This is a genomic window from Paenibacillus sp. Root52 (assembly GCF_001426865.1).
In the GTDB taxonomy this organism is placed as follows: domain Bacteria; phylum Bacillota; class Bacilli; order Paenibacillales; family Paenibacillaceae; genus Paenibacillus.
Window position 1 is genome coordinate 174,594 of record NZ_LMFO01000032.1, and the last position, 112,518, is coordinate 287,111.

Here is a 112,518-nt window from a genome sequence, read left to right on the forward strand (position 1 = left end):
AGTTCTGTGGCAATGCCTGTATGGCACTCGCTGCACATATCGCAGCAGAAGCTAAGCTGGAACAACATGATCAGATGCACGTTGTGCTTACGGCTTCTGGAACAGAGCAATTAATCGTGTGTCATGTGAAAAAGCAAGCCAGCGGATATGACTGCCAGGTGTCTATGCCAATCCCTGAACAGATTGAGCAACGAACCATTAAGTATGAAGGATTGGATTTGGATATCATCATCGTGCGCTACCAAGAATTTATCCATATCGTGATCGAGGTTGAAGAATTTGATGAGATGATGAAGAGAAGAGCTCAAGCCTTGGCTCGGTTACTCGGATTAACGATGGGGGATAAGCTGATCGGTATTATGTTATATAAATCTTCGTCAACAGAGCTAGCTCCACTCATCTATGTACCTCCATTGGATAGTCTGATCTGGGAACGAGGATGTGGTTCAGGAACGGCCTCCCTAGGAGCTTACCTTGCTTGGAGCCAGCAACGCGAAATTTCGCATTACATCAAGCAGCCTGGTGGTGCCATTAAGGTGATGGTCGGGTGGCATGAAGCAGAAATTGAGAGTATTACCATTGAGGGAACTGTCGGCATTGTGGCACAAGGCAGAGCATTTATCGATGACCCAGCAAGCGCACTTTTACAGACACATCACATGTAAGACGATGACAAGATGTAGGGGGATAAGAAATGGTTACATTGGTTCATTTTCAGACCTGTTTGCGTGAATACGCGATGAAATTCAATGAGCTGGGAAGCAAGTATGATCATACGCTGCATCATAGTTCAGAGCTTGAAGCGCTGATCGATCATTATTCCAGGTTCGTGACTGATCCGGAGAACAAGGCAGCCTGGGAACAGCTTGCAGAGCAAGAACTGGACAGTCTCCATTCTCTCGTAGAGGAGCTTAGGCAGCAATCCGCCTACTGTGTAGCGATTATGGAGAAGTATCGTGCATTGCGATTACAGCGTGGTGATGTACAGATCGCGGATTATTTCAAGAACATCGAAGAATGCATTGATAAGGAGTTTGGCAGCTTCCACGTCACAGCGCAGTCCAAGGTATTGCTGGTAGGCTCGGGTTCATATCCCATGACTCCCTTGTACATCGCCAAGCGAACAGGAGCCGAGGTCGTGGGTATCGATATTGATGAAGAGGCGATTACGCTGGGACAGAAGGTTGTGGAGATCCTAGGAGCTGGCTTGAACATTCGTCTGGAACGCCTATTGCTGGAACAGCTGGACTACACGCAAGAAGCAACACATATTATTTTCAGCTCTACGGTAGCGAATAAGTACGATTTGCTTGATCAATTGCATGACCTGACGAATGATCATGTCGTTGTGGCGATGAGATATGGCGACCAATTAAAATCCCTGTTCAATTATCCCATGCTGGAAACGGACAGTCGAAAATGGAAGCTCGCTGACACGGTGTTACGCCCTGACGATGTGTTCGATATTGCGCTATATCAAAAAGCATAGTTGTTACAACCACTTTTCACGAAAACGATTAAATCTGAACAGAGGTTGATCTTACTTCGTTAGAGCTAGGAGCTAAGAGGTAAGGTGATTCTAATTTACAGGTAGTATGTTGAACATAAGGAGGCTCATATGGGAGGTTTTCAGCGAATTCTGATATCCGGAACAGGTCCTGTATCCATTCAGCTTGCCGTACTGTTCCAAACGTATCTCAACTGCTCCATCGGAATTGTGGGCAGGGAATCCGTTCGATCGGCATCGATATTTGCATCACTGGAACAGAATGACCAACGCATTCAAGCAAGTATCCAAAATGAACAGCATCAACCGCTTGCTGGTGAGTGCACTGTCCATCAGGTGTTTCACGGCTACGATACCATGGAGGGTGAATGGGATACGCTGATTTTGGCTGTCACAGCAGATGCTTACATCGACGTATTGCGAGAAATGAAGGAACACTTCGTTAAACAAGTGAAATGTATCGTTTTGGTGTCACCTACTTTTGGTTCCAATCGTCTGGTAAGCCAGTATATGAAACAGAGAAACGCGACTCCAGAAGTGATCAGCTTCTCTACGTATCTTGGAGATACCCGCTGGATGCACGAGCAACCGTCCAATCAGGTCATTACGACAGGCGTTAAGAAGAAGGTCTATATCGGTTCCACCCGATCTGCTTCTGAATATATACACAACCTGTGCTGGCTGTACGAGAAACTAGGAATTCACATGGAGGTCATGGCATCCCCGCTAGAGGCAGAAACGAGAAATATATCTCTATATGTGCACCCGGCTCTGTTCATGAATGACTTCTCACTTGAGGCGATCTTTGGGGAATCGGATATCCAAACCTATGTGTACAAAATATATCCAGAAGGCCCGGTTACCCAATATTTGATTCGGGATCTGCGGGCTCAGTGGCAAGAGATCATGCAAATTACAGACAAACTCCATATTCAGGGGATCAACCTGTTGCAATTCATGACCGATGATAATTATCCAGTGCGTTTAGAGAGTTTATCCCGCTACGATATCGAGAATTTTAATCAACTGCAAGCCATACATCAAGAGTATTTATTGTACATACGTTACACCTCATTGTTGATCGATCCTTTTTCTAAACCAAGTCCAGAAGGAACCTATTTTGACTTTTCGGCCGTGCCATTTCGGAAAATGTTTGTGAATCATGAGGGATATGTGGATATCCCCCGTATGCCCAAAGAAGATTATTATCGCATCAAAATTATCCAGGGTATCGCAAGACATATGGAGGTAAGCTGTCCGACCATTGATCAATTTATTGCTACATATGAGGCGAAGCTTCAGCAAGTAGCTCAAGCTCATAGTGGTCAGCGCTTATCCGATGCCTTTGTCATTCAATCCTTTGCTGAGGACATTGAGATGATCTGCCAAGGAATTGCAAACCACAGGGATGCGATACATCACGATGTGAAGTCTTGCTTCAAAGAGTCCGCTGTATAGTTACGAAGCATGCCGGCTGGCATGAATACGCACATTTTTATTTTTAACATCAGGAGGAAATATTGTGAAGAAGAGTAGTCCATTCATTTATATGTTGATGCTGGTATCCGTTCTGGTTCTTATTGCTGGTTGTGGGCAACCCAATGAGACTTCGACAGAGCCTGCCAACCTTGAAGTCCAGAGCGAATTAATCTATGCGTCAGCCAAAGATATTAACGATATGAACCCTCATCTATATACAGGCTCGATGCCTGCCCAAGGCATGGTATACGAGTCTTTGGTGGAGAACACACCGGACGGAATTAAGCCATTGTTGGCTGAATCTTGGGACATTTCAGAGGATGGTAAGACCTATACATTTCATTTGCGCCAAGGGGTGAAGTTTCATGATGGTGAGCCCTTTAACGCAGAGGCCGTGAAACAGAACATTGAAGCCGTGCAGGCCAACGCTGAAAAACATGCCTGGATTAAATTATCTACCAAAATTACGAGTGTGGAAGTCATTGATGAATACACCGCGGCGTTGACACTGTCAGATGCCTATTATCCAGCATTGGTCGAATTGTCTATGACTCGACCTTATGTGTTCATCTCACCGAAGGATTTTGTTGACGGTGGAACCAAAGACGGCGTGAGTGGTTACCATGGCACAGGACCATACAAGCTTACAGCACATAAGGTTGAAGAGAACGCTACCTTTGAAGCCAATGAAGAATATTGGGCAGGAGCACCCCTAATTAAGAAAATCACCTCTAAAGTTCTTCCGGCAGGAGAGACCACATTTTTGGCACTGCAAAAGGGAGAAATCAACGTTGTGTTCACAGATGATCGGGGTGCGGACAGCATCGATGTTGAAGCGATGGAACGATTAGCTGAATCCGGTGATTATCAGGTCGTTCGAAGTGAGGCGATGAATACAAGTATAATCGTTGCTAACAGCAGCAGACAAGGCAGCCCAGTGCAAGAAACGGCTGTTCGCGAAGCACTCTGGTATGCGATTGACCGGGAGACGATCAGTAACGATATTTTCAATGGAACCCAGACGGTAGCGAACACACTATTCTCATCCAACGTTAACTATGCGAATGTTGATCTGAAGCTGCGAGAGTATAATCCAGAAACGGCAAAAGCACTATTGGATCAAGCAGGCTGGACAGCAGCAGAAGGAGGAGCTGTAAGAACGAAGAACGGTCAGCCTTTGACGATGAAACTTTACTATGACAGCAACTCCTCCTCACAGAAAATTCAAGCTGAATTAATCCAACATGCAGCAAAAGAATTGGGGATTGGGCTAGAGCTTGTAGGTGAGGAGTCGACTTCTATCGCTAATCGAAGAGCGACCGGAGAATATGATCTGTTGTTCAATCAGACTTGGGGACTTGCTTATGATCCTCAAAGCACCATTGCTGCGTTTACATCAGATTCGGCGTACAAGCACACAACGAGTGGTATAGCTCAAGCAGATGAACTGTATCGGAAGATTGACGAGGTTATGGTATCTACGGATGAGACATCACGGAAGTCCTTATACGCCGATATTATGAAAATCGTGCATGATGAGGCGGTATTCATCCCCATTACGAACGGACGTGTGACGGTGGTTGCTCCCCAGAACCTGGAGGGCATTGGATTCAAACAGACGCAATATGAATTGCCTTTTGAACAGATGAATTTTAAATAGAGCGGAGATGGATATGGGAAGGTATATCGTCAAACGAATTCTGTTAGCTATCCCTTTACTGATGGTCATTTCATTTATAACGTTTGTGCTAATTAACCTATCGCCCTTGGAACCAGCAGTCGTGGTATTACAAGCACAGGAAGTTCCGCAGATTACGGCTGAGCTCATCGCCCAAACGAATAAAGAACTGGGTTTTGATCAGCCGTTCCTGATCCAATATATGAACTGGGCGATGGACGTCATACAGTTTGATTTTGGTCACTCGTATGTATCCGGTGAGTCTGTCTGGACGCTAATTGGCCCGGCGTTTCTGAATACGTTGAAATTAACGCTGGTTTCCTCGGTATTTATTATCGCGTTATCGATACTGCTAGGTGTGGTCTGTGCGATGCGGGAAGGAAAACTGCTGGATCAATCGGTCAGAGGCATTTCATTTTTCCTCACGGCGATGCCGTCCTACTGGCTTGCAGCCATCATGATCTGGTACTTCTCCGTCAAGCTGGATTTATTGCCGACCAGTGGCATGGACTCGTATCGCAGCTATATTCTGCCGGTTATTGTGATCACGGTCAGTTATACGGGCATTTATTTTAGGACTGTTCGCAGTTCGATGTTAAGCAATATGAATGAGGATTATGTGTTGTACGCGCGGGCAAGCGGTCTGAGTGAAAGGAAGGTCATGCTTCATATTTTGCGTAATTCACTGCAAGTGGCGGTATCGATCTTCTGTATGGCCATTCCTATTGTGCTGGGCAGCACCGTTGTCATTGAAAATGTATTTGCTTGGCCAGGGCTCGGCAGGCTTAGTGTGAAGTCCATTTTAAGTAGAGATTTCCCGATTATTCAGGCTTATGTACTTATTTTGGCAGTCACCTTTGTCCTGTTCAACACACTTTCCGACATTATCAATGCTGCGATGAATCCAAGGTTAAGAAAGGAATTCTGATGCGAATACTGAAAAATCTGAGCAGAGATAAGCTTGCAATGATCTCGTTGTCCATCATCTTGGCTACGATTATTGTGGGCATCTTTGCCCCTTTCATTGCACCGCATGATCCTGGAGCCGTCAACATGAAGCTTCGTTATGCTTCTTCCTCCTGGACTTATCTGTTAGGCAATGATCACCTCGGCAGATGTGTATTATCAAGACTCATTTACGGCATTCGTCCCAGTGTGTTATGGGTGCTCGTTGCCTTGGCGTTGTCCGTGTTGATCGGAGCAATTATTGGCTTTGTAGCGGGTTATTTCAAGGGTAGAGTGGATGCATGGATTATGCGAATCTGTGACATTATGCTGTCTTTCCCCGGTTACGTGATGACACTGGCTGTGGTGGGTATTTTGGGAGCCGGTCTGGAAAATATATTAATTGCCTTTGTATGGATGAAATGGGCCTGGTTTGCCCGCGTCATTCGAACCTCTGTCATGCAGTTCACTGACATGGATTATGTGAAATTCGCCAAAGCTTCTGGCATACCTAACCTGAGAATCATTACCAGGCATATTGTGCCGGTTACCTTTGCGGATATTGCGGTCATCGCTAGTGGCGCGATGTGCTCAATGATGTTGCAAGTCTCGGGATTATCCTTCCTAGGGCTAGGTATTCAGGCGCCTCATGCAGAGTGGGGGATGATGCTTAATGAAGCTAGAGAAGTTATGTTCTCTAGACCCGAATTAATGTTGGCACCTGGGCTGGCGATTGTGATCGTTGTGTCGGCATTTAATTTTTTATCGGATGCCCTTCAGGTTGCTCTAGATCCTAAACTGATGACTTCCCAGGGCAAGTCCGTCCAACCTCACGAAAGCGAGGTGAGAAAGACAGCTTATGAATATAGTAGAGGCTAAACACCTGAAAGTATGGGACACCAATACAGGCAAAGTCATTATTCATGACAGTTCATTCGAAGTTAAGCAGGGAAGCTGCTTAGCGATTGTTGGTGAGAGTGGAAGCGGTAAATCGGTCACATGTAGGGCGCTAATACGGCTGAATAAGCCGTGGATTCGTCAATCGGGCACGCTGTTGTTTCAGGGTGAGGATCTGAATGCGCTGACGGAACAAGAGATGAGGCGTAAGAGAGGCAAGCAGCTATGTATGATTTTGCAAAATGGCATGAGTGCATTCGATCCTTCCTGTGTGATTGGCGTCCATATTCGAGAGACACTGCAGCAGCATTTTGATTGGAATGCCCGTGAGATCGAGCGCCGAATCTGCAATGCGATGGAAAGTGTCATGCTGAAGAACCCTCCTGAGATCCTGAATCAGTATCCATATCAGTTGTCTGGCGGGATGCTGCAGCGGATCATGATTGCACTAGCACTGGTGCTCGAACCAGCTCTCATTATTGCGGACGAGCCAACCACAGCACTGGATACAATTTCTCAATACGAAGTGGTGGAACAATTAATTCAATTGCGTGAACGCATCGGCTGTTCCATGATATTTATCTCTCATGACTTGGGTGTCGTTAAGAAAATTGCGGACGATGTGATCGTCATGAAGGATGGAATGATTGTGGAGCGGGGCAGCATGCAGTCTGTATTAACGGAGCCCGCACATGCCTATACGCAGTATCTGGTATCTACCCGGTTGGAGCTGAGCAATCATTTCAAGACATTGATGCAGGAGGGCTCATAGATGCTGAAGGTGGATGGGGTTGGCAAATCATATAACCAAGGTGGACTGTTCTCAAAACAACAACAGCAGATTCTGAGCAACGTAACCTTTGAGTGCAAGCAGGGTGAATGTCTAGGCATTATTGGTGAGAGCGGGAGTGGCAAGTCTACCTTGGGACGATTGATTCTGGGCATTGAGAGGCCGGATCGTGGCGTGATCCAGTTTGAAGGAAGAAGTGTGAGTGATCGGCGCGTCCGGATCGGCAATATCAGCGCAGTGTTCCAGAATTATACGTCCTCTATGAATCCGTTTCTTACGGTGGAGGATGCCATTATGGAGCCGATGCAAGCGCTGAAGAAGAGTGAGCAGGATATAGCGGGAAAGGTAGACCTGTTGCTGACTCAGGTTGGATTGGACTCCACCTACCGTTCCAAATATCCACATGAGCTATCCGGCGGGGAGGCACAGCGCGTCTGTATTGCTAGAGCGATCTCTACAGCTCCAAGGTGCATTGTATTTGATGAGGCGATCAGTTCTCTGGATGTGTCGGTTCAGATTCAGGTACTTCAGCTACTGAAGGAACTGAAAGACATCTACAAGATGAGTTATGTCTTCATTACTCACGATATTCAGGCGGCCGCCTATATCTGTGACCGGGTGATTATTTTCAGGGCAGGTCAGATCGAAGAAGTGATTCCTACCGAGCAACTGAAAGATGTCCAGTCGGATTATGCGAAGAAATTATTGAAACATCTTATTACATTTTAGGGGGTTATCCCGTTGTGAGCGGAGCAATGTCGTGGCCTTTTTTGCGTTTGTACATATTGGTGCTTCTCTATTTCAGTGCCAATGCCATTCTTAATGTGATCATCCCCCTACAGGGAGAATTCCTTGGAGCAAGCAGCACGACCATTGGGTTAATCATGGGTGCGTACATGTTTACGACGATGTTTTTTAGACCATGGGCGGGGAAAATTATTCAAAAGCATGGACCAATCAAAATTTTACGTCTTATTCTGATTATTAACGGATTAGCCCTCGTTTTATATACGTTTACGGGTCTAGGTGGATATCTATTAGCCCGGATTTTGCAGGGGGTATCCACGGCGTTCTTTAGCATGGCTCTACAGATTGGCATTATCGATGCACTCCCGGAACAAGATCGATCACAGGGCATATCGTATTATTCGTTGTTTAGTTACATCCCGGGCATTGTGGGGCCAGTGCTCGCATTAGGGATTTGGCAGGCTGGCGGCATGGATTATTTCACGGTTGTGTTAATCGGAATTGCTATCTGTACGGGAGTCTTCGGTTATAGCGCCAAAATAGAAAAGAATAAAGATCAGCCTGAAGGGAATGCACCGGATCAGTCTGTCAGTATGTGGGAGTCCTTTGGACAGTTGGTGAAGAACTCACACTTGTTTCGCTGCAGTGTGCTGATGCTCAGTGCATCGATTGTATTTGGGGCGGTCACAACGTTTATTCCGCTGTATGCGAGTCAGATTCCAAGTGGTAATGCCGGCATCTATCTCATGCTTCAAGCGGGGACGGTGGTGCTGGCACGAATTGTGCTTAGGAAACGGATTCCTTCCGACGGACGATGGCATGCGACATTTATTATGGGCACAATGTTTCTGCTCGCTTTAGCTGCGCTATGCGTAAGCATGTCGACCACAGGAGGGGTGGTTCTATTTTATGTCGGTGCAATTTTGATGGGCATTGCTCAAGCGATTCTGTATCCGACATTAACGACCTATCTGTCATTTGTATTACCTCAGTTGAACCGCAATGTATTGATCGGCTTGTTTATTGCGACAGCAGATTTGGGTATTTCTCTCGGCGGTGTGATCATGGGGCCGCTGGCTGACTTATTTTCCTATTCAATGATGTACATGATCTGTGCTATTCTGGGAGCGGTGATGATCGTTTTTGCCTATGAACGGCGCAATGCGGTCACAGGTACATCTGTGAGCTGACTTCCAGAGAAAGTAGGTACGATGCATTGAAGGATTCTGAAACTGTGACAACCCATGGAAAATTAAACCCGGCATCCTTATCTTTTTTTCGGTTTTATATGCTGGCTTTTTTATTTTTTGCAGCCAATGCTGCGCTGACGATTATTCTGCCTTTGCGGAGCGAGGCAGCAGGGTTGAATCAGGCGGAGATTGGTCTCATGATGGGGGCATACATGTTCACGTGTATGCTATTAAGACCTTTTGCAGCGCAACTGCTGGGCAAGTATGGACCGCTTCGTGTCATGAAGGGGTTACTGCTTCTGCATGCGGGAACGTTGCTGCTATTTGTTGTGTTTGGTGTGGAGGCGTATCTGTGGCTGCGGGCATTGCAGGGTGTGGCAACAGCGTTTTTCTCAATGACGATGCAAGCGGGAATTGTAGAGAAGCTTGAGGATAAAGACCGTGCACAAGGCTTGTCCATGTACACGCTGTTTACGATGGTTCCCACGCTGGTGATTCCGATCCTGGCCATTCAGATCTGGGAGAATGCCAATGATCTGTGGTTCATTGTGCTGATATTGGGACTCGCGGCACTTCCCTTGTTGGTTGGCTACTCCGTGGATCTGCCCCAAAGTACAGTACAGAACAAATCGTACACATTGGGCGATATGCTGCGTTCATTCAGCGGCATCTGGCGTAGTACACCCCTGTTAATTAGCAGTATCGTGATGCTCTTTGCTTCATGTGTGTTTGGAGCAACGGCGACGTTTCTTCCCTTGTATATGGTGTCCACGGGGGCGGCGAGTGCGGGGCTGTTTCTAACGATTCAAGGCTTAGTGGTTATTCTGTGCCGGTTCATCCTGCGCAAAAAAATACCGTCGGACGGGAGCTGGAGTACCTGGCTGATGGCAGGATTACTGATAAGTGCAGCACTGGGAACGCAGTTGCTCAGCCTGCTGGAGACGATCGGACCATTCGTATATCTCTCGGCAGTGTTTAGCGGTTTTGCCGTAGCTTTGCTGTATCCAACACTGACGACGTATCTCTCTTTCGTGCTGCCTGCGGATTCCAGATATGTGCTCATGGGTATCTTCATGTCCTCGTACGATCTGGGCTTCTCCCTCGGTGGACTCGCCATGGGTATTCTTGTGCAAGTGAGCTCGTATTCGGTGATGTTTATGATCTGTACACTGCTCTCCGTGGTGGCCTTGGTTCTGATCGTACTATTCCGTCAGCGAATGGAAGCGGGCAATAGCGACAGGTCTGTGGTGTCGAACTGAACAGCAGAGTGATTATATGATTGTTTATATTTTGTAGTGAAGGCTTATGAACTGAAATTTCCTCGATCTATCATCAGGGTAGAAACCGCAGGATAACAGGGCATAAGCCCTTTTTTTCATTCAAGATTAAGGTGATGTTGTGAAAAATAATTTGACAACAGCGACTAACAGGATTATAGTTTTTGTTGTTAATCGTAATAATTACTATTAAGGTTCATCAAGATGAACTGTACCTATAAGGAGTAGATACACATGACACAAAAGCAAGTGCCGGTAACTGTACTCAGCGGTTACCTCGGTTCAGGTAAAACGACGGTTCTGAATCATATCCTGCATAATCGGCAAGGCTTGAAGGTTGCCGTGATTGTCAACGACATGAGTGAAGTCAACATTGATGCCGCATTAGTACGGGGAGAAGCGACACTCTCGCGTACGGAGGAGAAGCTGGTGGAGTTGTCTAACGGCTGTATCTGCTGCACCTTGCGGGATGATCTGATGCAGGAGATTGAGAAGCTGGTGAACGAAGGCAGGTTTGATTACATTCTGATCGAATCGACAGGCATTAGTGAACCTGTTCCGGTTGCCCAGACTTTTACATACGCCGATGAAGAATCGGGTATTGATCTGACCCGTCTAGCTAAACTGGATTGCTTAGTTACCGTGGTGGATGCTAATCGGTTTTGGCATGATTTTGCTTCAGGACAGAGTCTTCTGGATCGGAATCAGGCTACCGGGGAAGACGATACACGGGATGTTGTAGACTTGTTGATTGACCAAATTGAGACGTGTGACGTGTTGCTGCTGAACAAATGTGATCTGGTCGATGAGGTGGAGTTGAATAAGCTCGAAGGTATCATTCGCAAGCTTCAGCCTCATGCCAAAATCATCCGTACAGTGAATGGTCAAGTGAACCCGTCCGAAATTCTGAACACAGGCCGCTTCGACTTCGAACAAGTGAGTATGTCTGCCGGATGGATTCAGGAACTGGAGAAAGAAACACATACTCCCGAGACAGAGGAATATGGCATAGGCTCCTTCGTGTATCGCCGCAGAAAACCATTCCATCCTACTCGTCTGGCAGAATTTATGAGTTATTGGCCAGAAGAAGTTGTACGTGCAAAAGGGTTGGTCTGGCTCGCAGCTGAAGGAGATGTGGCAGCCAGTCTTAGCCAAGCCGGGCCATCGATTCAGTTTGGGCCTGCGGGACACTGGGTAGCAGCATTGCCGGAAGCGGATCGGGAAGAAATATGGCAGAGTGAGCCTGAGGTTCGAGCGAAGTGGGATGCCCAGTGGGGGGATCGCCAGACCGAGCTAGTTATGATTGGGATTGAGATGGATCGAGCCATCATAGAAGAAGAACTGGATCAGTGTTTACTCAGTGATGATGAGATGCAATCCGATTGGACAGGGTTTGAGAATCCACTGCCATGGCCTGTAGACGCAGTGGTTTAAGAGACATATACCCAAACGATAAGGAGATGTAGATATGGCCAAGAAGTCAAAAGTTGTTCGTGAGAAAAAACGTCAAGCTATGGTAGCTCGATATGCAGAGCTACGCCGTGAGCTCAAAGAAAAAGGAGATTACGAAGCGTTGCAGAAACTACCACGCAATGCCTCTCCTACTCGCTTGAAAAATCGCTGTGAGGTGACAGGTCGGCCAAGAGGATACCTACGCAAATTCAAAGTATCACGGATTGTCTTCCGTGAACTGGCTCACAAAGGACAGATCCCGGGTGTGACAAAGTCAAGCTGGTAACGAATGTGCCTTTGTGTTCATAAGCGTGTTCATAAGTCGGTTGGGTTGTCTGTATTAGACCAGTTGGGGAGGTAATACCATGCTAGACTCCTTTACCGTTTGCCGAATTGAGTCCATACTGGACGGGTATATCCATGAGAAAGTACCTGCACCGCTGCGAACGATGGTGAAGTTGACCTATCGTATGGATCAGAATGAGCTAATTCTGACCGAAGAGAGACCAGCCCAGGAGCGTTACCGATGGGACAAGCTGGATATTGCCAGATTCGAGTGGGATGAGCATCGCTGGAAGGTGTTTGCCAAGGATAAGCATGATTGCTGGGATACAGTAGATGCGATACAACCTTGCCAGCATTTTGAGGATTTACTTGAACAGGTGGAACGAGATGAAGCAGGCGTGTTTTGGCGCTAATGCTTAGAACGGATAAATGCCGCTGCAATCCATGCAGCGGCATTTTTATTTTAATCATTTCCATCGCCAGTGAGACATGAACACGACATACATTGTAGTAAGCTGCTACATTATCATGCATGATGTCCAGTTTAGATACTACACTTCGTATAAAATTTCCCCTGTACGTGAAACATCGTAGCCTTCAAACGTTTGCAGTTCCTGCCTAAATTCTGAGGATTGCAGGATACGTAACACTGAATCTACCCACGCTTCATTTCCTTGTTTTCTAAGCATAACTAGATCGTATCGCTCCTGTACAAGGGGGATAAAATCAACCTGGCCAATGAGCCGAACGGCCTTCTCGATGCCGACACCTACATCGGCTTCACCAGTGCTGACTTTCGCTGCAACGCCCATATGACTGGTCTCCTCTATATCGTATCCCTTCAATTGGGAGGGAGAGATACCGTGGAGCCGAAGCTGTTCGTCCAGCAAAACCCTTGCGCCAGAACCCTTCTCACGATTAGCCAATCGGAGATCAGGCTGGTTCAGGTCACTCCAATCCTTAAGGCCACGCGGATTACCCCGTGGTACATAGAGGCCAGCTGGGCGTGACAGCAGGTTCACCACTACGTAAGACCAGCCAATCAAGATTTTGCGAATATAGGGTAAGTTGTACTCCCCTGTATCTCCATCAAGCAAATGAGTGCTGACGAGATCCGATTCGCCGCGATACATCGAGATTAATCCGTCTAGGCTGCCCATGAATGAGCGGAGGGGACGGATATTCTGAGTTTGTTTCTCCATATGGCGCATGAGAATATCTAGGCTCACATCCTGACCCGTAATGACAAGGTGACGGGCAGACAGGTGGTTCTGCTGAGCATTTGCAGGAGGATACGCAGTCACGGTAGATGAAGAGCCAGAGGATACCGGATGTAGAACCGAGTCTGTGTTCATTGAATCGGTATCCTTGTTGCCTGAACCTTGTGAACGAGCTGCTGATTCCGCGGCAGCAGTTCGATTAATGCCGGATTGGAGCTGTTTGGAGCGATGTTTATATGCCTCCAGATCGGTGGCGTCCACTCTCATCTGTTTGCCTACGCGGTAAGCGACGAGGTCTCCTTTTTTGATCAGGTCATAGACCGTCAGCTTGGATATTTTGAGTAGCTTCGATATTTCTTCGGTCGTATAGGATTGCTCCTCCGTCATTAGTGAAGATCCTCCTTCAAAGGTATATAAATAAATGTATACATAGGACACTCGCCATTTCGATGGCAAAGTATGATGAAGTCATTTTCAAGAGAGAAAGGTACAGATGTATTTTAGGGTTAAATCATTTTTCTTCATCTATGCTATCGCTTGATTCGTCATAATTAATATCTCTTGTACTATACCATTAATTGAGGGGAACCATAAACCATAGAGCGTGCAACCATCCAATCTAAACGTCATTAAAAATAGAATGTGAGCTATGTCACCTTCCCATTTTAACGCTCTTGTGTATAATGAATTATAGTTAATTATATCTAATTATAACGAAACATAACTTTGGGGGAGAATGAATGAGACAGAGAATCGGATATGTACTGGGAAGTATGTCACTTGGATTAGCTCTTGTATTGAGCGGATGTGGAGCGAACACAGGCTCTCCAGATGCGTCCTCGGCAACGGGAGCCGCGGCGTCTACTGCAGCATCAGGGGAGAACAGTCCAACAGAGAATGTGGATCCGCAGGAAACGGTGGAGTTAACTATCTCGGCTGCTGCCAGTCTGACGGATGCGATGAAAGAAATTGAGACAAGCTTTGAAGCGGCTAACCCCAACATTAAACTGAATTTTAACTTCGGTGCTTCGGGTGCATTACAGCAACAGATCGAGCAAGGAGCACCATCTGATATTTTTGTCTCCGCTGCAAGTAAAAACTTAAATGCTCTCGTGGAAGAGAATTTGATTGCTGAAGCAGATCAGCAAAATTTACTCCAAAACTCATTAGTCGCTGTTGTCACTGCTGATCGTGCGGATGAAGTGAGCAGTGAGAAGGATCTTACCTCAGATACAATTAAAACCATTGCGATCGGCATTCCAGAAAGTGTACCTGCGGGAACATATGCCAAGGAAGCATTGACCAATGCGAAGCTGTGGGATCAGCTGGAGAGCAAGCTCGTACAGGGTAAGGATGTAAGACAAGTATTACAGTACGTTGAGACGGGGAATGCAGATGCTGGATTTGTATATAAAACAGATGCGTTGACCTCTGATCAGGTGAAGATTGCGTTTGAAGTAGACAAGAATAGCTACACACCAGCCAATTATCCAGTAGGAATCATTGAAGGCACGAAGCACCGGACAGAAGCGGAACAATTCTATACGTATTTGCAATCGCCTGAGGTACTGGACGTGTTCGCCAAATACGGGTTCTCCATTCCGGAATGAATGTGAACGCCATAGACTGGTCGGTATTTTGGTCACCGGTTCGACTATCGCTTCAGGTCGCTCTTCTATCCAGTGTCATTGCTGCCGTGCTTGGAATTGCTGTAGCCTGGAAGATGTCGCGTGCTTCGTTCCGGGGCAAAATATTTCTGGAAACGTTCTTCATGCTTCCGCTTGTGTTACCTCCAACCGTCGTTGGGTTCCTATTACTTGTGCTGTTAGGACGCAAAAGTCTACTTGGTCAATGGATTGAAGCCATCTTCTCGGCGCCAGTGATCTTCTCATGGTGGGCTGCGGTAATCGCCGCTGTTGTGGTCGCTTTTCCACTGGTCTACCAAACGATGAAATCTGGATTTTCCGGAATTGATCGGGATCTCGAAGCAGCTGGTCGATCCATTGGTGCGAATGAGTGGCAAGTATTCTGGTACATTTCCCTGCCGCTGGCTGGCAGAGCATTGATGACCGCATTTATATTGGGGTTTGCTCGAGCTCTCGGTGAATTCGGCGCTACATTGATGATTGCAGGTAATATTCCAGGCAAAACGCAAACGGTGCCTACGGCAATCTATGTTGCTGTGGATTCCGGGAATCAGACGATGGCATGGGCGTGGACATGTACCATTGTCGTGATCTCATTTATGATGCTGTTCCTGACCAGACAATCGCGAAGCAGTAATGATTGATTCACGACACGACAGGATGAAAGTAAACAAACCCGCTGAAGGAAAGGTTTCCTTCAAGCGGGTTTTTGAGTTAGATCCGTATACGGATATTAGATTATGAGAATAGAACCTTGGCGCTAACCCGTTTGTACAGACTGGGCATGATAACGTTCCGGGTCTAATATTTTGATCATAAACACAATTTCTTCTGAAGCATCAGCAGTCTGCACCACTTGGGTATGGAACGGAGTGTAGCCTTTACGTTCATACATGGGAGCCAGCCAAGGATGCCGAGTCGCTGTTGCCAAGAAAAGGGCAGGCTCATCCAGTTTGGTCAGAATCACCTGCTGTTCAACCCAGTCAAGCAACCTCGAACCATACCCTTTGCCTTTATGGTTAGGACTCACAGCGAACCACCGAATAAAAGGATAGGAGCTGATCGCCTGCCGCCGCGCATCTTGTCCTCGATCCAAGGTTACGGTAGCAATGATCTGCCCATCTTCCTCAAGTAGATAACACTCATGCTGAGTTACGTTATTCTGAATAACCTCCAATGTGGCATGTCCTGCAGGAAACGGAATGTTTAGCGCACGAATCGTCTCGTATGCATCCAAAGTAACGGCAAGCAACGATTCAGCGTCTTCCAGTGTGGCTAGGCGATAATGTTCTGTCATCGGTAACCTTCCCTTCATGATTGAATGGCAACTATTCCAACCCGGTAAGTGAACATTATAGATTAGGTGTCATTTTATCATGGAACGGTTTCCGGGAGTAGCGTACTCTAATCCATTCTATCTATAAGCCAATTGAAAGCTTCTATATGTATTCGTAGAGTTGTGGCAGAGTGCAAATATAAAATCCGTGGGTTATAATAAATAAAAGTGTTAGAACTATAAACGGGGTGCTAGATTTCGTGGATAAAAAAGAGCGAAGAGAAGAGTTGCTTATTGAAAATGCACTTATGTCTTCCATGTTTAATAAAATTTGGTTAACTGACTGGAATTCTAAAAATCATCTGAATTTATCCATGACTGAGGTAAGTATACTAGAGATGTTAGCTTCCGAGGGCCAAAAGCGGGCAAAAGAATTATCAGAGCCGCTACATATTACTTCTGGAGGAATAACAGGGATTTGCAACAGGTTGATTAAGAAAGGTTACATTGTGAGAACGCGCGATGAATCGATTGATCGACGCTCTGTTGTTCATGAAATTACGGATTTAGGTAGAAAAGTTGTTCAAGAAGCTTTTGATATGAGATTAGAGCTGGTATCTACTCATTTTAGCTCGTTGACGGATGAAGATATCCAAGCATGGAACCGAGTATACAAAAAATTGCTGGGAAATGTGAACTCAAAGTAATAGCTCCACATAGGCGAGTAGACGAAGCAGAGCATCTGTTTCGTCTATTTTTTTTGCTTTTTATGCCTACAGATATGGCTTTATATGTGAATAATATCACGTAATTAATTTTTGCAAGTGACAAAATTATGAATTGTAAAAAATAAAGTTTAGGAGTATTATTTATCTTGCAAGTAAGATAATTATTAAAAAGATTGTTTTTGATAATTTAAATGTACAACGAAATAACAACAAAGGATGTGCAGACACAATGAAAGCAGTCACGTACAAGCAAGGTCAGTTTGAAGTCAAGGAACTACCGGAACTTCGACCGAACCAAGATCAATTGTTAGTAGAACCCCTCGCCATAGGAATATGCGGAAGTGATCTTTCAGCCGTTGAACATACGGAGGATTTTCTAGAGAGTGTAACCAAAGCAGGAAGTGTGGGACAAGCCTTTGATCCTACGAAAGACCTTGTTCTAGGTCATGAGTTTACAGCCAAAGTGATTGAGGTTGGTGAACATGTGACGGAGTATGCTCCTGGCGATCTGCTCGTTATTCTTCCATGGGTTATTGGCGATAATGGCGTTCCTTACACCGTTGGATATTCCAATGACTATCCGGGCGGGTTATCCGAACGTGTTCTTGTCGGAAATGGTGGACATTACAAAATACCTGAGGGGGTAAACCCTTATCACGCTGCGGTCACCGAACCGCTTGCAACCGGTTACAACAGTGTTCTGCGAGCTGAGATCGATGCTACAGGCGGAGCGATCATTACAGGTGCTGGTACAGTGGGGCTAGGAGCTGTTATTGCTTTGGCTACCCGAGGAATTCATCCAATCGTGGTGTCAGATCCTTCCGAGACACGGCGTAATATTGCTCTGACGTATGGCGCTCATGCTGTAGTCAATCCGATGGAACAAAATCCGGTGGATGTATACAACGAATTGGCTGATGCATCACAAAGATTGTATGTATTTGAAGCCTCTGGCGTTCGAAATCTGATCAATAGCATGATCGATTCTGTGCCACACTACACTAAATTTCTCATTGTGGGTGCATCGATGGCAGATAACACAATCAAGCCAACTACGCTCATTAATAAAAATATTACATTGGAATTTATTACAGGTCCCGGCTATGGAGAAAGCTCATATACGGCTCTAGGTGAGACATTCAAGGACATGAAAGACGGGAAGTTTGATCCATCGCAGATTGTAACTTCATACACCGGATTTGAGGGTGTTGGTAAGGCTTTTGCTGCACTGCGTCCAGGCGGAGACAAGAAGATTGATCAAGTGAAGATCTTAATTCTGCCTCACCTTCAAGGGGACAAATTCTATACTTCAGATGAATTGAAACTCTAAGAAATCGATTTTAATCCCAGCTTAAAGATTGATACTACAGCCAAAGAGGTGAACACAGTGTTGTCAGGCACCAGGAGTCAGACAGCATGAAATTATGGAAAGTCAGCCTAGTTACTCTAATTATCGTTGGGTTATGCTCGTATTGTCTGCCTTAACATCTTTGGTACCTACGATTATTTTTGTAGGTCCAACGGTTTTTATTCCCATGATGATGGAAGACCTGAATATAACGACAGCAGAAGCTGGAATTATCGTTACGATTGTATTGTTGGGAGCGGGACTAACAGGAACCTTAGGTGGTCCGCTCATGAGCAAATTTGGAATCAAACATACCCGAACCATAGCGCTTGTATTTTATACGATTGGAGGGCTGGTACCGCTCTTTACGTCTAGCTTCACGGTACTCTTGCTTAGTCGTATATTGATCGGTGTTGGAATGGGGATTGCCGCCGGAACCTCTGTAGGTGTAACCATGGACTGGTACCCTCCCAAAGAGAGACCTTTGATTAATTCTTTGAATTCTATTCTGTCTTTAGCCGGATCTTTCTTGGCTCTTGTGCTTGCAATACCTGTCTACAATGCAATGGGTGGAAGCTGGAAGATGACGCTGGAGTTGTTCGGCATTGCTATGCTGATCACGACGATTCTGTGGATTATTTTTGCCAAAAACAATGTACAGACCGTATCAGCCGACCCAGCGGGCATAGAAGTTGATCCTTCCGTTACCCGCCCTGTAGCTAAAGAGAATGTACTGAAGCAGGTGCTGAGAAGAAAAGAAGTCATTTTGCTCATCGTTGCTTATTTATCATTTATGTTGGCGAGTCAAAGCCTCCAAACCTTCCTGCCAACTTATTACCAGACGGATCTGATGATGTCTGCAGCCAAATCAGGTACGATCACCAGTCTGATCTCTCTAGCTTCAGTTGTGGCAGGTGTACTTGTAGGTATTCTCATGGCGGCTTCAGGAAGACGGAAAATCTTTATGTGGCCACTACTGGTGTTGCTGCTTATAGGGTGCGTTGGTTCCGTCACATTACCAGATGGCTGGATGCTCTACGGTTCTGTCATTTTAATTGGTCTTGCCTTAAATGGATGGCTTCCTGCTATGTTTACGAGTGTCATGGAACTGGAAGGCATGACCCCGGAGAAAGCGGGGGCGGCACAAGGTGTTATTTTGAGCGTAGGTATGTTTGGCGGAGCTGTTTCGACGCTGGTCATCGGAATCATTGCCGAGTACACGGGACTTCGTAACGCGCTGCTATATTTCAGTTTTCTCGCCGTATTTGCGATTATTGCAACCTTGATCTTCCCGGAGACGGGGCCCAAAGCTAACCGAAATAGAGCCACCATGTAATAAGCTTTAAATGAATGAACTGGCAGTTCCCACTTGATCGAAAAAAGGGAGCTGTCAGTTTTTGCTATGCAAACATAAAATTTAATAAGTATCTTACCGATAACATAATTATCAGTAATGTATTTTTAAAATATAATTGTAGCGAATACAAAAAGGAGCTTGGTGATGATTAGAGCATTGAAGAAGCTATATGAGAAAGTAAAAATAAGAAAATTAGGAATAAAGCTCATTGCCATTGTGTCTTTACTTATCGTGATCCCGTTGGGCATACTGGGCAAGATGTCTTATGAGGAAGCCAAAATGCAGATTGCGATTAAACTTGGAGAAACAGCGAACGGCACCGTAGAGACATTGAGCACCAGCTTGTCCAGTTCTTTTTACGCTCAACAATTGAATGTTCAACAGCTTTCTTTGCTAGTCAGTGATCTGAATGAGAATGCTGGAGCTGCTGAAATCAACAAAATCTTAAACGATTTTCTCCGCCTACACCCCGAATTAGAATCCATTTTGATCGTAGATGAAAAAGGCGTAACGGTGGATGCTGCAGGAGCTAGCCTAGATCCAGAGAATAGCAGTGATAGCCGATGGTTTGAAGAAGCAATATCCCGACCGGGTCAAGTTATTATTTCTTCTCCTGAACCAGCAGGAGATCAACAGAATTTGATCTTACATATGTCAAAAACGCTTGAGCACGAGAAGGGAGTAATCACCCTCATCTCCTCGGTGGATCAGCTTGAATCACTGTTCAGTTCCACTCAATTGGGACAAAGCGGGTTTATTTACGTGCTTGATCAGAACGGGACGGTGATGTATCACCCTTATGTCCCTCAAGGGACGTTACTTCAGGATGATGCTAGTAATGCGATTTTGGAAGGAGATAAGGGAGAACTGACGATTGTTAACAATGATACCGGTGATATGGGTCAAGGGTATTATTACACAAATGAAATTACAGGATGGAAAGTCATCGCGGTTATTCCTTTTCAAGAGTTTGCAGACGCAGCTGCTCCAATTATGAAGAAGACCATGTGGATTCTATCCATTAGTGTACTGACAGCCTTGATTTTACTTGTAATATTTACTCGCAGTATTACGAGACCCATTAGTCAACTAGTGCAGTTGTCGCAGAGAATCAGTGAAGGCTATTTGAACGAGCGTGCTCAGATCAAACAAGATGATGAGATCGGGCGATTAGGCGAAAATTATAATCATATGGTGAATTCCCTGCATGATATCATTCGTAATGTCTCCAGCTCCTCTGTGATTCTTGCTGCATCAAGCCATGAGTTGAGTAGAAGCTCGGATGAGACTACAGTAACGGTAGAACATGTGGCTGGCTTACTTGAAACCTCAGCTGAAGGCGCACGAGCACAATCACGATTAACGCAGGAAACTGCGCATACGATGGAAGAGATGGCGATCGGTATTAGCAAAATTGCGGAATCCTCTGCCAATATCGCTGGACTCTCCAGCGGTACGGAACAAGAGGTCAAAAACGGAAGCAAAATGGTTGAAACCGTAGGAAGCCAAATGGAGCTAATCCGAGCATCGGTGAAAGAATCGGCAATGTATATTGAGGAACTTAAGCATCTGAACTTCAAAATAACAGATATGAGTAAAGCTATTTCAGATGTATCGGAGCAAACGAATCTCTTAGCTCTGAACGCATCGATTGAGGCTGCACGGGCAGGGGAACAAGGCAAGGGATTTGCCGTTGTTGCGCAGGAAGTAAAAGCATTGGCCGAACAATCGAGAGCATCCGCCGCACAAATACAGGAAACCATTACACTTGTTAATCGACTGGTGGATAACGTACATGAAGCGATGACCGAACGAGTCATGATTGAAACGGTTCGCGGAGTAGAATTATCGGCTGAGGCACTGCATGCATTACAAAAAATTGAAATATCTACGCAACATGTTGTTCAGCAGATGTATGATGTGTCAGCCGTAACGGAAGAATTGTCAGCCAGTACAGAAGAGATCGCGGCTTCGGTTACTGATATATCCCATGTTTCTTCGAATTCATCTGCTGCTTATGAAGAAATTAGCGGGGCAGGACAAGAGCAATTAGCATCTATGGAGGAAATTACAGCTTCAGCCCAGAATATTGCCAAGATTGCAGCAGAGCTAGAAGGAAAAGTGAAAAAGTTTATCCTGTAAAAACGTTATCATGCAATTCAACCCCCTAGAAACATTGGAATTGAACTTAGGTTTATTCAATGAAAGGCTAGGGGGTAATTTATTATGGTTCTATTGGTAATTTTGGATAATCAACAAAAATATTTATCGTAAAGGTCTCGCTTTTCGAGTGCTTGTTCCTGTAAAATAGAAGTAACTGATTCTTCCCAGCACTGAAATAAGGAGAGACGACGAATGAATACGAAACCTGATTGCGGCGTATCGTTGCAAATTGACGACTATCTGGATCTTTTGCATTTTGCCATCCAAATTCAGGATCAAGAGTGGCAGCAGTCCCTGATCCACCAGCTCAAAGTATTTCAGCCGGCGGGGGAGCACCAACAACAACGATCACCTGAAGAAGAGCTTTGGACAAGGCTGGATCATATTAACAGCAAGTTAACAGGGCTATGTAACCAATTGCATGCTGCACACTCCAAGGACGAACGTGAGAAGTTTGAGGCACGCATCGGTCTACTTCAAGTGCAACGCGTAGAAGTGGCACGCAAGATTAAGTGGGCAAGCCGTAGAACATAGATAAGCAATATGAATCAAAGTCTTCGTTGAAGTTTGGATAGAGACCAGATTAGTATGTCTTAGATCAGCGAGATGAAGATTAGATAGAAGCTATTCTCCCAAGTTAGTTCAAGGGAAGAATGGCTTTTTTCTATTGAACAGACAAGGGATGTAATCAAACATAGAGAAGTTCTATAACGTTATCAGGATGTCCTATTAACCTGGTTATTGCCTGATGAGGACTCCCGATGCTATTCTTTGTTCAATCCAATTCCGACTATACAAGTAAGAATGGTTATTTAAAATGAGTCAGGAAATGGAAGTACACATCAAATTAGCTGTGATAACAGCCTGTGGAGGAGATTGGGAATGGTTAAAAAACGGGGGATTCAGAAATTTCGGACAGCACTGCTGTTCATTACGATGCTTGCGGTATTGGCTGGATGTAGCACAGGAACTGCCGGGAATGAGTCCGAATCTGCTTCTGCAACAGGCGACAGCAAGGTGAAGAAGATCATTGTTGGAACAGGCACGCAGTTCCCGAACGTCTGCTTCATTGATGAGAACGGTAAATTAACAGGCTACGATGTGGAGCTAATCCGAGAGATTGATAAACGTTTACCAGAGTATGAATTCGAATTCAGCACGATGGATTTCAAGAACTTACTGCTTAGTTTAGAAACGAAAAAAATTGACCTCATCGCTCATCAGATGGAAGTCAATGAAGAGAGACAAGCGAAGTTCTTATTTAATGACGAAGCCTATAATATTTTTCCTAATAAAATTGTGGTAAGCCAGAAGAATGAGGAAGTTAAATCGATCGATGACCTCAAAGGTAAAAAACTGATTGTTGGGGCCACAAGTAATGCGGCTGTACTGGCTGAGAAATGGAATGCTGCAAATGGCAGTCCCATTGATATTGTCTATTCTGGAGCAGGTGAGGATACCATTACCCAGATCAAGACAGGGCGGGTAGATGCAACGATCAGCACACAGTTTGCCATTGATTATCAGAATAAAGCGGTTGATGCTCAATTGAAGACGGTAGGAGATCCGCTGTCCAACTCCAAAGTCTACTTTATCTTGAACAAGGATGAAGAAGAGCTCAAAGCCAAAGTGGATGAAGCGCTCAAATCAATCAAGGAAGATGGAACATTAGCTAAACTGAGCACAGAGTGGCTAGGCGCTGACTATACAGTTGAAGAGTAGTCTGAGAAAGGTGTGCAGGCGGTAATGGGAAAAGCATTCGATCTGTCATTGGTTCTGGATTTTGTCCCGGAACTGCTACGATATTTGCATATAACATTGATTGTGCTAGGTGGTTCTATCGTGCTCGGGCTGGCTGGAGGCGTCTTGCTCGCTGTTCCAAGGTTATACCGGATCCCAGTATTAAGTCAGGTGGCCACCCTGTACATTTCGTTCATGCGGGGCACACCGATCCTAATTAAGCTGTTTCTGGTGTACTACGGTCTTCCTGAGTTGCTCAAACCGATTGGTATCGACCTATCCAGAACCGATCCCCTATTGTTTGTTATTGTCACCTATGCCTTGAGTGATGCAGCATCCTTCGCCGAGATCTTCCGAGGTGCTGTGAAGAGTGTCGACAAAGGACAGACCGAAGCTGCATATGCAGCGGGCATGACCTCCTTCCAGTCTTTTCGCCGTATCGTTGTACCTCAGGCACTCATTGTTGCTTTTCCGAATATGGCCAATACGTTGATTGGTTCGTTGAAGGATACGTCACTTGCGTTCTCCATTGGTGTTATGGATATGGTCGGCAGAGGGCAGACGTTAATCTCAGCCACCTCCCATGCCCTTGAGGTGTACATCAGTTTATCCATCGTATATTACGTTATTGTCATCGTACTTGAAAAAGGCTTTGCTCAGGCTGAGCGCAGATTGCAGCGCCATGAACGCAAGCGTCTCGTACACAAACCGGTGGTTCGAGCGGAACGCCTGAAACGAATAGCGGGGTGAGCATATGTCTATTGATCTTCAGTTTATTTACACGTCCTTTTTCCAAATTCTAAAGGCATTGCCACTTACGCTTGTCATTACGATCGTTCCGTTGATTGCAGGCTTCGGGATTGGTCTGGCAACGGCCCTGATTCGCATATATCGGGTACCTTGGATTCATCGCATTGCTGCTTTTTACGTCTCATTCTTGCGTGGAACGCCAATGTTGATGCACTTGTTCCTTATCTATTATGGAATTCCGATGATCATCGATAAATTGGCTGAACGTTATCAATGGGCTTTTCAATCGTCATCTATTCCGATTCTTGTATTTGTACTGATTGCTTTCTCTCTTACGGCTGGGGCATACATGTCTGAAATTATTCGTTCTGGAATTTTGGCTGTAGACCCAGGACAGATGGAAGCTGCCCATGCCGTAGGTATGAATACCTTCCAGGCGCTGAGACGCATCATTATCCCTCAAGCGATTGGAGCAGTGTTGCCAAATCTATGTAGCATGTTTGTTGGGTTCCTACATGGTTCTACACTTGCATTTACCGTCTCTCAGATGGATATTCTCGGCAAAGCGGACGTTGTGGCATCAGTCAGCTTGAAATTTCTGGAGGCCTTCATTGCCGCAGCATTGATCTATTGGGGACTGACCATCATTGCTGAGCGAATCACTGCTCTACTTGAACGTCGGGTTGCCGTGTACAGCAAAGGAGGCGTATCATGATTTCACTAACGAACATACACAAGACATTTGGTAAGCAGGAAGTATTAAAAGGCATTGATCTGACCGTGGAGCAGGGGGACGTTGTAGCGATTCTTGGCCCTAGTGGATCAGGCAAAACGACACTGCTGCGCTGCGTCAATTTTCTTGAGCGAGCGGATGAAGGCAAGGTTCAGATCAGTGGATTGACCGTCGATTGTGAGCATGCACGCAAACATGATATTGTGCAGCTTCGGCGCAAGACGGCAATGGTTTTCCAGCATTATAATTTGTTCAAACACAAAACAGTGCTCGATAATGTGACGGAAGGGCTGATTGTGGCTCAAAAAGTTCCTAAAGCTGATGCCAAGGCACGTGCGCTGCGTGTATTAGAACAAGTTGGACTTGCTGCTAAGGTGAATGAATATCCGAGCATGCTGTCCGGTGGACAGCAGCAACGTGTTGGCATCGCTCGTGCACTGGCATTGAATCCAGAGGTCATTCTATTTGATGAACCGACCTCGGCACTTGATCCTGAATTGGTGGGTGAGGTGCTAGCTGTTATACGTTCCATTGCCCAACAGGGGATTACGATGGTCGTCGTCACCCATGAGATGGGGTTTGCTCGCGAAGTTGCAAATCGTGTCATCTTCATGGATGGAGGTGTAATTGTCGAAGAAGGAACGCCAGAGGATATTTTTGTACGACCTAAGCAAGAACGAACGAGACAATTCCTCAGCCGATATTCCTCCGATTGGAGTTACGTCATTTGATGATATAGGCGCAAGCTGGAGTAACTGACACTCCCGGCCCGGCATATGCTGTAGCAGGCAAATGCTGATAGGCCGGATTTTTGTATGGGTTGAAGCAGGCCGTGACGGCAAGGAGGAGGAGCATGCAGAGCAAAGTCGATGAAATACTCACACATATTGCACATTCTCATCAGCAGCTTGCGCGCGTATTAGATGCTAAACGTCAGGTTGCTGTACGCATGTCTGAAATTATTAATCATTTGCCGGATATGGAACCAGAGCTTGATGGTGTCGAAGGCATGCTGGACAGTTCAGGACAGATCAACAAAAGCATTATCTCTTACCTGGGAGGTCTTGCAGATCTAGAGGAAGCTGTAGCGGAAACGCTAAGTCAGGTCATGCGGGAGATCGCAGGCCAAGAAGAAGAATAAGCCCGGAAGGCGGGTGAACGAACTTGAGTAGAGAGCAAAGCCTTATTCTTATGCTGGATGCTGCAGCCAAAATGCAATGGAACATTGCGTTGATTTTGGAAGCGAAGGCGATTGAAGCAGAGAAAGTGCGAAATTGGACACTCAATCATCTGAACGGGGATACCTTTGTGACCCATGGCGATCAAGTCGCAGAGCCACTGAAGATGCATGAGCAACTGGTTGAGATGTTGGAAGGGCTAACTCGGATGGAAACGGGACTCTGTAACAACTTAAAAGCTGTCATGATACAGGATGAGGGTGGAGACAGCGGCGGTATGGATGGTGGCATGTTTGGCGGTATGGATCTGGGGGATCTCGGAAAATGAGTCTGTTGCGACGTGAGCAGGAGGCGAAACTGGCCCTTATTGAATCTATTGCACATAGTCAGCAGGCGCTGGCTCGTATTCTGGACAGCGTCGCCAGCGTATCTGCTCATTCAGAGGTATCTGCCCGAAATCTTGCCGAGAACATCCGCCTACTAAGTCGCTACCAAGAAGAAATGTCTCGTATGGCGACGGGAATTCGATTAGCTCGTATTCGGTATGGCGAGCCGGGACTGCCCTGGCTCAAACACCCAGACTATGCAATCCGCATCGTTCGGGATTTACAGGAGGAATGCTGATATGTTAAAGAAGAAAAAAGCACGATTAAGAACGAAACGTGCCCTCTTGGCTCGTGGAGCTCGTCTGCGCAGAATTCGTAAGCTTCGCGCCCTCAAAGGGAAACGAATAGTACACAAACGCACCCTCAAAGGACGTAGTGCGTGGCTCAAAAAAAAGAAACGTGTGGTACGCCGGCACCGGAGTGTAAAACAAGCAGCACAACCATTCGTCCCGGCTACCCCTACCGATCCAAACCCGGACAACGCGTACAGCCAAGGATACACCGAGGCGTACAACGAGGGATTCAACGCGGGTTTCGCCAAGGGATTCGAGGACGGACATCAGTTAGCTTACAAGGCACAATAACCGAGTAACTATAAAAGACATTAGCCCGGGAGGAACGTTCTTCCCGGGCTATTTGCTTGGCCGCATAAGCGGACATGCCCGTACAGGCGGATGTGGAGGGCAAGCGCCAATTTTGCGCCTTACAGGACACCCGTCCATGATGCATCTGACCCCGGGGCATATCCTTTAGAGGGAACACCAATCTCGGGGAGAAGCTGAAGAGGCATCTCCTGAAGGAAGACAGGGTGAAGAATGTGGCGAAGAAACGACACCGCGCGCTCAGCGAAGCGGAGGTAGCATACCGCGGCGGATATGCAGAAGGCCGCCGATTCGGCGGTTGTCAGGCCATGTTGGAGCGCGTTCAACCGGTTGAGCCAGCGAAGCGTGATATGAAGGTGCTTTATATCCCACAGGGATTCGATGCCATTGATGGAGGCATCATCGAAGCACTGCAGCAGTCTGTTCGGGAGTGTGTTGTCGGAACATCGACAACGATGCTGCAGGAAGCGAGCGAGCATCGACCTGATGTTGTGTTGGTCATGAACGGATTGCATGTATTTCCGGCAGATCACCTGGAGCAAGTGGATGGCATACGTGCACTCGGCATTCGAACAGCCATCTGGTTCGTGGATGACCCGTACTTTACCGAAGATACGGTTCACATCTGCCAACGTTATGATGTTGTGTTTACCCATGAGGAAGCTGCGATTCCCTTTTATCAAGCTCATGGAGCACAGAGTGTCATCTATTTACCACTTGCAGTGAATCCGGGCCTGTTCCAGCCACGACGTACCGAACCACAGCATCAATATGACATTTGTTTTATCGGTACAGGGTTCTGGAATCGAATTGCCTTGTTCGATGAACTCGCTCCATTTCTGGCTGACAAGAAGGTGTTTATTGCAGGTAGTCAATGGAATCGGCTGACTCGTTTGGATATTCTGGGTCGTTTCATCCGTGAAGGATGGCTTGATCCCGGAGCAACAGTGGACTATTACAACGGGGCTAAAATTGTTATCAATGTCCATCGAACGTGCCAGAACGGCGAGGATAATCGAAATACGCATCATCTAGAAGGTCGGTCGATCAATCCGCGCACTTACGAGATCAATGCATGTGGCACGATGCAGATTACGGATGCGCGCAATGACCTTTCACGGTATTACCGACCAGGTTATGACATCGAAACCTTCACTACAGCAGCCGAGCTTCAGCACAAAATTAGTTATTACCTCCAGCACCACAAGGAACGGGAAGCGATCGCCTGGCGTGGGCTGCTTACAACGTTAAACCAGCATACTTTTACACACCGTATGGCACAATTGCTGGGACATTTGTAGATGTATTCTCTGTAAGCGACTGTTCCACAAGCTTGCTTGTCGACGTTTGGAGCGCATACGAGGAGAACGATTACGGTGAAGTAATTTTATATGAGAAGGAGTGGCGGTATGTCTATCAAACACAGAAAGAACAAGCAATTTCATGCGCCTGTGCTTAGTCTGGCAGATCAGGCTCGCAAGAATGGACAGCATGCCGGATACGATGCGGGGAAGGAAGAGGGATACCTGCGTGGTCGTGCCAACTATATCGTTAATTGCGCACAGGAGCCACTGCCGTTTCGCCCCATCCACGTCCTGTACGTATCTTCAGGCAAAGGTTTCCCATATTCACCTCTTGATGAAGCCATCATGGCTACACTCCAGAGCATGGTGTCTCAAGTCACATTAACCGATCCGCGTCAGCCTGTGTCCGAGATTGCCCTGCAATCGCGCCCTGACCTGGTACTTGTGCTGGATGGCATGGATATTCCAATGGAGCATATTGATGCCATTCGCCAAGCCGGAATACCGACAGCGATCTGGCTTACTGATGATCCTTACTACACGGATATGACGCTTGAGACTGTAAAACATTTTGACCATATCTTCACACTGGAACTCAATTGCGTTGACCTCTATCGACAAAGCGGCTGTGCTTCTGTGCATTATCTGCCCTTTGCTGCGTTCACGAATCATTACTTCCCGATTACAACACCTTCTCCACTACATCGCGAAGTTAGCTTTATCGGTTCGGCATACTGGAACAGGGTCTACTTCTTCAATCCAATCATGGCACAGCTGATGACACACCAAACCGTATTTAACGGGATTTGGTGGGATCGTCTGCCTGACTATACGTCCTATGGCGAGAAAATCGAACTTGGCCGCTGGATGACTCCGCAGGAAACCAATGATGTATACAACGGCACCAAAATCGTAATTAACCTGCACCGTTCCCACGAGGATGATTCAGTGAACAATAACCATCTCAAAATTCCACCTGCTTCTCCGAATCCAAGAACATTCGAAATTTCGGCATCGGCAACCCTACAACTTACGGATGCACGTGACGATCTTGCCCGCTTCTACAAACCAGGTGTAGAGATCGAGACGTATTCTTCTCCTCAGGAGTTGCTCGAAAAAGTTGAATATTATCTCGCCCATGAGAAAGAGCGGCGTGAAATTGCTCTTCGAGGCTTGGAACGTACACTCAAGGATCACACCTACGGCAAAAGAATCAATGAAATGCTGACCATTATCTTTCCTTAACTTTATAGCCGGAAGGAGGTGTGCACAGAACCCGTATGCTCGCATACGGCGCTCCGTGCGGCTATGGCAACTAAACCTAAACTAATGTTGTTTTCCCATGTGTGTAATACCCGCAGTATTACTGGGGCGGAGAAGCTGTTACTGCATTTTATAAGGGAAATGGGTGCGATCTTCGACTGTGTGCTGGTCGTTCCTCAGGAAGGGAAGCTTGCAGGGCTTGCACGGAGATTCGATATACCGGTCAAGGTTTGTTTTCTTCCAATGCTGCATGGTGTTTATACCCCTTATCATGGCATCGCAAACGATACAGAGCAGCTTCGTCAAAGCCCAGCTTATCAGGAGGCGCTCTCCCTATTAAGGGAGTCGGCGCCTGACCTGGTGCTGACCAATACGTGTGTGAATGTCATGCCTGCGGTCGCTGCTAAATCACTGCAAATTCCGGTCATCTGGAAAATCACCGAAATCATACAGTTCACTGAACACATCAACGAGGCTGTGCAGATGATTGGTCGGTATTCGGACTGGATCATTGGTATATCTGAAACAGCAGGAGCTCCGTTTAAACAAGCGGGAATGGGCGACAAGCTGACCATCTTACCACCAACATGGGATCCGGGTTTACCTGATCCTGATCGCTGGCTGCATTTGCGAGAGCGAAAGCGGAAGGAACTTGGGATAAAGCCTTTCCAGAGCTGCATGGGTTACATTTCTTCTTTTATCTATGATGCCAAGGGACTAAAACCTTTTGTAGAAATGGCGTTGCAATTGTGTGAAACCCATTCTCGTGCCCGATTTTGGATCATCGGTACCCCATCAGACAAAAAGTACTATGACGAATGCGTGACCCAGGTCAAAAAGTCAGGCTATTATCGAAGATTCACCTTTACCACATTTGAGGAAAATGTATCGCTGGCCTATACAGCTATGGATATCGTAGTCATTCCGAGCATGGTCAAAGAGGGCTTTGGCATGACTGCCCTAGAGGGGATGTATTTTGCCAAACCAGTTATCGCATTTGCCCAAGGTGGTTTAGCCGAATTACTGGAGACGGTAGGAAGTGGAGAGTTTCTGGCTCCACCTGGAGACAGCAAAGCACTTACCGTCATGGCAACGAAACTGCTGAATGATTCAGAGCTTGCTTCCGATGTGGCTTGGCGCAACCGGACAGAAGCGGAACGATTGTATGGCATCGCAACCTATAGGACTGAGATGCATACGATGGTGACACAGTGGCTTAAACGTTTTCCTGCATGGTTCCCCTACATTCAGCCTCCGAACGGGCCGGTATACGCATGGGGAGAAGGAGAGTTGCGCACTGTGCTGATGATGAGACCGGATGCGGTTCGAGCATGTTTATTTCCACTCTCTGTGATCCATACCTTGCCGCTCTCGTCACTGCCTCCACTGACAGTTGGATCTCATGAACCTATACAGAGAACTGCAGAGCATGAAGTTCTACGAACGAGAAAAAGAAAAACAACCCGGCATCGAACAGGCCGCAGTCTACGACAGACTCTAGAGCATTCTAGGGTGCGGGATGCCTCCAAACGCAGCAAAGGATCGGGCAAACGCAAAACCAAGCTGGGTCAGAAGAAGAAGCATAGCTCGCACAAAAAATCATCGGCTGTTCGCAAACGTGGGCTTACCAAGGCAAGGGGGAGCCGGGTTCGCCGTAGCATGTCGAATACACGATGAAGGCAGGGATTACGATGAAGATCATGACTGTGCTGGGCACGAGACCTGAGATTATTCGGCTCAGCCTAATCATCTCTAAGCTGGATCAGTACGCATCGAAGCACATTCTAGTGCACACAGGACAGAACTTTACAGAAAGTCTGAGTGGTCTCTTTTTCAAAGAGATGGGTCTGCGTGCTCCAGACTATGTGCTTCAGGATGAGGCGGCCTCCCTAGGTCGCCAGTTATCCTCCATGTTTACTCAGATGGAAGATTTATTACTGCAAGAAAAGCCAGATAAAGTGCTGCTGCTTGGTGACACCAATAGTGCGCTCTGTGCTGTATTAGCAGAACGTATGGGGATTCCCGTCATTCATATGGAGGCCGGCAACCGCTGCTTCGATCTGGATGTACCAGAGGAGAAAAATCGCCGCGTCATTGATGCGATATCCACAATAAATATGCCTTATACCGAACAGAGCAAAAAACATCTGGTCAGTGAAGGCGTGCCCAGTCGGCGAATCGTGCTGACAGGCAATCCGATCTATGAAGTGATGCAACATTATAAAGCACAGGTAGATGCCAGTAAAATTTTGCGAAAATTAAAGCTGAAGTCTGGACAATATTTTCTTGTTACAGCACACCGAGCTGAGAATGTAGATCATCCACCGCACTTATTGGAAATTATGAAGGGCTTGAATCATGTTGCTGAAGCACATGGCCTCCGGGTGATCTGTAGTATCCATCCACGAACTGCCATTCGGATTGCAGAGCATCTGCAGTTGGAGATGAATTCATTAGTGGAATTTCATGAGCCGTTCGGATTCTTCGACTTCGTGATGTTGGAACGTCATGCCCGACTCGCACTTACGGATAGCGGTACTGTGCAAGAGGAGTGCTGCATTATGGGGGTTCCCACAGTAACGATGCGACGGACGACAGAACGTCCAGAGACGGTGGACTGTGGTAGCAATGTGGTGTCTGGGCTAGATGCTGCTCGCATTGCAGACTGTGTGAAGGTGATGACGGAACTATCCAATGATTGGGAGTGCCCGCAAGGTTACAAGGCTACGGATGTATCCAGTAAAGTGGTCAAATTTCTGCTTGGAGGGAAAATGCATGTTTGAAAATAAGCGTATACTCGTGACTGGCGGCACTGGATCATGGGGTTATGAACTTGTGGCTCAACTGCTGCCTCAGCAACCCAAAGAAATTATCGTGTACTCACGTAATGAATCAAGCCAAGTGGCGATGAGCCGTGATTTTGAAGATTCTCGTCTGCATTTCCGCATCGGTGATATTCGGGACAAAGAAGCACTAACTGCGGCATGCCAGCAGGTGGACTATGTATTTCACTTAGCTGCACTCAAGCATGTTCCAGTATGTGAGGATCAGCCGTATGAAGCGCTGAAAACCAATGTGATCGGCACCCAAAATGTAATTGAAGCGGCCATTGAGAATAAGGTGGAAAAAGTCATATATATTTCAACCGACAAGGCAGCCAATCCGTCGAACTTCTATGGAATGACGAAGGCGATCGGTGAGAAGTTAATCGTATACGCTAATCTGTTGCACAGCAATACACGTTTTGTCACAGTACGGGGAGGCAACGTGCTTGGCACCAATGGGAGCGTTGTTCATCTGTTCAAGAACCAGATCCGTCAAAAGGGTCAAGTATCGATTACCGATATGAACATGACACGTTTCTTCCTGACCCTGAAGGATGCGATCACGTTATTGTTCAAGGCTTCGGTGGAAAGCGTTGGTGGCGAAATATTTGTCATGACGATGCCAACCTGCAAAATTGTGGATCTCGCTGAAGTGCTGATTGAAGATTCAGGTGTTGAGAATGTTGGCATTGTAGAGCGTGGCACCCGCCCAGGTGAGAAAATTCATGAAATTCTGATGAGTGAGTTCGAAAGTATGACTACGGTTGTCTACGACGAGCAGTATTTGGTTATTTTACCTACGCTCGGTATTCCAGGACTCAAAGAGCATTACACGAACTGCCCGCCAGTCTCCTTCAGTAGTTTTAGTTCCGAACATCAATTGATGACAAAAGAGGAGATTCGTGAAATCCTCAAGCGCGGAGGATTCTTGTCATGAAGTTGCTGATACTTGGGGGGAACGGAATGGCCGGCCATGTAATGGTCGACTATTTCCGCCGTCAAGGTGTGCACAGCGTGTTTTACACAACCCGGGATGCTTCTGATCCGAATGGACTGTTACTGGATGTGAACGATAGTTTCATGGTGGATCGTTTGGTGGAAGCTGTGCACCCTGATGTGATTGTGAACGCTGTGGGTGTATTGAATAGTTTCGCGGATGTAGACAAAATCAATGCTTATCATATCAATGGTTTTCTTCCACATCGTCTGCGCCGGGTCGCAGATACCATCGGAGCACGGCTCATCCATATCAGCACAGACTGTGTGTTCAGTGGAGACCGTGGAGGTTATACCGAGTCGGATGTTACGGATGGCACCTCTGCTTATGCAGTCACGAAGGCATTGGGTGAAATTCAAGACCCGGGACACCTGACCATCCGTACGTCCATTATTGGTCCCGAAATCCGGAAGGGCGGCATTGGATTAATGAACTGGTTCATGTCCAGCGCAGGGGAGGTTGGTGGATATACCCGTGTGTTATGGAACGGGGTCACTACTCTTGAGCTGGCCAAATGGGTGGATCATTATCTAGCCTCTCCTGTCAGTGGATTGATCCATCTTGCCCATCCGCATCCACTAAGCAAGCATGATCTGCTCGTGTTATTTCAGCAGATATGGAACAAACAGGATGTCGTCATTGTCCCTGATGATCGCATGGTGCAGGATCGGACACTTGTATCAACACGCGTGGATGTGAAGACAGACCTTCCGGATTATTCTACGATGCTGAAGGAGCTGGCATTATGGATGGAGCAGAGCTAACAGGCAAGAAGGTGCTCATTACAGGTGCCTCAGGTTTTACAGGGCGACATGCCGTTGAATTTTTTCAGTCAGCTGGTGCAGTGGTCGTTGCCGTGGTCAGGCGTGAGTATGTTTATGCATTTCCTGAGGGCACACATGTCCATGTCTGCGACCTGAATGACAAAACGCAAGTGCGTCAATTAATCGACGAGGTGCGGCCTGACTATGTGCTGCATCTCGCAGGTAAAAATTCCGTACCGGATTCATGGTCTGATCCGTTGCTTGTGCTGGAGACCAATGTGATGGCTGTGCTGTATCTGCTGGATGCACTGCGCAGCTGTCCTGCTGCCAGAACGGTCATTGTTGGTTCGCGGCTAAAGTACACCCCAGAACCCGGCAAAATCCCGCAGCCGCCACACCCATACAGTCTTAGCAAAGCTCTGGAGGAGATGGTGACCCTGTCGTGGATGTCTCTATTTGGTCAGCAGATCATGGTGGCTGAACCGGGCAACCTGATTGGTGCTGGCCCCTCCACAGGAATCTGCTCGTTGCTTGCGCGTCATATTGTCGCCTGTGAGCAGAAGGGTAAGACAGAGGCCTTCCGTCTCTCAGGTCGGGAGAATACCCGTGATTTTCTGGATGTACGTGATGCGGTGCGAGCCTATGCTACATTGTTAGTCCACGGAACGACGGGTACAGTCTACCCTGTTGTCTCTGGTACGGAGCGCAGCTTGGGTGAGATCGCGGATACATTGTTGTCGATGACGAGTGCAAATGTACCTGTGCGCTGGGATGGAGCAACCTCAGGCCCAGACGGAGCTGGGGAAGAAGAACAATTGTCGTTGCTGCGCAAACTGGGCTGGCAGCCGCTCATTCCGTTTGCACAATCCCTTCAGGATATTCTAAATGATGTTCGTATCCAGCAAGGGAGGGGAACGGATTGAACCCGAAGGTATCTATTGTTATTCCGTTCTACAATTGTCCTTATGTGCCTCAGGCGATTCAAAGTGCCTTGAATCAGACATACGCTGAGACCGAGATCATTGTTGTCGACGATGGTTCGACGCAGTACTCCCATCTACTACATCCTTATCTTCCTTATATTAATGTGCTTGGCAAAAGTAATGGAGGAACAGCGTCTGCACTGAATCACGGTATACGCCATGCATCCGGGGAGTATGTTGCTTGGCTCAGTTCAGATGATCTGTTTTATCCAGACAAAATCCGGCAACAGGTTCAGTTTATGCTAGAGCAGCAAGCGTTGGTTTCTCATACTAATTTTCACTATATTAATGAGCATGCTGCTGTGACCAAATTGAATGGCGGAGCAGAGCCGATGGCTCCTGTGGATTGGTTGCGTAGGTTCGTGAACGGTAATCCGGTAAATGGCTGTACAGTAATGATTCGTAAAGATCTGTTCGGAGCCGTTGGTCTCTTCGATGAATATTTGCCGTACACTCACGATCTGGATCTCTGGTTGCGGATTCTGCTGAACGGACATCACTTCCCGTATTTGAACGAGCCGCATACCGCCTATCGCTGGCATGAGGGTATGGGATCCATGAGACACGCTACAGTTATTGGGCAAGAAGCCTCTATGGTATGGTTGCGATATCGTGATCCGCTGTTGCAGCGAATCGCGAGCATGGGGAGATAGGGATAGCTGAGGAGTAACTTACGGAAGATATGAGATGGTATATCAGCCAGATGTTAGCTCTAAGTCTGTGTTTCTGTTTAAAAAAGAAATTGTCTTGCTGGCTCTAATACTCAGACAAACGATGATTCCTGTGCTCTATAATTGGACGGGAGTCATCGTTTTATTTTGGAAACCGACATGAAATCCCTTACTTCGACCAAGACATCCGTATATTATGATTACAGTCATAATGGATTTTATTTCCAGATGCTGTGCGACTTATTATATTATCTCAAAGGGGGAATGTAGACATCTCTATATGTATAAGTTGTATTTTTTTCGTGAAAGCATGGTCAGTAGAACAGAAATGAAGATAATTTAAATCTATAAAATGAAAGCGCTTAATTATTTCTAACTCTTCTCTACCAACGCAAAGTTGAAAGATGATGATATCATAACACTCAAATATTGAAGGGAGATTCATTCTATCATGCCATATGTGGACAAGCTATGGAACAAGATGGGGGTCATGATGCTAGTTATGATGCTGGTAATCATCGGTGTGGGAAGTGGAAGTGCTCTGGGGGCAGCAAGTTCATCAACAACTTCCAATACAACTCGTGTGTCCGTACATGACCCATCGATTTACTACGATTCTACAACAAATAGATATTATATTTATGGTTCACATCTGGCACAGGCAAGCAGTACGGATCTCAGAAACTGGTCTTATGAAGGAACACAAGGTTATACGAATAGCACCTTGTACGCACCTTCTACCTTTGAAGGCTACTATTATCTGAAAAATAAAAACAGCGGTTTATATCTTGACGTAGCCAATGGATCAGCCGCGGATGGAACGAGTATTCGACAGTGGACTTATAATGGGTCTGATGCGCAAAAATTCAGAATTATGAATAACGGTAACGGTGATTATTACCTGCTTACCGGTAACTCTGCCTATAGTAGTGCAATTGGCGTCAATGGTGGGTCAGGGACGGACGGTGCTCTGATTAGTCAGTCCGGGTATGTGGGTGGGAATCCACAACTATTCCGGCTTCAACAAAATGCAGACGGTTCTGTTGCCCTACTGACGAAGGCATCTGGCTATACTGGTGCATTGGATGTGGCAAATGGCAGCACAACGGCAGGTACGGATGTCCAGCAATGGAACTATTGGGGGGGAGATATGCAAAAGTGGGAGTTGATCAAAGCAGGTGGAACCGGGAACTCATCCCGAAGCTCGGGCAATAATCTCACTTCCGCTCTGGCTGTATCCTACGCTTGGGCGGGGTATAACGATCAGGACAGCTCCGGTGGTCATGCAGTATGGGCACCAGCATCACCGATCTATAATGCTTCGTATACATGGGCGGACGGTTCCAAAGGTGCTTATATGTTGTACTACTCCACTTCTTCTACGTATATTCGTTCGGCCATTGGTTTTGGTGTATCTAAGTCTGTAAAAGGGCCTTATGAGTACATCGATACCATCATCTATTCTGGTTTCACCAACCAAAGCAATCCAATCACAACAACATCATCTCTTGGCACGAAAACTATTAATACATGGTATCAAAATACGAATATTCCTGAGTTAATCGACCAAGGGAGGTTTACTGGTACCAGAAGTAATTGGTTCTCTGGCAATGGTGGGTATAATAACACCTTGTTCCCTAATGCAATTGATCCTACCTTAACTTATGATAGTTCAGGAAAACTGTGGATGAGTTACGGATCTTGGTCTGGTGGAATATTCATTCTTCAGATTAATCCAGAGACGGGACAGCCGATCTATCCAGGATCGGACAGTGGCGATACGGATCGTTACTTTGGCAAGCGCATTGCAGGAGGTTATGGGAAAACAGGAGAGGCTCCGTTCATTGAGTACGATAAGGAAGCCGGTTACTACTACCTATATGTAACGTATGGTGGTCTAGCGAGTGAGGGCGGTTATCACATCCGATTGTATCGTTCTACCACAATTAATGGAACATACACGGATGCTGCTGGCAATCAAGCCGTATATTTATCAGCATCGGTTAATCAATCCACTCGTGGCGTGAAGTTGTTCGGTAACTATACCCTGGCTGGCATCCCTCTTGGTTACAAATCGGGCGGACATAACTCAGCACTTATTGATACGGATGGCGCGAGGTACCTAATCTATCATACCCGGTTTAATAACGGAACCGAATATCATGAGGTGCGTGCGCACCAGCAATTTTTGAATGCAGACAAGTGGCCTGTTACAGCAGTGTATGAATTTTTGGGAAGTAGCATCTCATCCACAGGATATAGTACAAGTGATATGGCGGGAACGTATCAATTTGTTAACATGGGGCTGGATGCTTCTATTAATGGTGTCGGTATGCTTCCAACCCAAAGCGTGACGCTGAATACCAATGGAACAATATCTGGTGCAGTTACAGGCACATGGTCGAACACAGCGGGTACGTATTACTGTACGATGATCATTAATGGGGTGACCTATAAAGGTGTATTCTTCAAACAGAAAAATGAGTTGTCGAGCCATAACGAAGTCATGACCTTCTCTTTGATCGGCTCCAACAACCAATCGATTTGGGGCTCCAAATAGATATCCTCACATGCGATCAGCATGATGAGGAAGCCTGGGCTGCTCGTTGTCTCTTGTCCTCTAAATATTGTTCTGAAAGTGTTTAGAGAGGATGGTCTAAAGTTGTACTCTTTTGACCCTACAGATGCCCCATACGAATTGGAGAGTATTTCATATACTAGGGAACGAGGAGTTACATTTTAGATTTGCATACAAGAGGAGGGGGAGCCGGATGGAGCCTAAGGTATCGATCGTCATTCCTTTTTACAACTGTGCATACATTGATCAGGCCATCTACAGTGCCGTTCATCAGACATATCCTCATATTGAAGTCATCGTTGTCGATGATGGTTCTACGCAGTATGTCGAGCGGGTGCAGCCGTTTATGGATCGGATTACTTACATTCGCAAAGAAAATGGCGGCACGGCGACAGCTCTGAATGAAGGGATCAAAAGAGCAACGGGTGATTATTTTGTATGGCTTAGCTCGGATGATGTGATGTTACTGGATCGGGTAGAGAAACAGTTGGGATTTATGTTGAAGGTGAAGGCGTTATTCTGTCATGGAGCGTATCACTATGTAAATGCAGATAATGAATGGATGGATACCATCCGTCCTGAAGTAGGGAGCCGCTTGGAGGTACTGCAGGTACTTCTGGAGGGTTGTCCGATTAACGGCTGTACCGTGATGCTGGAGATGGATGCTTTTCGAAAATTCGGCATGTTTGATACCGATTTCCGTTACACGCATGATTATGAGATGTGGTTGAGGTTGTTCCCGGTCTATGAGCTGTTTTATTTCAATGATCCGTTAGTGTCTTATCGAGTGCATGAAAAGATGGGCACGAAGCGTCATTTCGATGAACTGAAGGCGGAGATGGAGCGAGTTCAGGCGAAGTATCGTCCCACATTGCTTAATCTGCTGCAGGTGGGCGGATATTGGCAATAGGTTAGGCTGTGGGTTTAGCCATATGAATTAGACAATGCGTAGGTAGGAATTGTGGCATTTGGTGATAAGGTAAGGAACGTCTAAGATGATAGGACTCATGTGTATGTTAACTCTGAGAGGTGCGAGAACAGCATAGATATGTTAATGCAAATAGGAGTATTTCACTGTGTCGCGTGTAGAGCTGCGGCAAGATGGAATACTCTTTTTTTGACGTATCGGAATTCCCTGGGCAATAAATTGGTGGAATCGCGGTTGACGAAGGAAACACAAAAGTCACAGAAGGCACAGAATACATAGAAACGCAGAAAAACCCTCTTCAGCAAGAGGGTAAGCGCTCAACGATATCATGTTGTTTGCATCGTTTTATTGGACGCGCATTGAATTTACGTAGGGTCATTTACATTTAATATTTCCATAGATTCTGGATCAGGCAAGATATATCCTTTTGGTAGCTTTTGCATCAAAGCATTCATGACAGCGTAGTCTACCTCAACATGAGGTGTGGAAACTGGGGTGGAGAACCAGCGATTATACAGATCACTGGGTACAAGGATCGTCATACGGAATGCCCTCCTCTCTGAATGGCTTCCTGGTAAACCTGTAACGTGCGCATCCCCATTTCTTCCAGTGAGCGATGCTGCTCGGCCCATGCTTTGGCCTGTATGCCGACTCGTTTGCGGGTAGCATCATCCTCTAATAGCGCATGTAACAAACTACAGAGAGAGTTAGCATCTTGGGGAGGCACGACCCATCCGGTATTAGCGGGATCAACCATTTCAGGCATCCCGGCAGTGCCGCTAACGATGGCAGGAACGCCTGCAAGCTGTGCTTCGGTCACGGAGAAAGGCTGGGTGTCTTGCAGACTAGGTTGCACATAGATGTCAGCACGGCGTAGGAAGGAAGGGATATTGTCCAGTTTTCCAAAAAAGACGACATCGTCTCCCACGCCCATACGGGAAGCTTGATCACGCAGTTCCTCCATCAGATTGCCCTCTCCCGCAATCCAGCAGACCCAATCTGAACGTAGTGTTTTCAGACCAGCGAGTGCGTTAATCAGGACATGTACACCCTTGATGTACTCTAGTCTACCGGTAAAAGCGATGACTTTTTTACCTGCCGGTGGTTTCTGGCGGAATTTAACTGCTGCTGAAGCTTGATAAGAAGGGAGATCAATAGCATAAGGAATAAGACGGAATTGGGATTCAGGTACGTTCAGTTCTGTAAGGGTGCTCTTAATCCAGTGACTAGACACGAGAATCAGCTCGGATTGTGCGGCGCTTCTTTTCTCCAGAGACAGGAAGTACCGACCTCGTTTGGATTGTAAGTAGGTAGGGAGTGTAAGTTGTGGATTCGAATTTTGAGCATCATAAAAAGTTTCACGCGCAAGCGCTCCATGATAGCTCGTTACGACTGGCGTGTTACGACCTAGAATACGCTTCATGGCTACCGCAGCAACAGGATCTTGCGCATGGATGATGTCATAATGATTGACCCCAAGATACGCGGCAGCCATCTCAAAGGCATAACGATTAAGCTCATAATAAGCGAGAAGGGAGTCGGCGGTGAACTGAGGCAGGTCGGTGGGATTAAGCTTCGTTTGCAGCATCGGCCAGACTTTTGTTTTGGAGAAGGATTGATTCAGATTACGGACATAAACCTCATTGCTCGCAGCGTTCGTACCCATAATATCAACCTCCACACCCAGTGATGTCAGGTGATCGGCCAATTGTCTTAGATATGTCCATATCCCACCCATTTGGGTTAATTCCCAATAGGTTACAAGCAGAACTCTCATAGGTACCTCCTTATCACGGCCTGCACAGACCGTTCTGCTGTCTTTGTATTCTATGAAAAACGAAGTGCCTGAGGTCGGGCATTTCTATGCTTACGTGCAAAAATGGGTGAATACAACTGGCATTGGACGAGAGGTTGCATAAACTACATAAGGAGGGATCGGTGGAAATGGGAGGGAGGGCAAGTGTGTGGCGGTGTATCTACTTGTGATGCATGAGAGTATGCTCCAAACGGCTATCCCAGTCAGATACGTAGATATTGAGGTAGCGTGGGTAGGGGATGACGAAGCGGATGTATTTATAGGTGGAAGAAACGAAGTAGGCGGAGAGATATATCGTTATCTTTTTCAGATTGGATCAGAGCACCATGGGTGTTTGCGTAATTATGTCATTCCTAATTTGGATGTGTCTTCAGCCAACTGGGAACTTCGAATTATTACGAATTATTCCCGTCCTTATCATCTTGCAGTTCGTTTGTATTGTCGGAGCGCATACGGCCAGACTCTGGGTGTGCTTACCGAGCACCAAATGACCAAACTTGCAGATTAACAGTGGAACAGTGTGAACGTGTAGTTCGATGATATAGCAGGTACAACGGATACAACGTATGACCAAACGGATGGAGCAGGTAGGAGCCTGGTTCATTTTTTTGGCGTTGAATTAATTAGTCGAATACATAGCTTCCAAAAATGGATTGTGCAACTAGATATAGATGAAATGGATCGTTCTAATCTATATCTCGTACAGATTGAAGCAGTTAGGGGAAAATGAGATAGATGGACATATATAATTAATGACATTAAAAATATCTTGACAGCAAAGGTATTTTCGTTAGAATATACTATGATTAAAACAAAAGTTTAAAACGACAGTTTGAAACATGTTGTGATTATAAGGCCGTTGGAGAGGCAAGAGATGCCTCCAGGCCGGAAAAGAGTGTGAGAAATTGAAAGAGCAAACAGCAATCCCCCAGAACCCAGCGGAGTTCTCGATAAAAACGATTATTCTACCGCTGCTGGCCATCATTGTAGGTATGATTATGGTCATTCTGGACAGCACGGTGGTGAATGTGGCGATTCCTAATCTCGTTCAGTATTTCGAGACGGATCTCAAAACCATTCAATGGACTGTGACGGGATACACCTTGGCATTGTCTGCTGTCATTCCCCTTGCTGGATGGTTAACCGATCGGTTTGGTTCCAAGAGAGTGTTTTTATTTACAATTGCGATGTTTACATTAGGATCAGTGTTGTGCTCGGCTGCACAATCCCCAGAGCAATTAATTATTTTCCGCATCATTCAGGGACTTGGTGGAGGTATGGTCGCTCCGATTGGTATGGCTATGGTTTTCCGTTTGGCTCCCCCGGAGAGAAGAGGCTCCATTATGGGTATGCTCGGGATTCCGATGTTATTAGCTCCTGCATTAGGTCCAGTATTGTCAGGCTGGTTCATTGAGTCGTTCAGTTGGCACTGGATTTTCCTTATTAATCTTCCGATCGGGATCGTTGCGCTTATTCTATGTCTCAAATTTTTGCCCGATACGGATCGTGGACGGACGCCTACACTTGACCTATTAGGCATGATTTTGGCACCCATTGCATTCTCTATGCTGGCTTATGGTGTTAGTGAAGGCGGGACAAGTTGGACGTCAGCAACTACACTGACTGGTGTGATTGTAGGTGGGGTAGCATTGATTCTGTTCATTATTGTAGAACTGCGTCACAAGCATCCATTGCTGGAACTGCGGGTATTCAAATCATCTGATTTCTCACGCGGTATTATTCTTGCTTGGGTATCACAAGTGGCTCTCTTCGGAGCGATGATTTTGATTCCGCTTTACCTACAACAGATCAAAGGATACTCTGCTCTGGAAACAGGACTGATCCTGCTTCCACAGGCACTGGCATCTGGTGTAGGTATGCCGCTCGGTGGACGTCTGTTTGACAAGATTGGTGCGAGACCGCTGGCATTTACAGGTTTAGGCATCATTTCCGGAGCACTGTTTATCTTGTCTTCCATCACGGCGGAAACAAGTCTTGGACTGATCATTGTTAGTTTGATTATGATGGGACTTGGGATGGGTCTGTCCATGATGCCGCTGAATACACATGTATTGAACGCCGCTCCGCGTAAGCTGGTAGGTCGTGTTACGCCGCTTACCGCTGCGGCTCAGCAAGTGGTTGTGTCCTTTGCGGTTGCAGGACTGACGGGTTTCTTGACTTCGCGAGTTGCTGATCATACAACAGGAACTGGCGGGGCGAGTGCAGTTAATGGATTGGTTGCTGGCTTCAACGATACGTTCTTCTTGGCAGCTTGCATTGCGCTGTTTGGATGTCTTCTGAGTCTGATTCTTCGTAAACCGAAACAGATGAAAGAAGAGACGCTTGAGTCAGGAGATCAGCCTGATCCAGCAATGATGATGGGTCACTAATAATTTACTTTAATGATATGGTCTACAAATAAGATCTACACATTTGATCTAAAAGCAAAAGAAACCGTTCCTTCTCAGATGGGAGAGTGATTCGCCATTGAGAAGGGAACGGTTTTTTTGTGCGAACAAGTTAAAGTAACCTATTGTATTAGTGAGGCACTTGGGCTTGGAAGTCATTCCGACTGGACTGATTAGCGTGGTAAAAGACCACATCTCCATCTTTTACAGGCAACGATCTCCCGCGATCATCCACTTGGTTAGAATTGAAACCTTCTAATCGCCATTGATTCATGAGTGGTGCATGGATGTATTGAAGATGCGGAGCATCTGTATTGCCATTACGTAACGTTTCCAGATTGAAGTTAACCACGATATACCCATTTTTCAAGAATACGTCCGACTTCTCATCGAGTGCATTTTGTCTACCCAGCGGTACAAGATCAGTTCCCTTCGGCACAGCATACACATCGGCAGGCAAGCTATACTCGCCATACCAGCGCTGAATTGCGGCATTGGCTCGATCTACGTTCACAGTAGCGGGAATGTTGGTCTTTGGTCCGATGAGTGTACGGATGGAAGCAGGCAGAATCATCCAATCGTAACGGCCTACCCATGTTTTCTGGTGTGAAATCTGGTCGACCAGTTGAACCATGTATTCTGCCAGTGTCGTTTGGTTACGTTCCTGTGCCGTTAGTTCATAGGTATATCGGTAACGTGCCGTATCTCCAAGTTCCGTACCCGGTACATTTCGAAGTCGTGAGTTTAGCACGACGAAACGTTTTTCTAGATCCTGCGGCGATCCGATCTGGATAAGGCGTTCCTGTCCACGGTGGTAGTAGAGATCCACGGCCTGGCGTGAAGTGCCATCCTTACTGACAAAATCAAAGGTTGGTGTGATACGAACGCCATCGGTTGCGCCAAACATATTGCCTTTGGTCTTCAGATCGAATTTGACATGATAACCCGTTTTCACTGCGATATTCCGGAATCCCTGCACAGGGTGACTCCCCGGACGAATAGGTAGCACAAATGGTGCAAGATTCCCTCGCGGATCTCCGTCGATCCCATTAGTTCCTGTCCAGTAGCTGACTCCACTAGCTGCCGAGCTACCCATTTGTTTGCGAAATACATTTTCCCAGTTATAGTCCGAGATGTCAGTCACATGAAAGTCATATAACCGCCCAATGACTTCCACGGGTACTGTATCTGTAGCTACATGGTGAGCCAGATTGGTATTTGCGTCGGGTTGTGTTGTAAACGTCGAGGGTGCATTTTCCGCAATATTGCGGAATTTTACTTGGTAATGTCCTTCATCAACCCATACGGGGAGATAGAATCCGGTATCCAGTTGGTTCACCGGGATATCTACCCACGTTTCTGCAGGAATGAACTGGCTTCGATTAGCGTTGTAGACATCAAAGGGAAACTGAACTTGTTTAATCCGAAAATACTTGGCATAATCTCGGTTGCCATACCCCGGATAACTGGCTACGTCCATGTGTTGTCCCGAAGTTGGAATACGCACGATAAAGGGACGCTCTAGGATCAGTGCAGAACTGCTCGGGTCAGGCACCGTTTTCTGGTTATGCGGCTGATCATCCGAAACCCACGAGTAGTTTACGACAGGCGTGTGTACCGTGACGGTATTAATCCCAGGGATGGGTAACACCTTATTAGCCCCGCCGTTCACATTGCCCGGAAGCAGGTTGTAAAAGATTTCACCAGAGCTCGTTGTATTTGCTTTATTCAAAAGTGTGCTGCTAATCATGTTATTCGGCATATAGAGAACATCTCGACCAATCGGTGTTGGATCAGGAATGTTCGTTGGGGTAGGGCCATCTTTGGTCGCTTCCGCATCGTCCATAACCTTATTGTTGTTAAATATGACGAGGTCATTATTGACTTTACTCTGAGGCGTATTCGACTCCGCCATGCCTTTTAACAGTGAAGTATCATCCGGTACATCCGGTGGTGAGTTTAACCCGCCTGTTCGTTTCGGTGGTGTGTATGAGATCGCCGCCGTTGGTGCGGGCTTGACATGACTTTCCACCGCTTCATCGTTTTGGGACTCCAGTGTTGGCGGCGTGTAGCCTGAAGGCATCATAGTGACCATGGTACCCGGGAGAGCATAGTTCTCCATGGTTGCTTTAGCGATGTTGTATACTTCCAGTTTGTTGATTTTCCAGTACGAATAATCTCTTGTAATCTGGAAGCTGTAAGGTTTAGTTACAGTGTCACCTGTTTTCACGGGTGGCCCAGGAGAACACGCCCCTTTGGGCGGGCAGACCTCTGGACCAGGTATCGTCCATTCTCGCTCATAGGTGAGGGTGACATTACAATCATATGTTGTCTTACCCGTCATACGTGCCCAGGATTGGTCGAACAGATAGTTGTCCGCAATCGCATTGGTATACAACGACTCGGAAGTCGGAATGCCTTTAAGTACATCGAATCGCTCAGCGTCTCTGTTATCTGCTTTTATCACTCCGCGAGCATTTGGATCTAGGTCACTCTTATTCATCGTTGTCCCCTGTGAAGGTGGACCGATATTAGGTGTACATGCACCACCACCTTGACCGGGGTCTTCTGGCTCACCGGGTGCATTTTCTACACCAATATTTGTTGAGGTAGTTAGCTTAAAATCATCCTTCTCCCATAACACAGTGATCTTTGTTGTTCCTTTAGATTCTGCTGTAACAAGTCCCGACGAACTTACTGTTGCAACGGCCGGATTAGAAGATTCCCATGTGATCTTCCCATTCCCTGAATTCACATTCGTTCCAGCACCAAAGCTACCGTCACCTGTTTTGGTTTTCACTGTTGCATTTAATTGCTTTTGCTCTTTGATACGAAGTTGCCCACCATTGGTCAAATTGATTTCTTTGGTGATTTCGGCTAAGGCCTTCCAGTACAAATCTGTTCTGAAAATGTAATCAGCTGACCATTTAGGACGGTTATATTCCCTTGCATCTGTGGCGAAAATATCGCCACCTATTTGCATTGTAAAACGTGTTTTTCTACCATTAAATCCATTAACAGAAACAAGTTTTGGCATTCCCGCACCTTCAAGATAGTAGTTTGTATCATCCATATAGTGCGGCATTAGAGAGATATCCGTTAAATCTGATAATGAATACGAATTAGTTCTTAAATCTTCAAATGATATAGGTTTATATACATCTTTATCTAGATCAAGAATGACACAGATATCTGACTTTACAGGACGGTTTTTAGTTCTGTCATTGTCTAATAAAGTATTAGGATTGTAACATGAACCGTCTACACTCCATTTTAAATTGTCAATCTGATAAATGTATATACCGAGGTTCGTTCTTGAGAGACCTTCTACTGGGATGACTTTTTTTTGTGATTTCGCTGGAGTAGCAGGTACCATATATTGTGGCTTGAGTTCGGGTTTGGTGCCAGGTCCACCTCCTGCTTGTACCGAGGAATAAGTCGAGAATAACAAACCTATAATTAGCATCGGTAACAAGAGTTTAATGAAAAAGGTTTTAAAACTCAAGTTCTAATCCTCCCTTATTTCGAATCAATGATACTGAATACTGCTCCTTCCTTTGTTTCAAGTGTTATCGCTCTAGTAACTTGTCTATTAAAATGCAACAACCCATTTGCCCAATAAATAGGATTCTCAGCAACGAATACACCTTTGTTTCCTGTGTAGTCTCCTATTTTAGGTGCAGCATAGGATAAGAAAGCTTTTGTGTGTGGAGAAGTAAGAGGATCAAAAGTAACTGAATTAAGGAGACTTCCTGCTTGAAGCTGATTCATTGTTGACTTAATATTTAATGAAAATTCAGTGAATGAGTAATAGGTTCCTTCAGGAAGCTTAAATCCCTCATCAACAAAAACAGGGTAGTAAATACTTCTTTCATCTTTAGTGACACTAGTATCAATAATGATCCAATTCAATACTTTCAGATCAGCATAATTTCGATCTGTGGCAATTTCTTTGTTTCTAACAAGAGAGAAATCTTCTGTTACATCCTCGTACTTTCGATTTCCTTTTAGACTAATTTGGTTTTCAGCTGTTTTTTTGAACACGCTCGTTATCACATTCAAATTTGTACCCGTCAAGCCGACTTGACGCAGTTCATTCAATCCTTTGAAGTCAGCAGGTTTAGTCTTGGCTACATTGGAATAACGGGCAATCAACACAGCAACCTCAGCACGAGTAGTTGTCCGATCAATACCAAACTGTTTGTCACTTCCAACGCTCATTAATCCAGTACCCATAGCTACAGCTACGGCGTTCTTGTCTGAAGCAGTTAGATTACCTGTAAAATATTCCTTCGCCGGTACGACGGTATTCTGTACATCATCTAAAGCCTGCTTGTAGTCAGAATCGACCGTAGCTAAACCTTGAGTTAGCCAAACGGCCATCTCTCCACGTTTAAGAGATGCTTTGGCATCGAGTTTTCCCTTGTAATTTGCAGGGTTAATGAATCCTTTTTTGATTGCAGAAGAGACGCCACTTTTTGCCCACTCGGGGATATCTGTAAAGTTATTAGTTACTGGGTTTAGATTATTTGGTTGATCTGACAATCTACTAAGAATACTTGCCATTTCTGCTTTGGTTATAGGTGAGCTAGGTTTAAATGTCCCATCCGTGTATCCCTTTAAATAGCCTTGCTCTACTGCTGAATTAATTGCTGTCGCTGCCCAGTGTGTAGCAGGGACATCTTTGAATTTTATAGCCGTTTGTGCGGCTTCAACCGAGTTTCCAGCTCCAATTCCTCCGACAATCCCTGTTAACAAAGCTAAAGTCGTAATCCCTGTTACAATCATCTTTTTCATGCTATTACTCCTCTCGAATCTACATTTTTTCGTTCTGTGGTATGTACTTCTTTCTACCAGATACTAAATTTGACATAATAATCAATATTCTACCATGTGTATTTAGTTCAATGGTATTATTTCTCAGAAATATTCATCCAACAGAGCTTTTTAATCTCCTTCCCGAGACCTATGAACCCTAAAAAAGCAAAAAAAGGCCACGAATCCGTAGATTCATAGCCTTATACTTTAAGGTGTGGGTCGTCCTATGTAATTTGAGAAAATAAAACTAATTCAAGGATAACCGATTTCCAATCATTTGAAAAGGAGTCATTTAAATCTTTCCTGAAAAGAAGACGTTGACCTGAATAGAAAAACTCGTTCATCAGAGATAACAAACAAGGAAACAGCACATCGTCCGGCTGAATTATAAAGGAGTCCGTGCTGTTTATTAGAAGGGATTAAAGGTTATTGCCAAGCTTTAGAAGAAAATCCTTAAGGCGGTCATCATTTCTCGAAAAGAAGTAGCATAGCGATCTGGTGAAAAGGAAATGCTCATATGCTGCCGACCTTGTGTACGAATACGTTCACGTAGCCTTTTGTTCTTCATCAGATCTATGGCCTCCGAAACCGCAGTGTTCACTTGACCGATGGGGTAAAACTTGCCCGTTTTGTTGTGTGTAATAAATGAACGTACGCCATCTGAGTCCGTGCTGAGTACAGGACATCCACAGCTTATCGCTTCTGCCACCGCATAACCGAATCCTTCAAGGATGGATGTAGATAACATCAACCCACCGGATTCCGCTGTCATGGAATAGAAGGTAGGCATTTGCGAATGGGGGACGTTAACGAAAATTCCAATACGATCCTCAAGTCCTTTTTCTGCCAACATGTGTTTAAATAATACGTCATCCTCAGGATTGGCAAGTGTGGGATCATGGAACATCCACATTCTGGCGCTGGGAATTTGGCGAATAATCTCACTAGAGATGTTAAGATATTCTTGCCAATTTTTATTATGTTCCAGTCGGCCAACCCAGGCGATAACCGGATAAGGAGGAACATCCACCTTAAGTGGACTAAAGGTCTGCGTATCCAGCATATTTGGGATGACAAATCGATGTAGCCAAGGGCAGATGTGGATGAACATTTCCAACAAATGATCGGTAGGAGGAATAACAGCAGCATCACAGTAGGCCTGCAGGTAGGGAATAGCCATTTGAATCGTTTCTAGTGCTTGATCCCGTGTGCCGAGCCCTTGGGCTTCAAAGATAATCCGTCCATCATATCCTAATCCTCTAAGCCTACCGGGCATAGATATATCTGAAGTGACAATAACGGCATCATACTGATGTTGATCCAGCAGTTCCTTAATTTCTGCATCAGTGGAGACGGTAAATACGGGAGTGCCGGTGCCGTTCTGTAATCCAGAGCCTGGGTACAGGTATAACACATGTGCTTCTATGCCATGACGTTTCAATACGGCTGTGCGTAGCCGATTCAAGGTGTCCACCCCACCACTCGGCACAAAAAATGTGAATAAAACTTTCACAAGGTTCACCTCTGACTATTGTGCAGGATTGTACATGTGTCTTCCTGTATTCTGCACAGATTGTTATCATATCCTTGGCAATGGGTATAACTGCTCCTAGGGTATGGTACGTTTCCCTAAAGCACAGGGTGTGGGTGAATGTAGCCTTATTCACATTTTAGACATATTTTTTTAAGCTTTCTTTTAAGGAACATTAAGCTGGGTTTAGGGTATTGTAGCTATGCTTGAATAAACATCCCGTGTAGAGCCGTCAGCAGATCGAACGATGGTACACGGGTTATTTTGAGTGTGAGTTCAAAAATGGACTTTTTGAGCAAACTCTTTAACGGGAAAGGATGAATGATGTGCTCGAAGTGAAACAAGTTAGTAAAGTGTATGATGGACAACGTGGCGTACATCAACTGGATTTCACAATGGAGCGCGGAGAGATCGTGGGATTTCTAGGTCCTAATGGTGCGGGGAAAACAACGACAATGCGTATGATAACCGGTTACTTGCAACCAACTGTAGGATCGATCACGGTAGACGGTATGTCTGTGCATGAACAAGGGAGAAGTGTGCGTTCGAAGATTGGTTATCTGCCTGAGACGCCGCCCTTGTACCCGGACATGACGGTGCAATCGTATTTGAAATTCGTTGCGAATCTAAGAGATGTTGCACCACGTGAAGTGAAGCTACGTGTTAGCGAGATGATGAGTAGGCTGGGTCTACAGGACCGAGAAAGGCAAATCATTCGTGGATTGTCCAAAGGGTACAAGCAACGGCTTGGACTTGCTGGGGCTATTATCCATAAGCCTGATCTGCTTGTATTGGATGAGCCAACATCTGGACTTGATCCGAATCAGATTATTGAGATTCGAGATCTTATTCGCGAGCTTGGTGAGAATCATACTGTACTGCTCAGCACACATATTTTGCCTGAAGTCAGTGCACTCTGTAACCGTATGTTAATCATCAACCAGGGTCAACTTGTTCTTGACGGTTCACCGCAGCACTTTGGCTCGGCGATGGGAGATCAATTTAAAGTCGCTATTGAAGTGAAGGCAACCGAGGAACAGTTACATAACTTGCTTACTCCTTGGGAGAAAATTCGGAGTGAGGTTATACCACCAACTGGAGTGGAAGGTGAGCCAGATTCAGGTACGGTGAACATGTTACTTACGGGCGAATCCTCCGAGGATTTCCGTGAAGAGTTATTTTACTTATTGTCTGGAGCTGGATTGCCCATCCTGGAGATGAAAAAGGAAAACCTTAGTCTGGAGCAGATCTTCTTGAAACTTACGACAACGGAGACACAAGCAGAAGTTGTATCGCAAGAAGCGGAAGACAATCTTGCTGGTGCGGCTACTACAGGTACAGAGCCGAGTGTGAATCAGACAACAAGCGTTGATCCGAAGCCGGATTTGGTGACAGACAACCAACAATCCACGGAAGAGTCAACAACGTTGTCTGATAAGTTGTCTCATGTTCAGAAGGAGGAGGGCTCCAAATGAGACGAATGATGGCGGTTTGTAATAAGGAGCTTCAGGCCTATTTCCTATCACCAACATCGTATTTTGCGTTTGCGGTGTACGTTTTGATGACAAGCTTGTTGTTCTATTCGAGTTTTGTATATTATCAACCCAGCATAGTGGATTATCGCCTCGTGCTTGGTGATACATTGTCCATGCTGTTATTTGTAGTTCCATTATTAACGATGAGACTTGTGGCAGAAGAGTTTCGACAAGGCACGGATGAATTACTGTTAACCTCTCCAGCACGAGTTACGGAGATTATTTTCGGTAAATATTTGGCTTCGCTGGCTATACTGGTTGTGCTTATTCTATGTAGCTTGGTATATCCGTTCATTATGTCCTTCTTCGGAGAACTCGATCTGACCTTGGTATGGTTGTCAGCCTTAGGTTTGTTCTTCTTAGGCAGTAGCATGATGGCGATTGGACTATTCGCTTCAACGCTATCTCAACATCAGATGGTGTCTGCGGTAGCTGGTTTTATTATATTGCTCGTATTGTGGATGCTTGATTCATTCGCAGGCAATACAGGTTCTACTTTGCAGCAATGGCTTGATCCATTTGCACTAACGAATCGCTTTGACAGCTTCACCAAAGGTGTGCTCAGTGGTCCGGATATTTTGTACTATGTGACGCTCTCCGGTGTATTTCTGCTGTTAAGCATTCAAATTGTAGAACGGAAACGGTGGAGGTGAGAAGATGAAAAAATGGTTAAGTCATACCAACAGCACCGTATTATCAGTAGCGGTCATTGGCATCTTTATTTTGCTAACGCTGTTTCTGAATTCGCTTGGGGGGTTCCAACTCGATCTAACTTCCAACAAACAATACACCTTATCGGATCAGACACTTACCGCCATCAAAAGTGTAAAAGAGGATGTTAACATTCAGGTGTTAACTGTGGAAAATGCGAATAATACTGTCCTGAATCGCGAAGTGTCGGATATGGTACAGGAATATACGAAGCGTAACAGCAAGCTGAAGATGGAGCAATACAATCTGACGCAGGAGCCAGCGCTCGCTTCGAAATATGGAATAACAGGCAGCTCTATCATTCTAGAGCGGGGAGATCAGCATAAGGTCATTGATATTGCGAGTTTGTTTACAGCCGCAGGCGATGGAAGCGATGGATCTTACCAATTTACAGGTGAAGAAAAGTTAACTCAGGCCTTGATGAATCTATCCTCAACGGAGATGCATAAAATGGTCTTCCTAACCGGGCACGAGGAGCTTGGTTTGGATCAGCTGACAACACTGCGTTCATCTTTGGAACAGAGCAATATCACAACAGAGGAGTTACAGTTGAATCAAGCAGGGCAGGTTCCTGAGGATGCTGATGTGCTTGCTATCATTGGACCACAGCGTGACATTAGTGATACCGAGCTGAAAGCCATTCGTACCTATCTTAGTAATGGTGGCAAGCTGCTACTGTCCCTCGGATTCCATGAGGATATGGAGTCGGCTTGGAAGAATATCGATGCGCTTGCCGCGGATTACGGTGTAGTGGATGAACATGCAATTATGGTGGATCAACAGCAGGCAAGTACAATGGGACCCTTATGGGTTGTACCTGAGTATGGAACTCATGCAATTACGGATAAATTATCCGAAAATAAGCTCTATCCGATGTTATCTCTGTCCATTGCTTTGACTAGCCAAGAGCAGGACAAATATACGTTGTCCCCACTTATTCATTCGTCGAATGAGAGTTATGGGGAGAAGGATATTGCTGGTCTATTACAAAATGAAACTTCTAACGATCCGCAGCAAGATGTACAAGGTCCGGTGGAACTTGGGTATGCAGCAGATACGACGGATGGCAAACCAAAAGCGGTCATTCTTGGCTCTTCGATCTTCATGCAGGATTCAGAGATTACCAATGGGGGTAACCGTGATTTTATTCTGAATGTGACGAATTATTTAAGCGAGAAGCAAGATGGATTAACGATCAGACCTCGTATACAAGCTGGTTACCAAGTGGCATACCTAAACGGGGAACAAGCCAGAGTCATATTCTTCGTAGCGCTTGTCGCATTCCCGCTCGTCTTTGTTATCATTGGAGTATTCTTATGGTGGAGGCGTAGACGTGTATGAGAAAATGGATTCCAACGATACTTGCCGTAGTGGTTCTAATGGTGGGCTGGATGTATGCAGCCAGTCAAAATTATTTTCGTGAAGAAGCAGCGGAGCAGGTGAAATTGCTTGGGATTCAAGCTGGAGACATTCAGGCGATTACAATTCATAAACCAGTGGCTGAAGAGAACAGCACGGCAAGCCAAGAGTCCTCACAACTGAAACTGGAGCAAGGGGTCTGGCAGATGGTTGAACCAAAAGCTTATCCCCTGAACGGCTATGCCGTAAGTAATTTGCTGGATGCTTTAAGTGCAGCGGATCAGGAGCTTGTCGTTGAGGAAAGTCCAACGAATGTTGAGAAGTATGGACTAGGTACAGATGCTGCAAGGCTAGACGTACAGCTCAAGGATCAACGTAAAATCGAACTTATAATTGGTGGTCAGCTACCGGCCGACGATGCTCGTTATGTTCGTGTAGACTCAGGCGCTGTTGTTGCTGTTAAGAGTGAAACGATTAGTGGTATTGAGTTGTCACGGCGCGAGCTGCTGGATACAACTCCGTTCAACCTCGATGAATCGAATGTGCAGTCTCTGGACTGGGAGGGGGAAGCGTCCACATGGATATTAAAATCAACAGCTCAACAAGATGAGGCAGAGAAACAGTGGACATTCAATGGAGCTGAATTGGAAGCAACAGATGCTGTCTCTCTGATCGGTAAAATAAAAAATATAACAACTGCCGATGATGTACGCCCAGCTTCTGACCTGAAAGACACCGTACCACTATTTACATTTATCGTGGAACAGAATGTGAATGGAGAGACGATTTCGGATGTATATCGGGGGATTACGGTTGCTTCTGAGCCTGACCAGATCTGGGTAGTTACTCCGGATGGCGAATGGGCATACGCTCTACAGGCTGATGCGTTGAAGGATGTGGAGGATTCCGCCGAGGCGCTAAAAAAATAATTTATCTGAATACTTATCTGAATATTAAAGATTGACTTAAAGGTGCTGCAGAAGTTGCAGCATCTTTTTTTGTGTTTTCCATCTAAGGCAAGAAGCTGTATTAGATCAGAACCACCAAAAATGGAGGTTCCATATCCTTTCAGGATACCAGTGTGCACAGAAGCGCATCCTATCTTTGTGACCAAAACCATAACCCATTGGAGGATGAGACATGCCAGCAGCCAAAAAGGCGAAAGCGATAACCTTATCTTTGACAAGTGCAATTTTTGTAATGGCGGGATTAACCGGTTGTGGTACAAACAAGGACGCTAACAACATGCAATCCCAAAGTGTGCGCCATGAAGTAAGGGGTCTGAACCGTTACGGTGTTGAAACGAACGGGATGGATGGTATTCGCGCCAACAATTATCGTAATCACAATGTCACCAGTCTAAGATCAAGTGATGAATTAGCCAAACGTATTACAGAAATGAAGGAAGTTAAGTCAGCTAACGTGTTGTTAACGGATCGCAATGCTTATGTTGCTGTTCGATTAACTGACGGACATGCAGGCAAGTTGGGAAGTAAATCGACTCGTGGAAATATGAGAGGCATGAGCGTTCATCCGAACAGCACCATGCGCAGTGAAAGTATGAGCGAAGATATGGGCGGTTTGCGCGTTCATGGTGGAGATGGAACAATGTCTCCGTATACGACAAGCGGTATAGCACCAGGGCTGAACACAGGTGTAGCAACTGATCGTGGTCATATGGGTAATGATCGTGGCCTTTACGGTACTATGGGCACAGGAGCAGTGGGCATGATGCGTGGATTGACCGACAGTGGCAAAGCCCGCACGATGGATAATGGTCATTATGGAGCCAAAAGTGAGGGGCAACGAGTAGATAGCTCGGACGATAATACCCCAGAAGAAATCAAAGGCAAGATCGCAGCCAAAATCAAGCAATTTGCACCAAACGTCGAAAATGTCTATGTGTCTGCTAACCCGGAATTTGTTGAGCATACAGAATCGTATGCAAAAGACATTCGAAACGGTAAGCCGATCAGTGGCATGATCGATACCTTCTCTTCAATGGTGGAACGTATTTTCCCAACCAATGCAATGAATCCGAATCATCGTGATGGCATTCTTGGTGATGGTACAATGAATCGCAACAACAACCCTGATGGTCTTATGAATCATAATTTCCGGTAATCAGAACGAATGAGACAAATGTGCCTTTGTGTAGATGTTCACATCTAGTGCAAAGGCATGTTTGTTATGTACATAATTTCTATAATGAATATGCACTACTTGTATTCGAGCGATATATGCAAATTAATGCCCATTTTTCTTATAAAACTGAACCATCGCCCTTGACCTGACATAAGATGAGTTGACTGTATCCCCTTAACCTTGTTACACCAACACAACCCGAGCAAGGAGGGGTGAACATTGAAGGGTATCGATCATAAAAGTAAATTTTTGTTGACCCACCGTGAACGCGAAGTATTCGAGTTATTGGTTCAAGACAAAACGACGCGTGACATCGCAGGGCAGTTATTCATCAGCGAGAAAACGGTGCGTAACCATATTTCGAATGTGATGCAGAAACTCAATGTTAAGGGTCGTTCGCAAGCAGTTGTAGAGCTGATTAAGCTCGGAGAACTGAAGATTTAGTTGCGAATTACAGTTAAGGTTAAGTAGCAGCATGAAAGCCTTTCTCTATTCTTTGTCATGAAGAATGGGGCAAGGCTTTTTTGCTCTGTAGTACTCTCATAATGATTTTCAAAAATCTATGTGCTTATCTCTGTTTTTAATTAAAATCTGCTCCAGCTGAATGTTACCCATGAATTGGCAAGCAGACGTAACTCGATCATATTGACTCAAGCTCATATTTTGAACAGCCTGTTCTAGAAAGTCTTCAATAGGTTGCCACAAAGTAAGGGAATGGGAAGAATCAGCACCATAATAATACATAATATCAATACACGTTTGAATCATTTGGCGCCCTAATCCAACCATACACCAACGATCCTCTTTAATAATGAGCGTAATGACAGATTCCATAGACAGAGTTGCTTCTTCAAACTGACCATTGGCGATGAGCTTTTCAGCCAAACTGGATGCCTGGTAGCAGTATTGATGATCATTTCCGGCATTTTTCTCGAGGGCAGCAAGTTTTCTAAGTACTTCAATCTCACCCTCCATATGTTTCCGGTTTCGTTCAATATAGAGCAGCTCAGTCAGATTTTCTTGGTTCCAGCATGTCTGTTCCGCAATCCATAAATCTACAAATGTTGAATGATACGTCATCTCGAGCAGATCTTCTGACAGACGAATGCAATCCGAGAGGTCAGCAGTATCTATATGAAAAAGGTGTTGCTCTCGAATTCGAGTAGGCTCAAATCCAGAGATAGTATCGAAGTTGGCTTCTTTTGCTTGGGAAAATAGTTTCTGATCTTCGTCTCGGTTGTACTGCTTCAGCAAGAAAATACAGTAATATAATGCTTCGCCTATACCCTGATAGCTGTTTGTCTGCCGATCTATGATTTCATTGATTAGTAGTCTTCTTACAATCGACTCATAATGCGGCGCATGCCGATCTTCCCGATGATAAATAGCCAGTAGTACTTTGAAGCGATTGGTATAATTCGCATCTCTTTTTCCATGCGTAGCATCTTGCTTCTCCGCATAGTCGACCTGTGAAAAATCACCTATTTCATCCATTAGGCGATCCAACATCTCATGGTATGGAGCCATCATTTGAAGCAAAACCTGTTTATGATCTGTTTTCATTATGTACTCACCTTTTTATGGAGTTTGTAGTTCTGCTTCATAAATTCTTTCCATCGTTTCTTCGAAAAGGGCTGATAAAACAGCTGCTCTAATGTCTCAAATTGTCCTTCATTTAGAGAGAGAAATATTGCCTTTTTGGCAATTTTGGCACAGGGTTGTGATGTGCTTCTTGTACTCCCTATTTTATGTCTAACGGGAACCTGAAATTGCAACAAGTCGTGCAGATTATTCCAACCCTCCCAGCTCCATCGGCTTGCTCGCTCCCAATCAATCGCATATAAGACGAAATAGGGTCTATATTCACTTTGTCTCTCAGCAATGATCCATAAGGACGGGATGATCTTTTGCTGCTGACGTTTATTCATGATATGATCCACTCCCTTTGTGCAAACTCCTTGTTCCAATATAAGGTGTCTCTGGAGATGAAACAAGTGAGATAGAGTATGTTCGCTGGGTATGAAAAGTGAAATTTAGGCTGCGATGATCTACACCAGAAAAGTGAAGGAAATACTCTTGATTTACAGGTCATCGTTGTTTAAAATGAAATCATAAAAATAATTTTCTTAAATTAATATAATAATATAAAAATAATTTTCATAAGGAGAGTTTATGGCAGCCATATTACATGCCTTGCAGCAAGAGTTGGAAGACCTGCCTGCACAAGAACGGCGGATTGCAGAAGTTATATTGAGTTCACCCTCGGACATTCCAGGCTGGACGATTAACCATCTTGCACAGCAAAGCGGGACGAGCCCCGCGACGGTAACTCGTTTTTGCAAATCCTTTCATTTCAAAGGCTTTCCTGACTTCAAAATGAAACTAGCCGCCGAATTGTCGCATCCGACAGGAGAAACGGCATATCAGGATATTGTGGCAGGCAACTCACTGTCCAAAATTGTTGAGGCTATTGAAGCGAATCATCTGGCTTCCATTGCAGATACGACCCGATTGTTGGATCTGGAGCGGGTGGGTAGAGCGATTGAGCTATTGTGCGCTGCACGTCGCATCGATCTCTACGGTGTTGCTACATCATCCATTGTGACCCAGGATTTCTATCAGAAACTGATTCGGATCGGGAAGAGCTGTACGGCCTTCTCAGATTCCCATATGCAGATCACCTCCGCCTCTTCGTTAGGAGAGGGAGATGTTGCAGTAGCTGTATCATATTCAGGCGAAACCCCAGAGACGATTGATGCACTGCATTGTGCCAAACAGGCCGGAGCTGCAACGATTTCGTTGACGTCCTACAGTAATAATAAACTGGCTACGGTGTCCGATATTCCGCTGTTTACTTCTTCACTCGAAAAGGGGATGCGAAGAGGTGATATGGCTTCACGAATTGCCTTATTACATGTCATCGACATTTTGTTCACAGGCATGGTGAGTTCCGATTTTGACCAATTTATTCCGAAACTTGAGCAATCGTATCACAGTGTACAGTCCTATCGGGTTCATAACAACGGAGGTGCTTAACGAGATGAACATACGTATTTTTGAACATGAAGAAGATTTAAACGTTACAGGTGCCGGGATTATTACGAGTCTGCTACAGACGAAACCACGAGCTGTGTTAGGGCTTGCAACAGGCAGTTCTCCAGTGGGGATTTATAAACAGCTAATAGCGATGGTGCAAAAAGATCTGGTTAGCTTCGCACAGGCATCCTCCTTCAATCTCGATGAATATGTAGGTTTACCCGCTGAGCATAGCGAAAGTTATCGTAGCTTCATGAATGAACAGTTGTTCCATCATATCGATATTGATCTGGATAAGACATATATCCCCGATGGTAACGCAGCGGATTTAGCTCAGGAGTGCGAAGCCTATGAACAACGACTTGAGGATCGTGGTCCAGTTGATCTGCAAATTCTCGGCATCGGACATAATGGTCATATTGGATTCAATGAGCCTGGCACAGAGCTGACGGGTCGTACACATGTTGTGGCGTTGAAGGAAGAGACGAGAAAAGCGAATGCTCGCTTTTTTGACAGCCTTGATCAGGTTCCAACGCAGGCAATTACCATGGGAGTTGGTACGATACTGAAAGCCAAACAGATTCTGCTGATTGCTCGCGGTGAGGAAAAAGCTGAGATTATTCGGCAGGCGTTTATGGGGCCAATTACTACTGAGTGCCCAGCCTCGCTACTGCAATGTCACCCCAATGTGGTTGTACTGTTAGATCGCGCTGCAGGTAGATGGGTGAAAAATTAAAGTAGTTTAAATCAATTATAAATTTGATCCTGATAACATTTATACATCATAGGTTGGGTTAGGAGGTTGGTTGAATGAGCACAGACGATATTCAAGAGCTTATGGCTAGAGATACGGTATCCATTTTACGGGGGAAGCTTGTTCTTTCAGATCGTATAATAGACGATGGAATCTTAGCTTGGCGTGATGGGAAAATAATATATGCAGGCTTGCCCGAAGGGCTACCTGATTCAATTCGACGACAAGGATTATTTTTGCCTGTGCCTGAACATGGCATGATTGTGCCTGGATTTATTGATATCCATGTGCATGGCGGCAATGGGGAGGATTTCATGGATGCTAGTCCAGAGGTGCTGGATACAATCACTGCATTCCATTGCACTCAAGGAACAACCGCGATGCTGGCTACTTCGATGACCGCACCGAAGGACAGATTGGATCAGGTGCTGTATGAGGTTCATACATATCGATCCCAAACGATGCCTTTTGCACAACTCGAGGGAGTGCATCTGGAAGGGCCGTTTTTCAGCCCTAAATGGCCTGGAGCGCAAAATCCGGAGCATATTGTAATGCCTAACGTTTCGTGGCTAGAAGAATGGGAGCAACAATATCCTGGATTGATAAGACAGGTTACATTGGCGCCAGAGCGTGAAGGTGCGTTGGAGCTAATTGCATGGCTGCGAAGTCAACGAATCACGGCAGCACTGGGGCATACAGATGCTAGCTATGATGAGGTACAACGTGCGGTAGAGGCGGGGTTGCATCATGCCGTACATACATTCAACGCCATGACGCCACTGCATCATCGGCTTCCCGGGGCTGCTGGAGCCGTGCTCAGCGATCCGCGCATTAGTGCAGAGGTCATTGCAGATGGAATTCATGTGCACCCAGCAGCTATTTCCATTCTGGCACAACTGAAACAACCCATAGATCAACTGGTGTTGATTACAGATGCCATGTCCGCTTCAGGTCTAGATGATGGGGAATACGCCATTGGTGATCTTCCGGTTATTGTCAAGCATGGTGTGGCACGCCTGAAGGATGGTGGTGCGCTGGCGGGTAGCACACTAACTATGGTGCGAGGCTTCCGGTATCTTGTGCAGGAGGTTGGCTTAAGTGTTACAGCTGCGTCACGAGCAGCGAGTCTGACCCCAGCTCGTTTGCTGGGCATCGATCATCGGACAGGCTCTTTCGCTCAGGGCAAGCAGGCAGACATCGTGTTGCTGAATGAGGAATTGGACGTTGCGGCTGTGTGGGTGAAGGGGCGGCGAATCTCTGAATCACTGAATTAAAACATTCCGACGTTCCATGAGTCATATAAGATAGACAGTCTGGGCAGATACTGTGATAGAGGAAATGGACTAGATTATATGATAAAATAGATCTCAAAATAAGATGGGATCTACGGATTACGCATCACGGAGGCGTGAAATATGGAACGCAATGCTATGCCTGGGCTTGATCCTTTTATCACAGTGCTGGCAGAGAAGCTGCACATTCACGGATATTATGCTTTCTATGGCGAGCATTACAATGAGACCGATATGGAGCAGTATCGTAAACAACTATTTACATCGTTCAGCAATATCGTATGGGTAGAGTTGGATGCACGCAAAAAGTATATGATTGTGGATCATCGTGGACGCAACACGGTCATGAAACTAATCGAAGGCATGCTGAATACCCGTAGAACACTCAAGGCCAATCAAGCAATGAGTGGCACAAGCACTATGGATGTCCAGCGAGAAATTACACACCTCATGCAGGTTATGCGAATGCTACAATTTACAACATTTCGAAGATAATTATGTTTCCTTATTCAAAAAAACAAAAAAAGGTAGACGGTATGTCTGATTTTATAAATCAGTATATCGTCTATCTTTTTTTTGTATATGAGTACGTCAGCAACATCTAAACAACGACATTCGATTAGGTAGAAGCCCAAGCAATTGAAAGCGAGTTGAATAAGATGTTGGCACCTAAATAAATTGTGCTCATGGTTAGGAGACAAAAAATGATTATGTACCGCATCTTATTTTTGGAGACGCACCCGATGTGGATTTATGGTCTACCAAAAGGTTTTGAGAAATTAGGGCATAAAGTGAAAATCTGCGCTACAGATCAGAACGCTGCCCGAACAATTCGACGTTTCAAGCCTAATTTGATTATTGCCATGGGTTGGACACCGTCCAACAGTACACCTGAGAAACAGCGGCTCATTGCCCAGTTAGTGCGAGCATCCAATGTACCGCTCATATATTGGTCAACAGAAGATCCAGGTTACACAGATGTGTTCTCATTACCACTCATTCGAAGGACACGTCCTGCTTTTGTATTTTCTATTCACCGACCAACAGTACATCGTTTCAAGAAACTGGCTATTCCAGCCGCACACTTGGATTTTGGAAGTGATCCGGATACACATTGTAAATCGAAACGAGTTAAGAAGTACAGAGCGACTGCGGCGCTAGTAGCCAATGGCTACTCCAAATTATACCAGGAGAAGCCTGGGCATTACCGTTTTAAGTCAGTACGTCGACTGATAAATCCTTTTTTAGCAGAAGGCTTAGAGATCAATATTTATGGTCGAGATTGGAACAAGATGAAGAAACTGTTCAACCGGAATATTCCTGCAAAACATATCCATGGTTATCTGCCATATAAGGAAGCTGTCAAAGTATACAATTCCGTTGATTTTGTCATTGGTCCGCAGAATGCAGAAGACCGTCTTACCCAACGCACATATGAAATTCTGGCTTCTGGTGGCTTGCTTATTACGGATGATACCCCAGAAGTACGTAGATGGTTTCGCCCAGGTAAAGATCTTCTCGTATCCTCATCAGAGAGAGAAACGAGGCAACTGATTGTTAAATATTTGCGGAGCCCTCAGAAGCGGAAGCAGATTAAATACAATGCGGTAAAGGCTGCGGCTCAACATTCCTACAAAAAGAGAGCGGCATATATTCTTCGTACTCTGACAAGGAAAGGAATTATTTAGAACGCATTCTTAGTAATTCAGATACGGTTACGAACGTAAATCCCTGAGCGCGAAGCTTGCGGATAATAAAAGGAAGTGCCCGAGCAGTTTGACGCGCCGAGTCGCTTGCGTGCAGTAGCAGAATCTCACCGTTTTGTACCCCGGTGGTGGAATTACGAATAATGGTACGGACTCCCGGATTCGTCCAGTCCATAGAATCTTTACTCCAGTGGATGGTCGAATAGCCCAGAGAGCCAAGCAACTGAATGACACGTTGGTTCATATCACCGTTTGGTGTACGGATGAGCTTGCATGTAACTCCGGTGGCCTTTCGGATAGTCTTTTCTGCCACCTTAACTTCACTGGTGATCCAACGATTATTATGTTCAGTGTAATTCTCATGACGGTATCCATGCGAGCCAATTTCATAACCATAATGTTTAATTTTACGAGCTAATAGTGGTCTTGCCGACACCCAAGTACTGGATAAAAAGAAAGTTGCCTTTTTAACTTTGTTAGCAGATAGAGCTTCAAGGACTGGAATGGGCACTTTACCGCCCCAACCAATATCAAATGTCAAAGCTATACATTTTTTAGATGTATTCACACGGTATATTGCTTCGAATCGTGGATTCATTGAATGCCCCCTTTTCTAAACATATATATGTCAACCGAATTGAATTGATTATGCACTTGTCATAGTGATTACAGGACGGTGGTGATTCTATTGAAAATATTATTCTTAGAACGAGGGAAGTTATGGTCGTATGGACTGCCTGATGGTCTAAGAGATCTTGGACACCAGGTACGAGCATCAGGGTCAGTTCAAGAGAGAACACTTCGTCAACAATTGCGTACCTACAAGCCCGATATGCTGGTGTCCGTAGGGTGGGGACCGGACCATACTCGGAGAAAGCAGCGGATGGTGAGAAGGCTAGCAACTGAATATCGTATTCCACTTATTTATTGGTCGACAGAAGATCCGAATTTCACGGAAGTGTTTACCCTTCCTCTCCTTAAGCGTATGAAGCCTGATTACACGTTTACCATTTCGGAGAAGACGGCCAATAGATTTCGACGGATGGGTTATTCTGCAGCGTATCTTGACTATGCATATCATCCCAAAGTACATTTCCGAACTCGTGTGAAAAAGAAGTATCAGACGGATATTGCACTAGTGGCAAACGCCTACCCAGATGTTCTGAAAAAGTATCCTAAACTTTATAGGAATCAATCTTTACGTATCCTTGTACGTCCGTTGCTTAAGAACGGATATCGTATTCATTTTTATGGTAAGAATTGGTCTCGTATGAAATCCATTTTGGGATGTGATATTCCACCAAACTGGATTAAGGGGCATATTTCCTATAAAAATGCTAACCAGGTATTCAGCTCGGCGAAAATCATGATCGGATTACAAAATTACACGGATATGTTAACCCAACGAACATATGAAACCTTAGGTTCATCTGGATTTTTCCTGACTTGTGATACGCCAGCAGTGAGAGGTATGTTGAAGCCCGGAAGAGATGTGGCTGTAAGCTCCAATCCAGCGGAGACGTTGAGAAAAGTGCGTTATTATCTAAAGAATGAGAATGAAAGAGAGCGAGTTAGACGTAATGGGCGTTCTGCGATTGGAAGGCACAACTATACCGCCCGTGCACAATTTATGTTGTCGACACTGAGAAAAAGGGGAGTGGTCAAGTGATGGTCACCCTTCGAACGACATATAAACGGCACGATAAGGTCGCATATCTAACATTTGATGATGGTCCATCCTTGTATACCAATCAAATATTGGACATTTTGAAGCAACACCATATTAGAGCTACGTTTTTTGTGGTAGGCAATTCAAGCCCATATGGATTACGAATGTACAGAAAACTAAAAAGATTAGGTCATAGCATTGGAAATCATACGTACTCGCATCATTTTGATCGTATTTATCGTAGCCCAAAAGATTTCTTTGCTGATTTCGACCGAATGGAACACTTTTTGTACCGTGTCATTGGAATACGTACACATTTGTTCCGTTTTCCTGGGGGCTCCAATAGTGAGCGAGGGTCTAGAACTGGCGGGCGTGGAACGATGATGGCCATAAAAAGAAATCTAACATCTAGGGGTTACACTTACTTTGATTGGACAATTGATTCCCAGGACTCATTGTTTCCGAAGCGTACATCGGAAGAGATTACAGCCAAAGTATTGCGTGAGAGCAGATACCGTCAACGTAACATCATTCTATTCCATGACTTCTCTAAGCAGAGTATGTTAGCACTGCCCCTTATCATTCGCGGACTGAAGAGGCAAGGGTATCTATTCGATAGGCTATCTACAAACTCCTACAACTATCAAATTAAGGAGGGGCGATCGTGAAAGTATTGTTTCTTGAAAGCCACCCTATGTGGATTCACGGACTTCCTAACGGATTCAGGGACGCAGGTCATACCGTGAAAATTTCCGGCGTTCTTACCCGAAGCAAGTTATCTAGATTGATGAAGGACTTTAAGCCGGATCTTGTCATTAGTATGGGCTGGACACCGGAGCATACGGTCAATAAGCAGAAATGGATGAGAAGATATATTGGTGATACACACATTCCCCATGTGTATTGGGCAACAGAAGACCCTACGCATCATGAATCCTTTTCACGTCCTTATGTCCGCGTAGTCCAACCTGATTTTGTTTTTACCATATGTCGTTCCATGGTGAAAAAATATCAACGTATGGGCATTAAAGCTGCACATATGGACTTTGGTTTTCACCGTAAAGTACATCGAAGAGGAAAAGTCGTTCCTCATTTGAAAAGCAACATTGCAGTGGTAGCTAATGGTTATTCTAGAATACTCAAACTGTATCCGGAGCATTTTCGCATTAAATCGTTACATCATTTGATTCGTCCACTAGTTCAAGAGGGTACTCGAATCGACTTTTGGGGAAAACAGTGGGAAGAAATGAAACCTGTTCTGGGAACACGCATCCCGCGAAGTTGGATACATGGATACCTGGAGTATCCAGATGCACGCAAAGTATACAGCTCCGCCAAAATTGTCATTGGTCCGCAGAATCAACTTAATCAGGTAACCCAGAGGACGTATGAGATTTTGGGTTCGGGAGGCTTCCTGATTACAAGCGATACGCCTGAGATCCGCCGTTTGTTCACACCGGGTCGTGATCTAGTTGTTTCGGCTTCACCCAAGCAGACAAGCAAGCTTATTCGATACTATCTTAAGCATCCCGAAGCGCGTGAAGAGATCCGTAGACATGGCCAGCGTACTGCACGTAAACATAACTATAAATCGCGCGCTCAATACATGATTCGTCAATTGAAGAAGCATAACATCCTTTAAAATAAATGACTACTCGAAAGGAAGGATGACCGCAGTAATGAAGAAGCAACAGGTGCTAAGCCGGATTTCAACGAATCAAAAGCGGGTTGCTTTAACTTTTGATATTGCTAATGGTCATGAAGTGCCCCTGCGTATGTTGCCGCTTTTGCAAAAGCTTGGGGTGAAAAAGGCTACATTTTTCATCACAGGTATCTGGGCGGAGGAGCACCCCAAAATAGCGAAGCGGATAAGGCGAGAAGGTTATGAGATCGGATCACATGGATATCGGCATCAGGATTACAGAACACATAACAATACATGGATCAAGAATGAAGTGAAGTTAGCTCAGAATGCAATAGTTCGTGCAACAGGAGTATGGCCCTGCCTATTTCGTACACCTGGCGGAGATATGGATCATCGTGTCATCAAGAAGCTCCAGTTATTGAATCAGACTATTGTGCATTGGGATGTAGACTCCTTGGATTGGAAACTAACCCGAATTAGCACTATTGTAAACCGGGTTGTGCCTCATACTCGACCTGGCTCTATCGTGTTGCTTCATGCGAATGATCCTTGGCATCAAAGTTTGAAGGCAGTGCCCATTATTGTTCGGAGGTTAAGGCGTAAGGGATATCGATTTGCAACGGTTTCTGAACTGTTGCGGCAGCGATAAATCTTGTGAAATTCAGGAGCCGATTCTATGCATTTAACTCGAAGGGAAAAGCGTGCTAGACAATTTCAATCCGAAGACGTGAGCGTTATCGTCTGTACCAATCGTCCAGAGCATTTCAATCGTTTACTTGCAAACTATGGTAGACAGAAGTATGCGGCCAAGGAGTTAATCATCGTACTGAACAATGATTCCATGAAACTGAAAGATTACATGAAAAAAATCAATAAAAGAAGTGATGTCCGGCTGTACCAAGTCTCCGAAAAAAAGTCACTAGGTCATTGTTTGAACTATGCTATTCGCCGGGCAAAACATCAAATCATTGCCAGATTTGACGACGATGACTATTACTCCCCCTACTATCTGAACACAATGATGTATACATTAAACCACTCAAAAGCAGACATTGTGGGGAAGAGAGCGTGCCTTGTATACCTGGAATCCAATTCTAAACTGTTGTTGCGTCATCCGAAGGATCAAAATTGCATTGTTGACCAAGTCGCTGGTGCGACGTTGTTGTTTCGAAAAAAGGTTTTTAAGAAAGTTCAGTTCCAGCCAGTGTCACTCGGAGAATGTGTGGGGTTCCTAATCCGATGCAAACGAAGAGGTTACAAGATTTATGCATCGGGCTGGTCCCATTACGTTATTAGACGTCGCGCCAACAAATCTAATCATACTTGGAAAATCAGTGATCATCAGTTGCTCGTCCAAAGTATTGAATTAAAGAAATGTGATGCGGATTACAGAAGCTACGCCCTTAGTGAGTGTTATGCAAAGACATGATTTCCAATTCGCAATTTGATTCGTAATCTCTTTACCCAGGTGGAGGTAGCTTTGTCGGGATTGAAGAAGTAGAGTGATCCTAATGAGGGATCCTTACCCTTCAGAGCTTCTCTTGCGGCTCGATAGGCACGTTGTTGCGGTTTGAGCCAAAACTGTCCATTGCTAACCACGGTAAAGGCAAGAGGCTCAGTAATCACTTCTACAAGTGATGTAGGGAATTCAGGGGATTTTAATCGGTTTAATACCACTGCCCCCACAGCCACCATTCCGTGGTACGGCTCTCCTCTGCTTTCACTATAGATTGTTCGAGCTAATAGATTTAACTGGATGTCTCCAGATGTTAGTTCTTTCAGACGAGGTATTGTCAGGCGATGCAATGTCGATTTTGGACTTATTTTAAAATCATGCTGAAATGCAATCAAATTGGCACGTATTGTTTTTTTCTTGTATCCCAACAACCTCAGTCGTTCATTAAGCAACATCTCACATAACCTCCTCATAGATTCGAGTCCATATAGCAAACTTGGAATCTCATATGATCAATCTATGAAAAGAAAAAGTATTGCGAACCTCCCTTTACCCAGTTTCATGCCAAAGGAGGCAGAACATGAACAAGCCAATCGTTGCGATCACGGGCAGCTCGGGAAAGACCACAACGAAAGAGATGATCGCATCTATTTTGCAAACGCGTTGGAGGACATTTAAGTCTGTAGAAAATGGGAATGATACCTGGTTTACCTCTCAATATAAAAGACAAATTACCTCTTATCATAAAGCAGTTGTCCTTGAGTACGGAATGAAGGAAAAGGGCGATATCAAACGTCATTGTGAATTGATTCAACCTACTTTTGGAGTAATTACTAACGTGGGTCGTGCCCACATCGGTCACTTTAAAGATGGATTGCGTGGTATTGCTTCAGCTAAATCTGAGCTTATTGCTGGAATGAACCGCAAGGGGATGCTTTTTCTCAATAAAGATGATCCTCATTCGAAACGACTAAATCTTAAATCTTTCCAAGGTAAACGAATAACAGTAGGTTTACAAAACAAGGCAGATTTCAATGCACGAAATATTCGCTATAGCTCAAAAGGCATGAATTTCACCGTGTGTTTGAACCAAATTAAACATCGTTTTCACATTCCCTGTTTTGGAAAATGTAATGTTTACAATGCCTTGTTTGCTATTGCTGTTTCCCATCATCTTGGCTGTTCAGTTGCAGAGATTAAACGAGGATTTCGTAAAATGGAGAAGCCTTATGGTCGTCTTTCCGTGTTCAAAAATTATCGTAAAATAACGGTAATCAATGATAGTTTTAATACGAAACCTGAACTGGATTCTGCACTTGAAGTTTTGAGACATGTTGGTTCAACTGGAGGAAGAAAAATCGCTATTCTAGGGGATATACAGGATTTGGGCAAACATGCCAAACGAATTCATTTGGCACAAGGACGGAAATTGGGGAAAAAGAAGTTAGACTTGTTATATACGTTTGGTAACCATTCCAGGTATCTGAGCATTGGTGCACAACAAGAGGGTATGTCTTCGAAACAAGTGAAGCATTTCACTCAAATACACGCATTAAAAAGAGTACTGGCAATGCAACGGAAAACAGGAGATACATTTTTATTGAAAGGCTCAACCAACGGTCATCCTGTCAAATTAATGGATGTAGCGGATTGGCTTATCCAATAATTCAAGGAGGTATAGAACACCTATAACAACAAAGGAGATCAACCCATTGGTCGTCTCCTTTGAGTATCCTATTCCTATCTCAAATAACCAGCACTTAATGTGCTTATCTGAATGAGGTCACAAAACTACTGAACAATGTGCGGACATCATACTGATACTGATGAATGGGTTCAATCGGTCGATTTACTCCGAGTAGGGTGTAGACAGCAATCCGCGCCGCCCGAACCGAATATTCTTCCGTGAACACCACGTCATCAGGAATCTCGCAGAATTGACTGATAAAGGCAAGATTGGTGGAGCCGTCAGGAACGACCTTTGGACGATCACTGTTCAATCTGGGCATAAATTGCGCTGTAATGTAAGGCATCATACATGGAATACAGTTAGCAGTAGCCATAATGGCTTCTTGATGTTCCTGAAAATGAAGATGGCCGATGAGTTCCTGCATAATCTCTTCTCCCGTACAATCACACATGCGTTTCTTCACGTAGTCACCTACGTTATCGGTATATAAGCCGTAACCCCAGAATACGTTGACATGCTCCGGCTGCCCACGGAAGTGTGGCTGGAAGGCGAGCACGACGGACATAAACCAACTGGAATCTTTGAAGGTGACTAACGCACCGGTACCTGCACGATTACGCGTGAATTTCTCCATCAGATCGAAGAACACTGAATCTTGAAAAGTAACGGTAAACGATTCCCATTTGGACTCATCTACATGATCGTTAAAAGAAGAAGGGTTGCCAAGTAAAGGTTTCTTGGCAGCAATGTTCTCCCATAGCTTCCAAGAGCTGCCCTTGCCGTTCAGCTTCGGAGCGGCGTACATGGAACCGATATCGGCTCCCTCGGTCATCGAACCGTTGGTGACAATGACCAGATCACCTTCATGAATATCAATAATGTCCTCGTCACCGTTCCGGCGTACATGCATCCGTTGAACTGTAATCCCATCGCCTTCTTTGAAGTCTAGGTCGGTGACGGTGCATTTCAGGGTGAAATCTACGCCGAATGGTTCAAGGTATTTTTGCAGAGGTAAGATGATGGAATCATATTGATTAAATGGAGTACGTGTAACACCTTCAAGCGTTTGAATTCTTGGGAATTCGTGAAAGAAGCGGAGCATATATCGCTTGAATTCTACGGCACTGTGCCAAGGCTGGAAAGCGAAGGTGGTAGCCCACATATACCAGAAGTTCGTTTTGAAAAAGTGAGGCCCAAACCAATCACTGATCCTTAATTTACCTAGTGTATCTTCAGGTGTGATGATCAGCTTGCCCATCGCTAGCCGGTCGGCCATATCAAAGCCCATGGAGAGCACATCTTCGACCTCGCCGTCACGGTTAATGAGCCGAGCGTTGGAGTGGGTGGGGTTAGCATGATCAAAATCGATAATTTCTTGTCTGACCGACAAACCAGGACGATCGATAGAGGGAATGGAAGCCAGTAGCTCCCAGAGATTCTCATAAGCCTCGTCATTGAGCATTCGTCCACCGCGGATGATATATCCTTGATCGGGGTTACCAGCGCCGTCGTTACTACCACCCAGAATGTTCATCTCTTCGATAATGTGAATGTGCTCTCCTGGGAAGTCGCAGTCTCGGACAAGATATGCTGCCCCTGCTAATGAAGCAATGCCGCCACCTACAAAATAGACCTGTCTATTACCGTATTCGTTCTTCACAATGATTCGCCTCCATAAGGGTTCTGTAATCACATCCCTAATGTAAACCTTGCAGGTGAAGTAAGGTATGGTCAAAAGAATAGGAGTGTCTACTTTTTGGTCACTTTTGGAAAAATGTCTAAATTATGATTTGGCGCGCTGTCATCATACATACAAGTAAGTTAAAAATAAGATATATAAGATAAGTAAGTAAGTAAGTAAGTGAGTGAGCGATAAACGAAATAAGCTGCGCATCCTTAGGTGGATGGCAGCTTATTCTCATATCTGTGTAATGCTCGTACCACGTTGCCTTCGATCAGCTCACTAAGCTTCTCAATGATCTGTTTTGGCGGCTCTGACATGTGGCCTCTCATCCACTGAATGATCAGTCCAGTAAACGCCAAGGTGTAAAAGTTGGCCACAAACTCCTTGTCCTCACTTCGTACCTGGATCCCGCAAGCTAGTTCATCAATGACACCCATGATCAGATCATGCGTTACCTCATAGAGATATCCATCGAGGTGTGTTCGTCCAAGAGAATCCAAAGTATTGAAGCAGAACGCCTTATTATCCTCGATATAACAAAAGATTTTATAGAATCCATCCGTCCATGTACTGTAGCTTCGATACTCCGTTAGACTCTCCACCGCTTCGGTCTTATAGATCCACTCAAGCAGCGCATAAATATCCTGAAAATGATAATAGAAGGTTTGCCGGTTCACACCACAATCGTCAACAAGGTGTTTGACTGTAATCTTGTTTAGCGGTACATGCTCCATCAGTAATTTAAGCGAACGAGCCAGCGCTTTTTTAGTTAGGTGAGAAGCAGACATTTCATTTCACCTCTTCGTAAGGGTTAGGTTCATTATCAGTCAAATATGCACCAGACTCCATGACCAAAAGCACCAAAAAAACGAAAATCAAAGGAAGCACAAAGAAGGAACGAGGAAAGGGAAGTGAATCAAAAACCAAAACTAAGATTCAAACAGAGATCAGAAACAAGGAAACATAACCCATAAGCAGAATTCAAGAACTAAAACCGATATGAATAAAACAAATTAATTAAAAGAAAATAAATCCCCCTATAATCCAGAAACTCTAAACGTCAGCTCCCAACCCCAACCCTCTAAAACCAAAGACCAAATTCAAACCCCAATAACCAAAAACTAAAACCAAAAATAATTTCTAAACCAAAAAAAGCAAACGACCCGAAGGCCGTTTGCTTATAATCCCTATACACTCCCCCCTAAAGGTGGAGGTCTTATCTTAAAATCAGTTCATGGGTGCAGCAACGTAGTGGAGGGGACGAAATCGATCGTAAAGATAGCGATGATTTAAAGACTAATTCGTCACCGTAATATCTACCCCACTCAGTGAAAGTTAAATAAATAATTTACACGTCTAACGGAGCAGGGAGAAAAAAGCTGGAGAAGCGGAGCGCTCGCCTTTATCCCCGTGATTTCTCCCTTTAGAGAAGGGAATCAAAGAAATCTGGGGATAACAGCGATCGGAAGCTTGTTCTCCCAGCATAGTGATAACCGTGTAAGGGTTGTTTCTTTAACTTTTACAAATTTTTCAAAAACTGAACAATCGTAAGCAACCCTTTGTCGAAGTTCTCCAGATTGAAGTGCTCATTCGGTGCATGAAGGTTCTCATCAGGCAAGCCGAAGCCCATCATGACAGCCGGAACTTCAAGTACACGTGAGAGTTTCTCAACAATCGGAATGGAGCCGCCATCTTTTGTGAAGAGGGCACGCACGCCATATACCTGCTCATAGGCATCTGCTGCTTTTTGCAGAATAGGGTTGGATGGATCTGTATTGAATGCAAAAGCTTTCTCAATCTGTTTCACCTGCAAAGTTGCACCAGGTTGAACGTGAGCACGTAGATGTGCCTCGATACGATCGAGCACCTGTTGCGGATCTTGATCAGCTACAAGACGGCACGTAATTTTAGCATGAGCCTCTTTTGGAATAACCGTTTTGGAGCCTTCACCTTGGAATCCACCCCATACGCCATTCAGTTCCAGGGTTGGACGTGCTCCAACGCGTTCCACGAACGAGTAACCTTCTTCACCATACAACTGCTCCAGACCAAGATCCTGACGAAGCTGTTCTTCGTTGAAGCCTTGCTTCACGAATTCTTCTCTCATCTCAGGGGACAGTGGCAGAACGCCATCGTAGAAGCCATCTACACTAACGCGTCCTTGTTCGTCATGTAATGAAGCGAGCAGGGAAACGAGTGCATGCAGTGCATTTGGAACACCGCCACCAAACGAACCTGAATGCAGATCCGTGTTAGCAGTGAACAGATCCACATGAAGCGAGCAGAGACCACGCAGACCAGTAGAGATCGCGGGTTTACCTTTTTCAAGCAAGGATGTGTCGGAGATGAGTACCATGTCAGCACGCAGCTTGTCCGTATTGTCATTGAGATAGATCGGCAGGTTCGGACTGGAAATCTCTTCTTCACCTTCGATACAGAACTTCACGTTAACGGGGAGTTCATTGTTCTCTGCCAGCAAAGCTTCTACCGCTTTGATATGTAAGAAAATTTGTCCTTTATCATCCGTTGCTCCGCGAGCATACAACTTCCCGTCACGTACGGTAGGCTCGAATGGAGGTGTGTCCCACAGGTTAAGTGGATCAACAGGCTGTACATCATAGTGACCATAGATCAATGCGGTTGGTTTGCCAGGTGCATGCAAATGATCCGCATACACAATCGGGTGTCCCGCTGTTTGAATAACCTCAACATTCTCCATGCCTGCACGCGTAAGTGCATCTGCTGCCCACTGTGCTGCACGGTTAATGTCCTCTTTATGTTCCGAAATGGCTGAGATACTTGGAATGGATAACCATTCATTCAGTTCGGCCAGGTGTTTATCTCTGTTTTGTTGAAAATACGTTTGTTCTTTCATTATTAATAAGCCTCCTTCATGTTCTGCTTCATCCTATTGTAATCCATTTTTACGGGTTAATAAAACATTGGTTAAAAAACGTTACACTAAATCTCGTTTCATTCACTGGGAAATATTGAGTATAATATAAAAAAAAGATGTCATTCACAGATCGTACAAACCACTCAGTAGGGAGATGGAGCAGTTCCCATGACAGACAGATTACTCACAAGCAGGCAGGTGACCGCTGATGGAGCCAACTAGTCGTTTACGGGACATGGGTCGTTTTTTTCGTTTGTCAGGAAGATGGACGAGGCGACAGAAGGGGCGTTTCTATCGAAACAGCCTAATGCTTATTTTGTTAATCGCGAGCATTCCCGGTCTGATTACAGGAATTGTGATGTATGGGTTGGTCGTGAATCAGATGGAGAAAGAATTCAATCAGATGCACCAAAACCAGATTGAGAACCGGGCGCGGAATGTAGATGATCAGCTCGCCTATTTGGAGATGACCTTATCGCACTGGGCTTTCGAACCCAGATTCGGCAATGCGCTCCGGACGCTGGATTTTGTATATTTTTTCAAAGAAACACAAGAGATTGTAACGACATTGTACGTTCTTCAGGGCTCGCATCCGTTAATTCAATCTGCACAGCTATATTTGAGGGAACCGCAGCCGATCTTATTCAATCGGGAGTATAACGAACTGAAGGATGAGGCGCAGTTTGAGGCGTATGATCGATACCTGAGTATGGGCAATCATGTGTATTGGACAGATTGGGTATCTGGTCAACAGGAAACTAAGCAATCCCTGAACTCCAATCCCAGCTTGTTACATACAGGTGCAAGTGATGCTCTCGTTCTTGTACATAAAATTCCGGGAGAAAGTGTCAATCCGTTCGGTGCCCTAATCATCACACTGGATAACCAAAAGATCGCAAGTTTATTGAAAACGCTTACTCCGTATGATGAAGGGCTAACTTTTCTGATGGATGCCGAAGGCAATACACTAATTACTGGTAATACAGACGTAGGCGCTAAGGATCCAGCCTTTGAACAGCAGCTAAAAGAAGCAGTCGCCCTGCACAAGGATAGTCATTCTTTTCTATTGAAATATGAGGATCAGACCTACTCCGTATCATCCGGATCGTTAAGCCGAATCGATGCAGATTGGACGTACGTGTCTGCGGCTCCATTGACCTCGGTTACTTCACCCGTCAAGCTGGTATCCAAAATTATTGTGATCGCAAGCATAGGCAGTCTAGTACTGGGGCTACTACTGTCGTGGTTTGCTTCACGTCGAATCTATTCACCGGTTGCGCGGATGGTTCATCTGTTGACGCCTGGAAGAAACGAAGCACCTGCCGGTGTGAAATTAGACGAATTCCAACTGTTGGAGCAGCACTGGAATGAACTGACTTCAGATCGTCTAACAGCTCACCGCCAGCTACAAGAACAACTGCCGCATCTGCGAGACAGCTTTGTATTACAACTGGTACAAGGTCATCTATACGCATATAACGAGCAGGATCTGCGCCGACGTATGACTAACCTTGGATTTGAGGTCGAAGGTCAGCAGTTTTTGTTATTGCAGATGTATTTTACAGGACATGTAACATTACGAGAACGGTTAGGTAGCCGGGACACAGGGCTGATCACGTTTGCCGCAGTTAATATTATAGAAGAGGTGGCGAAGGGTTATTTTAGCCAAATTAGTGTGATGAATTTCCATGATCTATCCTCGGCGATGTTAATTATGGCTCCAGAAGAGCATTCCTTGAAGCCACAAGCATTGTTGTGGGGAGAGGAACTGATGGAAGTGATTCACCGAACGCTGAAAATGCAGGTGACCGTAGTGGTTAGCCGCCCAGCCGCAACGTTGCAGGAATTACCGAGTTTATTCGTGGAGATGGAGCAAGCGGTCGTTTATCGAAGTGTGGAGGCTGGCAGCCAAATCCTTGATCTAGATGATGAGCAATGCTTCAATCAAACGGAAGGAGCAACCTATCCGCTTGGACTGGAACGCGACTTTATTCAAGCGCTGAGATTAGGGAAGAGGGATGAGGCAGAACGGGGGATGGAGCAATTTTTGACCGAGGTGACCCGAACCGATAGCACGGAATTTCAGGTACAGCAGATGATGCTTCAGTTATTGGGCAGTATTCAGCATGTCATGCTGCAAACGGGCGTTATCCCCTACCAATTGTTCGGCGGTTGTAACATGTATGAACGATTGTCGAGTATTCGTGAACCAGCACAGATGATGCAGTGGATGAAGGAGAAAGTGATTAGACCGTACATGCAAGAGATCGAGCTTAGATCTCAAGAACCGCTTAAGCAGGTGGTGGAGCGTACGATGCAGTACATGGATGACAACTACAGCAACGATATTTCATTGGAAGCATGCGCTGATCTGGAACAGATGACGCCTTATGCTCTCAGCAAGGCATTTAAACAGATTTCAGGAATGAATTTTATTGATTATTTGACCCAGGTACGTATGGAGACCGCCAAAAAGTTATTACGTGAGACATCGATGAAAATTAATGATGTTGCAAGCGCAGTAGGATACCAGCATAGTTATTTTAATCGAATCTTCAAAAAACAAGAGGGTTCCACACCGAGCCAGTATCGGGATCAGTGGTTTACATCTTAATCGATTTTCAGAAGCTTCGTTAGCCGGGATTCCATATAGGGATTCCGGTTCTTCATGTTTTATAAAGGTGGCTGGGGTGCAAATACAAATAAAGAGAAGACGGCAAAAATGTGCAATCCTCTTCTCCAAAATGTTGCGAATCATGAGCGCTATTGGCGCTATATCGGGCATTGTATAGGTTTGGAAAGGGCTGAGCAAAAAATGAAGGTTGCCGGAAATAAGCGCGCTGTATAGTCTGAGTATCAGATAATTTGATAACGCTTACATGAATGGAGGGTGAGGGCATGAACGGGAAGAATGGAAGTGCCGCTACAACAACGCAGGCAGACATTTCTAGTTACTCCGTAAAGCGGGAGTCTAACTGGAAGCGGCAGATCAAGCGAAATAAATGGTTATACGTACTTGTACTTCCCGGTTTTCTGTACTTTGTGATCTTTAAATACTTGCCCATGTGGGGAATCGTTATTGCTTTTCAGGATTATCAGCCTTTCCTAGGAATTCGCGATAGTGAATGGGTAGGGCTTGAGAACTTTACTACCTTTTTCTCGAATCCAGACTTTTTCCGATTGCTACGGAATACGTTGCTTCTTGCCTTATACGATCTCATTTTCTTTTTCCCAGCACCGATCATTATTGCGCTCCTATTAAATGAGATTCGAACAGCTTTTTTCAAAAGAACGATTCAGACGCTCGTATATGTACCGCACTTTGTATCTATGGTGATTATCGCCAGTATCACTTATGTATTTCTGACACCTCAGGGCGGAGTGCTGTATGAGCTGATTGCGATGATCACAGGTAAACCCATAGATGTCCTATCCAGCCCGGATACGTTCCGACCGCTGATCATTATTCAGATGATGTGGAAGGAGATGGGGTGGGGGACAATCATTTTCCTTGCAGCTCTTGCTGGAGTAGATACAGAGCAGTATGAAGCATCCATTGTGGATGGGGCAGGACGTTTACGCCGAATGTGGCATATTACCCTGCCAGCAATTCGTACCACGATTGTTATATTGCTCATTCTAAGACTCGGAAACTTTCTCGACACAGGATTCGAGCAGATTTATCTGATGACGAACTCACTGAACCGGGACGTAGCGGATGTGTTCGATACCTATGTATACACCGTGGGGATTACGCAAGGTGCGTTCAGCTACAGTACGGCCGTTGGACTCTTTAAGTCTGTTGTGGGGATTATATTGGTTCTTGGTAGTAATAAGCTTGCCAAAAAGTTTGGTCATCCCGGTATTTACTAATAGACTTTAGGAGGTAACCGCTCATGAACAGTCGTCTGTACAACAGCCCTGCTGGCAGAGTATTCGATGTGCTCAACTACATCATGCTCGGCGTTCTGGGGTTACTAACCGTTCTTCCTTTCTTGTATATTATAGGGAATTCATTCGCGACCGAAGCTGAGATTACCGAACGCAGTTTTTTCCTTATTCCTAAGGTGTTCTCCCTTAGCGCATATGAGTATATTTTTTCATCCTCGACGATGTTTCGAAGTATTGGTGTATCCATCTTCATTACCGTTGTAGGTACGTTCGTTAACTTATTCTTCACGTTGACGATGGCGTACCCGCTGTCTCGCAGCGACTTCTGGGGACGGAATATGCTAATGAATATGGTCATTTTCTCCATGTTGTTTGGGGGAGGCATGATCCCAACGTATCTCGTCATTCGTGGTCTTGGATTGCTTGATTCCTACTGGTCTTTGATGCTTCCTGGCGCGATCAGCGCTTTTAACCTTATTGTTGTCAAAAACTTTTTTCAACAGATGCCGCCTGGGCTAGAGGAAGCGGCTCGCATCGACGGCTGTTCTGATCTTGGGGTGCTGTGGCGTATTGTTTTGCCATTGTCCAAACCGGTCATTGCTACATTTGCGTTATTCTACGCCGTAGGACATTGGAACAACTTTTTCTCCGCATTGCTCTACATTTCCGACAGTACCAAATGGCCGCTGCAAGTCATGTTACGGCAAATTGTACTGCTGTCGCAGGCCAGTGTTGGAGATATGGCGAACATGGATCCCAACTTTGTTAAACCACCGGAACAATCTGTAAAAATGGCGGTCATCGTTGTGGGTACGATCCCGATCTTGCTGGTGTACCCGTTCTTGCAAAAGCATTTTGCCAAAGGTGTCATGCTCGGTTCAATTAAAGGCTAAGGGGGAGAATGTATGGGACAACCAAAAACAGGATTGAAGAAAATGGCTATTGTACTTTGTGCATCGATGTTATTAAGTACGGTGCTCGCTGCATGTAGCGGAGAACAACAATTGAATACGGGGGAAGCGGCAGGCGGCACAGCTCAGTTGACGATCATGCTCCCTAATTTTGAAGCAGAGAATCCACCGGAGAATAGTCCGGTTGTACAGAAGCTAGAGGAGCTGACCAAGGTCGATGTTAACCTTCAATGGGTGCCCAGCAGTTCGTATGAAGACAAATTCAATATCACCTTAGCTTCAGGCAAGTTGCCGGATATTATGGTGGTGCTAGGTAAGTCGCCGAGTTTTATCAACGCAGCTCGAACAGGAGCATTCTGGGAGCTTGGCCCTTACCTGAAGGATTATCCAAACCTCAGCCAAATGAATGAGATCATTACGAACAACGCTTCGATTGATGGCAAAACGTACGGCATATACCGGGCTCGCGCTCTAGGTCGCAACGGGGTAACCATTCGTAAGGACTGGCTGGAGAATCTGGGGCTCCAAGAACCGAAAACAATTGATGAATTCTACAATGTATTGAAAGCGTTCACGAATGATGATCCAGACGGAAATGGCAAACAGGACACCTACGGGCTGGTGGCAAGTAAATTCACAGGTCCATGGGATAACATGCAGGTATGGTTTGGCGCACCGAACAAATGGGGCGAGGATAGCAGTGGAGCTTTAGTTCCAGCACACGATACACCGGAGTATATGGAGGCATTGCAATTCTTCCGCAAAATATACAGTGAAGGTCTGGTGAACAAGGACTTTGCAGTTATGGACGCAACGAAACTCCCAGATCCATTTGTAAATGGGCAGGCTGGCGTCATGGTGGATGTGGCAGATAATGCGCAACGTATGGATCAGAAGATCTTGGAGAAAGATCCAACAGCTACAGGACGTGTAGATGTATTGCAAGCGATGGAGGGGCCAAAAGGTCTGCGTGATATGCCAACATCCGGTTATTCTGGGATGATCGTTATTTCCAAGAGCGGTGTGAAAACGGAGGAAGATCTGAAGAAGGTACTGACCTTCTTGGATCAATTGAATGAATCAGAGCTTCAGGCATTACTCGGCAACGGGTTAGAAGGTCAGCAGTATGAGAAAAAAGGCGACTACATCATACCTACAACAGATAAACTGGCACTGCGGGATGTACAGGGATTGAATCAGATTCTCATGTTTATCCCTGAGGACAAAACGTTACGTATAGAACAAACTCCTGTTCGACAAAAGGTTGCTGAGGTTCAGAAGGCCAATGAAGAGATTGTCATCGCGAACCCAGGTGAACCACTGATCTCGGATGTATACGCGCAGAAGGGGCCACAGCTTGATAACATCATCAATGATGCTCGTATTAAGTTCATTGTAGGACAGATTGATGAGCAAGGCTTCCAAGATGCGGTTGCTTTGTGGAGAAAGAGCGGCGGTGACGACTATGTCAAAGAAGTAAATGAGCTATACGCTGCGCTTAAATAATCTTTATAGTGCGTGTTCAAAAAGGTCGGTTTTCAGTACCAAGAAGATGGGATAAAGATAGAAATGGAGTAGCGGAGCGTAGGCAAAACTACGTGAGCACGGACATTTCGGCTGAATCCCATATTCGACGCTAAGATGCCTCAAGGCATCCTTCGTAATCAAAAGCGGACTTTTTAAACAACCTCTTATACTACAGCCCGGTTGCCGTTAGTGTCGTAGTGCAGGCGGCCGGGTTATTCAATATTCAACCATTTTAACAATTTTTTTGTGAATTATGGCTTCCCAGCATTCGATTTTGTTGTATAATCAAAGCGAAACAAACCCATTTGAACTAAAATGAACGATAATGGAAGATGAACAACCACTCTTATGTATTTGGGAGGAAGGCGACATGTGGAACGGGGATGCTTTTGAAAATCCCGAGGCGCAGTACCGGGTTCATCCCTTTTGGTTTTGGAATGGGGATATGGAAGATAGCCAGATCAAGCATCAGATCGCAGAAATGCATAAGCAGGGCGTGGGTGGATTCTTTATATGTCCGCGTCAGGGACTGCAGATTCCTTATTTATCTGAAGCATGGTTCGATAAGGTAAAAGTAGCTACCCAAGCTGCGGATGAACTTGGCATGCAGGTCTGGTTGTATGACGAATATCCATATCCGAGTGGTATGGCCGGGGGCGAGGTAACACTTGAATTCCCCGAAGCGAAGCAGCGTCAGCTGATCCATCATCATCTGAATGCACAAGGTGACACATTGCTCGATCATGAGCTACCCTGGGGACGTGTGTTACATGCCATAGCTGTTCCTAAGGATGCACAAGGTAAACGCTCATGGCATGAATCCATTAATCTACGTGGATTCATTGGTAATGTGCAGACAGATCAGGTGTACCAGGAGACGGGTCTCACTTCGTATAACCGCAAGCGATTTTTTACATACCATACAGCTTTTCGCTTGTTGTGGAAGGCTCCGGCTGGAGAATGGGAAGTTATTGTATTTCAAGAAGAAGAGATCGATGATTTTAAATATTACGGGAACTTTGTGGACCCTTGCCATCAGGAAGCCATGAGTCGTTTCATCGAACTCACGCATGATCGCTACAAGTCAGCTTTTGGAGAACAATTTGAAAGCGTAATCAAAGGTGTGTTCTCGGATGAAATTGCACCTCTCGGGAAGATACCATGGTCACCACAATTGCCTCGTTACTTCGGTGAACGTTGTGGTTATAGCCTCATTGAGTCTCTACCTGCGCTGTTGTATGGGGATGTTCCGGATTTTGAGCGAATCCGATATGACTATTATCAATCCCTGCACCTCTTGCTCCGTACTTCTTATCATAAGCAAGTTCACGACTGGTGCGAACAGGCTGGAATTCAATATGCGGCAGAGGTTCCTGGTGTGCGTATGACAACACAGTTATACAGCCACATGCCAGGTGGAGATTCCGCCCATGAGAAGATCGGACGTTCGTTATCCTGGATCCTTGAACGCTACGGAAAAAGAATGCGCGACAATCCCAAAATGGTCAGCTCACTAGCTAGACAACTGGGACGGGAGCGAAATCTGATTGAATGTTTCCACAGTGTAGGCTGGTCAATGACCCTACAGGATGCCAAATGGATGATTGACCGAATGGCGGCCATGGGCACGAATTTTTTCAACTTTCATGCTTTTTTCTACACGATTGGTGGGCTGGCGAAGCATGATGCTCCCCCTTCACAGTTTCTGCAAAACCCGTACTGGGAACACTTTCGGGAACTCGGTGACTACACCGGAAGATTAGGTTACCTGATGAGCACAGGGGCAGCCGATATCCGTATCGCCGTGCTGGATCCAACGACTACACTCTGGAGTTTAATGGGGAATCCGCTCCATGGCTTCGAATATAGCGGAGAAGACGAAGCAGAAAAGGCAAGACTGGAAAGGCTCACCAATGACTGGATGAGGATCACTACGCACTTATTACAGAGCAGACGGGATTATGATCATCTTGATCCTGAACTTCTGGCGGAAGCACGATTGCTGGATGGCAGGATTGAGATAGGCACAGCTCGGTATGAGGTATTGATTCTCCCACCCTTGCTGAATTTGGAAGCAGCGGCGTGGAAACAAGTGAAGCATTGGGTATCACAGGGTGGGATCGTTATTTCTGTTGGGTTGCCTCCGTATATACCCATTCAGCAAGGAAGCCCTGCAGGGGATGAAGCAGCGAAATTTTTCGGAGCTGGCGAACATCCAGAGATTCAGTATTGGGATAATGGGCAAGAAGAACAGGATGAAGGCAAGTCTCTATGGCGGCGCGGAGAAGGAAAGGCTTATTTTCTCCTTACGGCAGGTAGTGATTCGATAAATCGGACTGTACTTGAGTCGATGTCCTTACTTCTGGATGAGGTTCTGCCTGAACCCGTACGTTGGGTGATGGAGAAGGAAAGTTCTTCACTTCTTATGCAGACCAGACAACTGTCTAAAGGCGAATATATGGTCTTTTTAACTAATCAGGAAGATCAATGCTTAGAAGGTGAATTGAAGGTCACAGTTGATGCATTATGGGCAGTTGCTGAACGCTCACCTAATAGAGGCTTGCGGGTAGAGCGACTAGATTTGGAGCAAGGACAACGGTGTCCACTCCCCATTCATCATCGTGCAGACGAAGGGTATATTTCGCTACAGCTCGCACCTTATGAGGCACATGCTATAAGACTAACATGGGATGATGAGCACGGTTCAGCAGAAGAACAGTTCACAGAGAATACGGAGAAGAAGGAATCCGCTCTCAGTGTAAGTACTGTGGTTGCAAGCATTGATGAAGTTCATTCAATAACCATCCCTTCGGAGGGACCTTGGCGACTTGAAACGGTGCAGCCTAACGTGCTGCGTATGGGACATTTCCACCTCACGGCTAAAAATTACAACGGTGTAATTTTCGAGAATAGCCACTCTGAGGTCAAGCCATTCATTGATCAGGCAGCAGAATGTTCAGTGCATAGCTCGCTTCCGCTCCAGTTCAATCAAGTATTCGGCACACCGAAGAAGCCATCTATTGCTTATCCATTGGAGTGTCAATACGCAACTTCGTTTGAACTAAGAACAGCTCTAGCGGATTGTCTATTATTCATGGATCGAGCGGCAATTTCGGGTGACTGGACGTTGATGATTAATGATCATGCTATCCATCCTGATGCGTTCAAGTCGGCCCAGATTACGGATTTTGACAATATCGGTTATGACATTACACCATGGTTGCACAGCGGTCTTAACGAACTGAAGGTTACCGTTCAGATTACGAAGGATGAAGACGGAATCGTTGACCCTTTGTACTTACAAGGACGATTTGGAGTGGAGTTTCATCATGAGGGTATGGCTTCCTTAGTTAGGGAACCAGACACGGCCGTGCAGATTCAACCGGAGCCTCAGGCGTTATATCCACATTTTGCTGGAGAGATGATCTACAAGCGAAGCCTTTGGCTGGATCAACCGAGCACGAATATTCCGTTCTTTGAACTGGAATTCAGCGATTGGCGAGTTCAGGATGTTACCGAAGTTCTGGTCAATGGATATAGCCTCGGTGTGCGCTGCTGGTCTCCTTATCGCTGGAGAGGCCAATCTTCATGGCTTCGCGTCGGAGATAATGAGATTGAAGTACGTGTGACCAATACATTAGTAGGTTTGCTTGAAGGTACGTATTTTGATTCCTCTAGTCATCAGCTTCGGGAAGCAGGTTGGAGACAGGCTGATGGATAGATTGTCCAAACTTGCTTTCATGATAGCGCTTTAAACTTGCATCAGGATGAATTGAATAAATGGAGTAATCACTACTTTGGAGCCAAAAGAAAGGGAGTAATCTAATGGCTACATCTCTATCCAGTCTAGAAAGGTTTGAACCGATCTGGGTCGCAGATCAGGGGGATGGAACCTATCGTAATCCCATTCTGCACGCGGACTATTCGGATCCGGATGTGATTCGTGTAGGCGATGACTTTTACATGACTGCTTCTAGCTTCTCGCATACACCAGGATTACCGATTTTGCATTCAAAAGATTTGGTGAATTGGAAACTCGTGAATTATGCCATTGAACGGTTGGATCTTCCGGGGTATGACGTCCCTCTACATGGTAAAGGTGTGTGGGCACCAAGCATTCGCTACCATGACAACAAGTATTGGATCTTTTTCAGTACACCAGACGAAGGCATCTTCATGACAACGGCGACACATCCTGAGGGAACCTGGTCACCTCTTCATATGGTGCATGAGGTTAAGGGGTGGATTGACCCTTGCCCATTATGGGACGATGACGGGCAGGCTTACCTGGTGCATGCTTTTGCCAACAGCCGCTGTGGGATCAAAAGCAAAATTCAGGTATGCCGTATGGCACCGGATGGAAGCCGGCTTTTGGATGAAGGAACGATCGTATTTGACGGTACAGAGCATCATCCTACGATAGAAGGTCCAAAGTTTTACAAGCGTGATGGAGATTATTATATCTTCGCTCCAGCGGGTGGGGTGAAACCGGGATGGCAGACCGTGTTACGGTCGAAGCAGGTGTTTGGCTCGTATGAAGATCGAATTGTCATGCATCAGGGCTCTTCCTCTATTAATGGTCCGCATCAAGGTGGATATGTAGAGCTGGATTCAGGGGAGTCTTGGTTTATCCATTTTCAAGATCGTGATGCGTATGGACGGATTGTTCATCTACAGCCCATGCAATGGGATGAACAGGGCTGGCCTATCATTGGCTTGGATCAGGAAGGCCATGGAACCGGTGAACCTGTAATCGTGCATAAGAAGCCCGACGTAGGAAGCACGCACCCCGTAGTTGTGCCCGAAGTCTCCGATGATTTTACAGCGGATCGTCTAGGACTTCAGTGGCAATGGCAGGCTAACGCACAGCCTGAATGGGCTGATCTGAATCCAGAACAAGGACTTGTTTTGCACGCGCTTCCATATCCTGAGGGTATGCAATCTCTATTTGGTGTTCCACAGCTATTGATGCAAAAGTTACCGGCGTCAGCCTTTGAAGCTACGACTCAATTGACCTTTCATCCGAAGCAGGCTGGCGATCAAGCAGGACTCGTTTTGTTTGGTGATGCTTATGCCTATCTTTGTCTCACCCAGACTGAGGAAGGGATCATTCGTTTATCTCTGAATCGTGGGAAGAAGCAAAAGGATAGTGATCTGCATGCAGACGAATGGGAGGAAGAAGGGCTGGACTGGAAGGGAGAAGGCTCGCCGGATACTGGTTGGTCTATTCATTTGCGGTTTACCCTTGTCGAACCTGGCCATGTACAGTTTAACTGGAGTGAGGATGGCATGAGTTATACACCGATAGGGACAACATTTGTTGCAACCACTGCACTATGGGTCGGGGCTAAGATGGGACTGTTTGCTATGAATACCAAGTCTGAACCTAGTACAGGCCAAGGGAATTACCGCTATTTTGCCGTAAAGGAAATTCAGGAATAACCGTTATCGCTGCATTGTTCTGTGATCAGCAATAGGCGCGAATGCGGATTAAATATAGTCGCATTTATACCTAATCCAACTTAATGAGGAGAGATACACAATGAGCAAAAAAACATATGTACTCGTAGGAACAGGTGGCAGAGCAGGATTTTTCTATACCGCGTTAGCGAAGGAATATAAGGATCGTTCAGAGCTTCTCGCCTTGTGTGATACGAACCAGACTCGGATGGATTATGCCAACAAAGTTCTGACACAGGATTGCGGATACCATGAGCTGCCTACCTATACCGCAGATCGTTTTGAAGAAATGATCGCAGAGCATAAGCCGGATACGGTGATTGTGACCACAGTGGATCGCACACACCATCAATATATTATTAGAGCTATGGAACTTGGCTGTGATGTAATCACGGAGAAGCCGATGACGGTGGATGAGCAGAAATGTCAGGAGATTTTGGATGCGGTACAACGCACAGGACGCGATGTGCGTGTGACATTCAACTATCGTTATGCACCACATCATACGAAAGCACGCGAGCTGATTATGGACGGAGTCATTGGCGATATCCACTCCGTGCATTTCGAGTGGCTGCTGAATACACGTCATGGTGCAGATTACTTCCGCAGATGGCATCGGGATAAGCGCAACAGTGGTGGCTTGCTTGTCCACAAATCAACACACCATTTCGACTTGGTCAATTTCTGGATCGGCTCACAGCCGGAAAGCGTATTTGCATACGGAGATCTGTTGTTCTACGGCAAAGAGAATGCTGAGCGCCGCGGAGAGCAGCATAGCTATGCGAGAGCGACAGGCAATCCGCAGGCAGAGAACGATCCGTTCGCACTACATTTGGATCAAAGTGAGCAACTGAAGGCGATGTATCTGGATGCAGAGCACGAGGATGGTTATCAGCGCGATCAGAATGTTTTTGGCGATGGAATCAGCATTGAAGATACACTCGGTGTACTTGTTCGCTATAAGAACAAAGCAGTTCTGACATATTCCCTTAATGCTTACATGCCTTGGGAAGGGTATCGCATCGCTTTTAACGGCAGCAAAGGACGTATCGAGATGAATATTGTAGAGCAATCGTATGTCAATGCGGGTGGTGACCGTGCCAATGAAGGAGCGCTCAAAGGTCGCAGTATCACCGTATTCCCAATGTTTGATGCACCTTACGAGGTAGAAGTAGAAGAGGGAGAAGGCGGTCATGGTGGTGGTGATCCGGTGTTGCTGAACGATATCTTTGGTGATCCGGTACCAGACAAATTCAACCGTGCTGCTGACCATGTGGACGGAGCGCGCTCTATTCTTACGGGTATTGCAGCCAACAAGGCGATCCGCACAGGACTGCCTGTACGTATCGATGATTTGGTAAAATTTTAAGCAGGATAAGTGAAATGTCCTCTATGCAGGTTCAACTGTAAACCTTCTTTAGTTGAACCCTATATAGATCTTCTAGATCACAGTTGTAACGCCAATTCGGAGGGAGACAGGAACAAAGATGGGACATCGTATCCAGTTTGACCGGTATCCAGGTGGAGTAATGAAAGCGTTGACGTTTAGTTACGATGATGGTGTAGTGCATGATCGCAGACTGGTGGATATTTTCAATCGTTATGGGTTGCGTGGAACATTTAATCTCAATTCCGGCGTACTCGGTAAAGCGGGAAGAATCGATGAAGGTGAGGTTGCAGAGCTATATGCGGGTCATGAGGTGGCTGTACATACTGTCACTCACCCCACGTTGCCGTATGTGCCGGATGAACTGCTCACCGAAGAGATTATGGAAGATCGAAAAGCACTGGAGCGGCTTGTTGATTATCCGGTAAGAGGAATGGCCTATCCCAACGGTGGCTATGATCGTTCACTTAGCACCAAATTAGAGTGGTTAGGTCTAGATTATGCACGAACCGTTGAATCCCATGGGCAATTCACACTGCCTGAACGGCCACTTGAATGGCATCCGACATGCCACCATAATCATGATTTGGACTCACTTACTGAACGATTTATCCAGCATACAAAGACAGGTACACCACTACTCTTCTACGTTTGGGGTCACAGCTACGAATTCAATGATAACGATAATTGGGAGATCATCGAACGGTTCGGAGAGCAGATCGGTGGCAGAGACGATATTTGGTATGCGACCAATATAGAGATTATTGCCTACTGGAAAGCAGTGAAGCGACTGGAATGCTCAGCAGATCGTTCGATAATCCATAATCCGTCTTCAATTTCAGTATGGCTAACGGCAGATCAGCAAGTGGTGGAAGTGAAAGGCGGAGAGACGCTACGGTTAACCGAGCGGATCCCGCTTGGGGAAAGGAGCTGACAATCATTCGTTATTTTCATGAGAACGAGGCGATTGCAGGCAAGGTTCATGATTCAATACCCGACGTATTGACGACAGTGGCTCAGCGTTATATGGGGGATCATCCCAAGCATTCCTTTTTATTCAGAGCTTACCACCGGGGTGGTTTCCGTAGGCTTGCAGACTACCGTTACGATCTGAACCTGGATCGGAAATGGAGCGATGCACGTGCAGGACAATATGTATATGTGTGGGGCAAGTTATGGAGTCAGCAGGACACCACATTAAATACAGGTCTGAACTGTTATAGTCCAGTGACCGTCTACGTGAATGGAGAAGAGATTTTCAAATCTGAACTGCTCCAAGAGCTGTATCCAGAACGTAAAACTCAGTTTCCGATCCATGTAAAATACGGGTGGAATGATGTGCTGTTGTGTTTTGTAAAAACCGAAGTCGGCTTCGGCGGCATTTATGGAACCGCATCATTCAAAAATTTCCCTCTTCATTTTCTGACACCTGGCATTGACCGTCAGGGTCAGGAAGGATGGCTGTATTCAGAACCTGTGGATGAGCCGCTTACATCACTTCCACATGATGGTATGACCGAAGCGGAGACAGGACTGACATGGTTTCCACGAAGGGAATGGACGGAGCAAGAGCTGCATGCTGGAAACTTTGGCCGGATATTTGGTACAGCAGAGCCAGCAGTTGCATATGCGTGGACAAAACTAGATGTTATAGTGCCGGGGACTGCCCCAGTAATCTTACAAGGTAAACACACAGGTGGACTCACCTTATTTATCAACGGTCAGGAAGTATATTCCGAAAAGACAAGTGGTGAATTCAAGGTTGAACTTCCACGTAAGTATGGGGCTGTTCATTTAGTCGCCAAAGGCGAATGCTTGGTGGGCGAAGACAGCTGGGGCTTCGAAATAGGTGGTTCAATCTCTGAACCTGCATCCTCTAGGGGATGGAGGCTAACGTCTCCACATCCTGTTGCAGGATGCGCGGATGTTTGGCTGTATACGGGCAGCTTTACCCCCGAATCTGCACCAACTGCGGGAGAGATCGTTGTAACCGATAAGGTGTTTGATAATGGGGGTACCGGGGTTTACTGGCAAGTAGATCTGCCCGAGACCAGCGTTCGTCCTTATTTGGAGAATACGCATTATGGCAAGTGGAATTACCCACTGGGAGTAACGCTGCTTGGCTTGCTTCAGACAGGTCAAGAGCTGAACCGCGACGATTATGTGCAGTATGTGCGGGAGCATATTGAACTGAGCACCTCTTTTGACCGTTATGGATTATGGGATCGAGACCATTATGGTGCAGCCGGTATCAACAATCAGCTGTCCGCCATTGACAGTCTGGATGATTGTGGATCATTCGGTTCTACGTTACTGGCGACCATGGCAAGTGGTGAGATGCGCGGCGGACTCGATACAGCACACCGGATTGCTCGTTATATTACGAATGAACAGGAACGGCTGGAGGATGGTGCGTTCTATCGGGCTCGGGGCAGCGGAGAGATGCGTCATGAAACGATGTGGTGTGATGATCTCTATATGAGTACACCGTTTCTGATGCGTTATGGTCAGCTTACGGGAGAAACGTCATATTGGGACGATGCCATTAATCAATTCTTGCTGTTTCGCAAATATTTATATATTCCACAGCAACAGATTATGTCTCATGTGTATGATTTTGTGCGTGGCCGGGCAACAGGTATTCCATGGGGGCGAGGCAACGGCTGGGTGCTCTTCTCTCTAACCGAGTTGCTGACAATTCTGCCGAATGATCATGAGAAGCGACCGGAGTTGCTTCAGTTTTATCGTGATTTGTGTCAAGGCTTCCTGGCATTGCAGGGGGAGAATGGTCTCTGGCACCAAGTATTGAATCGGCCTGATTCGTATGAAGAGACATCTTGTACTTCGATGTTTATCTATGCCTACGCTCGTGGTATCCGAGAGGGTTGGCTAGAGGAGTTTGAACCCTATTTGGAGGCTGTTCGTAAAGGCTGGGAAGGGATTACACGTATCTCTATTGATTATCAAGGGAATGTGTATGGCGTATGTCGTGGATCAGGTTACTCCTTCACCGCTCTATATTATCGAGATGATCTGGGTTGGAATCTTAACGATACACATGGCATCGGTATTGTGCTGCTTGCAGGGATTGAGGCTCACAAGATGAACCAGCAACTGAGCCAAGTTGGTTTGCCTACTTCACTTACGGCAGGGCAACGCTAATCGACCGCATGCTCCCTGTGGTATGAAGTAGATACTGTGTGAGCTGGAATGCATGTACACTATTTATGTTATGAAATGAGAAAAGCGGCTAGCTCAAGGGCTGGCCGCTTTTCTACGTGTAAACACAACGATGATCCTGATGAGGAACAAAAGGAATCTTATTTAAGTGCGTGTTCAAAAAGGTCGGTTTTCAGTACCGAGAAGATGGGATGAAGATAGAAATGGAGTAGCGGAGCGTAGGCAAACCTACGTGAGCAACTACATTGTTTCCGAAGGAAACAAACTTCGTAAGCCTCGCCGCTCGCGCATCCTTCGTAATCAAAAGCAGACTTTTTGAACAACCTCTTCAAAATAATTCGAGTTGTTCTGGCCCTGGCTCCTCTTCGACAATCGTCTTATCGGGAAATGGCTTTATTGGAATATCCAGCAGATCCATCATCATACGTGCATTTGCTGCGGCGTCTCCCCCAGAGTTATTGTTGAAAATAACATATACATCCTTGCTCTGCTCCTGCAATTGCTCCAGATATCCTTTCCATTCCTGTAGCTCTTCCTCGTTATATCGATACAGATAACGGGTTTCGCGCCAATTAGGCGCACCATTTTGGTGCCAGCCCGATACGTTTCGACCATGCATACGAACGAGTGTCATTTCTGGATCTGTAGCCTGAGGCACAATAGGAATCGAGCCTTGTCCTGCTTGGGGTTCATCGCATACACTGTGAATCCAGCCCTGTTCTTTCAGGAAGGATAACGTACGTTCACGCATGGCATCTTCATACCAACTGCGGTGACGGAACTCAATGGCACATGGAATGCCTTCCATCCTCAGTCTAACTTCGCGTAGTTCATTTACATTCTCTCGATTGCAGTCAAACCAAGGGGGGAATTGGAACAGTGCTGCCTGCATTTTGCCAGCCTCCATCATCGGCTCCAATGACTCTCGAAAAGCGTTATACATCTCTGATGTACTATTAAAATAGGGCTTGCCCCGCAGGTGCCCTGTCATTCCCTGATAGGCCTTGACTATAAAAGCGAAGGAATCTGGTGTTTCTGCTGCCCAGCGCGCCATCCGATCCCTAGGTTGAACGGCGTAGAAGGTGCTATCCACCTCAACAGTTGTGAAAAATTGCCCATATAAGGCAAGCTTGTCTTTGGCTTTTGTACGATGTGCATAGAGATCTTCCTGATCTCCCCATCCGGTGAGTCCAATTCGAATGATGATGATCACCTCCAGTGTAATGCAGGAATATCTGAATAATTACCCGGTTCGAACCGCTTCGACTATGTTTAACATTATATCGTGGGGTTTCAGAGCATTCAATGTGAATGAGGCATGGAAGCTTTGAGTTTAAACGACAAAGACGATACAATGACTAGAAGCTTATCATGAAAGTGAAAATGTACCAGCATATGACAGATAGAAAGGCTATTGACCATATGGAGGGCGAGAAGCAATGACGGAATGGTATGAGAAGAGTTTTGGTGAGGACTATCTACTGGTGTACAAACATCGCGATGTGCAAGGTGCAGTTCATGAAGTGCATAAAATGATCAACTGGTTACGGCTTGAGCCTAATTCGAGAGTGCTGGATCTGTGCTGCGGTATGGGGCGACATTCACTGGCACTTGCTGACGCGGGTTTTCAAGTAACAGGTATTGATCTATCTGATGTACTATTGCGCGAAGCGCGAGATATGGATACTGACCACCGTGTAGAGTGGTATCATGCGGACATGCGAGAGCTACCATTAAAAGGTGGATTTGATGCTGTAGTTAATCTATTTACATCCTTCGGTTATTTCAAGGAAGATGGAGAGCAACTCAAGGTACTACAGGTTATTCATCGCATGCTGAAGCCAGGGGGCAGTTTTATCATTGACTTTATGAACACAGCCTATGTGACTCGTCATCTGGTAGCCCAATCAACCCGAGAAGACGAAGGACAGTACATTGAAGAGTTTCGCAAAATAGAGGATGGATTTGTGCAAAAGGAAATACGTATTACGGACACGACCATACCTGACCAGAAGGCGCGTGTGTATCATGAGCGGGTCAAGTTGTATAGCCGTGAACAATTAAGCCATTTGTTACACGAGGCAGGTTTGATCGTCGATCAGGTTCATGGAGGATATGATGAAGAGAAATATGATGAACAGGAATCATCACGTATGATCTTTGTCGGTCATCGTCCTGAAGAGTAAGGAATGGAGAGTAAACATTATATGAAGAGATCAGAAGCGATAACCATGCCGGAATACATACAGCGGGTCAAGATAACCATGTCTTTTCCTTTACGTTGGGTGAACAGTTATGTATTACATGAAACGGATGGAACGGTTACGATTGTAGATCCAGGGCCGCGTAGCAGTGAGACCGAACTAGAGTGGCAGGAAGCGCTAGCGAGTTTAGGATTATCTTTTCAATCCATTAGCCAAATTGTCTTAACGCATCACCATCCGGATCATCTTGGTTTGTCGGGCTGGCTGCAGCAAAAGACGGGTGCTCCTGTGCGCATGTCTAGTCGATCCATGAAAGAGGCAGAGTACATGTGGGGGCAGGACGCCACCATTAATGTCGTGCTACCTGAGTATTATGCACAGCATGGGATGCCTGCAGATAAGGCGAGACAGATTCATGAGCACATGGAGAGCTTTGATTCGCAGATTATGCCTCTTCCCGAGATAACTTCTATAGAAGATGGTGAGTGGTTAGAGATGGGAGGCCAACAGTGGATGGCTGTGGAAACGGGAGGACATGCTCCAGGGCATTTATCCTTTTATGCTCCAGAGACGAGAGAGATCCTGTGCGGGGATGCCGTTTTGCCACAGATTTCACCTAATGTCAGTCTTCAGCCCGGAAGTGACTCTCAGCCCTTACTATCTTATATGGAGGGGGTGCATCGTCTTGGGGCTCTGGATGTGGAGCGAGCATATCCTGGGCATCGTAATCCGTTTCTTCATTTCAATGAACGAACGGTTCACCTGCTCGCACATCATGAGGAACGCCTTCAGAAGATGGCTGAGCGAGTAGCGGAGGCACCTGTGAGTGCTTATGACCTTTGTTTATTCATGTTTAGCGATCGCTTGAGCACCCATCAGCTACGATTTGCAATGAGTGAAACGTTAGCCCATCTACAAGAGCTGGTTCGGAGAGGGCTCGTTGTTCAGGAGGAACAGAGAGACGGTATGTTTTTGTTTAACATCAAGAAGTAAGTGCGTGTGTTGTGTTACACTTCGTTATCGTGCGTTTAACCATAAGGTTCTGGAACCAGAGATGTTCTCTGACCAGAACCTTCTTTGTGTTGAACTTTTTTTGGCGGAACCTGTATGGTAAATTCCTTGATCTAACTGTAAAGCTTTAGCCTTTCTTAACGGTTCATTCATCTGCTTTTAAGCCAGCCTACCTATGATAGGAACATGAACTTCACCACAGAAGGTAGGGAAGATCGATGAGAGCAAAACGTAACCAATGGAGAAAATGGCAAGCTTCGGCCGCGGCAACATTAGCGGTGGCTGCACTCTTTCAATATGTAAGATCTTCGGATGCCTTTGACGTCGCTTATGCATCTGCTAATGAAATAGATACAAGTAACACCATCAACAGTGAGGTGGCTACGCGCGATGAATTAATGGATGAATGGAACAACAGTCGAACGGACAGCTCTGATCCGAGTCTTCAGTACAACCAAGATTACGGAAACAACCAGAGTCGTGGAAGTGGAGATGGGTCAAGTGGTTTGGCACCATACTCCAATTACTCCAGAACAGCACCAGGTGGCGATTCAACGGATGAACAAAATCAGCAAAATGATTCTAGAACCTTTAGTGGCAGTTATCAGTCACGCACAGGTGCATCATGAGCCGGGTTGAGCAGCCACAGGCAATCCTTCCGCTGGTTTCTCGCTTCCGCGCGATGAATACGGTGATCGAGGTGCAGTTAGTTACTGGGCAGGAGGAAGCTGAGCATGCTGCAGATCTAGTACAGAATTGGTTTGAAACACAGGAGAGACGTTTTAGTCGATTTGTACTGGATAGTGAGCTCAATCGGTTGAATCGCTCTACAGGCTGGTTACCTGTATCGGCTGCGATGGATGAAGTGCTGAGCCTTGCCTACGGTTACATTGGTCAGACGGAAGGCATCTTTCAGCCAGGTATTGCCCAAGCACTTCGTCAGCAAGGATACGATGTAAGCTTTGAGCAGTTGCAATCAGACCAGCTTAATACGCAGCTGAATTATAGCCATACAGCACAGCCGTTGTCTTCTACCTCATCAGATGAAAGATTTGATTACTGTCGTCCTGGGTGGATGCACAGAGAGGGGAGCCGTATGGTTCACTTAGACCCGGGTACTGAGCTGGATCTTGGCGGTATCGTCAAAGGGTGGGCTGTAGAACGTATAGCAGACTGGTTGCAACGTTCACTCCATATCCCTGCTGGGATGATTAATGCGGGTGGTGATATTCAGGTCTGGGGCACACCTGCTCATACCAGCTGGACGCTCTATATCACTGACCCGTTCTTGGAGAAGCGCAATCTGACAGGCAGCATTCAGTTAGATGGTGGAGCAGTTGCGACGTCGAGTCTAGCGCGGAGACAATGGATGCATCCTAGCGGTAACGGTCAAATGGCTCACCATTTAATCGACCCTCGAACGATGCAGTCCGCGAATACGGATATCATACAGTGTACTGTTCTGGGGCAACACACCTCCCAATGCGAGATTATAGCGAAGACCGTTTGCATTCTGGGAAGTGAAGAAGCGATTCGTTGGTTGAATCGGCATTATGACCGACATGACGTGTTATGGGTAACGCGGGACGGAAGTATGTGGTTCAGAGGAAATACAGAAAAGTTAGCTGAGCGCTGGCCTGGCTTTGATCCTGATCACCGTTTTAGTCTAATTTAAGAGATTGATCAAAAAGTCGCTTGAACTCGCAGTTTAGACGACAATTCTATCGGATGTGGGGGAGCCGCTTATGGCACAATGGATTGTAGATTATCTACCAACCTGGAGTTTAATTCGAATTAGTGGTATAGCCGCCTATCTATTGCTCTTTGCAGGTGTGCTTCTAGGCATTGCTCAAGGCATGCCGGCAGCAAAGGGAAAGCCAAAAGCGGTGATGTATAAATGGCATACGAGAACCACATGGCTCGCATTTGGATTGGGACTTGCTCATGCGCTAATCTTGTATATTGATCATTACAGTCCGTTTAGCTGGAGTGAATTGTTGATTCCATTTACAGCCTCGGTGCACCCGATTGGAAGTGGACTAGGAACGTTGTCCTTCTATGGACTGGTCATTGTTTTACTGTCTAGTGATCTTCGTAACAAGCTTGGCCGCAAATGGTGGTTTATCTTCCATATGTTGTCCTATCCAGTGTTCATCGGCTTACTCATCCATGGATTTGTGACAGGCTCGGATTCCAGTAATGTATTGATGCGATTGATGTACGTATTTACTGGTTTGAGTATTATCGGAATGACCGTGTTGCGTGGTTTGATGCGGGAGCGCAAAGGACCTGAGATTACAATCGGTCGCAAACCTATGCCGACTGAAGCCCCTGTTGAACGGAATTGGAGTGAGGTATATCAATTTGCAAGAGTAGGCGTAGGCGGACAGGAGCATTTAAAATAGTTATGTAGACAGAGTTGGCTCTACGGAGCCAATTTTTTTTGTGCGCTAAAAATAAAATAATAAGTAGTTAGCTTAAATAGACAGTGTTATAATTTTATGGAATTTTAAATTTATGAACTTTTTCTGAAGGGGGACTTATATGTTTAAAAAACTTGAATTGAAAGAACTTTCTCTATCATTTGGAGGTATCGGAGTAACACTTGAGAAGAAAGGAAATGAACTGAAACATGAGATTCTTAGAGAAATGTTTGTTATCAGACATATACTGTCAGATTTTTATTACCGATATGAAGCTATAAACGATAAGATGTCTTATGAAGAGCCAGATGAAGAAGCTCGATCAGAGACAATCGCTAACCTAATGTTTGAGAAAGTGTTTGAGACTTATTTAGATTTATCTAAATTCTTTTTAGGTAGTAAATATTTTGTGCTTCTTACTAAAAAAGAACGGCAGAGGACTTTATCAGTTTTTGATAACATTACTAGTGTGAAGGTGAGTATGGAGGAAAATGAGGATTTTTATCTAGATGCTTATGAACAAGTAGAATTAATGGAAGATTTAAATGTTTTATTTCATAAAATTGATAAAGAAATTGAAGCAATTATTGAAACGATTGATCAGAACTGATTGTAACTTAAGCATGTAGGAGTGGGTAGGTTGAACTACAATGAGAAGGATATTAGAGGAAAATTTAAAGAGTCAGGATATGCGGCATATTTTCCGTGTTCTCGATGTCACGAAGATCATGATCAATGGTATGAAGGATTAACTAATTTTGATAATTGCCCAGACTTGTTTAGTGGATGTGAGTGGATTTCAATTGGAAATCGTTTTATAAATTTTATAAACAACGAAGAGTCTACAAATTACAAATTGTCATTGTGTCCTGATAAGGAGAAAAAGGGCAATAAAATTAATTCGAAAAAACCAGATTTACTATTTAGTAATTCCATATCGAAGAGATTTGTGGTTGAGGTAAAGGAACTTCACGAGCTTGTCCCTCAGAAAAATCAAGATGCTAAGTCTTTCTCAGAACTCGCTCGAAATATAGGTGTTGCAATTTTATTGGATAAACCTAGACTAAAGGCACTTCCGTATGGATTATCAATGGATGTGAATGTTAGGTGGGGAAAAAACGAAAAACAAAAATATACTGCGGAAGTACTAGGAAATATGAAGCGAATTCTAAATAACGGATTTGCAAACTCACCTGGAGAATCAGAATTTTTTGAGGTGGGAGGTATTAATTTCTGCTTTATGATTCTAGACGAGGAAAGTGCCATTGAAAATAATGTGAGTGATGGAGAAGTTAAAATTATTGGCCCAATCAGTTTTGGTACAACGAGGGACTTGAAACCTTCAAGAGAAAGAATTCAACAATATTTAGACAAGGTATTTAAATCCTGTGAAAAAAAGTTTAAGTTCTACATAGATTCTGATTATAGAAGAGCCTTACTTATTGTTGATGAAAGTAATTATATTAGTCAGATGGTTTATTCTGAGCTTAGTAAAGTTAAGATGTCATATGATCAAAGTTTTGAAATTTGGTTTGCTTCCCAAGTCTATGAAGAGATTGATGAGTATGGAAACGAAGAATTTTATGGCTCTTATGATTTTAAAAAAGTCATTTTATAAGAGTGAAAGGGTTCATATATCCTCACGTAGCAAGTTTATCCTCTGCACTCATCACTACACCAATTGCTTTATCAGTCTTTCTTCTTGAAAATGACAAACAAGCTAATCCTCCTGTCTCTAATCAGTCATAGAGTATGGATGGATTAGCTTGAGCGGCAAATATGTGCTTATAACTTAAATGGTATCATCGCTTACGGGTTTCTCGCCAAGTGCTTCTTCACGCTCGGATTGTTTGCGATGGGCAATACGGCTACTTGCTGCCGATGCAATTGCACCTACAATGTCATCAAGGAATGTGTGCACAGGACCGTGGCTCTTATCATTTAGACGTTCCAGCACTCCTGGCTTAAGCTTGTCCACATACCCGTAATTGGTGAAACCGATGCTGCCGTATACATTCACGATGGAAAAGGCGAGAATCTCATCGACTCCGTAGAGCCCCTCATCATTCTCAATCATCTCTTGCAAAGGCGCAAGGAGTTGACCTTGCTCAGCTAGCAAGTCGAGTTGAATACCTGTCAGTACAGCGTTCTGGACTTCACGCTTCTTCAGTACCATCTCCACATTTTCAATACATTCTTCCATAGTAAGGTCTGGATAATATTTCTTCTGAAGAAACATGACGAGTTCCGCGATCTCAAGGATCTTCACGCCCCGTTTATGTAACCATTCCCGGGTTGCCTCCGCGACTTGGCGGCTATTGAGGCTATAGGGGATTTTTTCTTGCTCAGGATGTTCCATGGGCGATTCCTCCTCTGATGTTAGCAATGCCACTATTCTTGTCTCCTAATACGTTATTAACCGTTTCAGGTTTCTTTATTATTTTTATTAAGCAAAAGGAGAATTTTTTTTCATTTAAGATCGGTTAGAATCATGATGCTAAAGATGGTTTTCAGTTACTGAGACGATGGGGGAAAATAGAAGTGAAGTAGCGGGTTTTTGGAACAACCTCTAAAAAGTAGTTATTTTTTGAACGAAGGCTCGTATACATGGTAGTACAAACTGTAAAAATGATGAGGGGGAACGAGATCATGAGTAAGATCCGTAATTTCCGCAAAGCATCAGCAGCTGCACTACTGAGTATACCAATGGTGTTGTCTGGCTGTAGTATGTTTAATGCACAGTCTTCCGAAGCAGTAGATCCACCGCCGCCGATCCAAGAAGCTGCAATGATTCAAGCTGCTGAGGGAAATGGTGTATTGGCTACACTCCCGCTCACTACTGTTTATTTGCAGGATCAGCAGGGATTACTCGCTCCAGTGTCACTGACCCTTCCGTCCGGTACAGATATAGGTAGTCCCAAAACGGCACTCGATACATTAGTCACAGGTGGCCCATATGCAGGAATGCTTCCTGAAGGGTTCCAAGGGGTGCTTCCGCAGGGAACTGTCGTGCAGAATGTCACCATTCATGCAGAGGATAAGCTGGCGGTGGTTGAGTTCTCAGGCAATTTTGCCAAGTATGATGCCAAGGATGAACGGAAATTACTTGAGGCTGTAACATGGACATTGACAGGAACACCGGATGTGGAGAACGTGCAAATCTGGGTAGATGGCAAAAAGCTATCGCAAATGCCGGTAAACAGCACGCCGCTGCCAGAGCCGTTGAACCGGGCTGTAGGTATTAATCTTGATTTGGGTGATAGCTTTACAACGAACAGCAGTCCAGTCACGGTCTATTTCTCAGCCGCATCACCAGCAGGAGTTCAGTATTATGTTCCGGTGACACGTCTCGTGACCCCAGGGGAAGACCGAGTACAAGCTGCACTTAACGAACTGATCAAAGGCCCGGCGAAAAGCGGCGAACTGGAAGAGGTTATGACTGGTGGCACGGAGCTACAATCGGTCAAAACATCGGAGGATGGGACAGTAACCGTCGCACTTAAGGATGATATGTTTACTGAGGGCGATATTGTGCCAAGTGAGTTGTTACAATCCGTTGTTCTCACAACGACAGAAAATACGGTAAGCAAGGATGCTAAAGTCCAGATCGAATGGAATGGGCAAAAAACCGTCATGAGTGATGATAACCAGGATTACAGTGCACCTGTATCTAAACCAGAACATATCAATGAAATTCCGATTTAAGCAATCTAGGGAAGAGCATACTTGCAGTCCTTTTAACCTTGAAGCGACAACTTGAAGTAACGTTCAACGGATATAGGTGCTTTTGCAAGAACTCTTTGGTAAAATAAAAGAGATTAGTGAAAGTGTGTTACAGCTCGACATTACAGGATGCTTAAGTCGTAGGAGGCAGAAATGATGAGATCTAACGGACGAAACAGCGAACAGCTGCGGCCGATGAATTTAACAATTAACACGAATAAATACGCTGAAGGTTCTGTACTGATTGAAGTCGGAGATACCAAGGTGATTTGTACAGCTACAGTAGAGGAACGTGTTCCTCCCTTTATGAAAGGCCAAGGAAAAGGCTGGGTAACAGCAGAGTATTCCATGTTGCCACGTGCAACACATACTCGGAATCAACGTGAAGCCAATCGTGGTAAATTGACTGGGCGCACGATGGAAATTCAGCGTCTAATTGGCCGGGCACTGCGTTCGGTTGTTAATCTGCAGGCGCTTGGTGAGCGCACGATTACGCTCGATTGTGATGTTATCCAAGCAGATGGAGGCACGCGTACAACGTCCATTACCGGATCGTTTGTTGCTCTGGCACTCGCTGTAAACAAAATCGCACAACAGCACAAACTGCAAGTATTCCCAATTACAGACTTCATTGCAGCGGTAAGTGTGGGTGTTGTAGGTGAACAGCCTGTGCTGGATCTGAATTACGATGAAGACTCCAAAGCTAAGGTTGATATGAACCTAGTGATGACAGGCAGCGGGAAGTATGTAGAATTACAAGGAACAGGTGAAGAAGCTCCCTTTGACCGTCGTGAATTGAATACGATGCTGGAACTGGGTGAGCAAGGAATCCTGGAAATGATTGAGCGGCAAAAAGAAGTGCTTGGACCGATTGCACTCAAAATTGGTGCACGCGGCTTAGGGGAAGCTTAAACATGAGCTTGGATAGTTCCATCATCATTGTTGCTACCCGTAATCAAGGTAAAGTAAGGGAGTTCGCTCATGCCTTTGCTCCCCTTGGTAAAGAGGTCAAAAGCATGTTTGATTATCCTGAACTACCGGATGTCGTTGAAGATGGCGTAACATTTGCGGAGAATGCGTGGAAGAAAGCCAAAACCGTAGGGGATGCACTTGGACTTCCGGTACTGGCTGACGATTCGGGGTTATGTGTTGATCTATTAGACGGAGATCCAGGGGTGTATTCAGCAAGATATGCAGGTGAAGGGGCAACGGATACTCAGAACAATGCTAAATTGCTGGATGCGCTTGAAACGTTGAAATCTGGGGAAGATACAGAGCAACCATTGCTCAGCCCCGCACGTTTTGTCTGTGCGTTGGTACTATATGATCCAGCAACGGGAGATAAGTTTGAGGTGGAAGGCACTGCGGAAGGCTGGATTACCGCTGAAGCAGCAGGTGCTGGTGGCTTTGGATATGATCCACTCTTCTATGTGCCTGAGTACGAGATGACTATGGCTGAATTGACGCTTGAACAGAAACAAGCTATCAGTCACCGCGGCCATGCACTAAGAGCACTCGTTTCTAGACTAGCAACGTAAAGAGGTTTGCCTAAACGTTTGGCTTGCAATGAACAGATGCATTGTTAAGTCTACATCGGTTCTACAAGAACTGAAGCATGAACAGTAGGGTACGTCATTTTAAGCAATGACCACCCTACCGTTGGTGCTTTTTTTGTGTTTTCAATGAGAACATGAGTTCTTATACCTAAGATTACCAATTGAAGCTTTGCACGTTTGAGAATCGAGTTGGGACTAGAGTTGGAAGAAGTTGCAAGCTTCATACGGGATGGGGTAACATTCAAGATAACGATCAATTATTGAACTCAAACGGAGGGATTTGGCGTATGCAAGAAGTGAAGCTTACAGTTTCTTATGATGACTATGAGAATGGAATTCGAATTGAGAATTTAATTGAAGAACTTGCCGCCAAACCGGAAAGTCGCATACTCGAAAGTTTGGTCATCGGAGATTGGGGACAGGCATACGAGAGTTCACCCGATGGTTTCGTTTCTAAGCTTGTTGAGCTGGCTCCAAATTTCCCATCGCTGAAGAAATTGTTTATCGGTGATATGGGTTTCGAAGAGTGTGAGGTATCGTGGATTATCCAAACGGATCTAACTCCACTATTAAGAACTTTCCCTCAATTAACATCGTTTTGGATTAAAGGGAGTAATGACTTAAGTTTGGAACCGTTGGAGCATGCAAACCTTGAAGAACTGGTGATTATTTGTGGAGGCTTACCGAAAAAAGTATTATCCTCCGTTACTCATGCCCATTTACCTGAGCTACGGAAGCTGGAGTTATATTTGGGTGTCGAAGATTATGGCTTCGATGGTTCATTGGAGGATGTAAGCCCGCTGTTTGAACAGGGAAGATTCCCGAAACTAGTGTATTTGGGGCTAAAAGATAGTGAGATTCAGGATGAAATCGCGCAGGGGATTGCTGAGGCTCCTATTCTAGATCAACTTGAAGTTTTGGATCTCTCCCAAGGCACTTTATCCGATGTAGGGGCTAAAGCTCTACTAGCTAGCGACAAGATCAAAACATTAAAGCATCTCGATCTGAGCTATCACTATATGACCGACGAAATGCTCATTCAATGGAAACGTTCAGGTATCTCAGTGGATGTGAGTGATCAGCAGCAAAGCGATGAAGATGACTGGCGGTATCCGTCTTTGACGGAATAAAGGTGAGCGATCTAGAGCGCCCTTTACTGCTTATTGGGAATCCGGATAATCGACGGACATTTGCCTTGCAACAAGCAAGATTGAGGCAAGGGTTGAAGCCTGCCATGGTATTGTCTTATATTGATCTGCTTCAGACGTGGCGGCAAGGTGCAACACTCGCAGAAGTAGTTTCAGAAGCGATCTTACAAGGTGAAGGCCGAGAAGATGCTGGAGATTATGCGTTTTTCATACGAGTGGATGCACCGGGCGAGAACTGGAATGTGGAACGTGAACTATTGTCTCTGGGTGCGAGTGTGTACTCGCCGCTTCAGCGGGATGATAACCGTATGATGGTTACGCGAGAACAAGCGTTGTTGCTGGAGCAGGAGTGGGGGCGAATTTACGCACCTGCTCAATGGTTTGACGGCTGGAGGGCGTGTTTGGAACGAATAGATAAGGAAGTTCAGCAATTCTTCCCATCTGCTCGCTTTTTGAACCATCCTACTGACATCATAACCATGTTTGATAAAAGGCAATGCCAGCAGCAATTGTCTGCTCATGGAGTGACCGTGCCACCTTCGCTTCAAACTGATGTTCCGATTCGGAATTATGATGAATTACGTGCGGCTATGCGGTCTGAGGGGATGCATCGTGTATTTGTTAAACTCGCTTGTGGCTCAGGCGCTTCAGGTGTTGTAGCGTATCAGTTCAACCCACGAACAGGTGCTGAAATTGCTATAACGACAGTGGGAATGGAACGGAATGGGACAGAGGTTATTTTTTATAATGAAGGTGGCATGCGCAGGTATACCCGTACGGAAGAGGTTAAAATCCTTTTGGACTGGTTATGTGCGGAAGGAGCACAGATTGAACGTTGGATGGCGAAATCGTCCATAGGTTCACGGGTATTTGATGTTCGTCAGCTCGTTGCAGGTGGACAGGTGGGCCATGCAATCGTTCGTCTAAGTAAGACACCGATCACGAACCTTCATTTACGTAATGATCGCCTGCTGCCTACGGAGGCGGGCTTGAAGGATGGCCAGATGTTATTAATTCAGAATGCCGCCCAAGCAGCGTTGTCTGCATTTCCGAACTCTTGGTCTGCCGGAATTGATGTCATGCTTAGTGGAACTGAACCTCGTGCTTACGTTCTGGATGTTAACCCGTTTGGGGATCTTTTATATCGGGTACAGCATCGCGGACTAGGTACATATGAATGGCAAATGGAACTTTTACGAAAGGAGCCCGATTACTATGCCTGATATGAACACCATCGTGGGCTCTCATGATCTATTAATGATTACGCTGGATACGTTGAGGTATGATGTAGCCAAATTGGAAGAAGCGAATTGTCCCAACTTGTGCGGCACAGGTTCATGGGAGAAGCGGCATACACCAGGCAGCTTCACCTATGCGGCACACCACGCTTTTTTTGGTGGTTTTATGCCAACGCCTGCCAATACGGACAAGGCTTCTCATGTCCGGTTGTTTCACTCCCGTAATACGGGGTTGAAGACTCACCCCCATACGTGGCTGTTTGATACGCCCGATATGGTGTCTGGACTTGCGGCTGAGGGATATCGCACAGTATGCATTGGCGGCGTTATATTTTTTACAAAGAAAAATCCGCTTGCCAAAGTGCTTCCGGGTTATTTCCAGCAGAGCTATTGGCGGATGAACTTTGGAGTGACGAATCCTCGTTCAACCGAGAATCAGGTGCAGCATGCATTGAAACTGCTCAAGCAAATTCCGCCGGAGGAGAAGCTGTTTCTATTCCTGAATGTCTCGGCTATTCATGGTCCGAATCGGTATTTTGTAGAGGGAGCCAGAGAAGACTCCATTGAGACGCAGCGAGCTGCGCTACGTTATGTCGATCAAGCGCTCGGTCCATTATTTGAAGCGATGAGAGAACGTGCAAGACCAATGTTTTGCCTCGCGTTTTCCGATCATGGAACCGCATATGGTGAGGATGGCTATCAAGGACATCGCTTGGCACATGATGTCGTCTGGAACGTGCCTTATCGTGAATTTGTGTTATAGATATAGCAGTTTTTCAAAAAAGTACGGCTTTCAGTACCGAGAAGATGGGATGAAGGTAGAAATGGAGTAGCGGAGCGTAGGGAAACTACGTGAGCAACGGACATTTCGGCTGAGTTCTATATTCGATGCTGAGGATGCCTTTTGGCATCCTTTGTAATCAAAGTCGTACATAAAATTAACCGGAGATAGGAGGAAACCGATGGACAGTCAAGATTACACAATGACAACAGGCCATTCCGTAAAGTCCGGGTCGTCTAATACAGCTACAAGTCTTAGAGAAGTTCTTACATCGCCGTATCGCTCGTATTTGTACTCTTATCCTCATAAGACAGCGTATCGTGAGCTAGATCCACCTATGCCACTCGCGCCGCTATGGGAACGTGAGAATACAGATACTTATTTTTTGTATATGCACATCCCGTTTTGTGCAGCACGCTGTGGTTTCTGCAATCTGTTTACATTACCAGATCGGCGGGATGATACCCATGAGCGTTATGTGGATGCCTTGGAGCGTCAAGCGAAACAATGGGCACCAATCACTTCGCGTAGACCTTATTCGCGTTTCGCTATCGGTGGCGGAACACCTACGCTATTGAATGAAGTACAGTTAAATCGACTGTTTGATATCGCTGAACAGGTGATGGGTCTTGACCCACAACAAGCTTCAATCTCAGTAGAGACATCTCCCGATACGGTAACGGACGCCAAGCTTGCGATTATGAAAGAACGAAGTGTAGATCGTGTTAGCATGGGCATTCAAAGCTTCATTGAAGCCGAGGCTTCAGCGATCTATCGTCCACAGAAACCGCAGGAAGTGGAGCGAGCTCTCGAGAAGCTCACAAAATATAATTTTCCGCTGTTAAATTTGGATCTAATCTATGGTCTGCCTGGGCAGACCGTTGAATCATGGCTGTATTCGCTGGAACGTGTCCTTGCCTATGAACCGGGTGAGATTTTCATTTATCCACTCTACACGCGGGAGAATACGATTGTGAAACCAGATGATATAGAGCGCCAAGGGCCGGACATTCGGATGGAGCTATACAGAGCTGCGCGGGAGATATTGAAGAGTCGCGGATATGTACAGTATTCCATGCGTAGATTTGCGAAGGAGCAATCCTCTGCGGGAACGAAGGTACTCTTACCTTATAGCTGCCAGGAGGAAGGCACGGTTGGACTTGGCTGTGGGGCGCGTTCATACACAAGCGAAGTGCACTATGCTTCTAAGTATGGAGTTAGTTATAAAGCGACGCAGAGCATCATAGCAGATTATGTGGCTACGGAGCGATATGACGTGGCTGACTATGGAATTGTGCTGAGTCGTGAGGAACAGAAGCGGCGGTTCATTCTCAAAGCACTTCTGCACCGGGAGGGCTTGGCGTTACCGGATTATTATCAGCGATTCGGAACAAATGTGATGTCCGAGTACGGTTGGCTTGGTGAATTGCTGACCGAAGGAATGGCGGAGATTAAGAACGAAATGGGCGTGGAGTTCTTACGATTGACTGAAGAAGGGCTAGGATACTCGGATGCCATTGGGGATTGGTTAATATCGGCCGAAATCCGTGAACAAATGGAAGGGTTTGTATTCTCATGAGAGCCACCTTATATTATCGTGGTAAGCTGTCATCATGTAACTACGACTGTCCCTATTGTCCGTTTAGTAAAACGGTAGATTCTAAGGAGACTCTGGCGCTGGATGAACAGCAACTACGTCAATTTGTGAACTGGGTGAGGGAACAGGAAGGTAAGGGAGACCAGTTTTCCATTTTCTTTAATCCGTATGGAGAAGCATTGGTTCGACGCTGGTATCGCGAAGCCATGGTAGAGTTGTCTCACATGCCTCATGTGGATAAGATTGCTGTGCAAACCAATCTATCCGTTAAACTGGATTGGACGAGAGAACTTAACACGCACAAAGCCGCATTCTGGGCGACATATCATCCGCGTGAAACGAAAGAATCTTCTTTTGTGAAACAGTGTATGACTTTGCGAGAAATGGGCATTGGATTCAGTGTAGGTACAGTAGGATTACGTAGCGCATTCCCAGCTATTCAATCCATAAGGGAGTGTCTTCCGAGCGATGTGTATATGTGGGTCAATGCCTTTAAGGATCGCCCCAAGTATTACACGCCGGAGGAAATTCAATTTTTGCGGCAGATTGATCCGCTTTTCGAAGGTAATCTGCAGGATTATGACAGCTTGGGCAAGCGTTGTGCGGCTGGTTCGAATGTGTTTTATGTGCAAGGGTCAGGACATGTGAAGAGATGTTACAAAGATCGCCGAATCATTGGACATTTGTATCGTGATGGTCTAGAAGCTTTGGCTGCGGATCGTCCTTGTAACATGAAGAAATGTGGTTGTTATATTGGCTACATTCATATGGAGAATTCACCGTTTAGAGACATTTTCGGCACTGGACTGCTTGAGAGAAATCCAGAGTTGATCCACCGTTAAAAGATCATGATCTGAACTTATTTATAAGACTAAAGACTTTATTTCAGCTGGGAAGCTGAGTGAAGTCTTTTTTTTATTTAGGTCTAAAGTTTCAAAAATAAGAAATAAGGATATAAATTGTGTAGCATAATGTCGAAAATATCTAAAATAAGTCTGATATATAGTATGCACTGATACTAAAGACCTATTTTCGTGTGTGCAAGTATGCTAACATAAATTGAATTGTCTCAGATTTATCCATTTCCGCACTGAAAGGAGGATAGAGTATTTTTGTCAGGCTTAATACATATCGATACTAGCAAGGCATTCTAAGCATGCGGGGGAAAAGACATGAAGAGGATATCCATTAGCGCTAAACTGTTGTTGAGCTTTATGACAGTGCTTATTTTATTGGCTACTGTGGTTGTTATTTCGTATATACAATTTGTCTCGGTTGAGCGAACGTTTACGGATTTGATTAACGAGCGAACTTCTAAACTGTTAACAGTCAAAAACATGGTCATTGATGTGAAGTCCCAGCAGGTGGAGTTGCGGAATTTTATAACACAAGAGAATGATCAAAGTGAGAAAGCGTTTACGTCATACTATGAGGATTATCATAAATTAAGTGAAGAATTAAGAGCGAATAGCACAACTCAAACGATGATTGACCTGTTAGACCGTTCGGATCGCAGTGCTGAGGAATATTATGCATTTGGTCAAGATGTGATTGAATCCAAAAAGCAAGGTAGAACGAGTGAAATTACAAGCTTAATGTTAGAAAAGGGGCCTGTGCTTGTAGCTGGATTTGAAGAAATTGTCTCCGCTATGGAAGAGCATCAGCAGACTTCACTCGATACAGGTATTGTCAATGCCAATGAACTTATTCAACAAGTTCTCCGGTTGATTGTCATTATTGGAATCATCTCCATCGTACTGGGAACCGTTGTTGCATTGGTGATGGGTCGAATTATTTCCAAGCCCGTTGCCAAAGTAGCATATGCGGCAAGCCGAATTGCCGATGGAGATCTCACAGGCGAAGCCATTATCGTTCGCAACCGGGATGAGATTGGAGATATGGCTCAATCGTTCAACAGGATGATGGACAATTTACGTCTTCTAATTCATCAAGTAGGTAACAATGCGGATCGAGTGGCTGCATCATCCGAAGAGTTAACAGCAAGTACAGAGCAGACCGCCTCGGCGACGGAGCAGGTTGCTGTAACGATGGAGGAAATTGCAACGGGAATGGATACGCAGGTGAAAATGGTAGGAGACGGATTCCAGACGATTAGTGAATTGTCCACTGGTTTTCAGCAGATGACTGTGAATACACAGAATATGTCGGATGAAGCAACCCGTGCATCAGCCAAAACAGTGCATGGTAACGAGGCCGTCCAATCTGCTGTCGGACAAATGAATTCGATACATGAGACTGTAAGGACGCTTGCTACAGTCATAGAAGAGTTGGGTAAACATTCACAGGAGATTGGAACCATGGTGGAGAGTATATCCGAAATCTCAGCGCAAACCAATCTACTGTCCCTTAATGCAGCTATTGAAGCCGCAAGAGCAGGTGAGCATGGTCGTGGATTTGAGGTGGTTGCTAGCGAGGTGCGGAAGCTATCTGATCAATCGGCAAAATCAGCTGAACAAATCAGTGTACTCGTGACTGCGATCCGTACAGGGATGGATAATGCAGCGCAGTCTATGGAAAATGTGAATACAGAGGTTCAAGAAGGCATAGATCTTGTCCATAAAGCAGGCGGCACCTTTGAAGAAATTCGTGAAGCTGTCAGCAATGTCGCGGGTCAAACTCAGGAGGTATCGGCATCTATTGAGCAAATGGCTGCGAGTGTGGAACAGATTAATGTGTCGATGCAGACCATTATGGAAGTGACGGAGAATGCGGCTGCGGGAACGGAAGAGGTGAGTGCGACCTCGGAGGAACAATTATCAGCAATGCAAGAGATTGCTTCGGCGGCAAATGACCTATCTTCTATGGCAGAGGAATTGCAGCAATCTATTAATCGATTCGAAGTGTGATGGATGGATGAGTTAAAAGTAAAATGGATGCCGCTTCAATGTTACGTTTATTGATTTAATTAGTTTGCAATTATAAGTATGTAAAATAGTAAAAGGGTGTCTGGGAACAACAAGTCTGTTGTTTCATCAGACACCTTTTTCTGTGTATGAGCATTCCGTGTGATTTTAACGAATCGCCACGTTATACGTCCGTAGCCAAGTGTTGATCTGAGTTAGATAAGCAAATAATTGTGGGCCGGACATTAATTGTCCGAACCATGGAAGATTCGAAGATGCATCAGGTGAAGATGCTAGTTTGCGAATTTGTGCTTTGTCTATTAAAGGCAATATTGGAGAACTGGCATCGTCCAGAATCTCAAGTACTTGTTGCTTGACTGCAGCCAAATATTCAGGATTATGTGTTTTGGGATAAGGACTCTTTTTACGGTATAAAACATCGTCTGGTAGCACGCCTTCGAGTGCTTTGCGGAGGATTCCTTTTTCTCTACCCCCGGTTATTTTCATTTCCCAGGGAATGTTAAACACGTATTGAATCAGGCGATGATCGCAATAAGGTACACGTACCTCTAGTCCAGCACCCATACTCATTCGATCCTTACGGTCAAGCAATGTAGGCATAAATCGTGTGATATTAAGATATGACATCACTCTCATCTGAGCAGCTTTACCTGTCTCAGCAGCGAGTAAAGGCACTTCAGCTACAGCATCGGAATAACGGTCTGCAAGATAGTCGAGTGGTCGAATCCATTCGCGTACGTCTGGAGATAGTAATCCTGCTCTCATATCTGGAGCAACCGACCAAGGGAACGTACCTGAATTAAGCATTTCATCCCGATGGAACCATGGATATCCGCCAAACACTTCATCGGCAGCTTCTCCTGAGATGGCTACTGTGGCTCCTTTTTTGATTTCTTTACAGAATAAATAGAGGGAGGAATCCACATCCGCCATACCTGGTAGATCGCGTACAAGCATGGCTTGAGTCAGCGCCTTTACGAGCTCGCCGTTCTCAATCTCAATCCAATGATGATCTGTTTTCAGTTCGTCTACCATACGCTGTATCCAAGGGCCGTCTGCACCAGGTTGGAAGGAATGAGCCTGGAAATGCTTCGCGTTATCGACGTAATCGACCGAATATGTGCTCACTCGGCCTTGACCCGTTCGATTGTAATAGTCTACTGCGAGTGCTGACAGAGCACTGGAATCGAGCCCGCCGGATAAGAGAGAACATACCGGAACATCAGAGGCAAGTTGACGTTCTAACGTATCTTGTAACAATCGACGTACTTCGGCTGCTGTTGCGTCTAAATCATGCTCATGGGGTACGCTTTCCAGCTTCCAATAGGGATAGGTACGAATACCATTTCTGTTGAAAATAAGTGCATGAGCAGGTTTTAATTCGTGAAGGGAAGAGTATACACCATGTCCCGGTGTCCGTGCGGGGCCAACAATAAACACTTCTGCCAGTCCTTCCGGACCTACTGCCGCTTCCACATCGGGATGCAGCAAAAGGGATTTGGGCTCAGATCCGAATACGAGTGCATCCTTTTCATTGCTGTAAAAAAGAGGTTTAACGCCAAGACGATCTCTTGCCATAAATACCTGCTCGCGTCCGCCGTCCCAGATGGCAAAAGCAAATATGCCATTAAACCGGTCAACACATGCCGGTCCCCATTCGATGTAAGAGGCTAGCAATACCTCTGTGTCACATTGCGTACGGAAGTGATGCCCACGCTGAAGTAGTTCGTTTTTTAATTCGGGAGCATTGTATAGTTCTCCGTTATACACGACGGTATAGGAGGTGTCTCCTTGTAACGCATGCATCGGCTGAGCTCCGTTCTCTGGGTCCATTACGCTGAGTCGCCGATGTCCAAAAGCACAAGGATTGGAAATCCATGTACCTGAAGCGTCAGGTCCTCGGTTCGACAAACTGTCCGTCATTCGGACCAGCAGCTCCGATTCCTGGGTCAAGTCCCGATTCCACTGTATGAAGCCGGTTATACCGCACATGGTTGTTCATCCTTTCTTAGTCGAGTGTTGATCTGAGTGATGTTTGCAGAGCTATGCCCTGCAAATATGTCGTTTTTGTCAGAGGTCGTAACAAATATATGCCGAAAGTAGGCATAAAATGTCTGTCCTCTTCGGAAACTAGCTATAGGGATAACAGCCTCAAGCATGCTGTGAAGGAGAGAATTATGATGGAAGGTACCACCTATTATGTGTCCGTGGTTGGGCGTTCCGTGTTGCCTGATCAGCACTCATCAAGCTATGAGTGGGTCATTCAGGCGACACCTCAGGAGGCTGAGCATCTAAGAGGGCTTCTTCAATTAATGCAGGAAAAAGAGGAGGAGGCCTTTCCGGGAATGGTATTCCCTTGGCCAGACACCCCTGAGGAATCTGTGAACCGTGCTTATGAAGAAGTCCTACAGCGGGTGTATCAGACAATTTATCAGTTAGGAACACCTGAAACCCGTTCTGTCATTGAACAAAGTACATGAATGAACAAAGGAGCGCGATATGAAATGTATGCAATTCAGGATGCTAAAATACGTAGATTAACCGAAGTAGATGGATTGGCTTGTGCTGAAGTGGAGGTTCAACCTGGAAATGCAGGAGACCCTTCTTTGCTTGTATATGTAGCTGCAACTGCTCCAACGAATACATTGGAGATCGTGCGTGTCGTCCGCAACCACTCTGATGCTGTTCTGGATTGGTACAATAATAATATGCACACTGCCTTTGAGGATGCTACAGAAACGGCGTTTGAGAATAGTGAAGGAGTTACTGCATCGGAAGATAGAGCTAAATTTCAAAGTGAATTGTTTGCTTTTGGCTTGCTCGGTCCTACGTTACAAAGGTATTTAATTGGTCAAGCCTAAACTGGAATAAAATACAGCGAAAAACCCGCTGACTTTAAGCGGGTTTTTCTTTATAACTACGAGCCATATGGCAAAGTGGCTTAGGCATATTCGCGCAGCACTTGAATTCCTTTGAACACATTGTACACAAAGCTCAAGCCGTAAATAATAAAGAACAGAATGACAAATCCAAAAGCAGAAGCAACGCTCTGGGCAGTCACGAAAAAATAAATCAAAGGAATAGCAGCGATAAAGGGGAAGATGTGTGAGAATAAGGCTCGTTTGGCATGCCCTTCAATATAACGATCCCGTGCAACAATCCACACAATGATCGGGAACAGAAAAGGGGCAAAGAAAATGCTGAAATAGGATAATGCGGATAGTAACTGTCTCATAGCAGATCTCTCCTTTATTCGTTTCATTCATAAGTATGTATGCAAAGGATTACCCATCAGGTTAAGTCATAAATCGATCTAAAGCTTTTTTCATAAGATGTTGGGGTCTGATATCCATCGTGCCCGCTTTTTGCCATCGTATTCGCTGAACGAATTGCATATGTGTTATTTGTTGTAGAGACAGATGGAAAGTGAGAGTCGAACGAGGTGTTTGAAGCATTGATGATGAAAATTATTAATTTTTTTCATAAAAGTATTGAAAAATAATGAAATGAGAGTATAATAGAGATCACGCGGTATTTTTTAATACATATTTGTCTCAGTAGCTCAGCAGGATAGAGCAACGGCCTTCTAAGCCGTCGGTCGGGGGTTCGAATCCCTCCTGGGACGTAAGAAAAAAGACTTCCTTCGGGAAGTTTTTTTGCGTTCAGGGGATGAGAGCCCCAATGGTTCGTCGGAGGATAGGCTTCGTTAGCACGACTACTTTGCATGTTATAGTTTAAACCTATCAATTATATAATAT

The 112,518-nt window shown here is 45.4% G+C and carries 102 protein-coding genes and 1 tRNA gene (1 of these 103 cut by a window edge); 85 read left to right on the top strand and 18 right to left on the bottom strand.

The features are described from left to right. From ASD24_RS26980 to ASD24_RS27040, 13 genes are all read left to right on the top strand, one after another. Positions 1 to 665: the 3' portion of a hypothetical protein gene (locus ASD24_RS26980; protein ID WP_056702564.1), read on the top strand. Its footprint begins 202 nt before the window's first position; only the last 665 of its 867 coding nucleotides appear in the window; its start codon lies off the left edge, out of view; its stop codon occupies positions 663 to 665. Positions 666 to 694: 29 nt separating this feature from the next. Further along, on the top strand, positions 695 to 1,489 hold the full coding sequence (locus tag ASD24_RS26985; protein ID WP_056702566.1) for a methyltransferase domain-containing protein: 795 nt from the start codon (positions 695 to 697) through the stop codon (positions 1,487 to 1,489). Between the two features lie 129 nt (positions 1,490 to 1,618). Continuing rightward, complete coding sequence (locus tag ASD24_RS26990) at positions 1,619 to 2,965, top strand: opine metallophore biosynthesis dehydrogenase (RefSeq protein WP_056702569.1); 1,347 nt, start codon at positions 1,619 to 1,621, stop codon at positions 2,963 to 2,965. A 91-nt stretch (positions 2,966 to 3,056) separates the two neighbouring features. Further along, on the top strand, positions 3,057 to 4,646 hold the full coding sequence (gene cntA, locus ASD24_RS26995) for a staphylopine-dependent metal ABC transporter substrate-binding lipoprotein (protein ID WP_056702890.1): 1,590 nt from the start codon (positions 3,057 to 3,059) through the stop codon (positions 4,644 to 4,646). Positions 4,647 to 4,659: 13 nt separating this feature from the next. Further along, on the top strand, positions 4,660 to 5,592 hold the full coding sequence (opp1B, locus tag ASD24_RS27000) for a nickel/cobalt ABC transporter permease (RefSeq protein ID WP_056702572.1): 933 nt from the start codon (positions 4,660 to 4,662) through the stop codon (positions 5,590 to 5,592). Beyond that, a complete protein-coding gene (gene cntC, locus ASD24_RS27005) occupies positions 5,592 to 6,488 on the top strand; it encodes a staphylopine uptake ABC transporter permease subunit CntC (protein ID WP_056702574.1) in 897 nt (298 codons plus the stop codon). The genes opp1B and cntC overlap by 1 nt, the downstream gene beginning before the upstream one ends. After that, positions 6,469 to 7,278, top strand: coding sequence for a staphylopine uptake ABC transporter ATP-binding protein CntD (gene cntD, locus ASD24_RS27010; RefSeq protein WP_056702577.1), 810 nt, complete (start codon positions 6,469 to 6,471; stop codon positions 7,276 to 7,278). The genes cntC and cntD overlap by 20 nt, the downstream gene beginning before the upstream one ends. Next, positions 7,279 to 8,025, top strand: a complete 747-nt coding sequence (locus ASD24_RS27015; protein ID WP_056702584.1) for an ABC transporter ATP-binding protein — start codon at positions 7,279 to 7,281, stop codon at positions 8,023 to 8,025. It begins immediately after the preceding gene. Positions 8,026 to 8,039: 14 nt separating this feature from the next. Next, positions 8,040 to 9,233, top strand: a complete 1,194-nt coding sequence (cntE, locus tag ASD24_RS27020) for a staphylopine family metallophore export MFS transporter CntE (RefSeq protein ID WP_056702587.1) — start codon at positions 8,040 to 8,042, stop codon at positions 9,231 to 9,233. A 44-nt stretch (positions 9,234 to 9,277) separates the two neighbouring features. Further along, the gene (gene cntE / locus ASD24_RS27025) at positions 9,278 to 10,492 is read left to right on the top strand and encodes a staphylopine family metallophore export MFS transporter CntE (protein WP_327205263.1); all 1,215 of its coding nucleotides are present in this window, start codon (positions 9,278 to 9,280) and stop codon (positions 10,490 to 10,492) included. A gap of 252 nt (positions 10,493 to 10,744) precedes the next feature. Next, positions 10,745 to 11,944, top strand: a complete 1,200-nt coding sequence (locus tag ASD24_RS27030; RefSeq protein ID WP_056702589.1) for a GTP-binding protein — start codon at positions 10,745 to 10,747, stop codon at positions 11,942 to 11,944. Positions 11,945 to 11,978: 34 nt separating this feature from the next. Continuing rightward, a complete protein-coding gene (gene rpsN / locus ASD24_RS27035; RefSeq protein WP_056702594.1) occupies positions 11,979 to 12,248 on the top strand; it encodes a 30S ribosomal protein S14 in 270 nt (89 codons plus the stop codon). A 79-nt stretch (positions 12,249 to 12,327) separates the two neighbouring features. Beyond that, positions 12,328 to 12,660, top strand: a complete 333-nt coding sequence (locus ASD24_RS27040) for a DUF3024 domain-containing protein (RefSeq protein ID WP_056702596.1) — start codon at positions 12,328 to 12,330, stop codon at positions 12,658 to 12,660. 138 nt (positions 12,661 to 12,798) lie between these two features. On the opposite strand, the gene ASD24_RS27045 is transcribed toward ASD24_RS27040, so the two are convergent. After that, positions 12,799 to 13,854 (bottom strand): substrate-binding domain-containing protein, encoded by a 1,056-nt coding sequence (locus ASD24_RS27045; RefSeq protein ID WP_056702598.1) that lies wholly within the window; start codon positions 13,852 to 13,854, stop codon positions 12,799 to 12,801. 353 nt (positions 13,855 to 14,207) lie between these two features. On the opposite strand from ASD24_RS27045, the gene modA reads away from it, so the two are divergent. Further along, a complete protein-coding gene (modA, locus tag ASD24_RS27050; protein WP_056702600.1) occupies positions 14,208 to 15,077 on the top strand; it encodes a molybdate ABC transporter substrate-binding protein in 870 nt (289 codons plus the stop codon). Continuing rightward, the gene (gene modB / locus ASD24_RS27055; protein WP_056702605.1) at positions 15,074 to 15,757 is read left to right on the top strand and encodes a molybdate ABC transporter permease subunit; all 684 of its coding nucleotides are present in this window, start codon (positions 15,074 to 15,076) and stop codon (positions 15,755 to 15,757) included. Before modA ends, modB begins: the two co-directional genes overlap by 4 nt. Positions 15,758 to 15,873: 116 nt before the next feature. On the opposite strand, the gene ASD24_RS27060 is transcribed toward modB, so the two are convergent. Continuing rightward, entirely contained in the window at positions 15,874 to 16,410 is a 537-nt protein-coding gene (locus ASD24_RS27060; protein WP_056702607.1) for a GNAT family N-acetyltransferase, read from the bottom strand. A 239-nt stretch (positions 16,411 to 16,649) separates the two neighbouring features. Here ASD24_RS27060 and ASD24_RS27065 point away from each other — a divergent pair, with 239 nt between their 5' ends. The 23 genes from ASD24_RS27065 (at position 16,650) to ASD24_RS27175 (ending at position 39,669) form a co-directional block, all read left to right on the top strand. Next, positions 16,650 to 17,096, top strand: coding sequence for a MarR family winged helix-turn-helix transcriptional regulator (locus ASD24_RS27065; protein ID WP_056702610.1), 447 nt, complete (start codon positions 16,650 to 16,652; stop codon positions 17,094 to 17,096). A 250-nt stretch (positions 17,097 to 17,346) separates the two neighbouring features. Continuing rightward, positions 17,347 to 18,447 carry a zinc-binding dehydrogenase gene (locus ASD24_RS27070; protein WP_056702613.1) on the top strand — a complete coding sequence of 367 codons (1,101 nt, stop codon included), beginning with the start codon at positions 17,347 to 17,349 and terminating at the stop codon, positions 18,445 to 18,447. Positions 18,448 to 18,541: 94 nt separating this feature from the next. After that, entirely contained in the window at positions 18,542 to 19,801 is a 1,260-nt protein-coding gene (locus ASD24_RS27075; RefSeq protein WP_056702616.1) for an MFS transporter, read from the top strand. 165 nt (positions 19,802 to 19,966) lie between these two features. Further along, positions 19,967 to 21,964: a methyl-accepting chemotaxis protein gene (locus tag ASD24_RS27080; RefSeq protein ID WP_056702619.1), complete on the top strand. Its 1,998-nt coding sequence runs from the start codon at positions 19,967 to 19,969 to the stop codon at positions 21,962 to 21,964. A gap of 213 nt (positions 21,965 to 22,177) precedes the next feature. Then, positions 22,178 to 22,519: a hypothetical protein gene (locus tag ASD24_RS27085; protein WP_056702622.1), complete on the top strand. Its 342-nt coding sequence runs from the start codon at positions 22,178 to 22,180 to the stop codon at positions 22,517 to 22,519. Between the two features lie 366 nt (positions 22,520 to 22,885). Beyond that, positions 22,886 to 23,707, top strand: coding sequence for a transporter substrate-binding domain-containing protein (locus tag ASD24_RS27090; RefSeq protein WP_056702896.1), 822 nt, complete (start codon positions 22,886 to 22,888; stop codon positions 23,705 to 23,707). A 24-nt stretch (positions 23,708 to 23,731) separates the two neighbouring features. Then, entirely contained in the window at positions 23,732 to 24,475 is a 744-nt protein-coding gene (locus ASD24_RS27095; RefSeq protein ID WP_056702625.1) for an amino acid ABC transporter permease, read from the top strand. Between the two features lie 4 nt (positions 24,476 to 24,479). Continuing rightward, positions 24,480 to 25,190 (top strand): amino acid ABC transporter permease, encoded by a 711-nt coding sequence (locus ASD24_RS27100; RefSeq protein WP_056702628.1) that lies wholly within the window; start codon positions 24,480 to 24,482, stop codon positions 25,188 to 25,190. Then, entirely contained in the window at positions 25,187 to 25,939 is a 753-nt protein-coding gene (locus ASD24_RS27105) for an amino acid ABC transporter ATP-binding protein (RefSeq protein WP_056702631.1), read from the top strand. Before ASD24_RS27100 ends, ASD24_RS27105 begins: the two co-directional genes overlap by 4 nt. 122 nt (positions 25,940 to 26,061) lie before the next feature. Further along, entirely contained in the window at positions 26,062 to 26,349 is a 288-nt protein-coding gene (locus ASD24_RS27110; protein ID WP_056702634.1) for a hypothetical protein, read from the top strand. 23 nt (positions 26,350 to 26,372) lie between these two features. After that, on the top strand, positions 26,373 to 26,714 hold the full coding sequence (locus ASD24_RS27115) for a hypothetical protein (protein WP_056702637.1): 342 nt from the start codon (positions 26,373 to 26,375) through the stop codon (positions 26,712 to 26,714). Continuing rightward, a complete protein-coding gene (locus tag ASD24_RS27120) occupies positions 26,711 to 27,010 on the top strand; it encodes a hypothetical protein (protein ID WP_056702643.1) in 300 nt (99 codons plus the stop codon). The genes ASD24_RS27115 and ASD24_RS27120 overlap by 4 nt, the downstream gene beginning before the upstream one ends. Before the next feature lies 1 nt (position 27,011). Then, positions 27,012 to 27,356, top strand: a complete 345-nt coding sequence (locus ASD24_RS31225; protein WP_235540899.1) for a hypothetical protein — start codon at positions 27,012 to 27,014, stop codon at positions 27,354 to 27,356. A 224-nt stretch (positions 27,357 to 27,580) separates the two neighbouring features. Continuing rightward, the gene (locus ASD24_RS27130; RefSeq protein WP_056702646.1) at positions 27,581 to 28,675 is read left to right on the top strand and encodes a CgeB family protein; all 1,095 of its coding nucleotides are present in this window, start codon (positions 27,581 to 27,583) and stop codon (positions 28,673 to 28,675) included. A 108-nt stretch (positions 28,676 to 28,783) separates the two neighbouring features. Beyond that, positions 28,784 to 29,923: a CgeB family protein gene (locus ASD24_RS27135; RefSeq protein ID WP_235540901.1), complete on the top strand. Its 1,140-nt coding sequence runs from the start codon at positions 28,784 to 28,786 to the stop codon at positions 29,921 to 29,923. Positions 29,924 to 29,986: 63 nt separating this feature from the next. Beyond that, the gene (locus tag ASD24_RS27140; protein ID WP_082560589.1) at positions 29,987 to 31,618 is read left to right on the top strand and encodes a glycosyltransferase; all 1,632 of its coding nucleotides are present in this window, start codon (positions 29,987 to 29,989) and stop codon (positions 31,616 to 31,618) included. A gap of 14 nt (positions 31,619 to 31,632) precedes the next feature. After that, the gene (gene wecB, locus ASD24_RS27145; RefSeq protein WP_056702904.1) at positions 31,633 to 32,724 is read left to right on the top strand and encodes a non-hydrolyzing UDP-N-acetylglucosamine 2-epimerase; all 1,092 of its coding nucleotides are present in this window, start codon (positions 31,633 to 31,635) and stop codon (positions 32,722 to 32,724) included. Further along, positions 32,717 to 33,703 (top strand): polysaccharide biosynthesis protein, encoded by a 987-nt coding sequence (locus tag ASD24_RS27150; protein ID WP_056702652.1) that lies wholly within the window; start codon positions 32,717 to 32,719, stop codon positions 33,701 to 33,703. The genes wecB and ASD24_RS27150 overlap by 8 nt, the downstream gene beginning before the upstream one ends. Next, positions 33,700 to 34,527 carry a dTDP-4-dehydrorhamnose reductase family protein gene (locus tag ASD24_RS27155; protein WP_056702654.1) on the top strand — a complete coding sequence of 276 codons (828 nt, stop codon included), beginning with the start codon at positions 33,700 to 33,702 and terminating at the stop codon, positions 34,525 to 34,527. Before ASD24_RS27150 ends, ASD24_RS27155 begins: the two co-directional genes overlap by 4 nt. Then, entirely contained in the window at positions 34,509 to 35,450 is a 942-nt protein-coding gene (locus ASD24_RS27160; RefSeq protein ID WP_056702657.1) for an NAD-dependent epimerase/dehydratase family protein, read from the top strand. The genes ASD24_RS27155 and ASD24_RS27160 overlap by 19 nt, the downstream gene beginning before the upstream one ends. Then, the gene (locus ASD24_RS27165) at positions 35,447 to 36,163 is read left to right on the top strand and encodes a glycosyltransferase family 2 protein (protein WP_056702669.1); all 717 of its coding nucleotides are present in this window, start codon (positions 35,447 to 35,449) and stop codon (positions 36,161 to 36,163) included. The genes ASD24_RS27160 and ASD24_RS27165 overlap by 4 nt, the downstream gene beginning before the upstream one ends. Positions 36,164 to 36,632: 469 nt before the next feature. Next, complete coding sequence (locus tag ASD24_RS27170) at positions 36,633 to 38,741, top strand: RICIN domain-containing protein (protein ID WP_056702671.1); 2,109 nt, start codon at positions 36,633 to 36,635, stop codon at positions 38,739 to 38,741. Between the two features lie 211 nt (positions 38,742 to 38,952). After that, positions 38,953 to 39,669, top strand: coding sequence for a glycosyltransferase (locus tag ASD24_RS27175; RefSeq protein ID WP_056702673.1), 717 nt, complete (start codon positions 38,953 to 38,955; stop codon positions 39,667 to 39,669). Between the two features lie 383 nt (positions 39,670 to 40,052). Here the strand turns inward: ASD24_RS27175 and ASD24_RS30820 are convergent, their stop codons facing one another. After that, complete coding sequence (locus ASD24_RS30820) at positions 40,053 to 40,229, bottom strand: hypothetical protein (RefSeq protein ID WP_200956206.1); 177 nt, start codon at positions 40,227 to 40,229, stop codon at positions 40,053 to 40,055. Further along, on the bottom strand, positions 40,226 to 41,464 hold the full coding sequence (locus ASD24_RS27180; protein WP_056702675.1) for a glycosyltransferase family 4 protein: 1,239 nt from the start codon (positions 41,462 to 41,464) through the stop codon (positions 40,226 to 40,228). The genes ASD24_RS30820 and ASD24_RS27180 overlap by 4 nt, the downstream gene beginning before the upstream one ends. 187 nt (positions 41,465 to 41,651) lie before the next feature. Here ASD24_RS27180 and ASD24_RS27185 point away from each other — a divergent pair, with 187 nt between their 5' ends. Together ASD24_RS27185 and ASD24_RS27190 are read left to right on the top strand one after the other, a co-directional pair. After that, a complete protein-coding gene (locus tag ASD24_RS27185; RefSeq protein WP_056702677.1) occupies positions 41,652 to 42,011 on the top strand; it encodes a hypothetical protein in 360 nt (119 codons plus the stop codon). A 397-nt stretch (positions 42,012 to 42,408) separates the two neighbouring features. Then, positions 42,409 to 43,893, top strand: a complete 1,485-nt coding sequence (locus ASD24_RS27190; protein ID WP_056702685.1) for a DHA2 family efflux MFS transporter permease subunit — start codon at positions 42,409 to 42,411, stop codon at positions 43,891 to 43,893. A 148-nt stretch (positions 43,894 to 44,041) separates the two neighbouring features. Here ASD24_RS27190 and ASD24_RS27195 read toward each other — a convergent pair whose 3' ends face one another. The 3 genes from ASD24_RS27195 to ASD24_RS27205 all read right to left on the bottom strand — a co-directional run bounded on the left by ASD24_RS27195 (position 44,042) and on the right by ASD24_RS27205 (position 50,242). Next, positions 44,042 to 47,416: a DUF5704 domain-containing protein gene (locus ASD24_RS27195; RefSeq protein ID WP_327205264.1), complete on the bottom strand. Its 3,375-nt coding sequence runs from the start codon at positions 47,414 to 47,416 to the stop codon at positions 44,042 to 44,044. A gap of 14 nt (positions 47,417 to 47,430) precedes the next feature. After that, positions 47,431 to 48,708, bottom strand: coding sequence for an S-layer homology domain-containing protein (locus ASD24_RS27200; RefSeq protein WP_056702688.1), 1,278 nt, complete (start codon positions 48,706 to 48,708; stop codon positions 47,431 to 47,433). Positions 48,709 to 49,168: 460 nt separating this feature from the next. Next, a complete protein-coding gene (locus tag ASD24_RS27205; RefSeq protein ID WP_056702691.1) occupies positions 49,169 to 50,242 on the bottom strand; it encodes a glycosyltransferase family 4 protein in 1,074 nt (357 codons plus the stop codon). A gap of 344 nt (positions 50,243 to 50,586) precedes the next feature. Here ASD24_RS27205 and ASD24_RS27210 point away from each other — a divergent pair, with 344 nt between their 5' ends. The 6 genes from ASD24_RS27210 (at position 50,587) to ASD24_RS27235 (ending at position 56,454) form a co-directional block, all read left to right on the top strand. Then, positions 50,587 to 51,735 carry an ABC transporter ATP-binding protein gene (locus tag ASD24_RS27210; RefSeq protein WP_235540903.1) on the top strand — a complete coding sequence of 383 codons (1,149 nt, stop codon included), beginning with the start codon at positions 50,587 to 50,589 and terminating at the stop codon, positions 51,733 to 51,735. Then, positions 51,732 to 52,448, top strand: a complete 717-nt coding sequence (locus ASD24_RS27215) for an ABC transporter permease subunit (protein WP_056702700.1) — start codon at positions 51,732 to 51,734, stop codon at positions 52,446 to 52,448. The genes ASD24_RS27210 and ASD24_RS27215 overlap by 4 nt, the downstream gene beginning before the upstream one ends. Before the next feature lie 4 nt (positions 52,449 to 52,452). Next, a complete protein-coding gene (locus ASD24_RS27220) occupies positions 52,453 to 53,847 on the top strand; it encodes a GldG family protein (protein ID WP_056702703.1) in 1,395 nt (464 codons plus the stop codon). Further along, positions 53,844 to 54,794: a DUF4340 domain-containing protein gene (locus tag ASD24_RS27225; protein WP_056702706.1), complete on the top strand. Its 951-nt coding sequence runs from the start codon at positions 53,844 to 53,846 to the stop codon at positions 54,792 to 54,794. The genes ASD24_RS27220 and ASD24_RS27225 overlap by 4 nt, the downstream gene beginning before the upstream one ends. Positions 54,795 to 55,005: 211 nt before the next feature. After that, complete coding sequence (locus tag ASD24_RS27230) at positions 55,006 to 55,989, top strand: YhcN/YlaJ family sporulation lipoprotein (protein WP_056702708.1); 984 nt, start codon at positions 55,006 to 55,008, stop codon at positions 55,987 to 55,989. 240 nt (positions 55,990 to 56,229) lie between these two features. Continuing rightward, the gene (locus ASD24_RS27235) at positions 56,230 to 56,454 is read left to right on the top strand and encodes a helix-turn-helix domain-containing protein (protein ID WP_017692532.1); all 225 of its coding nucleotides are present in this window, start codon (positions 56,230 to 56,232) and stop codon (positions 56,452 to 56,454) included. Positions 56,455 to 56,562: 108 nt separating this feature from the next. Here ASD24_RS27235 and ASD24_RS27240 read toward each other — a convergent pair whose 3' ends face one another. Then, positions 56,563 to 57,573: a hypothetical protein gene (locus tag ASD24_RS27240; protein ID WP_056702711.1), complete on the bottom strand. Its 1,011-nt coding sequence runs from the start codon at positions 57,571 to 57,573 to the stop codon at positions 56,563 to 56,565. Next, positions 57,573 to 57,938: a hypothetical protein gene (locus ASD24_RS27245; protein ID WP_056702713.1), complete on the bottom strand. Its 366-nt coding sequence runs from the start codon at positions 57,936 to 57,938 to the stop codon at positions 57,573 to 57,575. Before ASD24_RS27245 ends, ASD24_RS27240 begins: the two co-directional genes overlap by 1 nt. A gap of 244 nt (positions 57,939 to 58,182) precedes the next feature. Between ASD24_RS27245 and ASD24_RS27250 the strand changes: the two genes are divergently transcribed. From ASD24_RS27250 to ASD24_RS27270, 5 genes are all read left to right on the top strand, one after another. Continuing rightward, positions 58,183 to 59,046, top strand: a complete 864-nt coding sequence (locus ASD24_RS27250; protein ID WP_056702716.1) for a MurR/RpiR family transcriptional regulator — start codon at positions 58,183 to 58,185, stop codon at positions 59,044 to 59,046. 4 nt (positions 59,047 to 59,050) lie between these two features. Continuing rightward, the gene (gene nagB, locus ASD24_RS27255) at positions 59,051 to 59,782 is read left to right on the top strand and encodes a glucosamine-6-phosphate deaminase (RefSeq protein ID WP_056702719.1); all 732 of its coding nucleotides are present in this window, start codon (positions 59,051 to 59,053) and stop codon (positions 59,780 to 59,782) included. A gap of 74 nt (positions 59,783 to 59,856) precedes the next feature. Next, a complete protein-coding gene (nagA, locus tag ASD24_RS27260) occupies positions 59,857 to 61,074 on the top strand; it encodes an N-acetylglucosamine-6-phosphate deacetylase (RefSeq protein WP_056702722.1) in 1,218 nt (405 codons plus the stop codon). Between the two features lie 141 nt (positions 61,075 to 61,215). Further along, on the top strand, positions 61,216 to 61,587 hold the full coding sequence (locus ASD24_RS27265) for a hypothetical protein (protein ID WP_056702725.1): 372 nt from the start codon (positions 61,216 to 61,218) through the stop codon (positions 61,585 to 61,587). Between the two features lie 209 nt (positions 61,588 to 61,796). Further along, entirely contained in the window at positions 61,797 to 62,780 is a 984-nt protein-coding gene (locus tag ASD24_RS27270; RefSeq protein ID WP_056702726.1) for a CgeB family protein, read from the top strand. Here the strand turns inward: ASD24_RS27270 and ASD24_RS27275 are convergent. Next, positions 62,773 to 63,396: a polysaccharide deacetylase family protein gene (locus ASD24_RS27275; protein ID WP_056702729.1), complete on the bottom strand. Its 624-nt coding sequence runs from the start codon at positions 63,394 to 63,396 to the stop codon at positions 62,773 to 62,775. The genes ASD24_RS27270 and ASD24_RS27275 overlap by 8 nt on opposite strands. A gap of 90 nt (positions 63,397 to 63,486) precedes the next feature. Here ASD24_RS27275 and ASD24_RS27280 point away from each other — a divergent pair, with 90 nt between their 5' ends. The 5 genes from ASD24_RS27280 to ASD24_RS27300 are packed head-to-tail and all read left to right on the top strand — an operon-like array spanning position 63,487 to position 67,541. Continuing rightward, complete coding sequence (locus tag ASD24_RS27280) at positions 63,487 to 64,467, top strand: CgeB family protein (protein WP_442952612.1); 981 nt, start codon at positions 63,487 to 63,489, stop codon at positions 64,465 to 64,467. Further along, positions 64,467 to 65,135, top strand: coding sequence for a polysaccharide deacetylase family protein (locus ASD24_RS27285; protein ID WP_056702732.1), 669 nt, complete (start codon positions 64,467 to 64,469; stop codon positions 65,133 to 65,135). Before ASD24_RS27280 ends, ASD24_RS27285 begins: the two co-directional genes overlap by 1 nt. After that, entirely contained in the window at positions 65,132 to 66,109 is a 978-nt protein-coding gene (locus tag ASD24_RS27290; protein ID WP_056702735.1) for a CgeB family protein, read from the top strand. The genes ASD24_RS27285 and ASD24_RS27290 overlap by 4 nt, the downstream gene beginning before the upstream one ends. Positions 66,110 to 66,146: 37 nt before the next feature. Beyond that, a complete protein-coding gene (locus tag ASD24_RS27295; protein ID WP_056702738.1) occupies positions 66,147 to 66,761 on the top strand; it encodes a polysaccharide deacetylase family protein in 615 nt (204 codons plus the stop codon). Between the two features lie 27 nt (positions 66,762 to 66,788). After that, on the top strand, positions 66,789 to 67,541 hold the full coding sequence (locus ASD24_RS27300; protein WP_056702741.1) for a glycosyltransferase: 753 nt from the start codon (positions 66,789 to 66,791) through the stop codon (positions 67,539 to 67,541). Here ASD24_RS27300 and ASD24_RS27305 read toward each other — a convergent pair. After that, positions 67,526 to 68,023, bottom strand: coding sequence for a cell wall hydrolase (locus ASD24_RS27305; RefSeq protein WP_056702744.1), 498 nt, complete (start codon positions 68,021 to 68,023; stop codon positions 67,526 to 67,528). The two genes, ASD24_RS27300 and ASD24_RS27305, sit on opposite strands and share 16 nt — an antisense overlap. 125 nt (positions 68,024 to 68,148) lie before the next feature. Between ASD24_RS27305 and ASD24_RS27310 the strand changes: the two genes are divergently transcribed. Next, positions 68,149 to 69,234: a UDP-N-acetylmuramoyl-tripeptide--D-alanyl-D-alanine ligase gene (locus ASD24_RS27310; RefSeq protein ID WP_056702746.1), complete on the top strand. Its 1,086-nt coding sequence runs from the start codon at positions 68,149 to 68,151 to the stop codon at positions 69,232 to 69,234. A gap of 103 nt (positions 69,235 to 69,337) precedes the next feature. Here the strand turns inward: ASD24_RS27310 and ASD24_RS27315 are convergent, their stop codons facing one another. The 3 genes from ASD24_RS27315 to ASD24_RS27325 all read right to left on the bottom strand — a co-directional run bounded on the left by ASD24_RS27315 (position 69,338) and on the right by ASD24_RS27325 (position 73,817). Beyond that, positions 69,338 to 70,918 (bottom strand): oleate hydratase, encoded by a 1,581-nt coding sequence (locus ASD24_RS27315; protein WP_056702749.1) that lies wholly within the window; start codon positions 70,916 to 70,918, stop codon positions 69,338 to 69,340. 236 nt (positions 70,919 to 71,154) lie between these two features. Continuing rightward, entirely contained in the window at positions 71,155 to 71,730 is a 576-nt protein-coding gene (locus tag ASD24_RS27320; protein WP_056702755.1) for a TetR/AcrR family transcriptional regulator, read from the bottom strand. A 731-nt stretch (positions 71,731 to 72,461) separates the two neighbouring features. Then, positions 72,462 to 73,817 (bottom strand): dipeptidase, encoded by a 1,356-nt coding sequence (locus ASD24_RS27325; RefSeq protein WP_056702757.1) that lies wholly within the window; start codon positions 73,815 to 73,817, stop codon positions 72,462 to 72,464. 229 nt (positions 73,818 to 74,046) lie between these two features. Here ASD24_RS27325 and ASD24_RS27330 point away from each other — a divergent pair, with 229 nt between their 5' ends. The 9 genes from ASD24_RS27330 (at position 74,047) to ASD24_RS27375 (ending at position 90,176) form a co-directional block, all read left to right on the top strand. Beyond that, on the top strand, positions 74,047 to 76,452 hold the full coding sequence (locus ASD24_RS27330; RefSeq protein ID WP_082560593.1) for an AraC family transcriptional regulator: 2,406 nt from the start codon (positions 74,047 to 74,049) through the stop codon (positions 76,450 to 76,452). A gap of 284 nt (positions 76,453 to 76,736) precedes the next feature. Continuing rightward, positions 76,737 to 77,711 (top strand): ABC transporter permease, encoded by a 975-nt coding sequence (locus tag ASD24_RS27340; protein WP_156395570.1) that lies wholly within the window; start codon positions 76,737 to 76,739, stop codon positions 77,709 to 77,711. A 23-nt stretch (positions 77,712 to 77,734) separates the two neighbouring features. Then, positions 77,735 to 78,622, top strand: coding sequence for a carbohydrate ABC transporter permease (locus ASD24_RS27345; protein WP_056702765.1), 888 nt, complete (start codon positions 77,735 to 77,737; stop codon positions 78,620 to 78,622). A 12-nt stretch (positions 78,623 to 78,634) separates the two neighbouring features. Further along, the gene (locus ASD24_RS27350) at positions 78,635 to 80,146 is read left to right on the top strand and encodes an extracellular solute-binding protein (protein WP_056702769.1); all 1,512 of its coding nucleotides are present in this window, start codon (positions 78,635 to 78,637) and stop codon (positions 80,144 to 80,146) included. Between the two features lie 346 nt (positions 80,147 to 80,492). After that, complete coding sequence (locus ASD24_RS27355) at positions 80,493 to 83,888, top strand: glycosyl hydrolase (protein ID WP_082560594.1); 3,396 nt, start codon at positions 80,493 to 80,495, stop codon at positions 83,886 to 83,888. Positions 83,889 to 83,992: 104 nt separating this feature from the next. Continuing rightward, positions 83,993 to 85,609 (top strand): glycoside hydrolase family 43 protein, encoded by a 1,617-nt coding sequence (locus tag ASD24_RS27360; protein WP_056702775.1) that lies wholly within the window; start codon positions 83,993 to 83,995, stop codon positions 85,607 to 85,609. A 100-nt stretch (positions 85,610 to 85,709) separates the two neighbouring features. Next, on the top strand, positions 85,710 to 86,996 hold the full coding sequence (locus tag ASD24_RS27365) for a Gfo/Idh/MocA family protein (RefSeq protein WP_056702778.1): 1,287 nt from the start codon (positions 85,710 to 85,712) through the stop codon (positions 86,994 to 86,996). A 118-nt stretch (positions 86,997 to 87,114) separates the two neighbouring features. Further along, complete coding sequence (locus ASD24_RS27370; RefSeq protein WP_056702781.1) at positions 87,115 to 87,948, top strand: polysaccharide deacetylase family protein; 834 nt, start codon at positions 87,115 to 87,117, stop codon at positions 87,946 to 87,948. Then, entirely contained in the window at positions 87,858 to 90,176 is a 2,319-nt protein-coding gene (locus ASD24_RS27375) for a glycoside hydrolase family 88/105 protein (RefSeq protein WP_235540905.1), read from the top strand. Before ASD24_RS27370 ends, ASD24_RS27375 begins: the two co-directional genes overlap by 91 nt. A 346-nt stretch (positions 90,177 to 90,522) precedes the next feature. On the opposite strand, the gene ASD24_RS27380 is transcribed toward ASD24_RS27375, so the two are convergent. Next, positions 90,523 to 91,398 (bottom strand): DUF72 domain-containing protein, encoded by an 876-nt coding sequence (locus tag ASD24_RS27380; protein ID WP_056702915.1) that lies wholly within the window; start codon positions 91,396 to 91,398, stop codon positions 90,523 to 90,525. A 235-nt stretch (positions 91,399 to 91,633) separates the two neighbouring features. Here ASD24_RS27380 and ASD24_RS27385 point away from each other — a divergent pair, with 235 nt between their 5' ends. From ASD24_RS27385 to ASD24_RS27415, 7 genes are all read left to right on the top strand, one after another. After that, complete coding sequence (locus ASD24_RS27385) at positions 91,634 to 92,380, top strand: class I SAM-dependent methyltransferase (protein WP_056702785.1); 747 nt, start codon at positions 91,634 to 91,636, stop codon at positions 92,378 to 92,380. A gap of 21 nt (positions 92,381 to 92,401) precedes the next feature. Then, the gene (locus tag ASD24_RS27390; RefSeq protein WP_056702788.1) at positions 92,402 to 93,391 is read left to right on the top strand and encodes an MBL fold metallo-hydrolase; all 990 of its coding nucleotides are present in this window, start codon (positions 92,402 to 92,404) and stop codon (positions 93,389 to 93,391) included. A 236-nt stretch (positions 93,392 to 93,627) separates the two neighbouring features. Continuing rightward, on the top strand, positions 93,628 to 94,038 hold the full coding sequence (locus ASD24_RS27395; protein ID WP_056702791.1) for a hypothetical protein: 411 nt from the start codon (positions 93,628 to 93,630) through the stop codon (positions 94,036 to 94,038). Further along, positions 94,035 to 95,084: an FAD:protein FMN transferase gene (locus ASD24_RS27400; protein WP_056702793.1), complete on the top strand. Its 1,050-nt coding sequence runs from the start codon at positions 94,035 to 94,037 to the stop codon at positions 95,082 to 95,084. The genes ASD24_RS27395 and ASD24_RS27400 overlap by 4 nt, the downstream gene beginning before the upstream one ends. A gap of 70 nt (positions 95,085 to 95,154) precedes the next feature. Next, positions 95,155 to 95,814, top strand: a complete 660-nt coding sequence (locus ASD24_RS27405) for a ferric reductase-like transmembrane domain-containing protein (RefSeq protein WP_056702796.1) — start codon at positions 95,155 to 95,157, stop codon at positions 95,812 to 95,814. Positions 95,815 to 95,953: 139 nt separating this feature from the next. Then, positions 95,954 to 96,442, top strand: a complete 489-nt coding sequence (locus tag ASD24_RS27410) for a hypothetical protein (RefSeq protein ID WP_056702799.1) — start codon at positions 95,954 to 95,956, stop codon at positions 96,440 to 96,442. Between the two features lie 30 nt (positions 96,443 to 96,472). Continuing rightward, positions 96,473 to 97,450 (top strand): hypothetical protein, encoded by a 978-nt coding sequence (locus tag ASD24_RS27415; protein WP_056702802.1) that lies wholly within the window; start codon positions 96,473 to 96,475, stop codon positions 97,448 to 97,450. Between the two features lie 174 nt (positions 97,451 to 97,624). Here ASD24_RS27415 and ASD24_RS27420 read toward each other — a convergent pair whose 3' ends face one another. Further along, entirely contained in the window at positions 97,625 to 98,191 is a 567-nt protein-coding gene (locus ASD24_RS27420; RefSeq protein WP_056702805.1) for a phosphatidylglycerophosphatase A family protein, read from the bottom strand. A 290-nt stretch (positions 98,192 to 98,481) separates the two neighbouring features. On the opposite strand from ASD24_RS27420, the gene ASD24_RS27425 reads away from it, so the two are divergent. From ASD24_RS27425 to ASD24_RS27465, 9 genes are all read left to right on the top strand, one after another. Next, complete coding sequence (locus ASD24_RS27425; protein WP_056702807.1) at positions 98,482 to 99,537, top strand: GerMN domain-containing protein; 1,056 nt, start codon at positions 98,482 to 98,484, stop codon at positions 99,535 to 99,537. A gap of 171 nt (positions 99,538 to 99,708) precedes the next feature. Then, a complete protein-coding gene (gene rph / locus ASD24_RS27430) occupies positions 99,709 to 100,467 on the top strand; it encodes a ribonuclease PH (RefSeq protein ID WP_056702812.1) in 759 nt (252 codons plus the stop codon). Positions 100,468 to 100,469: 2 nt separating this feature from the next. Continuing rightward, complete coding sequence (locus ASD24_RS27435) at positions 100,470 to 101,093, top strand: XTP/dITP diphosphatase (protein WP_056702814.1); 624 nt, start codon at positions 100,470 to 100,472, stop codon at positions 101,091 to 101,093. Positions 101,094 to 101,398: 305 nt separating this feature from the next. Next, positions 101,399 to 102,241 (top strand): STM4015 family protein, encoded by an 843-nt coding sequence (locus tag ASD24_RS27440; RefSeq protein WP_056702817.1) that lies wholly within the window; start codon positions 101,399 to 101,401, stop codon positions 102,239 to 102,241. A 2-nt stretch (positions 102,242 to 102,243) separates the two neighbouring features. Beyond that, on the top strand, positions 102,244 to 103,482 hold the full coding sequence (locus ASD24_RS27445; protein ID WP_235540907.1) for an STM4014 family protein: 1,239 nt from the start codon (positions 102,244 to 102,246) through the stop codon (positions 103,480 to 103,482). Further along, positions 103,475 to 104,260 carry an STM4013/SEN3800 family hydrolase gene (locus tag ASD24_RS27450; RefSeq protein ID WP_056702819.1) on the top strand — a complete coding sequence of 262 codons (786 nt, stop codon included), beginning with the start codon at positions 103,475 to 103,477 and terminating at the stop codon, positions 104,258 to 104,260. The genes ASD24_RS27445 and ASD24_RS27450 overlap by 8 nt, the downstream gene beginning before the upstream one ends. Before the next feature lie 220 nt (positions 104,261 to 104,480). Continuing rightward, the gene (locus ASD24_RS27455; RefSeq protein ID WP_056702920.1) at positions 104,481 to 105,857 is read left to right on the top strand and encodes an STM4012 family radical SAM protein; all 1,377 of its coding nucleotides are present in this window, start codon (positions 104,481 to 104,483) and stop codon (positions 105,855 to 105,857) included. Beyond that, positions 105,854 to 106,717: an STM4011 family radical SAM protein gene (locus ASD24_RS27460; protein WP_056702820.1), complete on the top strand. Its 864-nt coding sequence runs from the start codon at positions 105,854 to 105,856 to the stop codon at positions 106,715 to 106,717. The genes ASD24_RS27455 and ASD24_RS27460 overlap by 4 nt, the downstream gene beginning before the upstream one ends. A 330-nt stretch (positions 106,718 to 107,047) precedes the next feature. Further along, positions 107,048 to 108,742, top strand: a complete 1,695-nt coding sequence (locus ASD24_RS27465; protein WP_056702823.1) for a methyl-accepting chemotaxis protein — start codon at positions 107,048 to 107,050, stop codon at positions 108,740 to 108,742. Between the two features lie 165 nt (positions 108,743 to 108,907). On the opposite strand, the gene asnB is transcribed toward ASD24_RS27465, so the two are convergent. After that, positions 108,908 to 110,752, bottom strand: coding sequence for an asparagine synthase (glutamine-hydrolyzing) (asnB, locus tag ASD24_RS27470; RefSeq protein ID WP_056702826.1), 1,845 nt, complete (start codon positions 110,750 to 110,752; stop codon positions 108,908 to 108,910). Between the two features lie 185 nt (positions 110,753 to 110,937). On the opposite strand from asnB, the gene ASD24_RS27475 reads away from it, so the two are divergent. Together ASD24_RS27475 and ASD24_RS27480 are read left to right on the top strand one after the other, a co-directional pair. Beyond that, a complete protein-coding gene (locus ASD24_RS27475; protein WP_235540909.1) occupies positions 110,938 to 111,240 on the top strand; it encodes a hypothetical protein in 303 nt (100 codons plus the stop codon). Positions 111,241 to 111,264: 24 nt separating this feature from the next. Beyond that, positions 111,265 to 111,621: a hypothetical protein gene (locus ASD24_RS27480; protein ID WP_056702831.1), complete on the top strand. Its 357-nt coding sequence runs from the start codon at positions 111,265 to 111,267 to the stop codon at positions 111,619 to 111,621. Positions 111,622 to 111,701: 80 nt separating this feature from the next. On the opposite strand, the gene ASD24_RS27485 is transcribed toward ASD24_RS27480, so the two are convergent. Then, on the bottom strand, positions 111,702 to 111,995 hold the full coding sequence (locus ASD24_RS27485; protein WP_056702834.1) for a DUF4870 domain-containing protein: 294 nt from the start codon (positions 111,993 to 111,995) through the stop codon (positions 111,702 to 111,704). Between the two features lie 316 nt (positions 111,996 to 112,311). Here ASD24_RS27485 and ASD24_RS27490 point away from each other — a divergent pair. Then, positions 112,312 to 112,385 (top strand) — tRNA-Arg (locus ASD24_RS27490). The last annotated feature ends 133 nt before the right edge of the window (positions 112,386 to 112,518 follow it).

What these genes read in the sequence shown, in the direction of transcription:
- ASD24_RS26985 (WP_056702566.1), top strand. Translation starts at nt 695, where the DNA reads ATGGTTACATTGGTTCATTTTCAGACCTGTTTGCGTGAATACGCGATG.
- ASD24_RS26990 (WP_056702569.1), top strand. Translation starts at nt 1,619, where the DNA reads ATGGGAGGTTTTCAGCGAATTCTGATATCCGGAACAGGTCCTGTATCC.
- cntA (WP_056702890.1), top strand. Translation starts at nt 3,057, where the DNA reads ATGTTGATGCTGGTATCCGTTCTGGTTCTTATTGCTGGTTGTGGGCAA.
- opp1B (WP_056702572.1), top strand. Translation starts at nt 4,660, where the DNA reads ATGGGAAGGTATATCGTCAAACGAATTCTGTTAGCTATCCCTTTACTG.
- cntC (WP_056702574.1), top strand. Translation starts at nt 5,592, where the DNA reads ATGCGAATACTGAAAAATCTGAGCAGAGATAAGCTTGCAATGATCTCG.
- cntD (WP_056702577.1), top strand. Translation starts at nt 6,469, where the DNA reads ATGAATATAGTAGAGGCTAAACACCTGAAAGTATGGGACACCAATACA.
- ASD24_RS27015 (WP_056702584.1), top strand. Translation starts at nt 7,279, where the DNA reads ATGCTGAAGGTGGATGGGGTTGGCAAATCATATAACCAAGGTGGACTG.
- ASD24_RS27030 (WP_056702589.1), top strand. Translation starts at nt 10,745, where the DNA reads ATGACACAAAAGCAAGTGCCGGTAACTGTACTCAGCGGTTACCTCGGT.
- rpsN (WP_056702594.1), top strand. Translation starts at nt 11,979, where the DNA reads ATGGCCAAGAAGTCAAAAGTTGTTCGTGAGAAAAAACGTCAAGCTATG.
- ASD24_RS27040 (WP_056702596.1), top strand. Translation starts at nt 12,328, where the DNA reads ATGCTAGACTCCTTTACCGTTTGCCGAATTGAGTCCATACTGGACGGG.
- ASD24_RS27045 (WP_056702598.1), bottom strand. Translation starts at nt 13,854, where the DNA reads ATGACGGAGGAGCAATCCTATACGACCGAAGAAATATCGAAGCTACTC.
- modA (WP_056702600.1), top strand. Translation starts at nt 14,208, where the DNA reads ATGAGACAGAGAATCGGATATGTACTGGGAAGTATGTCACTTGGATTA.
- modB (WP_056702605.1), top strand. Translation starts at nt 15,074, where the DNA reads ATGAATGTGAACGCCATAGACTGGTCGGTATTTTGGTCACCGGTTCGA.
- ASD24_RS27060 (WP_056702607.1), bottom strand. Translation starts at nt 16,410, where the DNA reads ATGACAGAACATTATCGCCTAGCCACACTGGAAGACGCTGAATCGTTG.
- ASD24_RS27070 (WP_056702613.1), top strand. Translation starts at nt 17,347, where the DNA reads ATGAAAGCAGTCACGTACAAGCAAGGTCAGTTTGAAGTCAAGGAACTA.
- ASD24_RS27075 (WP_056702616.1), top strand. Translation starts at nt 18,542, where the DNA reads ATGGAAAGTCAGCCTAGTTACTCTAATTATCGTTGGGTTATGCTCGTA.
- ASD24_RS27080 (WP_056702619.1), top strand. Translation starts at nt 19,967, where the DNA reads ATGATTAGAGCATTGAAGAAGCTATATGAGAAAGTAAAAATAAGAAAA.
- ASD24_RS27085 (WP_056702622.1), top strand. Translation starts at nt 22,178, where the DNA reads ATGAATACGAAACCTGATTGCGGCGTATCGTTGCAAATTGACGACTAT.
- ASD24_RS27095 (WP_056702625.1), top strand. Translation starts at nt 23,732, where the DNA reads ATGGGAAAAGCATTCGATCTGTCATTGGTTCTGGATTTTGTCCCGGAA.
- ASD24_RS27100 (WP_056702628.1), top strand. Translation starts at nt 24,480, where the DNA reads ATGTCTATTGATCTTCAGTTTATTTACACGTCCTTTTTCCAAATTCTA.
- ASD24_RS27105 (WP_056702631.1), top strand. Translation starts at nt 25,187, where the DNA reads ATGATTTCACTAACGAACATACACAAGACATTTGGTAAGCAGGAAGTA.
- ASD24_RS27110 (WP_056702634.1), top strand. Translation starts at nt 26,062, where the DNA reads ATGCAGAGCAAAGTCGATGAAATACTCACACATATTGCACATTCTCAT.
- ASD24_RS27120 (WP_056702643.1), top strand. Translation starts at nt 26,711, where the DNA reads ATGAGTCTGTTGCGACGTGAGCAGGAGGCGAAACTGGCCCTTATTGAA.
- ASD24_RS31225 (WP_235540899.1), top strand. Translation starts at nt 27,012, where the DNA reads ATGTTAAAGAAGAAAAAAGCACGATTAAGAACGAAACGTGCCCTCTTG.
- ASD24_RS27135 (WP_235540901.1), top strand. Translation starts at nt 28,784, where the DNA reads ATGTCTATCAAACACAGAAAGAACAAGCAATTTCATGCGCCTGTGCTT.
- ASD24_RS27140 (WP_082560589.1), top strand. Translation starts at nt 29,987, where the DNA reads ATGGCAACTAAACCTAAACTAATGTTGTTTTCCCATGTGTGTAATACC.
- wecB (WP_056702904.1), top strand. Translation starts at nt 31,633, where the DNA reads ATGAAGATCATGACTGTGCTGGGCACGAGACCTGAGATTATTCGGCTC.
- ASD24_RS27150 (WP_056702652.1), top strand. Translation starts at nt 32,717, where the DNA reads ATGTTTGAAAATAAGCGTATACTCGTGACTGGCGGCACTGGATCATGG.
- ASD24_RS27155 (WP_056702654.1), top strand. Translation starts at nt 33,700, where the DNA reads ATGAAGTTGCTGATACTTGGGGGGAACGGAATGGCCGGCCATGTAATG.
- ASD24_RS27160 (WP_056702657.1), top strand. Translation starts at nt 34,509, where the DNA reads ATGGATGGAGCAGAGCTAACAGGCAAGAAGGTGCTCATTACAGGTGCC.
- ASD24_RS27170 (WP_056702671.1), top strand. Translation starts at nt 36,633, where the DNA reads ATGCCATATGTGGACAAGCTATGGAACAAGATGGGGGTCATGATGCTA.
- ASD24_RS27175 (WP_056702673.1), top strand. Translation starts at nt 38,953, where the DNA reads ATGGAGCCTAAGGTATCGATCGTCATTCCTTTTTACAACTGTGCATAC.
- ASD24_RS30820 (WP_200956206.1), bottom strand. Translation starts at nt 40,229, where the DNA reads ATGACGATCCTTGTACCCAGTGATCTGTATAATCGCTGGTTCTCCACC.
- ASD24_RS27180 (WP_056702675.1), bottom strand. Translation starts at nt 41,464, where the DNA reads ATGAGAGTTCTGCTTGTAACCTATTGGGAATTAACCCAAATGGGTGGG.
- ASD24_RS27200 (WP_056702688.1), bottom strand. Translation starts at nt 48,708, where the DNA reads ATGAAAAAGATGATTGTAACAGGGATTACGACTTTAGCTTTGTTAACA.
- ASD24_RS27215 (WP_056702700.1), top strand. Translation starts at nt 51,732, where the DNA reads ATGAGACGAATGATGGCGGTTTGTAATAAGGAGCTTCAGGCCTATTTC.
- ASD24_RS27220 (WP_056702703.1), top strand. Translation starts at nt 52,453, where the DNA reads ATGAAAAAATGGTTAAGTCATACCAACAGCACCGTATTATCAGTAGCG.
- ASD24_RS27225 (WP_056702706.1), top strand. Translation starts at nt 53,844, where the DNA reads ATGAGAAAATGGATTCCAACGATACTTGCCGTAGTGGTTCTAATGGTG.
- ASD24_RS27230 (WP_056702708.1), top strand. Translation starts at nt 55,006, where the DNA reads ATGCCAGCAGCCAAAAAGGCGAAAGCGATAACCTTATCTTTGACAAGT.
- ASD24_RS27240 (WP_056702711.1), bottom strand. Translation starts at nt 57,573, where the DNA reads ATGAAAACAGATCATAAACAGGTTTTGCTTCAAATGATGGCTCCATAC.
- ASD24_RS27245 (WP_056702713.1), bottom strand. Translation starts at nt 57,938, where the DNA reads ATGAATAAACGTCAGCAGCAAAAGATCATCCCGTCCTTATGGATCATT.
- ASD24_RS27250 (WP_056702716.1), top strand. Translation starts at nt 58,183, where the DNA reads ATGGCAGCCATATTACATGCCTTGCAGCAAGAGTTGGAAGACCTGCCT.
- nagB (WP_056702719.1), top strand. Translation starts at nt 59,051, where the DNA reads ATGAACATACGTATTTTTGAACATGAAGAAGATTTAAACGTTACAGGT.
- nagA (WP_056702722.1), top strand. Translation starts at nt 59,857, where the DNA reads ATGAGCACAGACGATATTCAAGAGCTTATGGCTAGAGATACGGTATCC.
- ASD24_RS27265 (WP_056702725.1), top strand. Translation starts at nt 61,216, where the DNA reads ATGGAACGCAATGCTATGCCTGGGCTTGATCCTTTTATCACAGTGCTG.
- ASD24_RS27270 (WP_056702726.1), top strand. Translation starts at nt 61,797, where the DNA reads ATGATTATGTACCGCATCTTATTTTTGGAGACGCACCCGATGTGGATT.
- ASD24_RS27275 (WP_056702729.1), bottom strand. Translation starts at nt 63,396, where the DNA reads ATGAATCCACGATTCGAAGCAATATACCGTGTGAATACATCTAAAAAA.
- ASD24_RS27285 (WP_056702732.1), top strand. Translation starts at nt 64,467, where the DNA reads ATGGTCACCCTTCGAACGACATATAAACGGCACGATAAGGTCGCATAT.
- ASD24_RS27295 (WP_056702738.1), top strand. Translation starts at nt 66,147, where the DNA reads ATGAAGAAGCAACAGGTGCTAAGCCGGATTTCAACGAATCAAAAGCGG.
- ASD24_RS27300 (WP_056702741.1), top strand. Translation starts at nt 66,789, where the DNA reads ATGCATTTAACTCGAAGGGAAAAGCGTGCTAGACAATTTCAATCCGAA.
- ASD24_RS27305 (WP_056702744.1), bottom strand. Translation starts at nt 68,023, where the DNA reads ATGTTGCTTAATGAACGACTGAGGTTGTTGGGATACAAGAAAAAAACA.
- ASD24_RS27310 (WP_056702746.1), top strand. Translation starts at nt 68,149, where the DNA reads ATGAACAAGCCAATCGTTGCGATCACGGGCAGCTCGGGAAAGACCACA.
- ASD24_RS27320 (WP_056702755.1), bottom strand. Translation starts at nt 71,730, where the DNA reads ATGTCTGCTTCTCACCTAACTAAAAAAGCGCTGGCTCGTTCGCTTAAA.
- ASD24_RS27325 (WP_056702757.1), bottom strand. Translation starts at nt 73,817, where the DNA reads ATGAAAGAACAAACGTATTTTCAACAAAACAGAGATAAACACCTGGCC.
- ASD24_RS27330 (WP_082560593.1), top strand. Translation starts at nt 74,047, where the DNA reads ATGGAGCCAACTAGTCGTTTACGGGACATGGGTCGTTTTTTTCGTTTG.
- ASD24_RS27340 (WP_156395570.1), top strand. Translation starts at nt 76,737, where the DNA reads ATGAACGGGAAGAATGGAAGTGCCGCTACAACAACGCAGGCAGACATT.
- ASD24_RS27345 (WP_056702765.1), top strand. Translation starts at nt 77,735, where the DNA reads ATGAACAGTCGTCTGTACAACAGCCCTGCTGGCAGAGTATTCGATGTG.
- ASD24_RS27350 (WP_056702769.1), top strand. Translation starts at nt 78,635, where the DNA reads ATGGGACAACCAAAAACAGGATTGAAGAAAATGGCTATTGTACTTTGT.
- ASD24_RS27355 (WP_082560594.1), top strand. Translation starts at nt 80,493, where the DNA reads ATGGAAGATGAACAACCACTCTTATGTATTTGGGAGGAAGGCGACATG.
- ASD24_RS27360 (WP_056702775.1), top strand. Translation starts at nt 83,993, where the DNA reads ATGGCTACATCTCTATCCAGTCTAGAAAGGTTTGAACCGATCTGGGTC.
- ASD24_RS27365 (WP_056702778.1), top strand. Translation starts at nt 85,710, where the DNA reads ATGAGCAAAAAAACATATGTACTCGTAGGAACAGGTGGCAGAGCAGGA.
- ASD24_RS27370 (WP_056702781.1), top strand. Translation starts at nt 87,115, where the DNA reads ATGGGACATCGTATCCAGTTTGACCGGTATCCAGGTGGAGTAATGAAA.
- ASD24_RS27375 (WP_235540905.1), top strand. Translation starts at nt 87,858, where the DNA reads ATGGCTAACGGCAGATCAGCAAGTGGTGGAAGTGAAAGGCGGAGAGAC.
- ASD24_RS27385 (WP_056702785.1), top strand. Translation starts at nt 91,634, where the DNA reads ATGACGGAATGGTATGAGAAGAGTTTTGGTGAGGACTATCTACTGGTG.
- ASD24_RS27390 (WP_056702788.1), top strand. Translation starts at nt 92,402, where the DNA reads ATGAAGAGATCAGAAGCGATAACCATGCCGGAATACATACAGCGGGTC.
- ASD24_RS27395 (WP_056702791.1), top strand. Translation starts at nt 93,628, where the DNA reads ATGAGAGCAAAACGTAACCAATGGAGAAAATGGCAAGCTTCGGCCGCG.
- ASD24_RS27400 (WP_056702793.1), top strand. Translation starts at nt 94,035, where the DNA reads ATGAGCCGGGTTGAGCAGCCACAGGCAATCCTTCCGCTGGTTTCTCGC.
- ASD24_RS27405 (WP_056702796.1), top strand. Translation starts at nt 95,155, where the DNA reads ATGGCACAATGGATTGTAGATTATCTACCAACCTGGAGTTTAATTCGA.
- ASD24_RS27410 (WP_056702799.1), top strand. Translation starts at nt 95,954, where the DNA reads ATGTTTAAAAAACTTGAATTGAAAGAACTTTCTCTATCATTTGGAGGT.
- ASD24_RS27420 (WP_056702805.1), bottom strand. Translation starts at nt 98,191, where the DNA reads ATGGAACATCCTGAGCAAGAAAAAATCCCCTATAGCCTCAATAGCCGC.
- ASD24_RS27425 (WP_056702807.1), top strand. Translation starts at nt 98,482, where the DNA reads ATGAGTAAGATCCGTAATTTCCGCAAAGCATCAGCAGCTGCACTACTG.
- rph (WP_056702812.1), top strand. Translation starts at nt 99,709, where the DNA reads ATGATGAGATCTAACGGACGAAACAGCGAACAGCTGCGGCCGATGAAT.
- ASD24_RS27435 (WP_056702814.1), top strand. Translation starts at nt 100,470, where the DNA reads ATGAGCTTGGATAGTTCCATCATCATTGTTGCTACCCGTAATCAAGGT.
- ASD24_RS27440 (WP_056702817.1), top strand. Translation starts at nt 101,399, where the DNA reads ATGCAAGAAGTGAAGCTTACAGTTTCTTATGATGACTATGAGAATGGA.
- ASD24_RS27450 (WP_056702819.1), top strand. Translation starts at nt 103,475, where the DNA reads ATGCCTGATATGAACACCATCGTGGGCTCTCATGATCTATTAATGATT.
- ASD24_RS27455 (WP_056702920.1), top strand. Translation starts at nt 104,481, where the DNA reads ATGACAACAGGCCATTCCGTAAAGTCCGGGTCGTCTAATACAGCTACA.
- ASD24_RS27460 (WP_056702820.1), top strand. Translation starts at nt 105,854, where the DNA reads ATGAGAGCCACCTTATATTATCGTGGTAAGCTGTCATCATGTAACTAC.
- ASD24_RS27465 (WP_056702823.1), top strand. Translation starts at nt 107,048, where the DNA reads ATGAAGAGGATATCCATTAGCGCTAAACTGTTGTTGAGCTTTATGACA.
- asnB (WP_056702826.1), bottom strand. Translation starts at nt 110,752, where the DNA reads ATGTGCGGTATAACCGGCTTCATACAGTGGAATCGGGACTTGACCCAG.
- ASD24_RS27475 (WP_235540909.1), top strand. Translation starts at nt 110,938, where the DNA reads ATGATGGAAGGTACCACCTATTATGTGTCCGTGGTTGGGCGTTCCGTG.
- ASD24_RS27480 (WP_056702831.1), top strand. Translation starts at nt 111,265, where the DNA reads ATGTATGCAATTCAGGATGCTAAAATACGTAGATTAACCGAAGTAGAT.
- ASD24_RS27485 (WP_056702834.1), bottom strand. Translation starts at nt 111,995, where the DNA reads ATGAGACAGTTACTATCCGCATTATCCTATTTCAGCATTTTCTTTGCC.